The following is a 111,244-nucleotide window of genomic DNA, read 5'->3' on the forward strand; positions in this document are numbered from 1 at the left end:
GCCGCGGCCCGGGCCGGGGACGACGCGGGGGCCGTCGCGGCGGTCACGCCGCTGCTCCGTGCCGCGGCGGCAGCCCGGCGCACGCCGCGCGCGGCCGACGCGCTGGACCGCGTCGCAAGGGTGCTCGCCGCGGTGGTCTCCGGGGAGCTCGGGCCCGACGCCGGGGTGGCCGACCTCGCCGTGCTCGCCGGCACGACGCCGCGCTCCCTGCAGCGGCTGTTCGCCGGCTGGGTCGGCGTGAGCCCCAAGTGGGTGCTGCAACGCCACCGCGTGCACCTCGCGGCGGACATGGTCGCCGTCGACCCCGCGCGGCCCCTCGCGGAGGTGGCCGCCGCCGTCGGCTACTACGACCAGGCCCACCTGAGCACCGACTTCGCGCGCGCCCTCGGGATGCCGCCGGCCGCCTACGCGCGGCGCTGCGCGGCGTCGCGGGACGAGGTCGCGGCGCTCGCCGGCCGACGCCGGGGGACGGCCGGTCTGGTCGGCGCCGGGCGCGCATAGACTCGGCCCGTGGCGGGGCTGATCAAGCGGGAGGATGTCGAGGCGGTACGGGAGCGCGCGCGGATCGAGGAGATCGTCTCCGCGCACGTCACGCTCAAGCCCGCGGGGGTCGGGTCTCTCAAGGGGCTGTGCCCCTTCCACGACGAGCGCTCGCCGTCGTTCCACGTGCGGCCCGGCGTCGGGCGCTGGCACTGCTTCGGCTGCGGCGAGGGCGGCGACGTCATCTCCTTCGTGCAGAAGATCGACGGCATGGGGTTCACCGACGCCGTCGAGTTCCTCGCCGACCGCGTGGGCGTGCAGCTGCGCTACGAGGACTCCCGCACGGGCGCCGCGGCCGATCGCGGCCCGCGCGAGGAGCCGGGCAGGCGCCAGCGCCTCGTCGAGGCGCACAAGGTGGCCGCCGAGTTCTACGCCGAGCAGCTCTTCGGGCCGGGAGCGCAGGCCGGACGGGCGTTCCTCGCGGAGCGCAGCTTCGACCGCGCGGACGCCGAACACTTCGGCGTCGGCTACGCCCCGACGGGCTGGGACTCCCTGCTGCGCCACCTGCAGGGCCGCGGGTTCACGCAGGCCGAGCTGGTCGCCTCCGGGCTCGTCAGCCAGGGTCAGCGCGGCATCTACGACCGGTTCCGCGGGCGCCTCGTGTGGCCGATCCGCGACGTCACGGGCGCGGTGATCGGCTTCGGCGCCCGCCGCCTGTACGACGACGACCAGGGCCCCAAGTACCTCAACACCCCCGAGACGTCCCTCTACAAGAAGTCCCAGGTGCTGTACGGGATCGACCTGGCCAAGCGGTCGATCGCGCAGGGCAAGCGGGTGGTGATCGTCGAGGGCTACACCGACGTCATGGCGGCGCACCTGTCCGGCGTCGAGGCCGCCGTCGCCACCTGCGGCACCGCCTTCGGGGCCGAGCACGCCAAGGTGGTGCGGCGCCTGCTCGGCGACACCACGGCCGGCGGCGGGCTGCAGCTCGCGTCCGGGGCGTCGCTCGGCGGTGAGGTGATCTTCACGTTCGACGGCGACGCGGCCGGGCAGAAGGCGGCGGTGCGCGCGTTCGGCGAGGACCAGCGCTTCCACGCGCAGACGTTCGTCGCGGTGGAGCCGTCCGGCATGGACCCGTGCGAGCTGCGCATGGCCCGGGGCCCGGAGGCGGTGCGTGCGCTGGTGGACGGCCGTCAGCCCCTGTTCGAGTTCGTCATCCGCACCACCCTGGACACGTTCGACCTCGACACCGTCGAGGGGCGCGTCGGCGCCCTGCGCTCCGCGGCGCCGCTGGTGGCGGGCATCCGCGACCGGTCGATGCAGCTCGGGTACGCGCGCTCCCTCGCGCGGTGGATCGGCATCGACACCGAGGACGTGCGCCGGGAGGTGGCGCGCGCGGCGTCGACGCCGTCGAGGGGCAGGCCCGACCGTGACCAGCGCCGCGACGCCCGGCCCGAGCCGGACGCGGCGCCCGCGGTGCCCGACCCGCGCGACCCGGTGGCGCGCCTGGAGCGCCAGGCCCTGGTCGTCGTCCTGCAGTACCCGCAGCACGTGCCCGCGTCGTTCGACGAGCTGGGCGAGGACGCGTTCGGCGTCCCCGCCTGGCGCGCGGTGCACGACGCCGTGCGCGCGGCGGGCGGTGTCGCTGCCGGCCGCGACGTGGACGGCGGCCGGTGGGTGGAGGCCGTCGCGGAGCAAGCGCCGGAGACCGTCGCGCCGCTGGTCACGGAGCTGGCCGTCGCCCCCGTCCCCGAGGACCGCGAGTCGGTCATCGGCAACTACGTGGCGGACGTCGTGCGCGCGCTGGTGGACCTCGGCCTCACGCGGCGCATCGCCGACGCCAAGAGCCGCCTGCAGCGCCTGGACGCGGAGAAGGACCCTGCCGCCTACCAGCAGGCCTTCACCGACCTGCTCGCGATCGAGCAGCAGCGCCGCACGCTGCGCGAGGGGGTCTGAGCCGAGGCTCCCGTCCGCCGGTCCGGGGACGGGAGCCCACGGGTCACCGCAGGTGCCGCTCGAAGAACCGGCCCGCGTCCTCGCCGGCGAACGCGGGGACGCCCGTGTGGCCGCCGAGGTTCGCCTGCAGCGTCTTCTCGGCCGAGCCGAAGGCGTCGAACAGGTCGAGGGCGGCCTGGCGGTCGTTGCCCTCGTCGTCCCACTGCAGCAGCACGTGCAGCGGGATCGTGACGCGTCGGGCCTCGTCCAGGGTGGACCGCGGCACGTAGCTGCCGGCGAACAGCCCGGCGGCCACGACGCGCGGCTCGACGAGCGCCAGGCGGACGCCGACGGCGATCACCCCGCCCGAGTACCCGACGGGCCCGTCGACCTCCGGGAGGGCGAGGAGCGCGTCCAGGGCGGACCGCCACTCCGGGACCGCCCGGTCGACGAGTGGGAGGACCAGCCGGTCGACGATGTCGTCGGTGACCGGCTCGCCGGCGGTGAGCGCCGCGCGCAGGTCGGCGCGGACCTGCCCGGCCCCGGGCAGCGGCTCCCGGTCGCCGCTGCCGGGGAGCTCGAGGGCGGCGGTCGCGAAACCGTCGGCCGCGGCGCCCCGGGCCCGGCCGACGAGCCGGGGGTACATGCGGTCCAGGCCGAGCCCGCCGGGCTGGCCGAGGAGGATCAGGGGCGCGGGGTCGGACGGCGTGGCGGTCGGGGGCGTCCAGAGGATGCCCGGGATCTCACCGAGGGTGAAGCGGCGCTCGACGGTGCCGTCGTCGAGCCGCGCGGAGGAGGTGAAGGTCAGGGCGGAGGAGGTCGAGGTGTTCATGGTCGTGCCTTTCGGGAGGACTGCGTGAAAGGCGCTCCCGGGCGACCTATCGCCCGACCATGACTCCGCGGAGGAGCACCCACGTCGGTACGTTCACGGGTACCACCTCCTTGCTCTGTCTCGCACGGCCTCCGCGAGGCTAGCAGCGCGCGGCGGCGCGCCTCAACGTGTTTCCGCTCATGGGACGGGGCCGGACGGCGCCAGGCTGCCGTGCACGATGGCGCGGGCCAGGTGTCGGGTGGTGGCCGCGTCGGCGGACGCGGCGCCGGTCACGAGGGTCAGCAGGGCGCCCCCGTACAGCAGGACCAGGGTCGGCACCGCCGCAGGGTCGACGTCGAGCCCGGTGTCGGCGTGCATCACGGCCGTGAGGTCGGACGCCTGGGTCGCGAGCCCGGCGAGGGCCGCGGCGAGCGCGGGGCGGCGGCGCGCCTCGAGCTGCAGCTCGGCGATCGCGAGGTAGCGGTCGCGGTGCGCGGTGGCGGCGTCGAGCAGGGAGGCGGCGAGCAGGTCGGTCATGCGGTCGAGGAGCTCGCCGCCGCTGACGGCGGGCCCGGCGGGCTCCGCCGCGACCGAGGCCTCCGTCGCGGCGCGCGCGTCGGCGAGGTGCAGCTCGACGATCCGCTCCGCCGTCGCGACCAGCAGGTCCTCGCGTCCGGGGAAGTAGTTCGCGGCCGTCCCGGCGGGGAGCCCGGCCGCGCGCTCGACGGCGCGGTGGCTGAGGCCGTGCACCCCGGCGTCGACGAGCAGCGCGATCGCGGCGTCGGTGAGGGCGCGGCGGCGCTCGGGGTTCGTCCTGGGCACGCGGCCAGTATGGCAAGATGAATACCACTACGCATGTGGTGGTATGAGACTCGGAGGCGGACGGATGGCAGGCACGGCGGTCGTGGTCGGTGGCGGTATCGGGGGCCTCGCCTCGGCGGTGGCCCTCGCCGACGCGGGATGGCGCACCACCGTCCTCGAGCGGGCGCGGGAGCTGGGCGAGGTCGGCGCGGGGGTCGCGCTCACGCCGAACGCCGTGGCATCCCTCGACGGGCTGGGCCTCGACGGCGACGCCGTCGCGGCGATGGGGCCCCGCACCTGGGCCGCCGGTACGTGGGACTCCCGCGGGCGGCCGATCCTGCGCCTCCCCGACGACCCGGCCGAGGGCGCCAACACGACGCTGCGCGGCGTGCACCGCGCGCGCCTGCACGGCGCCCTGCTGGGGCGGGCGCGGCAGCTCGGCGTCGAGGTCGTCACCGACGTGCGCGTCACGACCGTCGACGCGGGCGGCCCCGCCGCGCCCGCCCGTGTGCGGTACGCCGACCGCGCCGGTGCGCAGGACGAGCGTGAGGCGGAGCTCGTCGTCGGGGCCGACGGAGTGCGCAGCGCGGTCCGGAGGGCGCTGTTCCCCGACCGCCTCCCGGTGTACTCGGGGTTCTCGAGCTGGCGCGCCGTCGAGCCCGGGCTGTCCGCCGGGCCGAGCCTGCGGCAGTACTGGGGCGCGCGCGCCGAGTTCGGCGCCATGCCCGTCAGCGACGGCGCCACCTACTGGTACGGGTACGTGGCCATGCCGGAGGGCACGCGGCTCGACGACGAGCACGGGGCCGCCGTCGAGCGGTTCACGGGCTGGGCGCCGGAGGTCCGGGACGTGATCGCCGCGACGCCGCCGGGCGCAGTGATCCGTCACGACGTGCTCCACCTGCCCGGCGGCCTGCCGCGCTACGTGCGCGGGCGCGTCGTCATGGTCGGCGACGCCGCGCACGCGACCCTGCCCACGATGGGGCAGGGCGCGGCGACCGCGCTGGAGGACGGCGTCTGCGTGGGGCGCATCGTGGCGGCCGGCGTCGCGTCCGGGCAGTCCCTCGGCCGGGCGCTCGCCGTGTACGACGCCGCCCGCCGCCCGCGCTGCCGGGCGCTTGCGCGTGCGTCGGTCGCCAGCGGCCGGTTCGGGTCGCACCTGGGGCCGCGCTGGCAGGGGCTGCGCAACGCGCTGATGCGCCGCACCCCGGCGTCGGCCGTCACCCGCGGCACCCGCGCGGTCATGGGCTGGCGGCCGCCCGAGGCGCCCTGAGCCCGACCGGAACGCCGGTCAGGCGGGCGTGGCGTCCGCCGTCGCGGCGCGGCGCTCGCGGGCGGCCTGGAGGTCGGCGGGCATGAACGCGGCGAGCACGACGAGCACGGCGGCCACCCCGACCAGCAGGGCGAAGACGAGATGGATCGCGGCCATCAGCCCGGGCCCCTCGGGGGTCCCGTCGGCGCCCACGGTGGTGCGGGCGTTGACGATCGCGCCGCACACGGCCACGCCGACGGCCGAGCCGATCGACCGGGCGAACATGTTGGTGCCGGTGACGGCGCCGCGCTCGGTGAACGACGCCTGCGACTGTGCCGCGATGAGGGTCGGCACGGCGGTGAGCCCCATGCCCGCGCCGATGACGAAGCACGCGCCGGCAACGGCGAGCACGGAGGAGCCCGGCGCCAGCAGCAGCGTGAGCGCCGTGCCCACCACCGCCAGCGACGTGCCGATCACGGCGGTGAGGCGGAACCCGATCCGCAGGTAGAGCCGCCCGGCGTTCGACGCGGACAGAGGCCAGCCGATGGTCATCGCGGCGAGCGCGAACCCGGCGACGAGGGGTCCGGTGCCGAGCACGCCCTGGGCGTAGATCGGCACGTACGTGGACAGGGCGAGCACCACGACGCCCACGAGCAGGGAGACCGTGGTCGAGACGCCCACCACGCGGCGCCGCAGGATGGCGAGGTCCACGATCGGGTGCCGGGCGCGGCGGCTGTGCACGGCGAAGCCCGCGAGCAGCAGTACCGCGACCGCGAAGACCACCAGCGACGGCAGCGAGCCCCACGCCCAGCGGGTGCCGCCCTCGAGCAGGCCGAACAGCAGCAGCGTGCTGCCCGCGGCGAGGAGCGTCGCGCCGAGGTAGTCGATCGGCTCGCGGGCCCCCTCGCGGGCGGGCTCGTGGTAGCGGCGGGCCAGCATCCAGGCGGCGAGCACGCACAGCGGGATGTTGACGAGGAAGATCCAGCGCCAGCTGGTGAACTGCGAGAACACGCCGCCGAGGGTCGGGCCGACGACGGCGGAGATCGCCCACACGGACGCGAGGTAGCCCTGGGTCTTGGCCCGCTCCTCGAGCGTGTAGATGTCCGCCGCGATCGTCATCGACACGGGCATGACCGCGCCGGCGCCGAGGCCCTGCAGCACCCGGCCGGCGATGAGGACGCCCATCGTCGGGGCGATGCCGGCCACCAGCGACCCGGCGAAGAACAGTGCGACGCCCGCGAGCATGAGCCGCTTGCGGCCCAGCACGTCCGCGAGCCGGCCGAAGACGGGGGTGCTCACGGCCTGGGCGAGCAGGTACGTCGAGAACAGCCAGGGCAGCTGGTCGAATCCGCCGAGCTCGCGGGCGATCGTCGCGGACGCCGTGGCGATGATCGTGGCGTCGAGCGCGACGAGCGCCGTGGCGAGCATCAGGGACAGGAGGATGGGCCCGCGCTCGGAGCGCAGGCCGACGGAGACATGACCGGTCGTGGGCACGACAGGCACAAGCCGGGAGCAACCACCGGGTATTCCCGGCGGTCGCGGGAGGCCGGCCCGGAGGTCGGTCCCCGGCTCCCGGTGCGCGACACTGGTGTCCGCTCCCACGACCACGAAGGATGTCCCGTGACCCTGCACGCCCCGACCACCGCCGCGCCGCTCTTCCTCGACTGCGACACCGGTGTCGACGACTCGCTCGCCCTCGCCTACCTGCTCGCCTCGCCGGAGGTCGACCTGGTCGGGGTCGGCACCGTCCACGGCAACATCGACGCTCCGCAGGCGGCCGTGAACACCCTCGACCTGCTGGCGCTCGCAGGCCGCGACGACGTCCCCGTCGCCGTGGGCGCGACCGACCCGCTGGTCGGTGACTACGACGGCGGCGCCCCGCACGTCCACGGCGCGAACGGTGTGGGCGACGTCACGCTCCCGTCGTCGCGACGGGCCCCTGCGCAGGAGTCGGCGGTCGAGCTGCTGCTCCGGCTGTCCCACGAGCACGCGGGTCGGCTGCGGGTCGTCGCCGTCGGGCCGCTGACGAACCTCGCGCTCGCGCTCCGGGAGGACCCGACACTCGTCGAGCGCGTGGTCGACGTGACCGTCATGGGCGGCGCTGCGCTCCACCCGGGCAACGTGTCGCCGGTGGCAGAGGCGAACATCGCGAACGACCCCGAGGCCGCCGCCGAGGTGCTCGCCGCCGACTGGGACGTCACGCTCGTGCCGCTCGACGTCACCATGGTCAACCTCTTCGAGGAGACCGACCGCAAGGCGCTTCTGGAGGCGGGTACCGCGCTGGCGCCCTGGCTGGGCGAGGTGCTGGACCTGTACTTCGGTTTCCATGTGCCCACGTTCGGCCGGCGCTGCTCCGCCCTGCACGACCCGCTCGCCGCGGCCCTCGCGGTCGGCGGCGTGCAGGCCACTGTCGCGCCGCGCGTGCCCGTCCTCGTGGACGCCACCGACGGGCCCGGCCGCGGCCAGACTCTGTGCGACCTGCGCGGCCTGTACGCCGGGCACCCCGACGTGCCCGGCGCGCGCACCCGTGTCGTCCTCGCCACGGACACCCCGCTGGCGCCCCACCTGGTCGAGCGTGTGCGCGGCCTCTGAGCACCACCGCACCGCTCCCGCCCCACCAACCGGAGAGACCGTGACCACCAGACCCGTCGAGCCCGCGACCGTCGTCGTCGTGGGGTCCGCCAACGCCGACCTGCTGGCCCGAACCACCGTGCACCCGGCACCGGGGGAGACGGTGCTGGGCCGCGACCTCCAGGTGCTCCCCGGGGGCAAGGGCGCCAATCAGGCGGTCGCCGCCGCCCGGCTGGGCGCGCGTGTCGCGTTCGTCGGGGCGGTGGGCGACGACGAGTTCGCGCAGGCCGCCACCTCCGGCCTGCGCGACGCCGGTGTGGACCTCTCGGGGCTCGTCGTGGTGCCGGGCGGTACCGGGGTCGCCGTGGTGACGGTCGCGGCCGACGGCGAGAACGCGATCGTCGTGGTCCCCGGGGCGAACGCGGCCGTGGACGCCGCGCAGGTACGCCGGCACGCCGACCTGCTCGCCGCTGCCGCCGTGGTGGTGCTGCAGGGCGAGATCCCGCGCGACGGGATCGAGGAGGCGGCCCGCCTGGCCGGCGGGCGCGTGGTGGTCAACCTCGCGCCGGTGATCGACGTCGACGCCGCGATCCTGCGCCGCGCCGACCCGCTCGTGGTCAACGAGCACGAGGCCCATGGCGCGCTCGGCCTCCTCGAGCGCGGCGCCCCGGCGGCCGGGGCGGAGCTCACCGACGAGGACGTCGTGGGCGCCCTGCGGCGCCTCGGGGTGCCCTCCGTCGTGCTCACGCGTGGCGCGCAGGGCGCGCTCGTCGCGGGGCCGGGCGTGGACGGCGTGGTCGTCGTGTCGTCGCCGCGCGTCGACGCGGTCGACACGACGGGCGCCGGCGACGCGTTCGTGGGCGCCCTCGCGGGTGAGCTCGCCTGGGGGCGCGGGCTGGTGGACGCGGCGCGCCTCGCCGCCCGCGTCGGTGCCTTCGCCGTCCGCGGCTCCGGCGCGCAGCCGTCCTACCCGCGCGTGGGCGACGAGCTCCCCTGAGCCGTCGTCGCAATCCGGGAACGACGAAGGCCCCCGCCTGCGATGCAGGTCAGAGGCCTTGTCTCGGGGCTCCCGCGGTTGGACTTGAACCAACGACCGTCCGATTAACAGTCGGATGCTCTGCCAGCTGAGCTACGCGGGATCGCTCGGTCGTCCGGCCGGCGGCCTTCGAACCGGGAAGAACATTACCAGGCTTACACGGGTAGTCCGGACGCACCCCGCACCCTGGACTCCGTGGCGTCCACCACTCGGGCGACGGCGGGGTCCTCCAGGTCGACGCCCGGCCCGGCGACGGCCTGGGAGAAGAACCGGCCGTCCGCCGTCCGGCGCACGGCGACCTTCACGTCGCCCCCGCCGGGGACGGCGACCGTCTCGGCCAGCACCACCGACCATTGCACGCGCTCGCGCAGGGCTTGGGGGAACGGGGTGCGCTCCGGGTCGACGAGCCGCAGCACGAGGTCGGGTGCCGCGTCGACCCAGGAGATCTGCAGCTCTGAGCGCTCGGGGTCGAGCACGCCGCGGTCGACGTCGGACCACGGACGTCGCATGTCGACGTCCTGCGGGCCCGGCCCGACGACGACGAGGTCCGCGGTGGTCGCCACGGCCCACCGTCCGTCGGCGAGCTCGACGGACGCCAGGACTCGCTCTCCGCGGGCCAGGGGGAGGGCGCGGCGGACGTCGTCGGGCAGGGGGGAGCGGCGAAACCACATGGCGCCACCGTACCGAGGCCTGACGCGGCGGCACGTTCCCCGGGAGGTCGGAGCGACGAGGGGGCCGCCTCAGCCGGCGGTGGCGCCCGGGGCTTCGTCGTCCGGCTGGGGCGTGGCGTCGTCCTGCGCGCGCTGCTCGCGCTCACGCTGGAGCCGCGCCTGCTCCAGGAGCCACCGCATCTCGGGGTCGTCGTCGGGCTCGGCGGGAGCGGCCTCGGTCTCCCAGGTGCGGCGGCGGCCGGGGTACTGGGCGGGCGGCACGGGCCCGGCCGGGTAGCCGGTGCGCGGCGCCGGGCGCCGGTTCGCGCGGGCGCGGCGGCTCACGAGGAGCCAGGCGATCGACCCGGCGAACGGCAGCAGCAGGATGATGACGATCCAGAAGCCCTTCTGGATGCCGCCGCCGTCGTCCTCGTCCGACTGGACGACGTCCACGAGCGTGTAGACGACGAGCGCGAGGAAGGCCAGCATCAGCAGCACGCGGGGCATGGCCCCGGAGCGTAGCGGTCCGCGCCGTGCGGTGCCCGACTCGACCGGGTGAGAAGCAACCGGAGAAGGCGTCTGGTGCCCCGTGCGGGACTTGAACCCGCGACCGATCGATTATGAGTCGACTGCTCTGACCAGCTGAGCTAACGGGGCGCGCGGCGAGCATACCGGCCGGCGCCACGAGTGCGTCCGGCCGGCCGGCGCGGTCTCATGGGGGAGTGACCATCGTCGTGAAGCGCGTGTACGAGCCCCCGGGACCGGACGACGGGGCCCGCGTGCTCGTGGACCGGCTGTGGCCCCGCGGGGTGTCGAAGGAGCACGCGCACCTGGACCGGTGGTGCAAGGAGGTGGCGCCGTCGACGGAGCTGCGGCAGTGGTTCCACCACGATCCGGACCTGTTCGCCGAGTTCGAGCGCCGCTACCGGGCCGAGCTCGCCGGCAACCCGGAGGTCGCGGAGCTGGCCGCCCTCGGGGCCGGGGACGACCGCCTCACGCTCCTGTACTCGGCCCACGACACGGAGCACAACCAGGCGCTCGTGCTGCGCGACGTCCTGCTCGACTACCTGGAGGAGACGGCCTCCGGCTCGGACGCCTGAGCGGGCCTCGCCTCGCGCGGGGTGCGGCCGAGGGCGCGGCTCGTGCGCTCGAGATCGCGGGCGACGGCGCGGCGCAGCCGCGGGCCGAACGGGCGCTCCACGAACCGGTGCACCAGGAAGGCCACGAGCAGCATCGTGCCGGTGACGAGGACGAAGGTGGCGCCCGCGGGCAGGTGGGGGCTCGTCTCGCCGATGAGCCACTGCCCCCACGACGAGTGCAGCAGGTACAGGGGGTACGTCATCGCGCCCACCACCGTGAGCCAGCGCCAGGAGAGCCGGTCGAGGCGGGTCAACGCGACGGCGGCGACGAGCGCGAAGCAGGCCAGGATGGCCACCCAGTACGTCTCCGGCCCGACGGTGACGCCGGTGCTGTTCGCGATCCGCAGCGACTGGCTGCGCCCCGACACGACGCCGGCCAGGGCCACGTTGAGCCCCAGCAGGAGCCACAGCACGAGCGAGCGACGTTCCTTGGTGAGCAGGTAGAGGATCATGCCGCCGGCGAAGAGCGGGGCGTCGCTGCCGACGAGCAGGGTGGACCAGAGCTCGTTGCCGGACCGGACCGCGACGGCGGCGAGCACGGGCCAAACGGCGGCGAACGCGATGAGGCGGCGGCGGGTCATTCCCACGGCCAGCAGGATCCCGATGAGCACGTAGAACCGCAGCTCGGTCCAGAGCGTCCAGTACACCGGCTCGATGTCCTGCACCCCGAACGCCCGCTGCACCATCGTGAGGTTGGCGGCGGCCTCCGGGATGCCGACGTCCTTGCGGCCGGGGGTCACGAGCACCAGCAGGGCGACGACGGCGGCCACGGAGAACCAGTAGGCGGGGAAGAGGCGGCCCACGCGGGACGCGGTGAACGACCGCACGTCGCGGCCCCAGGCCGACATGAGGATGACGAAGCCGCTGATCACGAAGAAGAGCTGCACGCCGAAGGAGCCGAACACGGCGACCGGCTGCAGGTGGGGGAACGAGTCCTCGGTGCGGACGCCCCACGCGGAGTGGTTCACCGCCACGTAGTGGTAGGCGACCACCGCCATCGCGGCGAGGAAGCGCAGCCCGTCGAGGGCGGCGAGCCGAGGTCGGCCGGCCGACGCCGGGGCGACCCTCCGGGTGCTCGGCGCGGGCGGCGTGGTTGACTCAGTCATCCGTCGTAGCATCGCCGTGCACGTTATCAAACCGTGATAATCGGCGCAGCCACCGGCTCGCGACGTGGGAGAATGCCGCCCATGGCGATGCGAGAGATCCGGGTGCTGCCCGACCCCGTGCTGCGCACACCCTGCGACGAGATCACCGCCGTCGACGACCGTGTCCGGTCGCTCGTCGAGGACCTCGTCGAGACCGTCGACGCCGACGGCCGGGCGGGCCTGGCGGCCAACCAGATCGGCGTGAGCCTCCGGGCGTTCTCCTGGAACGTGGACGACGAGATCGGCTACGTCCTCAACCCGCGGATCGTCGAGCTGTCCGACGAGACCCAGGACGGCGACGAGGGCTGCCTGTCGGTGCCGGGGCTCTGGTACCCGACGACGCGCGCCTGGTACGCCCGGGTGGTCGGCACGGACCTGGACGGCAACGAGATCGAGGTCGAGGGCACCGGGCTGATGGCCCGCTGTCTCCAGCACGAGACCGACCACCTCGACGGCATGCTCTACCTGGACCGTCTCGAGCGCAGCGCGCGCAAGAAGGCCATGCGGGAGCTGCGCGAACGACTCTGAATTCCTCAAGGACTGCTCAAGTCCGCGTTTCCTCTCGCACGGCCGCCCGCCATCGGGCAGGATGTGTCAAGACGACACACCGTCGGAGCTCGCCGACCAGCAGGCCGACCGGTTCGAGGACGTAGGGGAAGACGGACCTCGGAACCAGGGAGGACAACATGGCTGGTGCGATCACCCGCGGTGTGCTGTTCGTGCACTCGGCACCCCGTGCGCTCTGCCCTCACCTCGAGTGGGCGGCAGGCAACGTGCTCGGGGGACGTGTCTCGCTCGACTGGACGGCCCAGCCGGCGGGGCGCGGACTGTTCCGTGCCGAGTACTCGTGGCAGGGCACCCAGGGAACCGGTGCCCGGTTGGCCTCTGCCCTGCGGGGCTGGGACCACCTGCGCTACGAGGTGACGGAGGAGGCGAGCCACGGCGCCGACGGCGCCCGCTGGTCGCACACCCCCGACCTCGGCATCTTCCACGCCATGACGGACGTGCACGGCAACGTCGTCGTCCCCGAGGACCGGGTGCGCGCGGCGCTGGACTCCGCGCACGACGGCCGCGGCGTGCGCGAGGCCCTCGACCTGGCGCTGGGCACGGCCTGGGACGACGAGCTCGAGCCGTTCCGCTACGCCGGCGCCGGGGCCCCTGTGCGCTGGCTGCACCGCGTGGGCTGAGACGACAGGTGGGCTGAGCCAGGTGGGCTGAGTCCCCGGACGACGAACGACGGACGCCCCGTCACCTCTCGCGAGGTGGCGGGGCGTCGTCGTGCCGGCGGGGCCGCCGGTGCCTCGGCTCAGGCGTTCGTCACCGTGAGGGCGACGTTGTGCCCGCCGAAGCCGAAGGAGTTGTTGATCGCGACGATGTCGCCGTCGGGGAGACGCTCGGGGGTGTCGCGCACCAGGGGGACCTGGAGCTCGGGGTCCGGGTTCTCCACGTTGATCGTGGGCGGGGCGAGGCGCTCCGACACGGCCTTGATGGTGAAGAGGGCCTCGAGCGCGCCGGCGCCGCCCAGCAGGTGGCCGGTCATCGACTTGGTGGCCGAGAGGCGCACGTGGTCGGCCTCGCCCCCCATGAGGGTCCGGATGGACGCGGTCTCGGTGAGGTCGCCGACCTTGGTCGAGGTGGCGTGCGCGTTGACGTGCACGACGTCGCGGGACGTGACGCCCGCGTCCTCGAGCGCGCGGCGCATCGCGGAGACCTGCCCGGTGCCCTCGGGGTCGGGGGAGGTGATGTGGTACGCGTCGGAGGACAGGCCCAGGCCGGCGATCTTCGCGTAGACGCGCGCGCCGCGGGCCGCGGCGTGCTCGGCGCTCTCGAGGACCAGCACGGCGGCGCCCTCGCCGATGACGAAGCCGTCCCGGTCGACGTCGTAGGGGCGCGAGGCGCGCTGCGGGTCGTCGTTGCGCAGCGAGAGCGTGCGCGAGGCCGCGAAGGCGGCGATCGGCATGGGGTGGATGGTGGCCTCGGTACCGCCGCACACGACGACGTCGGCGCGGCCGTTGCGGATCATGTCCACGCCGTACCCGATCGCCTCGGCGCCGGACGCGCAGGCGGAGACGAGGGCGTGCGCCCCGGCCTTGGCGCCGAACTCGAGCGACACGTACGCGGCGGGGGAGTTCGGCATGAGCATCGGGACCGTCATGGGGAGCATGCGGCGTGCGCCGCGCTCCTTGAGGGTGTCCCAGCCGTCCAGGGTGGTCCAGATGCCGCCGATCCCCGACGACACGACCGCGCCGAGGCGCTCGCCGTCGACCTCGGGGGCGCCGGCGTCCTGCCAGGCCTCGCGGGCCGCGACCATCGCGTACTGCGTGGACGGGTCCATGCGCTTGGTCTCGGGCCGGGAGAGGACCTGGTCGGGGGTGACCTTGATCGTGGCGGCGAAGGTGACCGGGAGCCCGTACTTCTCCGCCCAGTCGTTGTCGAGAGGACGCGCACCCGACTCTCCCGCGAGGGCCGCGGCCCAGGTGCTGGGGGCGTCGCCACCGAGCGGGGTGGTGGCGCCGAGGCCGGTGACGACGACGTCGCGCGAGGCAGTCATGGGTGGGTCACTCCTGAGGTGAGAGCGGGTGGGGGCGAGGGGCTGCTCGATCAGGTTGCCGGGCGGGCCGGGAGGTCCCGGCCCGCCCGCGCGGCGGGGCGTGCGCCCCGAGGCGTCACGCGGCCTGCGCGCCCTCGATGTACGAGACGGCGTCGCCGACGGTGGTGAGGTTCTTGACCTCGTCGTCCGGGATGCGGACGCTGAACTTGTCCTCGGCGTGGGTCACGATCGTCATCATCGACAGGGAGTCGATGTCGAGGTCGTCCGTGAACGACTTCTCGCTCGCGACCGCGTCCGTGGGAAGACCGGTCTCCTCGGCGACGATCTCGGCGAGGCCCTCGAGGATCTCCTGGGAGGTGTAAGCCATGGGGTGCGTCTCTCCTTGAACGGGGTACCGGCCGTCCGGCACCGTGGGGTGTTGCGGTGCGATTGTCCCGCACCACGGGGGTCGGTCACGACCTCGGGCGCCGATCCGGACGGATCCGCGACGGGTCGGGACCGGAGGCTAGGGCAGCACCACGACCTGTGCCGCGTAGACGAGGCCCGCGCCGAAGCCGATCTGCAGGGCCAGGTCGCCGGAGCGGGCCTGCCCCTCGGCCAGCAGCCGCTCGGTGGCGAGCGGGATCGACGCGGCCGACGTGTTGCCGGTGTCGGCGATGTCACGCGCCACGACGACCGTCTCGGGCAGCCGCAGCTGCTTCACGAGCTGGTCGATGATGCGCATGTTCGCCTGGTGCGGCACGAAGACCTGGACGTCCTCGGGCTCGACGCCCGCCTCCGCCATCGCCTTGGCCGCGATCGGGGCCATCTGGAAGCTGGCCCACTTGAACACGGTGGGGCCGTCCTGGCGGAGCGTCGGCCAGCCGGCCGTCGGGTCCGTCTGCAGGTCCTGCCAGCCGCGGGTCTGCGAGATGGCCTGCGCCTTCGCGCCGTCGGAGCCCCAGACCGTCGGGCCGATGCCCGGGCTGTCCGACGGGCCCACGACGGCGGCGCCCGCGCCGTCGCCGAGCAGGAACGAGATCGACCGGTCGGTGGGGTCGACGAAGTCCGACATCTTCTCGGCGCCGATCACCAGCACGTGCCGCGCGGCGCCGGAGCGCACGAGGGCGTCGGCCTGGCCGATCCCGTAGGCGTAGCCGGCGCAGGCGGCCGAGACGTCGTAGGCCGCTGCGGGGGTCGCCCCCAGCCGCTCGGCGAGGACGGCGGCCCCCGCGGGCGTCTGGTGGAAGTACGTGACCGTGGACAGGATCACGACGTCGACGTCCGCGCCGGTGAGCCCGGCGGCGTCGAGCGCCTTGCGGGCCGCGGCCTCCGCGAGGTCGAGCACGTCGACGTCCGCGGCGGCGTACCGGCGCGTGACGATACCCGTGCGCTGGCGGATCCACTCGTCCGACGAGTCGATCGGACCGGCCACGTCGTCGTTGGTCACGACGCGCTCGCCCCGCTCGCCGGCCACGGCCAGGATCCGCGAGAAGCGCACGGGCTCGGCCTGGCGGAGCACGGGGCGGTGCCCGGCGCCGGGAAGGGTCACGCGGAGGCCTCCGCGCCGCCCACGACGGAGTGACGGGCGATGAGGTCGCGGGCCGCCTCGATGTCGTCCGGCGACTTCACGGCGACGGACTCCACGCCCTTGAGCGCGCGCTTGGCCAGGCCCGTGAGGACGCCGCCCGGCGCGAGCTCGAGGATGCCGGTGACGCCGCGGTCGGCGAGCGTCGCCTGGCACAGGTCCCAGCGCACCGGCGCGGTGACCTGCGCGGCGAGGCGGGCCAGCACGTCCGTGGCGGTGCCGTGCCCGTGCGAGCCCGGCGCGAGCGCGTCGTAGGAGGCGCCGTCCGCGTCGGAGAGCAGGGGCAGGCGCGGGTCGGTGGCGAGCCAGCCGGTCGCGACCTGCTCGAACGCGACGCGGGCCGTCTCCATGAAGGGGGTGTGGAACGCGCCCGCGACCTGCAGGGGGATTACCCGGGCCCGCGTCGGCGGCTCGGCGGCCAGCGCGGCGAGGCGCTCCGGGTCGCCGGCGGCGACGACCTGGCCGCCTCCGTTGACGTTCGCCGGGAAGAGCCCGGCGGCCTCGATGGCGGCCAGCACCTCGTCGGGGTCGCCGCCCACGACGGCGCTCATGCCCGACGGCGTGGCCGCGGCGGCCTCCGCCATCGCGCGCGCACGGTGGGAGACCAGGCCGACGGCCCCGGCGTCGTCGAGCGCGCCCGACACGGCGGCGGCGCTGAGCTCGCCGACCGAGTGCCCGGCGGTGACGTCCACGACCTCGGTCGTCGCACGCCCGTCGAGGATCGCGCGGAGCGCGAGCAGCGAGGACGACACGATGAGCGGCTGGGCCACGGCGGTGTCCCGGATCGTGTCGGCGTCCGACGTCGTCCCGTGCTGGGCGAGGTCGGTCCCGGCCGCGGCCGAGAAGGAGTCGAGCAGGTCGGCGGTGCCGGGCAGCTCCAGCCAGGGGCTGAGCATCCCGGGGGTCTGAGAGCCCTGTCCAGGGCAGACGACGGCGAGCACGGACCCACGGTGCCACCCCGCGCGGCGTGCGCGTCGTCGCGACCCGCACGAACCTCGTGGAAAGCGATTGTGGGAATCCTCCAACGACGGACTCAGCCCGCCGCGGCGCCGCCCTCAAGCTGGCCGAGGGCCAGGGCGATCTGGAGCACGAACGACTCGCGGGCGTCGAGCGGGTCCCAGCCGGTGATCTCCGAGACCTTGCGCAGGCGGTACCGCACGGTGTTCGGGTGCACGTAGAGGCGGCGCGCCGCGGCCTCGAGGGACCGGCCCGTGCCGAGGTAGGCGGACAGGGTCTCCAGCACCGACCCCGACGCCTCCTGCAGCGGGCGGTAGGCCTGGGCCACGAGGGTGCGCCGCGCAGTGACGTCGCCGGTCAGGACGCGCTCGGGCAGGATCTCGTCGGCCAGCACGGGGCGCGGGGCCTGCGGCCAGGCCGGCGCGGCCGCGAGGCCCGCCAGCGCGGCGGCGGCGGACGCCGGGGCGTCGGAGACGTCGGGCACCACGCCGCCGATCACGACGGGGCCGGGGCCGAACCGGTCCAGCAGGGACGTGGCCGCCGCGACCAGGTCGCCCTCGCCGCCCAGCACGAGGACCAGCCGGTCGCCGTGGATGCCCACGAGCGCGTCGCCGGCCGCGCGCCGCGCCACGCGCCGCAGCTCGGCGGTGCGGACGTCGTCGAGCCGCGTCGTCGCCTCGCCGACCACGACGAGCGCCTGGCCGCGGCCGCTCCAGCCCAGCGCCGAGACGCGGGACCGCAGCGCGTCGTCGCCGTCGCCGCGCACGAGGGCGTCGACCACGAGCGCCTCGAGCCGGGCGTCCCACGCGCCGCGGACCTCGGCCGCGCGGGCGTAGACCTCCGCGGCCGAGAACGCGATCTCGCGCGAGTACCGCAGCACGGCCTCGCGCAGGTCGCGCTCGTACCCCGGGGCGGCGATCTCGTCGGAGTGCTGCTCCACGACGTCGACCATGAGGCGCACCAGCTGCAGCGTGTGCTGCAGGGAGATCGACCGCGTGAGCTCCGGCGGGGCTGCCGCGAACATCTCGCCGACGCCGTGCGGTGTGGGCGTGGGCTCGGCGAACCAGCTCACGAAGGCGTTGATGCCGGACTGCGCGACCAGGGCGACGTACGACCGGTCCTCGGCGGGCAGCTGCCGGTACCAGTGCACCTCCTCGTCGAGGCGGCGCATCGCCGTGGAGGTGAGGACGCCCAGGTGCTCGCGGACCCGCGCGACGTTCTCGCCCCGGCTGACGGGCGCCGGTCCGCCGTCGGCCGCGGTGGCGCCGTCGTCGGCGTGCGTCCCGCTGGCCGTGGGTGTGCCGCTGCTCGTCATGGGTCGAGGATACGGGCGAGATTGTGGGGAGTGCACAAACGGCCGCGGAGGGCGCGAGCCCCGGCCGGCGCGGGGGACTTTGGATAGTGTCGGACCCATGGCCCTCTTGCCCCGGCTCCGGCAGCTGCTGCGTCGGCCGTTCTCCGCGTCCACCGTGGCGGCGCGGCGGCCCTCGCCCTCGCAGCCGCACGGCGCGCACCTGCAGGAGGACGCCCTGCGCACCATCCTCACCGACGACCCGAACGACGCCGACGCCTTCCGGGCGCTCGCCGAGGTCGTGCGCCGCCGGGCGGCGCAGACCCCGAACCCCGAGGACCCGCTCACCGCGCCGCCCGAGGAGGCCCGGCAGCGGGCCGCCGACCTCGCCGTCTGGTCGCTGGCCGAGGAGCTCGCCGGCCACCCGCGCGCCTGGCGCCCCCTGCTCGAGCTCGGCCGGCTGTCCGTGGCCGACGACCCGGAGGGCGCGACCCGCCGGCTCGCGACCGCGGCCTCGCGCGACCCGAGCGGCGAGGCGCTCGCCGAGGGGCTCGCGATCCTGCGCGAGGCCGGCATGCCGACCGAGGCCCTCGGGCTGGGCATCGGCCACTGGCGGGCGCGCGAGCACACCCCGGAGGTGGGACGTCAGCTCGTGCTGGCCGCGCTCGAGGCCGACCGCGTCGCCGAGGCACGCCAGCACCTCGGCTCGCTCGAGCTCCACCCCGGCACCGAGGAGCTGCGCTCCGAGCTGGGTCGCGCCGTCGCCGCGCGGGAGCAGACCTCGCCGCGGTAGACAGTGCGGAGCCCCCTTCGACCGGCGACGTCCCCGGACGCGCAGAGGCCCCGAGCCGAACGGCTCGGGGCCTCTGCGCTACCTCGGCGTGCGGGTCAGCTGTCGCCGCCCGCGACGCCGGAGGTGCCGGCGTTCACGTCGAGCAGGCGGTACTTCTCGACCGCCTTGGCGACGACGTCGGCCGGGACCTCGCCTCGGCGGGCGAGCTGCTGCAGCGTCTTCACGACCATCGACGGGCCGTCGATGAGGAAGAAGCGGCGCGCGGCTGCACGCGTGTCGGAGAAGCCGAAGCCGTCCGCACCGAGCACGGCGTAGTCGCCGGGGACCCAGGCGCGGATCTGGTCGGGCACCAGGTGGTCGTAGTCGCTCGTCGCGACGAACGGGCCCTGGGCGCCCGACAGCTTCTGCGTGAGGTACGGGACCCGCGGCTCGGCGGCCGGGTCGACGAGGGCGTCCTTCTCCGCGGCGAGCGCGTCACGCCGCAGCTCGTTCCAGGAGGTCACCGACCACACGTCGGCCGACACGCCCCAGTCCTCGGCGAGGAGCTGCTGCGCCTCGAGGGCCCACGGCACGCCCACGCCGGAGGCGAGGAGCTGGGCCTTGGGGCCCTCGACGTCGGACGTCGAGATCCGGTGGATGCCGCGCAGGATGCCGTCGACGTCCACGTCCTCCGGCTCGGCCGGCTGGATCATCGGCTCGTTGTACACCGTGAGGTAGTACATGACGTTCTGGTCGCGGCCGTCCGACCCGTCGCCGTACATGCGCTCGATGCCGTCGCGCACGATGTGGCGGATCTCGTAGCCGTACGCCGGGTCGTACTGCACCATTGCCGTGTTGGTGCCGGCGATGAGCGGCGAGTGGCCGTCGGCGTGCTGCAGGCCCTCACCCGTGAGGGTGGTACGACCGGCGGTGGCGCCGATGATGAAGCCGCGGGCGAGCTGGTCGCCCGCCGCCCAGAACTGGTCGCCGGTGCGCTGGAAGCCGAACATCGAGTAGAAGATGTAGACCGGCACCATCGCCTCGCCGTGCGTCGCGTACGACGTGCCCACGGACTGGAAGGCCGCGGCGGACCCGGCCTCGTTGATGCCGGTGTGCATGATCTGCCCGGACTCGGACTCCTTGTAGCTCAGCATGAGCTCGCGGTCCACGGCGAGGTAGTTCTGCCCCTGCGTGTTGAAGATCTTGGCGCTGGGGAAGATGGCGTCCAGACCGAAGGTGCGGGCCTCGTCGGGGATGATCGGCACGACGCGCTTGCCGAACTCCTTGTCCTTGATGAGGTCCTTGAGCAGCCGCACGAAGGCCATGGTGCTGGCGACGTGCTGCGTGCCCGAGCCCTTCTTGAGGATCTCGTAGGTCTTCGGCTCCGGGAGCGTGAGCGCCTTCGGCGTCGAGCGGCGCTCGGGCAGGAACCCGCCCAGGTGCCGGCGGCGCTCCAGCATGTACTGGATCGCCTCGTCGTCCATGCCCGGGTGGTAGTACGGGGGCAGGTACGGGTCGGCGTCGAGCTGCTCGTCCGTCAGCGGGATGTGCAGGTTGTCGCGCAGCGCCTTGAGGTCGGCGTTCTTGACCTTCTTCATCTGGTGCGTGGCGTTGCGGCCCGCGAAGCTCGAGCCGAGGGCGTAGCCCTTGACCGTCTGGGCGAGGATGACCGTCGGCTGGCCCGTGTGGGCGCGGGCCGCGGAGTACGCCGCGTAGATCTTGCGGTAGTCGTGGCCGCCGCGCTTCATGTTCCAGATGTCGTCGTCGGTCATGTTCTCGACGAGCGCCTTGGTCCGCGGGTCGCGGCCGAAGAAGTGCTCGCGGATGAACGCGCCGGACTCCGCACGGTACGTCTGGTAGTCGCCGTCGGGCGTGGCGTTCATGAGGTTGACCAGGGCGCGGTCCTTGTCCGCGTTGAGCAGGGCGTCCCACTCGCGGCCCCAGACGACCTTGATGACGTTCCAGCCGGCACCCTTGAACTGGGCCTCCAGCTCCTGCATGATCTTGCCGTTTCCGCGGACCGGGCCGTCGAGGCGCTGCAGGTTGCAGTTCACGACGAACGTCAGGTTGTCGAGCTGCTGGTGCGCCGCCTGCTGCAGCATGCCGCGCGACTCGGGCTCGTCCATCTCGCCGTCGCCCAGGAACGCCCAGACGTCCTGCTGGCTCGTGTCCTTGATGCCGCGGTTGTGCAGGTACTTGTTGGTCCACGCCTGGTAGATCGCCGACGCCGGGCCGAGGCCCATGGAGACGGTCGGGAACTCCCAGAAGTCCGGCAGCATGCGCGGGTGCGGGTAGGAGGGAAGGCCGCCGCCGGCGTGCGACTTCTCCTGGCGGAAGCCGTCCAGCGTCTCGGCGGACATGCGACCCTCGAGGAAGCTCCGGGCGTACTGGCCGGGGGAGGAGTGCCCCTGGAAGTACACCTGGTCGCCGCCGCCCGGGTGGTCCTTGCCGCGGAAGAAGTGGTTCAGGCCGACCTCGTACAGCGTCGCCACCGACGCGTACGACGAGATGTGGCCACCCACCGAGATCTCCGGACGCTGCGCGCGCGTCACCATGACGGCGGCGTTCCAGCGGATCCACGAGCGGTAGCGCCGCTCCATGGCCTCGTCGCCCGGGAAGTACGGCTCGTCGTGCACGGCGATCGTGTTCACGTACGGCGTCGACACCGACGCGGGGATGTGCACGTTGCGCTCCCGCGCGCGGCGCAGCAGGTTCAGCATGACGTAGCGCGCCCGCGGGCCGCCCTTGTCGTCGATCAGGCCGTCGAACGACTCGACCCACTCGCCGGTCTCGGCGGGGTCGATGTCCGGGACGGCGCTGAGCAGGCCGTTGATCAACGGTCCGGTCTCGTCGTACGAAGCCACCAGCAACCTCTCTCATCTTCGGACGGTGTGCGGCACATGGTCGCCGCCCCGGTCCGTGTCAGGCATCCCGTCGTGAGGGCACCCCGACGCGTGGTCGCGACGGTGCGGCCCCCGAACGGGTGGTCATCACTCATTGTGTCCCCAGACGGCCCGGGGGAACACCATCAGGCGGTCAAGGATCCGTGATCTACGTCATGCCGCGCCTACCGGATGTTACGGAGGTCACTGTCCCGGCCCTCGTCGGGCAAACCCGGGGGCCGCTCGGGGGTTGCCGGGCGGCGCCGCTTCCGGTGGACTACGTTGGCGCACACGACGGAAGAGTGCGTCGCGCGCGTGAACGGACGCGTCGGTAGTGGTCAGACGGAGAGGAACGAAGGTCCAACGTGGGTAAGCAGGCGGAATCCCCGGTAGCTCGCTTCGGGTTCGCCCCCGGTCAGGTCGTGCAGGAGTTCGGATGGGGCGACGACGTCGACGACGAGCTCCGCGCGGCGGTGGAGGAGGTCGTCGGCGGTGAGCTGGTCGACGAGGACTACGACGACGTCACCGACGGCGTCATCGTGTGGTGGCGCGACGACGACGGCGACCTCACGGACATGCTGGTCGACGTCCTGACCGTGCTGGACGACGGCGGCCTGGTCTGGCTGCTCACGCCGAAGCCCGGCCGCGACGGCCACGTGGGCCACGACGAGATCCAGGAGGCTGCGACCACGGCCGGCCTGCACGCCACGAGCACGTTCGCGGTCGCCTCGGACTGGTCGGCCACCAAGCTCGCCAACCGCGGTCGCGGGCGCTGAGCCGGTGAGCGGCACCGCCCCCGAGGTCCGGTGGCGCCCCGGCGACCCCGCGCCCGACTTCACGCTCCCGGACACGCACGGCACCCCCGTGCACCTGGCCGACCTGCGGGGCGAGAACGTGCTGGTCGTCTTCTACCCGTTCGCGTTCTCGGGCATCTGCACCGGCGAGCTGTGCGAGCTGCGCGACAACATCGAGGACTTCGAGGCCGCGGGCGTGCGCCTGCTGGCCGTCTCCACCGACCCCGTCTTCGCGCTCAAGGCGTGGCAGGAGCAGGAAGGTTTCGGCTTCGACCTGCTCAGCGACTTCTGGCCGCACGGGGCGGTCGCCGAGTCCTACGGCGTCCTCGACGCCACCAGCGGGCACGCCCTGCGCGGGTCGTTCCTCGTCGACGCCGACGGGATCGTGCGCTGGTCGGTGGTCAACCCGCGCGGGCAGCGTCGTGACCTGGAGTCCTACCGGGCGGCGCTGGCCGACATCTGACGCCACGAGCGTCGAGGGCGACGCGCCGGTGGTACGGGCGCCACCCCGTCGCCCGGTATCCTTTCCTGCGCTGCCCAGGGCCTGTAGCTCAGCTGGTCAGAGCGCCACGCTTACACCGTGGATGTCGGGGGTTCGAGTCCCTCCGGGCCCACCACCCCCTCTTTTCTTGCGCTGACCTGCAGCTTTGCTCCCACCGTCCGTGGACACGGATGGACACCAGAGCCCCCGAATGGCCGTTCATTCCCCCGCCACACCCCCGCGGGGGAATGGCGGAGCGCCCCCACCTTCCTCGCGGGAGGGGGTGGCAACGGTGGCCGGTAAGCGTTCCTTCGGCGAGCTCGAGGCTCGTCGGAGCAAGACCACCCACAAGGTCATCAGCTGGCGCGCGCGGTACATCGGCCCGGACGGTGCCCGGCACTCGCGGGTCTTCGGCGACCGGATGGCCGCCGAGTCCTGGCTCGTCGACGAACGCCGGCTCATCGACCGCGACGAGTGGCTCCCGCCCGACCGGCGCGACGCCGCCGTCGAGCGACTCACGCTGAGCGAGTGGGCCACCGAGTACATCGAGGGCCGCACGCTGGCGCCCGGGACGCTGCGGGACTATTCGCGGATCCTGCGGGTGCACATCGACCCGACGATCGGTACCAAGTACCTGGACGAGGTCACCGTGGCCGAGGTCGCGGCCTGGCACGCGAGGTTGAAGAAAGACCTTCGGGCGCGAGCCCGGAAGGCGAACCGGGCGACCGACGGCTCGGGAGAGGCCGCACAGACCTACAAGTTCCTGTCGGCCGTGTTCAAGGCGGCGATCGCCCGCGGGCTCATCGACGCCTCGCCCGCACGCGTTGTCGCCGGCGGCCGGCACAAGCGACAGCGGCAGCCGGTGCTGCTCAGCGCGGCAGAGGTCCAGGCGCTCGCCCAAGCCCTGCCCGAGCACCTGCGGGCGCTGGCCGACCTGTTGAACTGGACGGGGCTGCGGATCGGCGAGGCCCGGGCGCTGCGGCGGCGGGACGTAGACCTGCGCGACCCGGCGTCGGCGTCCGTCAGTGTGGCGCAGAACGTCTCGCAGGGCGGCAAGGGCATCAACGCCGTCGTCGGACGGGTGAAGACGGACGCGGGCTACCGGACGGTGGCAATCCCGGAGGAGCTGGCGCTCGTCCTGCAGGCCCACATCGAGCGGTTCGCCCAGCCGGGGCGCGACGGGCTGCTGTTCCCGGGGCGTTCCGGGGGAGTCTTGCCCGAGGGCACCTGGCGGTACGCGTGGATCCGCGCGCGCGAGAAGGCGGGGCTACCGGATGTGCGCACGCACGACCTGCGGCATACCAGTCTGACCATGGCGGCCCGGGCCGGTGCGACTACCGCCGAGCTGATGCACCGCGCCGGGCACTCCGAGGCCCGGGTGGCGATGATCTACCAGCACGCCGCCGCCGACCGGGACCGCATGATCGCCGAGCGTATGGCGGCCATGGCTCGCGAGGACGAGCTGGCCGCGCGTCGTGCGCGCGGTGCGGCGTCGGGGTGATGAGGCTCGGCGCCGAGAGCCCTGCCGTGCTGTCGTAGCCGGGGTCCACCCCTGACGACGTGTGCACACCTGAGTCGTGACGGCGGCGCGAGCGCGTCGCCCGGGGAGGAGCGGAACCATGCGATCGACAGGCATCCAGAAGCGGACGCGGAGCCACGGGAAGCTCGTCGCCCTCGCCGACGCGGCAGAGGAGTTCAGCGTCTCGGTGAAGACGATCCGCCGTCGCATCGCCGACGGCACCGTCACCGGCTACCGCGTCGGCAGGCTCATCCGCGTCGACCTCGACGAACTGCGCGAACGACTCGCCGTGACCATCCCGGCCACGAGGGGGCGACTCGGGGCGTGACAGCGGGCCGTGAACGTCCGCGTCTCGCGACGCTGATCGGGTCTTCGCGGACACGGAGCGCGCGTTCGGGACGCGAAAACAGTGAACATGCAGGTCCCACGGTGGTGCGGAGTCACCACCACCGTGGGGTCCCCGCAAATCGCGGGGCCGGGGAGGTCCCGCGGGGGGCTTCCGTGTCGTGCCGCAGAACCGCGACGGTGGTGCCGAGCCGGCACCACCGTGGTCTCCGCCTGGTAGAACGGGGCCCCGCGGTGGTGACGAGTCATCACCACCGTTCTTTCCGGCGATAGGACTCCGGACCGGCATGCGAGCGAGGACCCGGCGAGTGCCTGGGGCCGCTCGATCACCGCGATGGTTCGCTCCATGCAGCGGATCGTCCCTCGAGTGCGTTACCGAGAACGTACGGGGTGGCGACCCCGTACGCACCCCGTACGCACCCCACGGGCCGACGTCTATGCAGGTCAGGGTGCGTACGGGGAGAACTCAGTGCGGACATTCCTCGAGGTTCGGCAGACCGAGCAAACGTGCGACGGAAGCTAGGACCAGGGCCAGGTGGCCCATTGCGACTCGGAAGTCTTGAGGACTTTCAGCACTTCCGCTCGGGCAAGAGGGGGCGAACGCTGGAAGGCCGAGGCAATCCGAGGAGCACTCCATGGGCGAGGCAGCACCTGTCGCACTGACGTTTCTCGGTGCCGCCGGCACGGTCACGGGGAGTCGCTTCCTGCTTGAGCGTGGCGATCGGCGGCTCCTGGTCGACTGTGGCCTCTACCAAGGTGAGCGGCAGTGGCGGCGGAAGAACTGGGATCCCTTCCCCATCGCGCCAGAGACGATCGACGGCGTCGTCCTCACGCACTGCCACCTGGATCACTGCGGGTACCTGCCGGTGCTGGTCCGGGACGGGTACCGAGGCTCGATCTGGATGACGGAGGGCACTGCTGCGCTCACCGCGATCGTGCTGCGCGACAGCGGGAACCTGCAGGAGCGGGACGCGGCCCTCGCACGTGCCTCAGGCTGGTCCCGCCACGACCCGCCGCTTCCGCTGTACACGGTGGCGGACGCCGAGCGAGCGATCGGCCGGTTCGAGACGGTGCCGTTCGACGTCGACGTGGACCTGGGCGAGGAGTTCGGCATCAGGCTCGTCCGCGCTGGCCACGTCCTGGGCTCGGCCAGCGTGCTCGCCCACGTCGGGAACTCGCGTGTCCTGTTCTCCGGCGACCTCGGGCGGACGCAGCATCCGGTGCTGCGACCGCGCGCCGAGCCGCCGTCGGCGCGGACCGTGGTGATCGAGTCCACCTACGGCGACCGCGAGCACGCCGACCCGGTGCAACCGCACGCGGCGTTCGCTGACGCCGTCCGGCGCACGATCCGCCGCGGCGGAGTGGTGCTCGTGCCCGCGTTCGCCGTCGACCGCACGGAGCTGGTGCTGCACGCGTTGTCCACGATGGTCCGCGAGGGGCAGATCCCCCCTGTCCCGGTGTACGTCGACAGCCCGATGGCGCTCGCGGCCCTCGACGTCTACGGGCGGGCAGGGGTCGCCGGCGAGCTGCGCCCGGGCGTGTCGAGCCTGGTCGACCTCCCGTCGTTGCACGCCGCGCGCACCCCGGACGAGTCGAGGGCTCTCAACTCGCCGGCGCAGCCCTGCATCATCGTCTCCGCGTCGGGCATGGCCTCCGGGGGACGCGTCGTCCACCACCTGCGCCACCTGCTCCCGGACCGCCGGAACTGCGTCGTGCTGACGGGCTATCAGGCGGTCGGCACCCGCGGCCGGATGCTGCACGACGGTGCCCGCGAGCTGAAGCTGATGGGCCGGTACGTGCCGGTGCGGGCGGAGGTCGTCGAGGACGAGGAGTTCTCCGTCCACGCCGACGCGGGCGAGCTCGTCGGCTGGATCAAGCAGATGCGGGAGCCTCCCGACGTCGCCTACGTCGTGCACGGCGAGGCTCGCGCGTCGGCGCCCCTGGCGGAACGGATCCGCGACGAGGTCGGTTGTGTCGCCGTCGTGCCCCGGCTCGACGAACGGGTCCTGGTGGACTGACGGAAGGCGACCTGGCGTCGTCCCGCACGCGATTCGTCGGCAGCGTTGGTGGCCGTCATGGCACCGGGGTAGAACGGGGGCATGGGGCCGGTGCGGGTGTATCTCCTCGACGACCACGAGCTGGTGCGCCGCGGGCTGGAAGGGCTGTTCGAGGCGGAGGGCGGCTTCGAGGTCGTCGGTGAGTCGGGCTCGGCCCGCGAGGCTCTCCAGCAGATCCCGCGGTGCCGGCCGGACGTGGCGCTCCTCGACGTGCGGCTGCAGGACGGGTCCGGCATCGAGGTGTGCCGGGAGCTGCACTCCACGATGCCCGAGCTGCGTGCCCTGATGCTGACGTCGTACGACGACGACGAGGCCCTGTTCTCGGCCATCATGGCGGGGGCGTCCGGATACCTGCTGAAGGTGATCACCGGTTCGGACGTGATCGACGCGGTACGGCGGGTCGCCGCGGGGCAGTCGTTGATCGACCCGGCGCTGACGTCGCGGGTCCTGGAGCGACTGCGCGCTGGTCCCGCGGAGGCGCCGGCCCTGGCGGCCCTCAGCGACCAGGAGCACAAGGTGCTGACCCTCATCGCCGAGGGGATGACCAACCGGCAGATCGGGGCCCGGATGTTCCTGTCCGAGAAGACGGTGAAGAACTACGTCTCGAACATCCTGACCAAGCTCGACCTCGAGTCCAGGACGCAGGCCGCCGTCCTGGCGACGAGGCTGCTCGGAGGCACACCCGAGAGGTGACCGTCCTGACGCGCCCACCTGTCAGGACGAACGGGGCGGCGTGGCGATCGGGACGCGCCAGGTCAGGACGCTGCCGTGCGGCTCGCCGGCGGTGATCTCGAAGGTGCCGTCGAGCTCGGCGGCGCGCTCGGCGAGGTTGATCAGGCCGCTGCGCGCCTCGGCCGGGTCGAAGCCCACCCCGTCGTCAGTGACGGTGCAGGTGAGCTCACCCGGCGCCGCAGTGACGCTCACGCGCACGGTGCTGGCCGAGGCGTGCCGGGAGACGTTGGAGAGGCCCTCGCGCAGCACGGCGACGACGTGATGGCGCAGGGCCGGATCGACCAGCGTGTCCACGGGGCCCTCGATCCGGAGCACGGGCTCGGGGTCGAGGACGCGTCCGTACTCGGCAACGACGGCCTGGATCTTCGCGCGCATCGAGTGCTGCTGGCGCTCCGACGGGCGCAGGTCCGCGATCGACTGACGGACCTCGCGGATCGTGGCGTCGAGATCGTTCGTCACCGTGCGCAGCCGCTCCCGGACCTCGGGCGGCGACTGCCGCTCGACGGCCTGCAGCTGCAGGCCCAGCGCGAAGAGGCGCTGGGTGACGCCGTCGTGCAGGTCGCGCGCGATCCGGTTGCGCTCGGCGAGGACGGCGATCTCCTGCTGCATGGCCCTCGTGTGGCGCCGTTCCAGGACCAGGGACGCCTGGCCGGCGAAGTTGGCCACGAAGTCGAAGTCCTCGCCGAGTTGTTCCGCGTACGCGCGCTGGGGGAGCACGATGACGAGCGCGCCGCGGGTCATGGTGTCGAGGGACAGCCGGGTCATGACGGCGCTGCCGTCACCGGGGAGCTCGGCCCAGCGGGTCTGGCTGCTGGCCATGGCGAGCATCAGGGCCGGGTGCAGGTCGGCGAGCGTGCGACGGGGGTCGCGGCTCAGGTCTCCGGCCGCGGCGCGGACGGTGAACGTGCCGAGAGCCTCGGGCGCGGGGTCGGGGGCGATCGCCATCGCGGTCGTGCCGCCGGACGCGCGCAGGGCCGCACGGAGGACGGCGTCGACGGCCTCGGTGGTGTCCGCCGCCCGCAGCACCTCCGACGGGGTCGCCGCCGCGGCCTCGAGCCAGCGTGCGCGGCGCTCCGCGGTCATCAGGAGCCGGGCATGGTCGATCGCGAGGCCCGCGAGACCCGCCAGCGCGGTGACGGCGTGCTCGTCGTCGGCGGTGAAGGTGGGGCCCGTGGTCTTGTCCGTGAGGTAGAGGTTGCCGAAGACGTGCCCGCGCACCTTCACGGGCAGGCCGAGGAAGGTCGTCATGGGCGGGTGCCCGGGTGGGAAGCCCGACGACGACGGGTGGCGCGACAGGTCGTCGAGCCGGAGCGCCTCCTGGTGGACGATGAGGTGCCCCAGGAGGCCGCGGCCCGTGGGCAGGTGCCCGATCCGCGCGCGCTCCTCGTCGGTGACGCCCTCGGTGACGAACTCGACGAGGTGGCGGCGGGACCGTCCGATGACGCCGAGGGCCCCGTAGCGTGCCCCGGACAGCGTGCATGCGGCCCGCACCACGCCGAGCAGGAGGTCGCGCAGGTCGAAGTCTGCCGCGACGCCGCTGACCGCCTGCAGGACGGCGTCCTGCACCTCGGCCGAGGTCTTGTCCACCTCTCGAGCGTAGGGCGCCCGAGGTTCGACGGCGCTCCCGGGCGACATCCGGTGGGCGGCGGCCCTCGGTTCACCCGGTCTGGACATCGCGTCGCGCGAAGCGGAGCGTCCCGGCAGCGACGCCGGCACCGGCGACGGCGGCCATGAGCACCAGCGGCGTCCACGTGAGCGGCTCGTACGGCTGGTAAGGCGTCGCCGAGAAGGGAAGGGCGTCCAGCACCCAGGCGGGCAGGGCGTCACCCAGGATCATGGCGAAGAAGCTCGCCACCAGGATGCCCCAGGTGAAGGGGACTGAGAACCGGGGTGCCCAGCCGAAGAGCGCGACGGCGAGCCCGACGTACACCATGACCGCGGGCCAGTACGCAAGGGCGGCCAGCGCGAACCGTCCCGCCTGTTCGGGATCGCCGAGCGGCCCGCCGTGCTCGAGCCCCAGAACCCCGCCCGCGGCCGCGAGGAGGACTCCCGCGCCGAGCACGGGGATCAGCAGGTGCTGCAGCGTCCATCCGATCCGGGATAGGGCGCCCGCCAGCTGGATCTCGGCGAACCCTGCGGCCTCCTCGGAGCGCAGGGTGACGGCGGACTGGATCGCGAAGACGGTGACGACGACGGCGAGCATCGCCACGAGGAGGGCGAGCAGCGCGTCCACGCCCGTCCCGCGGGCGACGTCCGCGATGGCGCCGCCCGAGTCGGCGAAGAGGTCCGTCATCGCCTCCGCGACGGAGCCGAACATCGCGGCGGCGAGCAGCACGGTCGCCGTCCAGCCGAGCAGGGGGCCGCGCTGGAGCCGCAGCGCCAGCCACAGCGGCCGCGCCCAGCGCGCCGGAGCGCCGCCGGGCCCGCGCCGCTCTGCCAGGACGCCGCGCCCGTGGTCGCGGCGGGCCTCGACGCGGACCGAGACCACGAGCAGCGTGGCGGCGAGGGCGAGGAGCAGCGCCAGGGGCCACCACCGGTCGCCGCCCCACGGCCGCATCTCCTGCGCCCACCCGATGGGGGAGGCCCAGGTGAGGGTGCCGTCGCCGAGGTCGCCCGCCATCCGCAGCAGGTAGCACCCGCCGAGCACGGCGGAACCCAGGGCGTTGGCGGCGCGCGACGTGGTCGCGACCTGGCCCGCCAGCGCTCCCACGCCGACGCCGAGCAGCCCGACACCGCTCACGGAGGCGCCCAGCACCAGGGACCCGGCGACACCCGCCCCCTCGGGGTCGAGCCCGCCGAGGATCGAGGCCGCCGCCACGCCCAGGCCGACCGCCACGACCAGCGCACCGGTGACGCCCCAGCCGGCGACCGAGCCGGCGTGCACGCCGAGCACCCGTGAGCGCAGCAGCTCGGTGCGGCCGGCCTCCTCGTCCGCGCGCCCGGCGCGGGTGACGAGGAACAGGGCGCCGAAGGCCAGCGCCAGCGCGGTGGTCATCCAGATCTTGGTCCACACCGCGCCACCGAGCGTGGCGGGCGCGGCGGCGAGCCCGGTGAGCGCCCGGACGCCCGGGGTGTCGCTGATCGTCGCGAAGTCGCGGAGCGCCTCGGGCGTGCCGAGGAGGTCGCGGTAGTAGGCGCAGACATAGGCGAACATGCCGACGAGCACGAGCCACCACGCGGCCAGCCGCACGCGGTCCCGGCGCACCCGGAAGCGCACCATCGTCGCGAGCCCGGCCAGCGTGTCTTCGGGCACCTGTCGGGCGTGGGCGGCGGTCCGGTCGCGGCGGGGCGCGGTCGTGGCGGTCATCGTCTGCCTCCCGCGCCGAGCGCGGCGAGCTCGTCGTCGTAGTGGCTGAGGAACAGCTCCTCGAGCGACGGGGGGTTCGCCACCAGGCCGCGCGGGTGCAGGGGTGCGAGCGCCGCGAGCACGCGCGGCAGGTCGGCGTCGTCGACCGCGAAGCTGACACGCCCGTCGGCCGTCGCCAGGTCGTGGATGCCGGGGATGACCGTGAGGCGGCCCGCGCCGCCGTCGAGCACGAGGCTCACGCGGGTACGGGTCAGGTGCCGCAGCTCGGCGATCGTCCCGGACTCGACGGTGGCCCCGTCGCGGATGATCGTGACGCGGTCGGCGAGGCGTTCCACCTCGGGAAAGAGGTGGCTGGACAGCAGCACCGACCGCCCCTCGGCGCGGACCTCTCGGACGGAGGCGGTGAACGCCGCCTCCATCAGCGGGTCGAGGCCGCTGGTGGGCTCGTCGAGCAGCAGCAGCTCGGCGTCCGACGCGAGGGCCGCGACGAGCGCGACCTTCTGCCGGTTGCCCTTGGAGTAGGCGCGCGCCTTCGTGGTGGGGTCGAGCTCGAACCGCTCGAGCATCTCCTGCTTGCGGCGGGGGTCCAGGGGCCCGGACAGGCGGCACAGGATGTCGATCGCCTGACCGCCGGTCAGGTTGGGCCATAGGGTGACGTCGCCCGGGACGTACGCGACGCGCCGGTGGAGGCGCACCGCGTCCGTCCACGGGTCCCCGCCGAGGAGGTCGACCCGCCCTGCATCGGCGTGCAGCAGGCCGAGCAGGATCCGGATGGTGGTGGTCTTCCCCGACCCGTTGGGGCCGAGGAAGCCGGTCACCTGCCCGGTGGGGACGACCAGGTCGAGGCCGTCCAGCGCTCGGACGTGCCCGAACGACTTGGACAGGCCCTCGACCCGGACGGCGGGCCTGGAAGGGCTGCCGGTGGTCATGGCGTCCTCACACCAGGATGGGCCAACGCCGAACCAGCGCCGTGCTCTGCCACCACGCTCCGAGCCCGAGCGTGCGTCCGGCGTCGCCGAGAGCGAGCGCGACCAGGACGAGCGCGTAGATGAGGTGGTCGTCCATGAACGGGTTGTTCGCCGGCGGCAGGACGGCCGACCACATGAGGACGAGCATGAGCGCGCCTGCCACGGCGGCGATGCGCATCCCGATCCCGAGGATCAGCGCGAGCCCGATGCCGAGCAGCCCGATCATGAAGACCCAGTCGACCCACGCCTGGCCCGCGAGGCCCTGGTAGAAGTCGGCGAAGGGTCCGGCGGTCGCGTTGCCCAGGAAGCCTGCGGTGGGCTGACCACCGTCGAGCCAGGCGCCCTCGGGAGGGGTCTCGTGGCCGAGGCCGAAGAGCTTGTCGAGGAACGCCCACAGGAAGACCCACCCGAGGCAGATACGGATGACGGCGCTTACGTACCGCAGGGCCGTGCGCGACCCGGGCGAGGTCTCGGCCGCGGTCTCGACGGTGGTGCCCGGCCGTGCAGGGGCCGGTGACGACGCGCCCGCGTCGTGACGGTACTCGAACGTGCTCATGATGACGTGCCTCCAGATGACAGGCCGCCGACGGATTCGGCGGCGAGGGGTGGGGAGAGCGGACTGTCGGAGGGGGAGACCTGCGCCTGTGCCGCGACGGCGGGCTCGCGGGACGCCTCCATGGGCGGACGGGGCGGGATGACCTCGACGGGGCACCGCGCGTGCTGGAGCACGGCGCGCGTCACGCTGCCGAGCGCGGCCGCGATCATGCGCGAGCCGAGGGCACCGTGCCCGTGACGGCCCATGACCATGAGGTCGGCGCCGGCCGAGTGCCGCACCAGGGTGTCGGGGATGTTGGCGTACTCGAGGTGGAGCTCGAACGGCACGTCGGGGTGGTCGTGCGCGGCCGCGTCGACGAGGCCGTCGATGATGCCGTGGGCCTGGATGCCCCACTCCTCCTGGACCGACCACTCGTCGACCAGGTAGCTGTAGAACGGGTCCAGGCGCCAGCAGTGCACGATCTCCAGCCGGGCCTCCCGCTCCTCGGCGACGGCGAACGCGTGCGCGAGCACGTCGGCCGAGCATCGCGAGCCGTCGATGGCGGCGACCACGCGGTGCGCGTCGGCCTCCTGCACCCAGTCGTGGGGCACGCTCACCACGGGGCAGACGGCGCGGGACACGACGCCGAAGGTCGTGCTGCCGGTGAACATCCGCTCCAGCAGCGAGGACGAGCGGTGCCCGAGGACGACGAGGCGGGAGCGCTCCGCGGCGGCGACGAGGAGGTCGACCGCCGGCCCGAGCGCGACCTGGAGGCGGACGGCAACCTTGCCGCTCGAGAGGTCCTCGACGACCTCCCTGGCCTCCGCGAGGAGCTGGTGCCCGACGTCGACCAGAGGCTCGCCGCTGATGAGCGGGAGCATCGGCCCGACCGGGACGATCTCGTGGACGGCGTTGATCAACCAGAGGGGGCACCTCTCGCGCTCCGCCCGTCGGACCGCGTACGCCAGGGCACGCGAGGCCTCCGCCGACCCGTCGATCCCGACGACGATCGGGCGGTCCGGCGCGGGGCCGCCCGACGCGCTGCTCCCCGAGGCGTGGACCTCCGGGGTGGTGCCGGGAGTGGTGCCCGTCGTGGTGCCCATCGTGCGCTCCGTTCCGTGACGTTGGCCGCGGGGTTGCTGCTTCCACGGTTCTCCGTGTCGTGACGGACCGGCAGTGCCATGCGCCACCTGAACTGGGGGCCATTGGGCACCCGTGCCCGGGATCGAGACCGTCGCCCGAGCTCGGGTACCGGGTGACCAAAGACCCCGTCGGCCTGGGTCGAGTGGTCCCGCCGCCGCCAGGGGCGGACGGTCAGGCGTCGGGGGCGACCGAGTCCTCGACGGTGCGGCGCAGGGTGTGGCGTGGCGTGGTCCCGTACCCGAGGCGCATGAGCATCTGCGGCGGGGCGTCGAGCGAGAGCGCCTGGCGCAGGTCGTGCCGGGTGGTCGGGTTCTCCAGGACCGTGGTCGCGAACGACGCACGCACGAAGTAGGTGGTGGCCACCAGCAGCAGGCGCTCGAGCGCCTGGCCGGCCGCGATCCAGTCACGGGGCGTGTCCCCGGCGGTCAGGAGGACCGCCATCGTCGACCGCTGCTCGAACTGCGCGTTGCCGGCGCTGGCGAGGAACCGGCGTACGGGGGAGCGGTCGTCGAACGTCCAGGGGCCGAGCATCTCCTGCGGGATGCCGTCGGGGCGGTCGGGCGCGACGGCGGTCCACGCCCTCTCCTCGCCTCGGGCGGCCGGGTCCTCGGCGGCCAGGGCCTCGGCGCGCCGCACCAGCGACATCACCTGGTCGCGCGCCGGCTCCGAGGGCTGGATCAGGCGGAGCACGGCGCCCTCGTCGTGGGCGGCGATCTGGATGGCCTGCAGGACGTCCGCGTCCAGCGGCTGGTCGTCGAAGGGGCTGCGCGTCGTGACGCGGCGGGCGATCGCCACCGCGAGCTCCAGCTCGTCGATGTCGGGACCCGGACCCGGCCGCAGATCGATCTCCGCGACGAGCAGGTGGTCGTCGGGGTCGGGCAGCACCGTGACCACGGGCAGCAGCGACTCCCGTCGGGCGGCCAACCGGGCGTTGAGGACGAACGCCCCGCAGCTGATGAGCATCTCCCGGCCCTGCGGGTCGGAGTGGCGCAGCTGCCGGGACGGGTCGGCGCGCACGACGACGCGGTTGCCGCGCACGCGCACCTGCCATGGCTGCGTGTTGTGCACGCTCGGTGCACGATCGGCCGCCCTGAGGATCCGCTCGATCCGGGCATCCAGGAGCTCCATGAGCTCACCTCCCTGCAGCGGGGCCGACGGGGAGCAGCGGCGCCACGTCCACAGTAGACCGCGAGCAGCACGTGGCCGGGTAGGGCAGGACGTCCTCCCTCACCGGGTCCATCGGTCCTGGACCTTCGCCTCTGGCCAGCCACGCGCACGCCCCCGCACGGTGGGCACGGGGACGTGATCGCACGGTCGACGCGTGCCAGGGACGATTCCGGAGGTGATTCCCCGTGGGGACGACGAACGAGCGCATCGCGCGGATCATCGGCGCGGGCACCCGAGCGCCGAGCGTGCACAACACGCAGCCGTGGTCGGTCCAGGTCGACGACGAGCGGCACCTGACGGTGCGTGCCGACCCGTCGCGGCAGCTGCGCCACGGCGACCCGCAGGGCCGGGAGATGTTCATCAGCTGCGGAGCGTTCCTGATGAACCTTCGGGTGGCTGCGGCGCACGAGGGACTGGACGCCCACGTCCAGCTCGCACCGGACCGGCGCGACCCGTGGCTGGCCGCTCGCGTCATCCTGAATCCGTTGGCCGCGCCGGGCTTCTTCGACGCGAGCCTGTACGCCGCGATCACGGTGCGCCGCACGGCGAGGGGAGCGGCAGCGACGCGGCCCTTGGACCGTGCGGACCTGGAGCTGTTGCGTCGGGCCGTGGACCTCGAGGGCGCCGGCGTCGTCTTCCTCGACCCACGGGTCGTGGCCCGCGGTCATCTCGTGTCCACCATGCGCCGGGCCGAGGCGCTCGCGGTGCGCGACCGTGCGCCGCTGGTCGAGGAGCGGTCGTGGCTCGGGGTGTCGCGCGAGCGCACTGACGGCGTTCCCGTCGCGGCGATGGGCGGATGGTTCGACGAGCCGATCGTCGACGCGCACGCGGTGGTGCGTGACGACGCCGACGGCGCGCGGACCTTCGAGGGCAACGTCACAGCCGCGATCATCACGACGCTCGGCGACGGGCCGTGCCACTGGCTCGTCGCCGGGCAGGCGCTGGAGCGCATGCTCCTCGTCGCCGCGACCCGTGGCGTCCAGGCCTCCTTCGCGACGCGGGTGCTGGAGAACCCCGCGACGCGCTCGGAGCTGGAGGACGCCTTCCATCTGGAGTCCCGCGCGCAGATGCTGCTGCGCTTGCGCTACGGCGCGGGTGCGCCGTCCACACCGCGCCGCGACGTCGACGAGGTGACCGGAATGGCCCCGGTCGGGGACGGGTACGCCGCGACTCCTGCCCGAGGACAGCAGCCGGCCGAAAGGAGCCCGGCATGAACGACAGCACGGTCGACACCACCGGGGGAGGCGACGCCGGAGCCGGCCGCGACACCTGGACGAGGGGCGTGGTCGTCGGCGTCGACGGCTCGGCCGAGGGCTATCGCGCCTTCGACTGGGCCCTGGCCGTCGCGGACCGGCACCACTCCCTGCTCACCGTCTCGCACGCCGAGCCGCTCCCCGTCGGGCCGACCGTGCCGTTGCCGACCTACGACCGCGCGCCCCTGCACGACAGGGGAGACGAGATCCTGCGCACCGCTCTCGCGCGTGCGGGGAACCGGCCACCAGGGGCGAAGGACGTCGAGGTCTCGGTCAGCATCGGTACCCCCGCCGCCGTGCTGACGGCGCTCTCCGAGGACGTCGACCTCGTGGTCGTGGGACGCCGTGGGTCGGGCGGGTCGGCTCATGCGCTGGGATCGGTGTCCGCCGCGACCGCCGCCCGTGCCCGCGGGTCCGTCGCGGTGATCCCCGCCAGCACGGTGGGCACCCGACCGAAGCGTGTCGTCGTCGGGGTGAGCTTCGAGCACGACCTCACCACGGCCCTGACCCTGGCGTTCTCCGAAGCACGGCATTGCGCTGTCCCGGTGAAGCTGGTGCACGCCGTCCAGCCGCTGACGCCGATCGCCTCCCAGAGCGGCTCGGCCGGGACCGAGGAGCTCTACCGAGAGCTCCAGTCGCTCCTGGACCGGTGGACGGCCCGGTACCCGTCGGTCACCGCAACGGTCGAGCTCCGCGGCGGTGAGGCCCCCGAGCTGCTGCTCGCCCAGGTGACCGCCGCCGACATGCTCGTCGTCGGGGGACGCCGCCACTCGCGACTCGTGGGCAGGCTCCTGGGCTCGGTCCCCGACGTCCTGCTCGCCGACGCGACCGGCGCGGTCGTCGTCGCCCATGCGCCCAGGCTGGACCCGGGTCCGCACGAGGAACCGTCGTGAGCACGACAGGGCGCGGACGCCCATGAACGCCTGGACGACCGGCCACGCACCAGGAGAGCTCCTGCGGTGCGACCTCGACAAGCCGTGGCCCGCCCCGGACGAGGTCCTCGTGCGGGTCGAGGCGTGCGGGGTGTGTCGGACCGACCTGCACGTCGTCGACCGCGACCTGCCCGTGCACCGCCGTCGGGTCGTGCCGGGACACCAGGTCGTGGGCACCGTGGAGGTGTCCGGACCCGCGGTACGGACCCTGGCCCCGGGAGACCGCGTCGGCATCGCGTGGCTCCGACGCACCTGCGGGGTGTGCCGATGGTGCCGGGAGGGGCGGGAGAACCTGTGCCCCGACTCCGAGTACACCGGCTGGGACGCCGACGGCGGGTTCGCCGAGTACACCACGGTGCCGGAGGCCTACGCGTACCCCCTGCCGCCGACCGTCGACGCGGTGGCGACCGCCCCGCTCCTGTGCGCGGGCATCATCGGCTACCGTGCGCTCGCCCGCGCGAACCTGCCGCCCGGCGGCCGGCTGGGCGTCTACGGCTTCGGCTCCAGTGGCCACGTCACCGCGCAGATCGCGCTCGCCCAAGGCGCCCGGTTGTCGGTCATGACCCGTGGCGAGGCCAGCCGGGACCTCGCGCGTGACCTGGGCGCGGACTTCGTCGGCGGCGCCACGGACGCACCACCGACGAAGCTCGACGCCGCCATCGTCTTCGCACCCGCAGGGGAGCTGGTACCCCACGCGCTGCAGGCCACCGCGGCCGGGGGAACGGTCGTGCTGGCCGGGATCCACATGAGCGACGTCCCTACGATGGCCTATCAGGAGAACCTCTTCCACGAGCGGGACCTGCGGACCGTCACGGCGAACACCCGTGCCGACGGCGCGGCACTCCTGCGGCTTGCCACCACGCTGGGAATCGCCCCCGTCGTGACGACCTTCCCGTTCTCTCGCGCGGACCAGGCGCTCCGAGCCCTGCGGGCGGGCGCCGCCGCCGGTTCGCTCGTCGTCACGCCAGGTTGATCGGCAGGCTAGGTCCTGCTCCAGGTCTCGGCCGCCGCTCGTCCGAGGGCCTCGCCCCAGACCTTGGCGCGCGTCAGCTCCTCGGGCAGAAGCGGGCCTTCGGTGTCGGCGACGTAGAAGGACTCGGGCTCGGCGATCGTCCTGTGGCCGTGACGGTGCAGGGCTCGGGCGGCCGCATGGGCGGCGGATCCGGGCAGGTGCTGGACCGCCCTGGCCCGGGTGTCGAAGGTCGCGTAGACCCGGTCGGCGTGGTCGGCCGGCAGGAGGGAGATCCACTCGCGGATGCCCACCGACTCGTGCGGGGCGGTACCACCGCGCTCCTGGGCGTCGCGGCGGGTGCGTTCGCGGCTCATGCTGAAGGCGTGGGTAGGCCCGCCGACGACGACCAGGGTCACGTCGTCCGACGCCGCAACCGGCGCGTCCGCGACGGACACGACCCGCACCCTGGTGTGGCGGGCGACGCCGTCGGCGACGGCGCGGGCGACGGCCTCGGTGTTGCCGAAGCTCGTCTCGAACACGATGAGCGCAGACATGGTGATCACGGTCCTCCGATCGGGTGCTTCTTCCGTGCCCAGCAGAACGCTCCGATGCGCATGCCCGGAAGTGGCCGTCGTCCCGAGCGGGCGAGACCAAGGTCCCCACGCCTCCGGGCCGGTGGCCCCTGCCTGCGGCCCGCGGGGCGCGACCATGCTGGCGAGACGGACGGCACCTCGCGACGCCGTCCCCGGACGCCAGGGAGGACCGAGTGCTGGCCGCCGACATCATGACCACTGCCGTAGACACGATTCGTCCGGACGCCCTGGCGGACGATGCCCTGCGCATCCTGGGAACGCACGCGATCACCGCGCTGCCCGTCGTCGACGATCGCGGCCGCCTCGTGGGGATCGTCAGCGAGGGCGACCTGCTGGCCGGAGGCGTCGCCCGTGATCCGCGGTCGACGCTGCGCCGGGACGACGGGGTGGCCGCCGCACTGCCGCTCCCCGTCGTACGGGTCGGCGACCTCATGACCCGACCGGTGGTCACGGCCGTGCCGAACCAGGACGTCGCGAGCCTCGTCGGTGCGATGCTCGCCCGTGGCATCCACTCCGTCCCTGTCGTCCTCGGGGCGCGCGTGGTCGGCATGCTCAGCCGCAGCGACGTCGTGCGGGCGCTGGCGCGCACCGACGCGCAGATCGCCGCCGACGTCACGGCACAGCTTCGGGGCGCGGGCCTCGACGACTGCGAGTGCGTCGTCCGCGAGGGAACGGTGCGGCTCACGGGCGGATCCCTAGCGGACCGGCGGCTGGCGGTGTCGCTCGCCCAGGTGGTTCCGGGGGCGCGGGCGGTGGTGGCGGTCGACCGGACCGCCGGTGGGTAGCGTGCGCGCTCGGCGCGAGCGCGTCGCCGGCGGGCGGGACCTTCGGATCCGTACCGTCGATCGTTCGGCCCTTCCGAGCTGAGGGATCTGGCCACCACGCTGGAAGCGTCCGAGGAGGCGCATGATGCGACGTCCCATCGCGTGGGTTGCCGTGGGCGTCGTGGTCGCCCTGGCGGTCGCGGTCGGCGGTCTGATGACGGGTGCGATCCTTCGTGTGTCCGGCGGAGGCCCAGTGCCCATGATGTCCGGGTGGTCGGACAGCGCACCCGGGTGGGACAGCATGTCGGGGATGAGAGGTGCCGGGGCGCCGGGCGCCGCGATCGGTGACCCGGAGAGCGCGTACCTGGTGGACATGGTCGCCCATCACCAGGAGGCGATCGTCGCGGCCGGGGAGCTCGCTCGGTCCGACCGCCCGGAGATGCGCGCCCTCGGGGCATCGATCGTGGCGACGCAGACGGCGCAGGTCCGCCAGATGCTGGAGTGGCTCCGCGAGTGGTATCCCGACCACGACGCCGCGAGCTACCGGCCGATGATGCGTGACCTGTCGGGGCTGTCCGGGGACGACCTGGATCGCGCGTTCCTCCAGGACATGATCGGCCACCACATGGTCGCCGTGATGATGTCGCAGCACCTGCTGCGGCACGGCGTCGAGCACGCGCAGGTCGCCGTGCTGGCGCGCGACGTGCGGGAGGGGCAGCGTGCCGAGATCCTGCTGATGCGCTCCTGGCTCGCGTCCTGGTTCAGCTCTTGAGCACCTCGCCGAACCGCTCGAGGACGAGCGGTGCGTGCTTCGGGACCCCGGTCAGCGGCACGACCTCGACAGGTGCTCCGGGGTGCCCGAGGATCGCCCGGCTGGTGGGCCCGAGGCGTCCGGGGTGCTCGATGTCGCGTCGCCGCCGGGCCAGGAGGAGCACATCAGCGCGCACCGCGGTGTCCACCAGCTCCTGCGCCGGCCGACCCGGGACCACGGAGATCTCGACCTCGACGTCCGGGAAGCTGGCCTGCCAGTCGGCCACCGTCTGCTCGAGGAGCCTGGTGGCGGCGATCACCCACTCGCCCGTGACGGACCGTTCGTGGTCGAGGGCCGTGTACGGGTCGGGCACCTTCCAGACGTGCATCACCTGCAGCAGCGCGTGCCGGGCGGCAGCGAGCGGGAACGCGTACGCGAGAACTTCGCTCGACCTGGGCTCGACGCCGACGAGGACGCGGCCGTGCTCCGTGGGCTGCCAGTCCCCGTCGATCACCGCGACCGGGACCGAGGCGCGGGCGGCCACACCGGCCGTGGTCGTGCCGACGTACACCCGCTCCAGACCCTGCCGGGTCTCCCGGCCGAGCACGATCAGGCTGCCCGCCGCCGCGGCCACCGTGAGCTCGACGACGCGGCGTCCCTGGCGCAGCACACCGTCGACGGTGAGGTCCGGTGCCAGGGCACGGGTGCGGTCGACCGCCTCGTCGAGAACCTTCCGCGCCACGCCCACGAGCGCGTCGCGGGGGTAGTCCATGTACGGCATGGAGCCGCCGACCGGCAGCGCCGCGGGCGCGACGTGCACGACCGTCAGCCGTGTCCGGCGGCGTCGCGCCTCGTGGATCGCGTACCGGACCGCGCCGTCGCTGCGGTCCGTCCCGTCCACGGCCACGACGACCGGTGCGGGGTGTGCGGTGGTGCTCATGGTCTCGTCCTTCCTGGTGCTACGACGACCGGGCCGCGGCGACGGCGGGGCCGGTGACGGCGACGACGACGCGCGTGCGCCAGGTCGCGGGATCCGGGTCGGACTCCGGCCCGGCCTCGTACAGCTCCCACGACTCGCCGAGGGGGCGCAGGTGGTGCTGCGTGATCCACGAGTCCAGCCGGGCGTACGTCGCAGGGAGGCCGTCGTAGGGGCCGGCATGAACCGTCTCGACTACGCGGGTGGCCGGCAGGGGCTCGGCGACGACGACACCGGCCTCGGGCCCGAGCCCCGGCACGTCCTGGACCTCGGGGAGATCGACGACGTTGTCGACGGGAAACCCGACCTCGACGTCGAGGCCGTCCCCGGTCCGGTCGCGGTAGCGCCCGTAGGGCGGGCCCGCCGGCCGGGCGCCGAGCCGGTCCAGGAGCTCGGCGACGCGGGGGAGAAGGGTGGAGAACACCGCGGAAAGCTCGTCGGGGTGGGCGATCCGCCGCACCCCGACGGCCGCCTGCTCGGGATGGTCGATCAGCCTGATCTCTCGGTCGTCCACCGTCGTCTCCCTTCGCTCACGCGCTGTCGGCCACCTGCCGTGGCCACCGTCGTGCGCGACAGTTCCACGCTCGCCCCGTGCGACGTCGAGCGACAGGGCCGTTGGTCACTACCGGGTGGGCCGCACTCCCTCGTGCGGTCCGGTCGGACGGCACTGTGCCCGGCTACGCCGAGGGCTGGACGATCGGGGCAGGGAGCCGGCGGCAGAGGTTCGTCGGCCGCGCCGCGAAGGAGATCGTGATGACGCACACCTGGAAGGCCGAGATCCAGCTCTTCGACGCCGACGACCCGGGGGCCGACGGTGTCGTCACGGCGGCCCACGCCCTCCTGACGACGTCGGCCGGGACGCAGGTCGAGGGGCGTGGCTACGCACGCCGCAGCCCGCGGGACGTCGGCGTGACGGAGATCGGCGAGGAGCTCGCCGTGAGCCGTGCCCTGCGGGACGTGGCCGACCGCCTCCTCAGCGCCACCGAGGACGACATCGCGGAGATCGAGCACCGCGACGTCCAGCTGCGGCGATAACGCCTCGGAACGGGGTGGAGGTGAGATCGGTCAGGGCGCGGGGCCGTCGACTCAGCAGCCTGCTCGTGGTGGTGGGCGCGGTCGGCCTCGGCATGCGCCTGCTGCACGCCCACCGGCACTGGGGTGCCACGGCCGACGAGATCGTGGGGGACCTGCCCGGTGACGACCTCGTCCCCGAACCGGCCGAGTCCACGACACTCGGGACCACGGTCGCAGCGCCTGCGGCGACGATCTGGTCGTGGCTCGTCCAGATGGGGCAGGACCGCGGGGGGATGTACAGCTACGACTGGGCCGAGAACCTGGTGGGTCTCGACATCCACAGCACGAACGAGGTGCGACCGCAGTGGCAGCACCTGTCGCCGGGGGACCGGGTCGTCGTCGTGCCGGAACGGTACGCAGGAATGCCATCCGGCTACGCGTTCCGCGTCGCGCACGTCGACCCGCCACGGACTCTCGTGCTCCGGCAGAGTCCCCCGGAGCATCCGTGGAACGGTGTCTGGTCCTTCCACATCCTCCCATGCCCCGACGGGACCAGCCGGCTCCTTGCGCGCTCGCGCACCGAGACGCCGGACAGCCGCGCGCTACGCCTTGCCACACGTCTCGGCGAGCCGGTGACCCTGGTGATGACCCGACGCATGCTCCGGGGGATCCGATTGCGCGCCGAGCGGGCGAGCGTGTAGAGCAGCGTCCCGTAGCACCGCCTGGCCTCAGTCCGCCGCCGTAGAGGAGGGCTCTCAAGGTCGCCGCGCCGAGGCGATCGCGGCAGGGGCGTCTCGCGCACGAATGTCGACCCGCAAGATGCAGGTACGTCGTCGCAGCCACGCCTAGCCTGCGCCTCAGACCGACCCCCGTACGCACCGGAACGAGAGGTTCACACCTCTGGCACCTGAGGCGGATTGAGCTCCACACCTGTCAGGTGTGACGGTCTCGCTGCGGGTGGTCTCGGCTGGGCAGGGTAACGCCTACCTGCTGCGGTCGGTCGTGACCGGTGACGGGAGCGCGCCGCAGGCGTCGGCGTTCACGAGGTACTTCACCGAGGCGGGTACACCGCCCGGCGTGTGGATGGGGAGGTTGGTGTTCTGCGTGGCGAGCGTGACCCCGGCGGTGACGAGCCACAGCAGGGTCCCGCCGACCAGGGTCTTCCACCACCAACACCCCTTGGCCCGGACGGGAGCGGCTGCTGGTGCGGTCGTGCGACTGGGTTTCATGGCAGGTCTTCCTCGTTCGGTCGTCGGTCCTCGGGTGGTGGGGGTGCGCTGCGGGTGGTCAGACCTGCGCGCGAGGCACGAGCGGCGGCGCCGGCGGCGGGGCGACGACGGTCCACGCGTCGCCACTGCCCCGCAGTGCCGTACCGAGGGCGTCGACGACGGCGGATGTCACGACGGGGCCGTCGGCCGGCCGGTACCAGAAGCGGACCGCCATGATGGTCCGCGCGTTCTCGACAGACACCGTGAGCGCGACGGGTGACGGATCGGCGAGCATGCCCGTCGTCGCTGCGACGACCGCGGAAAGCTCAGGCGCCGGCCCTGCGGTGCGTACCTCGACCTCGCCGCGACGTGCGCCGTGCACGCTGTGATTGATCAGGGGGTCGCCAGGACGCCGGCGTTCGGCACGTGCACGGTGCGGCCGTCGAAGTCCGCAGCACGACAGATCGGCCGTTCATCTCGGTGACGATGCCGTGCCAGTCCTGCGTCTCGACCTCGTCGCCGAGCCGGATCGGCATGCGGGTCTGCAGCACGACGCTGGCGCCGAAGTTGTCGGCCACGCCCCGCAGCGCGAGCACGCCGACTACCCCGACGATCAGCACGCCGGCCAGCAGCGGCTGGAGGTTCGCCCCGAGGAAGGCCAACGCCACCCCGACGCCGAGGAGGACGAAGAAGTACCGCACGGCACGGGCGGCGATCGGTGGGAGCTCTGGCGCGAGCCCCTGCACCCGGCCCACCAGGGCGAAGACGCCGCGGGCAGAGAAGCGGCCGAGCAGCCAGCCGAGCACCACCGACAGCAGAGCGAGAACCACGTGCCAGCCCGACAGGTCCATCCCGGCGAACAAGTTCTCGAACCACGAGCTCACGACGTCACCCCCTCCCTCCCGTCGTCGCGCCGCGCGTCAGGAGCCGAAGGTCTCGAGCAGCGTGGCGCGTTCCGCGTCCGTGAGGTTGGTCGCGATGAGGGTGGCGCGCAGCTTGTGGAACCGCTCGCCGACGGCGTCGGTGTCGCCGTCCTCGGTGACGGCGAACAGCGCCGACGTGCCGGTAGTGACCTGCTCGCGGATCGTCTCGAGCTGCGTGCGCCCGATGCCGACGGCGGTGGTGCTCTTGGCGACCGCTCCGATCGCCGCCCCGGCCGCCGCGCCCAGGACGGGCATGAAGAACAACGTCCCCAGCAGCAGCCCCCAGAACGCACCCCAGCCGGTGCCACGCTTCTGGTCCTCGTGGCTGTGGTGCGTGGTCGGCGTGGCCTGGCCGACGGGCCACGAGACGACGGCGTGGTCGATCACCGTGATCAAGCCGTCGGACGCCGCACCCTTGAGCACCTCGGCGGCCCGCTCGGCAGCGGCGGGGTCATCGAACTTCCAGACGGTGAACGTGGTCATCGACGGTCCTCTCCGGGCACGGCTGTTCTGCGGCACGGCGGTCGAGCCGATCGTGACACCGGCCCTCCGGTTCCGCGCGCCGAAAGGGCGACGCGCGGCTACGTTCGCCGGTGTGACGACCGACCAGCACGCGGCCGCGGCGCCGATGACGACAACCCGCCTCGCGGCCCTCGCCGTCCCCGCCGCGGTCGTCGGCATCCTGTCCGCGCTCGGCCTGGTGCTGGTGTCGTGGGTCGCGAACCAGCTGCAGGGTTGGCTCTGGGACTCGTTGCCCGCGTCGTTCGGCGCGCGCGCCGACTCCCCCTGGTGGATCGTCGTCGTACTCACCGCGACCGGCCTCGCCGTCGGCGCCATCGTGCGGTGGGTGCCCGGGCACGCCGGCGACGACCCGGCGACCACCGGCCTCGTCGCGGCCCCGCTCCCGATCGGCACCGTGCCCGGCCTCGCCGCCGCGCTGATCCTCGGCCTGGCGGGCGGCGTGAGCCTGGGCCCGGAGAACCCGATCATTGCGGTCAACGTGGCGATCGCCGTCTGGCTGGTGGCCCGGTCACGCGCGGGCGTGCCGGCACCGGCAGTGACGCTGATGGCGTCGGCCGGCACGATCGGCGCGATGTTCGGCACCCCCGTCGGCGCCGCCCTCGTGATGACGGAGGCGCTTGGTGACAAGGGCCGCGGGCCGCTGTTCGACCGCCTCTTCGGCCCCCTGGTCGCCGCAGGCACGGGTTCCCTGACGATGTCACTGATCGGGTCCCCGCAGCTGTCGGTGGACGTGCCCGGCTACAGCGACCCCGCCTGGGGCGACCTGATCGCCGCCCCGATCGTGGCCGCCGCGGCCGCGCTGGTCTGCCTGCTGGGCGTGTGGGCGTTCCCCCACGTGCACGCGGCGTTCCACCGGATCGGCCACCCCGTGCTCATGCTCGGCGCCGGCGGCCTCGTGCTGGGGGTCCTCGGCGCGATCGGCGGCCCGCTCACCCTGTTCAAGGGCCTCGACGAGATGAAGGAGCTCACCGCCGACGCCGCCGACTACGGCACCTGGGCGCTCCTCGGCATCGCCGTCGTCAAGGTGGCGGCCCTCGTCGTCGCCTCCAGCGCTGGCTTCCGCGGTGGCCGCATCTTCCCGGCCGTGTTCGTGGGCGTCGCCGTGGCGCTCTTCCTGCACTCGGCCGTGCCCGGCCTGCACCTCGGCCTCGCCGTCGCCGCCGCCGTGATGGGCGCGACGCTCGTCGTCGCCCGCGACGGCTGGCTCGCCCTCTTCATGGGCGTCGCGATGGTCGCCGACGTCACCGTGCTGCCCGTGCTGTGTCTCGCCGTCCTGCCCCTGTGGCTCCTCGTCCGCAGCCGCCCACCGATGCTCATCGCCGCAAGGGTGTCGGGATGACCGCGCACACCACGCCTCCACGCCGGCCCCGCTGGTTCGGGCGCAGGGCGTCCTCCGCCTGCTGCGCGCCGTCGGGGGTGTCGAACTTCCAGACCATCTCAAGATGGCCACGTTGTGCTCCCGTTGTGCTCCTTCGTTCGATGGACCGGTGGGCGCGCAAGCGCGCCTGGACCGGGCCGACCAGGCGTCGGCCCGGCGATCCGAAAGTAAGTGGGGCGGACGGATTCTGCGCGTCGCGGACGGTCTCGCCCGGCGGAGCGATGTGCCGTCGACGTCAGGCGCGGTCGAGCCAGGTCAGCGCCGCGATGGTCATGGCCTGCACGCCGACGTCGATGGCGCGGTCCATCACCGGCGCGAAGCGCGGCGAGTGGTTCGACGGGATGTCCCGCGCCAAGGTGCCGTTCTTCTCGGCCGTGGCGAAGAAGCCAGGGTCGAACCCGCCGAAGTACCAGTAGCACAGAGGGGCGCCGGATGCGGTAGCGAAGATCCCGCAGTCCTCACTGCCGGTGGCCGGGCCGTGGTCGACGACGGACCCGTCCCCAAAGTGAGCGCGCAGGGCATCAGTCGTGCGCGTCACCGCGTCCTGGTCGTTCACCAGGACCGGGAACGTGTCGATCGGGCTGATCTCCGGCTCGCGCTCTGCGCCAGCGGCCGCCGCCTCGGCACGGATGATCCGCTTCACGGCGCCGAGCACGGTGGCCCGGACCTCGGGCGTGAAGGTACGGATGTTGATCTTGAGCTCGGCTTCGTCCGGGATGACATTGTCCTTGGTCCCCGCGTTGCTCGCCCCGACGGTAACCACCGCCGTGTCACCGCCGGAGACCTCGCGCGAGACCACGGTCTGCAGCCGCATCACTGTGGAGGCGGCCATGACCACCGGGTCGATCGCCGTCTCCGGCCGCGACGCGTGCGCGCCGCGGCCGAAGAGGCGCACCCGCAGCGCGTCGGTGGCCGCCAGCGCCGGCCCGGGGTGGCAACCGATCAGCCCGACCGGGAGGGGCGCGACGTGCTGCCCGAGCACCACGTCCGGCGTCCCCGCCTTCTCGAACAAGCCGTCGTCGACCATCGCCTGCGCGCCCTGGCCAATCTCCTCCGCGGGCTGGAACACCGCCACGACCGTGCCCGACCAGGTCTCCCGGGCCCCGACGAGGAGCTCGAGGGCGCCGAGCAAGCAGGTGACGTGCATGTCGTGCCCGCAGGCGTGCATCACGGGCACCCGCGCGCCGTCCGGGTCGACGCCCTCCGCCGTGCTGGCGTAGTCCAGCCCGGTCTCCTCCCGCACCGGTAGGGCGTCGAAGTCCGAGCGGAGGTACACCCGCGGGCCCGGGCCGTTCTCGAGCACGCCGACAACGCCCGTCCGGCCCAGGCCCGTCGTCACGGCGAGCCCGAGCCGCTCCAGCTCGCCCGCCACGACGCCCGCCGTCCGCGTCTCCGCGAACGAGAGCTCCGGATGGGCGTGCAGGTCCTTGTACAACGCCTCGAGGCGGGAGCGGATGTCGGCTAGCCCGGCCAGTGCGTGGGTCGCGGCATCCCGCCGCTCGTCGTCGGTCATGCGCTCACTATCGGCGGCGGATCCCTGCATTGCCACCGGTGGTGGCACGCCAGCGAGCCGACGCGCCTCGGCTCCAGCGCGCCCTAACGCAGCGCGATGCGCACCGGCTCGGTCGGGTGCGGGTCGAGGTACCCGAGGAAGGCGTGGAGCGCCTCGGCGGAGCCCTCAACGGTGATCGAGCCGTCCTCGAGGGCTTGCGCGAGCGTGGCCGAGCCGCCGATCACGCGGTGGAGCTCGGCGGCCGTGGTGACGACGGTCGCCTGGGCGTCCTCGGAGATCTCCTCCTCGACGACCATGACACCGCGGCGGATCCTCATCCCACGCTGATCGGACGTGTCGGTGAACCGGAACCCGATCGGGAGCTCGACGTCGGCCGCCTTCTCGGCGTCGAGGCGCACTCTGAGACCCTCGACGACCTTCGTCACTGGGAGTGCGTTCACCACGGCCGGCGGGGCGAACACCATCTGGTGCGAGGAGGTGATCCGGTCCTCGAGCTCCATGGCGGCGCTGAGTGCGAACGTGCGCCAGTAGATGTTCTTCTGGTCGTAGCCCCATCGGCGCAGCGCCTCGGCTTTGACGGACCGGGCCTCGGTGTCGTCGAGATTCGTGCGCACGAGGTGGGTCGTGAGCTCTGCCGCCCAGCCATACTTCCCGGCCTCGACTGCGGCGCGCGCCTGGTCGAGCACGGACTGGCGCCCCCCCATGGCCTCGGTGTACAGCTGCGCGCGCTCGACGTGCAGCGGGGCGGCGAGCTCCGTGGCGTCGCCAGGGAACCAGCCGAGCATGCCGTTGTAGATGTTGCGCACGGAGTGCTCCGGTGTGCCGTAGTACGGCTGGAGCCAGGGGTCGTCGCGGAGGTGGTCGGGCAGCCGTTTGGCCACCAGCTCGACCAGCTCCGGACCGGTGGCCCCCTTGTTCATCTGCCGGATCGACTGGTCGTAGACGAACTGGATCGCGTCCCGGTAGTTGGTGATGCGCTCGACGATGAAGGCGTTGCCAACCCAGGGGCGCATGTGCGACCCGGAGTAGGAGTCCGCCTGCAGGGCGTGGCGCCGTAGGTGGTCCACGCCCTGGTACCACTGCTCGGGGTCGCGGTAGGAGGTGCCGCGCAGCGTGTACAGGTTGGGGAAGGTCTCGCCCTGGATGGTCTCCGAGCCGTGCACGTGCTTGAGGTCGGGGAACCAGACGTCGATCTCGTCCTGCGCGTCCCCGTAGGCGTGGAACACCGTCATCCGCACGCCCGCGATCGTGAGGTCTGTCGAATCGCCCGTCGTGATCGTCGGCAGGTAGGTCGACATCGGGCCGAAGGCCATGGAGGGCCCGAGCGCCCCGGTGATCGGCCCCTTGCCGGGCGGCTCTGACTCCGAGTGCATCGCCTGCGAGCTGCGGGCGGTGAGGATCGGGCCGACGACTGACGAGTCGTTGACCAGCCAGTGCTCGAACGACTCGTGGGCGATGATGTCGACCCGGCCATCGCGCACGTCGTCGGCCGTCACGCCCAGGCCGTCGGTGGCGAAGGCGTGGTCGGGGTGCCGGTGGGTGTAGATCACCGCCCGGACGGGCAGGTCGGAGAACCGGCGCAGGTCCGCCATCGCCGCGGCGGCGGCGTCGTCGTTCTCGCCCGGGTCGATGACGATGACGCCGTCATCGCCGACGATCATCGTGGGCGAGCACAGCTCGTAGCCGACGGCGACGTACACCTTGCCGTCGACGGGCATGTAGATGCCCTTGCGCATCTGCCGCGCCCAGGCAGTCTGCTCCGGGTGGACCGTGGGAAACTCGCCCGTCACCGCCAGGTTTTCGCCGGTGTCGTGCACGAGTGGCGCGAGGTGGTCCTTGAACGAGTCGAAGTAGGACTCCCAGTCGGCGACGGAGCTCAGGTTGTCGATCGTGCTCATCGGTGGTCCTCTCAGCGGTCCGTCAGGGTGATGTGGCTGGTGAACATTGGGTCGAACGAGTCGAAGAATGTCTTGGCATCGTCGAGGGCGCCGGTCGTCAGGATCGGCCCGTCGCCGGCGATGGAGCCCGCGAGGACGTTGGACACGAAGTCGCGGTGCGCGATGACCTTGACCTCGCCCGAGTCCGCCTGCTCCGGGGTGATGAATGCCTTGACGCCGGCGTAGTGGTCGGGGTGCCAGTGGGAGTAGATCGCCGCCTTGATCGGCTTGTCGGTGATCCGGCGCAGCGCCTCGCGCTGCTTCTCACCCTTCTCGACCGACTCCGGAGGGTCGATGTTGATCACCCCGTCGTCGCCCTCGACGACGGTCAGCGCGCCGAGCACGTACACGAAGACCTGGTAGACGCCCTTGCCGACGACCTCGAACCCGCCTTGGTCCATCATGCGCGAATGCGCCGTCAACGCAGCGGGCACCGTGCCGGCGTCCTCCGTGCAGGCGAGGTTCACGCCAGTCGGGGTGAAGGTGATGCCCTCATCCGCACCCAGCCAGTACTTGTCGACCATGGGGAACGCTCCGTCCGCTCTTGGGAGGCATCTCGAGAGGCCCGCCCTCATCGTCACCGCTGCCGCGCGAACCGCAAGCGGAAGGGTCGGAGGCGCAGACTCGCACTCAGGGACAAGCCCTCGGGACCAATCGATGCGTCACAACCGACCGATTCTGAGGCGCGCCAGAATCGGGTTCTGGAAGTTTCGGAACCCTCCGCTCCCTCGCCGCACGAATCACGGAGTCCCCGCACGAGGATCGTGCGGGGACTCCGTGTCGTTCGCCGGTTCGGCTGTCGGCTCAGGGCGTAACGATGGCGAAGGCTGGGTCGGGTGCGGTCAGCACGCCGAGGAGGCGGCTGAGAATGTCGGGGTCGCCGTCCTGGTCGATTCCGTCGAGTCCGTGTCCGGCGATGATGCCGAGCAGCTGCTGCTTGGTGAGTCGCAGGGTGAGGTCGACATCGGCTGCGCGGGTGGGGTTGGTCGTCTGGATCAGGACGCCGTTCGACAGGGCGGTGCGGACGGTGTCGCCCGAGTCGGTGAACACCCAGTCGATGACCAGCGGTTGCTGCGCGGCCTTGAGCCCGTCCACGCGGATGGCGAGAGTGTCGAAGAGTTGGTCGACGGACAGCCCCGCAGCCATGCCGCCCGTGATGTCGCCCATGGCGGGCCCGATAATGCCGTGGCGCAGCTCCTCGGCCCCTGCCAGGTAGAAGCCGCGCCAGGTCGCGTTCTCAGACCCATAGCCGAGCTTCTCGTAGACCGCGGCGAGGGCCTCGGTCGCCTCGGTGTCGTCGGGGTCGGCGAAGACGGCGTGCTTGAGCAGCTCGGCGGCGAACCGCAGGTCGCCGCGGTCGGCGAAGTCGGCGGCCTTGGCCTTGACGGCGTCCGGGCCGCCGATGACCTCGACGTAGCGGGTCGCGGCCTCCACCGGAGGGTGCGCCCACAGCGAGGAAGGGTTGCCGTCGAACCAGCCCATGTAGCGCTGGTAGATCGCCTTGACGTTGTGACTGACCGAGCCGTAGTAGCCGCGAGCGTGCCAGGCGTCGTCGAGCGCGGGCGGGAGCTGGATTTCCTCGGCGATCTCGGCGCCGGTGTGCCCGGAGTTGAGCAGGCGCAGCGTCTGGTCGTGCAGGTAGGCGTACAGGTCGCGCTGCTCGGACAGGAAGGTGACGATCTCGTCCTGCCCCCAGGTGGGCCAGTGGTGGGACGCGAACAGGACGTCGGTCTGGTCGGCATAGAGCTCGATCGACTCGTTCAGGTAGCGGGCCCAGATGCGCGGGTCGCGCACGAGCGCGCCGCGCAGCGTCAGCAGGTTGTGCAGGTTGTGGGTCGCGTTCTCGGCCATGCACAGCGCCCGCAGGTCGGGGAAGTGGAAGTTCATCTCCGACGGGGCCTCGGTTCCGGGCGTCATCTGGAAGACGATGCGGACCCCGTCGAGGACCTCCTCCTGACCGGTGTGCGTGATGTCCACGGTGGGCGGGATCAGGGAGATCGTGCCGGTCGACGTTCCGATGCCGAGCCCGGTGCTCATCTGCCCCTTCGGCCCGGGGCCGAGGATAGGGGCGTACATGTACGACGCACGACGGTTCATCGCGGTGCCGGCGTAGACGTTCTCCGACACCGCGTGCTCGAGGAACCCTGCCGGCGCGAGGATCGGCACGTCGCCCGGGCCGTCGGGCAGGACGCCGCCCGCGCCGCCGAAGTGATCGCCGTGGGAATGGGTGTAGATCAGCCCGGTCACGGGACGCTCGCCCCGGTTACGGCGATACAGGGCGAGAGCCGCCGCCGCGGTCTCCACACTCAGAAGCGGGTCGATGACGATGATGCCGGTGTCGCCCTCGACGATCGTCATGTTGGAGATGTCTAGGCCGCGCACTTGGTAGATCCCCTCGGTCAACTCGAACAGGCCGTGGATCGCGACCAGCTGCGCCTGGCGCCACAGGCTGGGGTGCACCGTCTCGGGCGCGTCGCCCTTCAGGAACGCGTACTGCTCCATGTCGAGCACGACATGACCCTTCGCGTCCGTGATCGTGCACGGGTCGAGGCGGTCGACCAGCCCGCGCTCGGCGTTGTCGAAGTCGGTGCGGTCGGTGTAGTCCAGTGCCACAGCGGTGCCTCTCTGCCGTCTGTGCCCGGGGGCGTCCCGGGGCTCGGGCTCACTGTCGCAAGCGATCCACGATCGCGCTCGACGAGCACCTCCAGAACCGACCGTTTCTGACACGGCCGGACCGCGCGCTCGACACGCCGTCGACACGCCGCTCAGAAACCTGGTTCAAACCCCTGCTGGTTCAGAACCCTGGAACAGCGTTTTCGCTTCGGGCCCGGATGCGGACTGCCCACGTGCCCAGAGCCTGCCTTGACAGCCAGGTGTGCGGTCGGCGCCGGCCAGTCCACCGACCGTGCGGACTCCTCCCGTACGGCGTGGGCGGCGGGCAGGTGCTCGCAGCTTGTCGGCCCGCGAGTTGGGGCTAAGGCGTTCACACCTGTTCACACCTCTCGCGCTCGAGGTCGGCCGAGTGTCGTAGCGGAATCACTGAGCGGCCCGCTAGATGGCATCATCGCCGTCATAAGTCCGGTCGCCGATCTCGCGGTACGAGCATTGCGCCGTTCAAGCCTCGAGCTGGGACTTGGCTACACAGAGCGCGAGCTCGACGACATCCAGGGAGAGTACGGGTTCACCTTCCATCGCGACCACGCTGACGTCCTGCGCGAGGTGACGCCCGAGGGCTGGATCGACTGGCGGGGAGACTCCACGCGCGTTCGCCGCGCGCTTGAGTGGCCGACCGAGGGTGTCCTCTTCGACGTGGAGAACGGCTTCTGGTTCTCGGCGTGGGGCGAGCGGCCAGCATCGACGGAGATTGCCCTAGATCTCGGGCGCCAGCATCTCGCGCGGGCTCCGAGGCTGGTGCCCATCTACGGACACCGCTACATACCCGCAGCTCCAGAGGGTTCCGGTGCGCCGGTGTTCTCTGCCTACCAGACCGACGTCATCTACTACGGCACAGATCTGGCCGACTACTGCGCACACGAGTTCCTCGGCGAGGCCTCTGTTCCGGCGAACCATCGCCGCATCCCGTTCTGGAGTGATCTGGTCGACGGCGACCACGACATTTGGTCGTGAGGACTCTCCAGCGGGTCGGTCCGGCGCTCGACGCAATCTCGACCTGACGGCGGAGCGGGGGTAGGGCGCACACCTGTCAGGTGTGACCGTCTCGCTGCGAGTGATCTCGGCTGGGCAGGGCTACGCGTACCTGCTGCGGTCGGTCGTGACCGGTGACGGGCACGAGCCGCGATCATCCGCGTTCACGAGGTACTTCACCGAGGCAGGTACGCCGCCGGGTGTGTGGATGGGCCGCGGGGTCGAGCACCTCGGTGACGGCGTACTGCGATCTGGGATGGCGGTGACGCCGGCGCAGCTGCAGGCGCTGCTGGGGCATGGCGAGGATCCGGTAACAGGTGAGCCGCTGGGGCGCACGTTTCGGGAGTATCCGACGGCGCATGAGCGTGCGTCGCGACGGGTCCGTGGCATCGATCGGACGTTGCCCGCGGCGGAGTTCGATACCCAGGTGGCGCGGGTCCGGACGCAGGAGGCCGCTCGCGGCAGCCAAACGGCGACGGCGGGGTTCGATCTGACGTTCTCGGTGCCGAAGTCGGTGTCGGTGCTGTGGGGGTTGGCGGACGCGACGACGCAGGAGCTGATCGTCGCGGCGCACCATGACGCCGTCGCGCAGGTGCTGGACTTCCTGGAGCGGGAGGTTGCCGCCACCCGGACGGGGCATGGGGGAGTGGCACAGGTCCCGGTGGTCGGGGTGGCGGCGACGGCGTACGACCACTGGGACTCGCGGGCGAACGACCCGCAGCTGCACACGCATCTCGTGATCTCGAACAAGGTCAAGGCCGCCCACGACGGCAAGTGGCGCACCCTGGACTCGCGCGCCCTGCACCATGCCGTGGTCGCACTGTCCGAGCACTACAACGCCGTCCTGGCCGACCGGCTCACCAACACGTTCGGCATCGGATGGGAGCGGCGCGACCGCGGGCCCGACAGGTCGACGCAGTGGGAGATCGCCGGCGTCCCGGACGAGCTGTTGGCGGAGTTCTCCTCCCGGTCTCGGCACATCGACGTCGCCACCGATCGCCTGATCGCCGACTACGAGGCAGCGCATGGCCGCCGACCCTCGCCGCGGGCGATCGTGAGGCTGCGCGCCCAGGCGACCCTCGCCACGCGGCCGGAGAAGTCGATCCACTCCCTGGCGGACCTCACCGCCGGCTGGCGACGTCGGGCAGCACGCCTGATGCGGTGTGATCCGACCGAGTGGGCGCGCGACCGGACCGTCGGAGGAACCGTCCGGTCCCTCACCGCTGACGCCGTGCCTCTCGGCGTCGTCGAGCAGGTCGCGGCCGAGGTGGTGGCGAACGTCTCGCAGAAGCGGTCGACCTGGCAGCACTGGAACCTGTGGGCCGAGGCGTCGCGCCGCACGATGCATCTGCGATTCGTGACGGCAGAGGATCGCGAGCGGGTCGTCGCCATGATCACCGACGCCGCCACTCGCCAATCCGTCCAGCTCACGCCCGGCGAACTGGCCAGCACTCCGGCGGCGATGCGCCGGCCCGACGGGACGAGCACGCTGCGTCCGCTGCACAGCGAGAAGTTCACCAGCGATGAACTGCTCGCGATGGAGGACCGGCTCCTGTACCTCGCCGACGACGCTGGTGGGCCGCTTGTCGACCAGGCAACGGCGTCGCGCGTCGTCGCTGGCTGCACGCCCGACGGCGTCCGGCTCGACGCCGAGCAGGCCCGCGCCGTCGCGCAGCTGCTCATCTCCGGAAGGCGGCTGGACCTGCTCGTCGGCCCGGCTGGCACGGGCAAGACGACGGCGATGCGCGCGCTGGCCGCCGGCTGGATCGCGACGCACGGTCAGGGGAGCGTGGTGGGGATGGCGCCATCGGCCGCAGCCGCTCAGGTGCTCGCCCACGACCTCCAGATCCCCTGCGACAACACCGCGAAATGGATCTACGACCACCGCCGCGGCCGCACAGACCTTGCACCGGGCCGGCTGGTGATCCTCGACGAAGCGACACTCGCATCCACCCGCGCCCTGGACACGATCACAGCCCGCGCCGCTCAGGTCGGAGCCAAGGTCGTCCTCGTCGGCGACCCCGCTCAGCTGCAGTCCGTCGATGCCGGCGGCGCCTTCGCCATGCTGGTCGCGGCACGAGGCGAGGACGCGCCGCGGCTGACCGAGGTGCACCGGTTCATCCATGACTGGGAGAAGACCGCCTCGCTGGGGTTGCGCGACGGCGACCCCACCGTCATCGACGAGTACGAGGCGCACGGCCGACTCCGCGAAGGCAGCACCGACGAGATGGTCGACGCCGCCTACACCGCCTGGCGACACGACGTCGATGCCGGACGGGCGAGCATCCTGGTCACGGAGGCCGCCGCAACCGTCCGGCAGCTCAACGACCGCGCCCGCGCCGAACGCATCGGCCTCGGGCTGACCTCCACCGGACGCGACGTCGCGCTAAAGGACGACACCCGCGTGTCAGCAGGCGACGTGATCATCACGCGCCGCAACGACCGCCGCCTACGCACCGGCGCAACGGGCTGGGTCCGCAACGGCGACCGCTGGACGGTGACCCACGTGCGCCTGGACGGCGGCCTCGAAGTCCGCCCCGAGGGCCGACGCCGAGGGAGCGTGATCCTGCCCGCGGGTTACGTAGCAGTGCACGTCGACCTCGGCTACGCGGTCACGGCCCACCGTGCGCAGGGCCTGACGGTGGACACGGCGCATGTGGTCGTCGCGCCGTCGAGCACGCGAGAGAACCTCTACGTGTCCATGACCCGCGGCCGAGATGCCAACACCGCCTACGTCGCCTTGGACAAGCCCGACCCGCTCCACGCCACGCCGGCCGACCCGGACGTGACCGCGCGCAGCGTGCTGTTGGGCGTGCTGAACCACTCCGGCGTCGAGAACTCGGCACATCAGGAGGTCGAGTCCGAGCAGACCCGGTGGGCCGGCATCCGCGAGCTCGTCGCCGAGTACGAGGCCATCGCCACCAACGCACAGCGAGGGCGCCGGACCCGCCTTCTGGGGGACGCGCTGCGGCAAGCCGGCGGACTCACTCGGGAAGAGGCCGACCAGGCGATCCGCTCTGAAGCGTTCGACGTCCTGACCGCAGGGCTGCGCCGAGCCGAGGCGTTCGGCCAAGACGTCGACACATTGCTCCCCCGCCTCGTCTCTCAGCGTGGCCTGCACGACGCCGAAGACGTCGCGGCCGTGTTGTGCGCCCGCCTGGCGCGAAGCTCGGGCCGTCCCGTTCGTGGCACCACACCAGATCTCATCGCGGGCCTCCTCCCGGCGGCCCGAGGACCGCTGTCGGCCGAGGTCGCCCGCGCGCTCGAGGAGAGGCGTCACCTCATCGAGCAACGCGCTCGCGCTCTCGCCGAGGTCGCAGTAGACCAGGGAGCGAGATGGGTGAGGGGGATAGGTGAATGTCCCACCGATGCGCGCGATCGAGAACGATGGCTGGGGGACCTGACGGTGGTCACCGCATACCGAGAGGTCTACGGCGTCCGTGGGCCGTGGCCGATAGTGCACCGGAGCGACACGACCGCGGCGCCGGCCGGCCTGCGTATGGCTCGTGACGCCTGGCGTCGCGCCGCGTCGCTTGCGCGTCAGCCAGGCCTGGCCGCGGCACAGTCGAGACGTACCCGGGGCGTCCGAGGCGACGGTGCCCCGGTAGAGCGTGCCGGATCGTAGGCGTGACCGTCGACGCGGTGGCGCCTGGCGGCGGAACGGCACGTCATCGTTGCTGACCTGCGCGATGGCTTCTGAGTTCACCCAGACCACCCGTTGCGGCACTCTCCGGCGCCGATAGCCTCGGTCGACATGGAGATCGTTGTCGGACTGATCATCGTCGCGATCGTTCTGTTCTGGCTTGCCAACCGGTCGTCACGGCGCCGCAAGCAGGAGCAGAACAAGTCGTCGGGACCTGCGCCCGGACCGGCACCTGCGCCTGCGGCCCCCGACGCCCCGCAGTCGGCGCCGACGCCTGTCGCCGCACAGGGGACCGTCACGCTCCGGACGTTCGAGCTGTGGGGTTCTCGCCGTCCCGACTTCGAGGTTGTCGGAGAGGCCTACCGCCGCGACGCGTTCCGGAAGATCTACAAGAAGCGGTCACTCGCACCAGGCCAGGAGTTCTACGGTGAGGCGGTGTTGATCCCGGAGCGGGGCAACGTGCATGACGCCAACGCAGTGCGTGTCGACGTCGACGACGTGGCGGTTGGCTACCTGCCTCGGGAGGACGCCGCGCGATATCGCCCGATCCTCGACGACCTGTTTGAGCGAGGCCGTGTCGCGGTGACCCCCGTCCGGGTCTGGGCGACCAACGCTGACGGGACGTGGCGCGCACGGGTGACGATCGCCCTGGGTGATCCGGGTGAGATCGTCCCGGTGAACGAGCCGCCCGGCGGAGATGTCGTCGAGATCCCGCCCAACTCCCGCACCGTGCAGGTGACTGGGGAGGAGCAGCATGCGGACGTGCTCGCCCCCTACGCGCGGGGTGAACGCACGAGCGTGTGGGTGTCACTGCACGGCATCGACAAGCCGGGATCGAGGAGTGGCCAGCGCGTCGTCGAGGTCCGCATCGACGGCCAACGCTGCGGAGCCCTGTCACCTGTCACGTCGAGCGACCTCCTGCCGGTGATCGACCGACTCGAGGCATCGGGGAAGCTCGCGGTCGCGCATGCCTCGGTGAGGGGTAACTCCCTGAAGGCCGACGTCTGCTTCGACGTGATGAAGGCCGGAGATCTCACCGAGGACTGGATCGCGGACAACCTGAACTGACGCGCCGTTCTCCCGAGTCCGGCAGTCCGTCGCTTTCGCTGCACACTGCGTTTCCCACTCCATGGCGTGGCACGGTAGAGGGATGCAGCATTGCGCACCGTCGTACCCCCGCTGGACCCCCGCGGACACCTCTTGGGGAGCAAAGTTGCAGGTCAGCGTGGATTCCGAGCCTTACACCGTGGATGTCGGGGGTTCGAGTCCCTCCGGGCCCACCATGCTTCTGCTGCGTCGACCGCACGACGTCGGCTCGTCCGACTTTCCTATGCTGGCGGCGTGGATCTCACCGAGCTCGTCGCCGTGCCCGCCGCCACGTTCCTGATGGGATCGGACCGGCACTACGCGGAGGAGGGTCCGGCCCACGTGCGGACCGTCGAGGGGTTCGCCGTCGAGCGGCACCCGGTGACGGCGGCGCAGTTCGCGGCCTTCGTCGCCGCCACCGGTCATGTCACGGTGGCCGAGCGGGAGATCGACCCGGCGGACTTCCCCGGCGCGGACCCGGCGGAGCTCGTCCCGGGCTCGCTCGTCTTCACGCCCACGACGGGCCCCGTCGACCTGCGCGACTGGCGGCACTGGTGGCGGTGGCGGCCGGGCGCCTCGTGGCGGCACCCCGCGGGGCGGGGGTCGGACGCGCTCGACCGGCCGGACCACCCCGTCGTCCACGTCGCCTACGCCGACGCCGCGGCCTACGCCGCGTGGGCGGGGCGCCGCCTGCCCACCGAGGCCGAGTGGGAGCTCGCCGCCCGGGGCGGCCTCGACGGCGCGGAGTACGCCTGGGGCGACGAGCGCACGCCCGACGGCCGCGTGATGGCCAACACCTGGCAGGGCGCCTTCCCGCACCGCAACGACGGCTGGGGCGGCACGTCACCCGTGGGCAGCTTCCCGCCCAACGGCTACGGGCTGGTGGACATGATCGGCAACGTCTGGGAGTGGACCAGCGACGCCTACGCGCCGCGGCACGCCGTCCCGGGGAGCGCCGCGCCGAGCCGCGGGGCGCGGACCGACCTCCTCGCGTCGTCGCCGGAACCCACGACGTCGCCGCGCGTCAGCCGGGTCACCAAGGGCGGCTCGCACCTGTGCGCGCCCGAGTACTGCCGCCGGTACCGGCCGGCGGCGCGGTCGTCGCAGACCGACGACTCCGCCACCTCGCACCTCGGGTTCCGTTGCGTGGTGGGCGTGGCGCGGTAGGTCCGCGCGACGCCCGTCCTCAGGACGTGGTGCCGGGGTCGCCGCCCGTGCCGTCGGTGCCCCCCGTGCCGCCGGCGTCGCCGGTCGGCGTGGGGTCGGGCTCCGCGGGGGCGGTGGTGGTCGGGTCCGGGGTGGGCTCGACGTCGGTGGGCGTGGGGTCCGGCTCGGTCGGCTCGTCCGTGGGCGTCGGCGTCGACGTGGGCGTCGGGGTGCTCGTCGGCGTGGGCTTCGAGGTGGGCGTCGGCGTCGAGGTGGGCGTCGGCGTCTCGGTCGGCGTGGGGGTGGGGGACGGTGTGCTGGTCGAGGTCGGGCGCGGCCGCGACGTCTGCCCCGTGCCCGGCTGCGTGGTCGTGGTGGTGGGCTCGTCCGTGGGCGTCGTGGTGGGCGACGGCGACGGGCTGTGGGTCGCGGGGACGACGGGGCGCCCGTCGTCCGGGTCGCGTAGCGACCAGAACGCGAACGCTCCCGCGGACGCCAGGAGGAGCGCGAGCACGACGATGATCGCGATGCGGCGGCCCCGTCGCCGGGGCTCTTCGGCAGCCTCGTCGGCGGCCGCCCCGCCGGCGCCCGGCGCGGGAGGGACGGCGGCCGGGGTGCCCCCGTCGGAGGTCTCGTCGGCGGGTGTCTCGGGCGGCAGCTCGGACGGCGGCACCGCGCCGAACTGCCGCGTGCGCTGGACCTCGGCGTCCGCGGCCGCGGCGGCGCCCGCGGCGGCGGCCATCCCGATCACCGCGGTGCGGTGCGGGTCGTCCTCGACGATCTGGCCGAGCGTCTGGGTCTGGTCGCCGTCGGGCGCGGCGGGTGCGCTGGGGGCGGTGGGCGCTGCCCCGGCCCCCAGGACGGCGGTGCCGCCCGTGCCAAGGAGCGTCACGACGGCGCCCTCCATCGCGACGGTCGTCGCGTAGCGGCGCGCCGGGTTCTTCGCCATCGCCCGGGCCACGAACCGGTCCACCGCCGCGGGGACCGCGGGGCGGCGGGCCGACGGCGCCGGCACCGGCGCCTCGACGTGGGCGCGCAGGACGTCGGCGGGCCGCGCCCGCTCGTACGGCGGGTGCCCCGTGAGGGCGAAGTACGCCAGCGCGCCCGCGGAGTACAGGTCGCTGCGGGCGTCGAGCGGCTTGCCCTGCGCCTGCTCGGGCGACATGTACGCCGCCGAGCCGGTGACGAGGTCGCCGTCGCCGTCGCCGCCGCCAGGACCGGCGAGGCCGAGGTCGAGCAGCCCGACGGCCATCGTGCCGTCCTCGTGCCGGTCGACGACGACGTTGCGCGGCCCGACGTCGCGGTGCACCAGCCCGGCGGCGTGCACCGCCGCGAGCGCGTCGAGCAGCCCGGCCTCCACGGCGAGCGCGTCCTTCCAGGGCAGTCCGGTGCCGGCCGCGAGCTCCGAGAGGGGGACGCCCGGCAGGTGGCGCATCAGGAGCCAGGGCACGTTCGCGCCCGCGACCTCGTCCTCGCCGGTGTCGAGGACCTTCGCGACGCCCGGATGGTCCACCTCGGCGGACGCCGCGATCTCGCTGGCGAGCGCCGTGCGTGCCACCTCGTCGTCGACCAGGTGCGGATGGAGGACCTTGACGAGCAGCTCGGGCTCGGTGCCCTCGGCCGGCTCGTCCCCTTCTGCCGGCTCGGTGCCCTCGGGCTGCTCCTCGGCCTGCTCCTCGCGCGGGAGCCGCGAGGCCTCGTAGACGGTGTAGGTGCCGCCCGTGCCGAGGATGTCGCCGAGCACGTACTTCCCGCCGAGCACCACGTGCCCGCCGGCCGACTCCTCGGTCGGTTCCTCAGGAGTCATCCGGTCACCGCTGCCAGGGCTGCATGCCGCGGCGGACGGCCGCGCCCAGCGGTGTCGTCGGCGCGGCGAACTCGGTCATTTCAGTCATGGGCACTCACAGGATAGGTGGTGAGTGCACACGACGCACGGCACCTCGCGGTGACCCGCGGCACTCCGCGCTCGCGCCGCGCCGCGCGTCAGGTCGTGCGTCAGAGGGCCCGGCGGCCCCACACGCAGACGAACTGGTAGAACCACGAGCGGAACGCCGGGTCACGGGTCAGCTCCTGGTAGCGCTCGAGCTCCCAGGGGGCGGCGCCGGCGGCGAGGATGTGCTCGTACGCCTGCGCGTTGAGGACGGCGTGGAGCAGCGCCCCGGGGGACCCTCCGGCGACGGTCTGCGACACCTCGATGCCCTGCACGTCGACGAGGCCGTGGTCCGTCATCGCGGCGTCGATGCGCGACGCCCAGCCGAAGTCGATGCCCGCCGCGGGGCTCACCACGTCGTGCGAGAGGTGCTGGACCTGGTCCCACACGACGACGTCACGGGCCTCGGGGGCGCTGATCACGGACAGCGGCCGACCGGTGAGATCTCCCACGACGATCCGCCCGCCCGGGGCGAGAGCGGCCGCGAGCTCCGCGAAGACCTCGTCCTTGCGTGGCAGGTGCATGAGGGTGAGGCGGGCGTGGATCAGGTCGTACGGGCCGGCGAGCCCGCCCGGGAGGCCGTCGCCGATGTCGTGGCGGTGCACGACGATGCCGTCGTGCCCGGTGAGGTGGGTGGTGTCGAGGTCGACGGCGACGACCTCACCGGTCGGGCCGACGCGGTCGGCCAGCCAGCGCGCCACGGAGCCGCCCCCGGCTCCGACGTCGAGGCAGCGCATCCCGGGGGAGACCCCGGCGGCGTCGAGGGCGCCGAACGTCCAGCGGTCGAAGATCTGGGCCAGGAGGTCCATGTGGCGGCGGCCGAGGGCCGACCCGGTGTCGAAGAGGTAGTCGGCGGCGTCGAGGTTCGTCTGTGCGTCGAGGTTCGTCTGCGTGGTGGTCATGCCGCGAGCGTGCGGCGGCGTGCGGGGCGCGCACCATCCGTAAACGCACGGATCATCGGGTGCCGCCGCCGGCCTCCTCGCGGGCCATCGCCCAGGCCATGACCTCGAACCGGGTGGTCAGGCCCAGCTTGCGGCGCACGTGCTCCTGGTGCGTCTCGACCGTCCGCCGCGAGATGACGAGCGCCGCGGCGATCTCGACGTTGCTGAGCCCGTGCCCCGTCAGCCGGGCGATCTCGAGCTCGCGGTCCGACAGCGGGGAGGCGGGGACGGGCGGCTCGGCGAGCGCCTCCGCGACGACGTCCTCGACCGGCAGCTCCTCGCCGGCGGCGAGCAGACGGTCCGCCTCGCGTTGCCCCACGCGGGCCTGGGCGGCCTCGAGCGCCTCGCGCGCGACGGTCGCGGCGACCGGAGGCAGGAGGCTGCCGTGCCGGCCGCGGGCGCGCGCGGCCCCGGCGACCCGCAGGGTGGCGGCCGGGCGGCCCTCGCGCTGCGCGAGCGTCGCGGCCGACCACATCCACTCGGTGTCGCCGTCGAGGGCGCCCATGAGCCGCAGGTCGGCGATGGTCGCCGCGAGGTGCCGCCGGTGACCTGCGACGTCGTGCCGCCGGTCGGCGGCGTACGTCAGCCCCATGTGGGTGCGGCGCGACACGGCCGGCACCGGCCCGCAGGACTCGAGCACCCGGAGCGCGTCGGCGTCCGCCTCGGCGCCCCCGTCGACGTCGCCGGCGACGAAGCGGGCCAGCCCGAGCACGGTGTCCGACCACGCCTCGGCCTGCCGGTCGCCGAGCGCACGGAAGAGCGCGACGCTCTCCTCGCCTGCCCGGACGGCGAGGGGGGCGTCCTCGGCCCCCGCCGCGGCCATGGCCAGGGCGCGGAGCCCGCGCGCGACGCCGTCGTCGTCGTCGAGCCCGCGCATGAGGTCGACGACCTCGCGCGCGTGGCCCAGCGCCTCGGCGTAGCGGCCCTGCCGGTACCCGAGGTGGGCGAGCGCGAGGAGCGCCTCGGCCCGGGTGCGGGGCGACGGCGCGCCGCGGTGCAGCAGGTCGTCGACGCGCGCCCGGCCCTCGTTGACCGAACCGCGGTGGTCCCAGAAGCCCACCAGCGGGGTCACGAGCTGCAGCGCGAGGTCGGTGGGCAGCTCGCGAGCCCAGCCCACGGCGGCGAGGACGTTCCGCTCGGCGCGCGCCAGCTCCGGGTACCAGAGGTGGCCGTCCTCCCGCATCAGGGCGCGGTCCGCGCGCCGCGCGAGCGCCAGGAAGTGCTCGGCGTGCCGGCGACGGACGACGTCGGCGTCGCCGCGCGCGGCGAGCAGCGCCGCGCCGTGCTGGCGCAGGGGTTCCAGCACGCGGTACCGCAGCCCTCCCGCCGCGGAGGGGAGGGCCCGCACGAGCGAGTGGTCCACCAGCGCGGCGAGGTCGTCGAGCGAGGGCCCGATCGACCCCGCGACCGCCTGGGCCGCGGCGGCGTCGAAGTCGCCGACGAGCACCGAGAGCTCCTCGAAGAGCGCGGCCTGGGGCGGAGTGAGGAGCCGGAGGCTCCACGCGACGGTGGCGGTCATCGTGCCGAGCGGTCGCCCGCGGGCATTCTCGGCGCGTGGCGCCGCGAGCCCGCCGTCGAGCTCGTGCAGCAGGTCGGGCAGGGACAGGGCCCGGGCCCGCCGGGCCACGAGCTCGATCGCGAGGGGGAGACCGTCCAGCCGCTCGCAGATCCGCCGGACGTGGTCCTGGCCGTCGTCGTCGAGCACGAGGTCGGTCACGAGGGCTGCGCGGTCGGTGAAGAGCTCGGCGGCCTCGCCGGGGGACAGGGGCGGCACCTGGCTCAGCCGCTCGCCGGGCACGGCCAGCGGGACCCGGCTGGTGACCAGGACGCGGACGCGGGGCGCGGCCACGAGGACGCGGCCGATCAGGCCCGCGAGCCGGCCCGCCACGTGCTCGCCGTTGTCGAGCAGCAGGAGCAGCTCGGCGGGCCCGAGGGCGTCGACCAGCGCGTCCTCCACGGCCGCGTCGCCGTCGTCCCCGACCCCCAGGGCCGCCGCGACCGCGGGCGCGAGGTCGTCCGGGCCGGTCACGGCCGCGAGGCCGATCGTCCGGACACCGTCGCGGAACGCGCCGCCCGCCGCCCGCGCGACCTGGAGCGCGAGCCGCGTCTTGCCGGCGCCCGGGGCCCCGACCATCGTGACGAGACGGTGCTCGCGCAGCAGCTGGACGGTGTCCGTGATCTCCGCCGCCCTGCCGACGAACCGCGTCAGGTCGTCCCGCATCCCCGGCCAGGCGTCATCGCGCTCGCCGCGCACGTGCCCACCCCCCCGTCGGCCGGCTGGCGCCGACCAGTCTAGGAGCGGAAGTGCGGGAGTGCCCGGGCCGGGCACCTTGCCGGGCGCGCGGCGCTCAGGTCCGGGCGACCGCCGCGAGCACGGCGTCGTCGAGGTCGCGGTCGGCGAGGACGAGCCGTACGGCGTCGGGGTCGGGGTTGCCGGCATCGGGCCCGCGCCACACGAGCCGCAGCCCCGCCCGCTGCGCCGTCGCGCGCGACGCGGCGTTGTGCTCCAGCAGGAATGCGACGACGGGGACGTCGGGCAGACGCTCCGCGGCGAGGTCGAGGGCCGCGCGGGAGAGCTCGACGGCGAACCCGTGGCCCTGCTGCTCGGGGGACAGGCGGTAGTAGAGGTTGAGCGCCCCGGTGGGCCGCAGCCGCACGCCGCCGATCCCGACGAACGCGCCGTCGTCGCGTCGCCGCGTCGTCCAGTAGCCGATGCCGTCGCGCGCCCAGTCGGCCGCGAAGTCCTCCAGCTGGGCGGCGGTCTGCTCGCGGCTGGTGTGCCGCCCGACGGGGAAGTGCACCCAGACGCGCGGGTCGGCGTGCAGGTCGTGCAGCGCGTCCAGGTCGGCGGGGGCGACGGGCGCGAGGTCGAGGCGGTCGGTGGTGCGGTGGTCGGAGGCCGATGTCCCGGCGGCGACGTGCGGGCTGTCGTGCGAGGTCACGCCGCGACGCTACGGGCGGGTACCGACAGGTGCGCCACGAGTCGAGGTCACGCCTCGGCGAGGTCGGCCAGCGCGCTCTCGATCGCGCGGTGGAACGTGGGGTAGGCGTAGATCATGTGGCGCAGCCCGGCCACGGGCACCCGGGCCTGCACGGCGAGCGTGAGCACGGCGAGGATCTCGCCGCCCGCCGGGCCGGCGACGGTCGCGCCGACCAGCACGCCGGCGTCGGCGTCCTCGACCAGCTTCACCAGGCCCGCGTTGCCCGGCCCGTGCACGAAGCCGCGCGAGGAGGCGGCCAGGTCGGTGCTGCCGGTGCGGACGTCGAGCCCGGCCTCGCGGGCCGCGGCCTCGGTGAGCCCGACGCCGCCGATCTCCGGGTCAGTGAACGTCACGTGCGGCACGGCGCGGTAGTCTGCCCGCTCGGCGTCGTCCCCGTCCGTGCCGAGGATGTCCGCGACGGCGATGCGCGCCTGGTACATCGAGACGTGCGTGAACGCGCCCTTGCCCGTGACGTCGCCGATCACCCAGACGCCGTCGGCGGCGCGGAGGCGGTCGTCGACGGCGATCGTGCGGCCGGTGTCGTCGATCCCGGCCGCGGCGACCCCGAGCGCCCGCAGGTCGGTGCGGCGCCCGGCGGCGACGAGCAGGCGCTCGGAGACCAGCTGCGTGCCGTCGCCGAGGGTGAGCGTGAACGTGGAGCCGTCGTGTCCCACACCGGCGGCCCTCGCGTCCGTGCGCACGCCGATGCCCTCGGCGGCGAACCGGCCGGCCAGCAGCTCGCTCGCCTCGGGCTCGTCGGGGCCGAGCAGGCGCGGACCGGCCTCGACCACCTCGACGGCGGTGCCGAACCGCGCGAAGACCTGCGCCAGCTCGCAGCCGATGGCCCCGCCGCCGAGCACCGTGAGCGACGTGGGCGCCGCGGTGGCGCGCACCGCGTCCCGGTTGGTCCAGTACGGCGTGCCGGCCAGGCCCTCGACGGGCGGCACGGCGGGCTCGGTGCCCGGGTTGAGCACGACGCCCCGCGTCGCGCGGAACCGGCGCTCGCCGTCGGCGGTGGCGACCGCCACCTCGCGCGGGCCGACGAGGCGCCCGCGGCCGCGCACGACGCGCGCCCCCGCCTTCTCCAGCCGCTCGACGGCGGCGGTGTCGTCCCAGTCGGCGGTGGCCTCGTCGCGCACGCGCCGCGCCACCGGCGCCCAGTCCGGCGTGACCTCCACGCTCCCGGCGAGCGTGGCCGCGCGCCGGGCCTCGGCGAGCGCGTCCGACGCGCGCACCATCATCTTGGTCGGGATGCAGCCGAAGTACGGGCACTCGCCGCCGACCAGGCGCGCCTCGACCGCGACGACGTCGAGGCCCGCGCGCGCCAGCCGGCCGGTCGCGTCCTCCCCGCCCGGGCCGGTGCCGATCACCACGACGTCGACGGTCTCGACGGGCTGCTCGGTCGTCATGCGAACCTCCTCGCGCGCGGGTGAGTGGCCGGGTGCGCCGACCTCGGCCAGCGCACCACATCGGCGCGCTCGTCGCGCGGCGAGGACCGCGTCGGTGGTGCGGCCGTGGTGCGTCGGTGGCGCACGGCAGGATGGCGTCGTGCACGTCGTCCTGACCCGAGGGCCCGGCGGCACGGTCCGCGTGCACGACGGTGCGCCCCGCGCCGTGCCTGCCTCCGGTCTGCCCGCTGCCGACCTGCCCGAGTTCGTCGCGGCGGGGGAGGCCGCCCAGGGTGGCGGGCCCCTCCCGCGCTGGACGTGGGACGACACGAACCGCTGGTACCCCGACCTGCTGCGCGCGGGCGTGCGCGTGGAGCGCGCGCACGACCTGCGGCTGGTGCACCGGATCCTGCGGCACTCCGCGTCCACCGCCGGGTCGGCGCTCGCGGCCGCCCCGGCCGGGGCCTGGGACGCGATGGCCCCGACGCCCGCGGGCACCGCGCTGCCGGTGGGCGCTCGCCGCGCACCGCAGGACGACGCCCTCTTCGACCTCGCCGGGCCCCTGACCACGACCGCGACGTCGGCCCCGGCGGAGGGGCTGGACCCGGCCGCCGAGCTGGGGCTCCAGGAGGACGCGGTGCGCGGGTCGGCGGCGCCCGGACGGCTGCGCCTGCTCGCGGCGGGGGAGTCGGCGGGCGCGCTGGTGGCCGCGGAGATGCACCACGCCGGGCTGCCGTGGCGCGGCGACGTGCACGACGCGATCCTCACCGAGGCCCTGGGGCCGCGACCCTCGGAGGGGCAGCGGCCCGCTCGGCTCGAGGAGCTCGCGCGGCAGATCCGCGCGGCCCTGGACGCGCCGCCGTCCCTCAACCCGGACTCCCACCCCGACCTGCTCAAGGCGATGCAGTACGCCGGTGTGGGGGCGCGCAGCCTGCGCAAGTGGGAGCTGGAGACGATCGACCACCCGGTGGTCGCGCCGCTGCTGGAGTACAAGAACCTCTACCGCCTGCTCACGGCCAACGGCTGGCACTGGCTCGACGAGTGGGTGACCGACGGCCGGTTCCGCACGGAGTACGTGGTGGGCGGCGTGGTCACGGGCCGCTGGGCGTCGACGGGCGGCGGCGCGCTGCAGCTGCCGAAGGGCGTGCGCCGCGCGGTCGTGGCGGATCCGGGCTGGTGCCTCGTCGTGGCGGACGTCGCCCAGCTCGAGCCGCGCGTGCTCGCAGGCATGGCGGGCGACGAGGCCATGGCCGGCGCGGGCCGGGCGGGCGACCTGTACGCCGGCATCGTCGCCTCGGGGGCCGTGCCCACCCGGGAGCTCGCCAAGGTGGGCATGCTCGGCGCGATGTACGGGGGAACCACCGGGGCCAGCGCGCAGGTGCTGCCGCGGCTCGGGCGGGAGTACCCGCGCGCGATCGCGCTGGTGGAGGAGGCCGCGCGCACCGGCGAGCGCGGCGGCGTGGTCTCGACGTGGCTCGGGCGGTCGTCGCCGGCCCCCGGCTCGGCGTGGGACGAGGCGCAGGCCGGCGCGTTCGCGGACGACGCCGGCGCGGATGCGGCGGCCCGCGCCCGGTCGGTCACGCGCTCGTGGGGCAGGTTCACCCGCAACTTCGTGGTGCAGGGCACGGCGGCGGAGTGGGCGCTGTGCTGGATGGCGTCGATCCGGCGTCGGCTGTGGGCGCTCGGCACGGCGCCGGGGGCCCGGGCGGGCCTGGCACCCGCGCCGTTCGCCGACCGGCCCCACCTCGCGTTCTTCCTGCACGACGAGGTCGTGGTGCACGCGCCGCTCGAGCTCGCCGACGCCGTCGCCGCCGAGGTGCGGGCCGCGGCCGAGGAGGCCGGACGGCTGCTGTTCGGCGACTTCCCGGTCGACTTCCCGCTGACGGTCGCGACGGTCGACTCGTACGCGGAGGCCAAGTAGCCGTCCCCGGCTTTAGGGTCGGGCCATGGCCACCGGCACCGCAGACAGCACCGCACCCAGCACCCCGGCCCTGCGCGACGTCGTCGCCGTCCTGGAGGACCTGTACCCGCCGGCGACGGCGGAGGGCTGGGACGCCGTCGGGCTGGCCCTGGGCGACCCGGCCGCGCCGGTGCGCAAGGTGCTGCTCGCCGTCGACCCCGTGGCCGACGTCGTCGACGAGGCGATCGCGTGGGGCGCGGACCTGCTGATCACCCACCACCCGCTGTTCCTGCGGCCGGTGCACTCGGTGGCGGCCACGACCTTCAAGGGCGACGTCGTGCACCGGCTGCTGACGGCCGGTTGCGGCCTGTACGTCGCGCACACCAACGCCGACGCCGCGCCGCGCGGGGTCGCGGACGCGCTGGCCGACCTCGTCGGCATCGCCGACCGGCGCCCCCTCGTGGTGGGCGACGACGCCGACGGAGTCGAGCGCGGGATCGGGCGCGTGGGGCGGCTCGCCGAGCCGACGACGCTGGGGGCGTTCGCCGAGCGTGTCGCCTCCGTGCTGCCCGCCACGGCGCAGGGCGTGCGGGTGGCGGGCGACCCGGACGCCCCGGTCGCGACGGCCGCCGTCGTGGGCGGGTCGGGGGACTCGCTGTTCGACGCCGTCCGCGCGGCCGCCGTCGACGTGTACGTGACCGCGGACCTGCGCCACCACCCGGCCTCCGAGCTGCGCGAGCGCGCCGTCTTCGAGGCCCGCGGCACGGGCGGCGCGGCGGCGACGCCGTACCTCGTGGACGTGGCGCACTTCGCGAGCGAGTGGCCATGGCTGCGGTACGCCTCCGAGGATCTTCTGGCGCGGCTGCCAGAGGGTACGGTGACCACCAGGGTGAGCACGATCGGCACCGACCCGTGGACCGCGCGGGTGGCGAGCACGGCTCGTTGACGCCGCCGGGCGCCCCACCAGCTGAACACACGCGAGAGGACCCACCCGTGGCCACTGCACCGTCCGAGGACCAGCGCCGACTGCTCGAGGTCCAGGCCCTCGACACGCGGCTGCAGCAGCTCGTCCACCAGCGCCGGAACCACCCGTCGCTGGCCACGATCGCCGAGCTCGACGGTCGTATGGGCGACCTGCACACGTCGCTCGTCGACTCCCGCACCGCGGTGGGCGACCTCGAGCGCGAGGTCGCGAAGGCGGAGGCCGACGTCGCGCAGGTGCGCACGCGCGCGACGAAGGACCAGCAGAAGCTCGACTCCGGCGCCCTGTCCGCGAAGGACTCCCAGGCGCTCGTCAGCGAGCTCGAGTCCCTCGCGCGACGGCAGTCGGTGCTGGAGGACACGGAGCTCGAGGTCATGGAGCGCCTCGAGGCGCACCAGGCCGCGCTCGCCGAGGTCGAGTCCGCCCACGCGGAGCTCCAGGCCGCCAAGGACGCCGCGGCCGCCGAGCGCGACGCGGCCTGGGCGGAGATCAACGCGACGGGGTCGAAGGTCAAGGCGGAGCGCGAGGCTGCCGCGGCGGGCCTCGACGCCGGCCTCCTCGCCCTGTACGACAAGCTGCGGGCGCAGCTCGGCGGCGTGGGCGCCGCGGCGCTGCGCGGCGGCCGGTGCGAGGGCTGCCGGCTGGAGCTCAACCCGGGCGACCTCGCGGCCGCCAAGGGCGCCCCGGCCGACCAGATCGTGCGCTGCGAGGAGTGCGGCCGCATCCTCGTGCGCCTGCCCGACGAGGGCGCGGCGGCCTGATGGCCCGCCCGTCCGGGGCGAGCCCGCTGGACCCCGCCGCCTCCCGGACGGTCGTCCTGGTGCGGCACGGCGTCACCGCCCTGACGGAGGCGCGCGCCTACTCGGGCGGCAGCGTGCCCGGCCCGCCGCTCACCCCGCGCGGGCGCACCCAGGCGGCGCGCGCCGCGGACGCCGTCTTCCGGATCGGCAAGGACCTGTGGCCGGACCTGCCGCGCGCTGGCGCCCTCGTCGCGTCGCCGATCGTGCGCGCGGTGGAGACGGCCGCCGCGATCGGGCGCCGGACCGGGCAGCACGTGCGCACCGACGAGCGGTTCGCCGAGGGCGACTTCGGCGCCTGGGAGGGGCTGACGCCGGAGGAGATCGCCGCCGGCTGGCCGGACGAGCTCGCGGCGTGGACGGCGACCGGCACCACCCCCGCGCCGGGCGGCGAGTCGTACGCGGCCGTGGGCGAGCGGGCCTGGGGCGGGCTGCGCGACGTGGTCGCGGCGGCCGACCCGGCCGCCACCAGCGTCGTCGTCGCGCACACCGTGACGATCCGCGCCCTCGTCGGCCGCGCGCTCGGCGCCCCGCCCGCGTCGTGGCCGCGGCTGCGGGTGCCGCCGTGCTCGCTCACCGTGCTGCGGTTCGCGGTCGACGACGGCGAGCCGGCCCTCGCGGAGGTCACCGCGACCGGGTTCCCGACCGACGTCTGATCCCGGGCCCGGACCGGCCGCACGAGAACCGTCCCGTCGTCAGCGTTTCGGGGGCTTCGGCGGCGTCGCGAGCGCGAGGTCGACACCGCGCGCCACCCAGGCGTGCAGGGCTGCCTCGTCGGCCGTGACCGACGCGGGCACCCCCACCATGCCGCGCATGACGCGCTCGCCCATCCGCAGCTCGTGACTGCCGTCGGCGAGGGCGTCGTCATAGCCGTCCGTGCCGACATGGACCATCAGCTCGTCGCGCGTGATCCCGACGGCCATGTGCGTGTGCACCAGGAACGCCAGGCCGCCGAACATCTTCTGCTCGGTGAAGTCGGCGCGCTCGCCGACGGCGTCGCGCACGCGGGCGGCGAGGTCCTCGTCGTAGGCCATGCGGCCAGTGTGCGCCGGGTGCCCGACGTCCCGCCCGCCGGCACCGGTACCCGCACCGGCGCCGTAGCCCCGTGCGGTCAGGCGATGACGACCTCGAGCGTGCGCGGCCCGCGCCGCGTGGTGGCGTCGTGCAGCGTCGCCTCGACCATCCGGTACGACAGGCCGGTGCCCACCTCCGTGCCGATGACCTGGCCGTCGAGCTCGCGGGCGGCGTCGAGGAGCTGGTCGGCGCTGGTCGGCGCGGGGCCGGAGCGGCGCAGCAGGTGCCCGGTGAGCACGCCGCGCGTGTGCTTGGCGTTGTGCGACACGACCGTGCGCTTGCCGTCGGCCTCGCGCACGACCCGCACCGTGACCCAGTCCGTCGCGTCGTCGCCGGTAGTGGCGGGCTTCCATGCGGCGAGGTAGGCGGCCGACCGGCAGTCGACGACGACGTCGCCCGCGGCCCGCGCGTCGAGCGCGGCGGCCAGGTGCGGGCGCCATGCGGTGGCGAGCTTGCCGACGCCCGGCAGGTCCACGGCCATCGAGAGGCGGTAGGCGGGGATGAGGTCGGCGGGGGAGACGGCGCCCCACAGGCCGGAGAACACGCGCACGTCGCGGGCGGCGACGTCCGCGACGTCGTCGGGGAGGTCGGCCAGGCCCGCCGCCGCGTACAGGACGCCCGTGTACACACGGGACGCGGGCGCGGTGGGCGCGGCCTTGAGCTCGGTGTTGCGCGCGACCACGTCGACGAGCGACGCGCCCACGCCCAGGAGGGCGGTGGCGTCCGGCCGCGCGCTCGTGGCGGCGAGCGCGTCGAGGACGGCGCGCCGCTGGTCGGTGAGGTGCTCCGCCGCCGTGAGGCGGGCCAGGTCGACCGGGGCGGCGCCGACGGGCGCGGGGGTCTTGCCCTCGGAGGGCGGCAGGCAGATCAGCACCCGGACACCTTAAGCGGGCGCGTCCGGCGGGTCGTCACCGGGGGACGGCGACCGGCTCGTCCCAGTCGACGCGGTAGTCCGTGACCCAGTCGTGCGTCCTGCGCGCGGCGGCCCGACCCACGAGCGGCAGGATGACGCGGTCGCGCAGTGTCCTGGTGACGAGGCCGGGGATCTTGAGGTTCGACGTGCGCTTCGCCTGCGCGACGAGCCGCTCCACCCGACGGCGGCGCAGCCCTTCGAAGGCGGCGAACGCGGCGGCGGGCTCGCCGAGGTCGCGCAGACAGCGCGCCAGGACGAGGCCGTCCTCGAGCGCCAGCGACGCGCCCTGCCCCGACGTCGGGGAGATCGCGTGCGCGGCGTCGCCGACGAGCCCGACCGGGCCGCGGTGCCACACCGGCACCTGCGGGAGGTCGCGGGTGGCCCAGGGGCCGTCGATCGTCGGGCTGGCGTCGACGAGCGCGAGCGCGGGGGAGTCGTCGTCGGCGAACAGGCGCCGCAGCTCGGCGCGCCACGCGTCCGGGGTCCACGCGGCGAGGTCGGCGTCGGACGGCTCCGCGGGCTCGGGCAGGTTGGCGAACCACCACACGTCGCCCGGACCGCGCCGGACGTACGCGAAGAACGCGCGCTTCCCGAAGACCATCGTGAAGACGCCGTCGGGGCCGTCGACGTCCACGCCGCGCGCGTAACCACCGGTGTTGAGCAGGCCGGTGTAGCGCGGGGCGGGGGCTGACGGGTCGAGGATCTGTCGCGTGCGGGAGCGGATGCCGTCGGCGCCGACGAGCAGGTCGGCCGTGGTCGTGCTGCCGTCGGCGAACGCGGCGGTGACCCGGCCGTCGGCACGGACCTCGGCGTCGACGAGGCGACGACCGTGCTCGACCGCGATGCCGCGCCGCTCCGCCGCGTCGCGCAGGGCGGCGTAGAGGTCTGCCCGACGCACCGTCTGGCTGCGCACCCCGCCGCCGGGTGCGGACTGGGGGACGGTGGCCACCAGCCGACCGGTCTCGTTGCGCATCTGCATGGTGGGGGTGTCGAAACCCCCGAGGTCGCCGTGGTCCACGCCGAGCACCTCGAGCGCGTGCAGCCCGTTGGGGGCCACGGTGAGGAACGAGCCGGCGTCGTCCGCGGAACGGTCGTACGCCTCGACGACGCGGACGTCGAGGCCTGCCTTCTGGAGGGCCATGGCGGTCGCCGGCCCGGCGACGCCCCCTCCGATCACGAGTGCTTCCATGCTGACACCATAAAATGGCTAGCCATAAATTGGCAAGGGGGTCGATCGTCGCCCTAGGCTGTGCCCGTGACCGATCGACCGCGCTCGCCGCTCGCGATGGTGCTGCTCGCCCTCCTGGCCGAGGAGCCGATGCACGCCTACCGGATGCAGCGTCTGCTCAAGACCCGCCAGAAGGACGCCGTCGTCAACGTGGCGCGCAGCAACAGCGTCTACCAGGCGCTCGACCGCCTCGAGCGCGACGGGTACGTCACCGCGGGGGAGAAGGTCGCGGCGGACTCCGCGCCGGCCCGCGTGGTGTACGCGCTCACGGACGCCGGCCGCGAGGTGCTCTGGCGGTGGATGGACGCGGCGCTCGCGGCGCCCGCGCGGGAGTTCCCCGAGTTCCGCGCCGTGCTCGCGGTGGTCTCGCTCCATGCCCCCGAGCTGGTCGCCGACCGGCTCGAGGAGCGCGCGGCGAGGCTCGAGGAGATCCTCGAGAAGGCGGCCGGCGAGGACGAGGCCATGACGCAGATGGGGCTGCCGCGCGTGCTCATGCTGGAGAACGAGCACCTCGTGGCCGTGACCGCCGCCGAGCTGGCGTGGGTGCGCGCCGTCGTCGCCGACCTGCGCTCCGGCGCGCTCTCCTGGGACGCCGACCAGATGCGCGCCACCAGCGCCGCCCACGAGAGCGCCGACTGACCGGGCCGGTCCGACAGGTGGGATGCCCCCGGGACAGTCCCGACGCCGTCGGCTAGCGTCGCCGGGCATGGTCCAGGTGAAGGTCTACGGCAACCGGTCGGTGTGGGGTCAGCGGCGCGCGGAGGTCTCCGACGCGCTGCACGCGGCGCTGGTCGGGGCCTGGCAGATCCCCGAGGACAAGCGGTTCCACCGGTTCCTGCTGCTGGACGACGGCGACCTCGTCGCCCCGCGCTCCGACGAGTACCTGATGATCGAGATCGTCGCGTTCGCCGGGCGCTCGCGGGAGGCGAAGCGCGAGCTGATCCGCCGCGTCTACGACGACGTCGCCCCCGCGCTGGGCGTGGCCGCCGACGACGTCGAGCTCGTCGTCATCGAGTCGCCCGCCGAGAGCTGGGGCATCCGTGGCCGGTCGGGGGACGAGCTCTCGCTGAGCTACAAGGTCGACGTCTGAAGTCGACGTCTGAACCCGCAGGCAGGACCGCATAGACTGTGTCACGCGGACGAGTCGGTCGGACGGTCGCGTCGGCGGTGCCCTCGGGCGTCGTCGCCGAGGAACGTCCGGGCTCCGAAGGGCGAGGTGGTGGCTAACGGCCACCCGGGGTGACCCGCGGGACAGTGCCACAGAGAACAGACCGCCGACGCCGGGCGACCGGCGTAGGTAAGGGTGAAACGGTGGTGTAAGAGACCACCAGCGCGGCCGGTGACGGTCGTGGCTCGGTAAACCCCACCTGGAGCAAGGTCAGACAGATTGTGTTTGAGGGTTGCCCGCCCGATTCTCTGGTGAGAAGCACAGTCGGGTAGACCGCTCGAGCCCTGCGGCAACGCAGGGCCTAGATGGATGACCGTCGCCCGCGCCCGGGTAACCGGGCGCGGGAACAGAACCCGGCGTACAGACCGGCTCGTCCGCTTCATACGGTCTGACCTGCGGCTGGAGCTCGACCAGCAGGTCGACCGCCCCCGGACGGCGCACGACGACCCGACCGTGAGCGCCGACGTCGTCGAGGGGCAAGCGTCCGACGTCGTCGTCGACGCCTCGAAGGCCGCCGACCTCCTCGTCGTCAGGCGAGGGCCTTCGTCTTGAGCTGTGCGAACTCGGTCGCGTCGATCGCACCGGAGTCGAGCAGCGCCTTCGCCTGCGCGATGTCGTCGGCGGCGGACCGTGACGTGCCGACCGTCGACCGGATGTACTCGTCGGTCATCTGCCTCTGCGCCACGCGCTCCTCGTGGTGCCGCTCGGCCATCCCGCGGCCGCGCGCGATGAGGTAGACCAGCGCGGACAGCAGGGGCAGCACGATGAGGAAGACGACCCACAGCGCCTTCCACCAGCCGTTGAGCGACCGGTCGCGGAACAGGTCGGCGACGATCTGGAACAGCATGATCAGGTAGGCGAACAGGAAGAACCACCAGAGCATCAGCCAGAACCAGTCCCAGAAGGTGTCCATCGCGGGGCTCCTCAGGTCGGAGGGGCGGCCGCCCGGCGTGGCGGCCACCCCTACTGTCGGGGCGGGCGACGGCCGCGGCCTCACCCGCCGGGGGTAGTCGCGTCCCCGCAGGCCGGAGGGCATGCCGGCACGCTCACCCGGGGCGGGTGAGGCAGCCGCGCCGGGTCGCTGTGAGGGTGGACGCGCACCGTGAGGAGGCGCGATGACCGCTGCGCAGATCCCCCGGCACGCCGCCGGCTGGCACACCGCGACCGGGCCGGAGGTGTGCGCGCAGCTCGGCGTCGACCCGGCGCGCGGGCTCACTTCCGCGGAGGCCGTCGAACGGCGCGCCCGGTACGGCCCCAACGCGTTGGCCGAGGAGCGCCGCGAGCGGCCCTGGCAGGCGTTCCTGCGCCAGTACCGCGACCTCATGCAGCTGGTGCTGGTGGCCGCCGCGGTGGTGAGCATCGTCGCGCTCGGCGACGTCACGACCGGCGTCGTCGTCTTCTCCCTCACCGTGCTCAACGCCCTCATGGGGCTGCACCAGGAGGGCAAGGCCGCCCAGAGCGTGGCGGCGCTGCGCGAGATGCTCGTGATGACGGCCACCGTGCGGCGTGACGGCCGGCAGGTGCAGGTGCCCGCCGAGGAGCTCGTGCCCGGCGATGTCGTGGGCTTCGAGGCGGGCGGCAAGGTGCCCGCCGACGGGCGTCTGCTGGTCGCCGCCTCCCTGGAGATCGAGGAGGCGGGCCTGACGGGGGAGAGCACGCCCGTGCCGAAGACGATCGACCCCGTGGGTGCCGTCGATGCGCCGCTCGGCGACCGCACCGGCATGGCGTACATGAACTCGCAGGTCACCCGCGGGCGCGGCGAGATGGTCGTCACGGCCACCGGCATGGACACCGAGGTGGGCCGGATCTCCGGGATGCTCAGCGGCGTCGAGCAGGACAAGACGCCGCTGACCCGTCAGCTCGACCGGATCACGGTGATCATCACCGTGATGGCGGCCGTGGCGCTGGTGGTGGTCGTGGTCCTCGGCCTCACGCGCGGTGAAGACTTCGACAGCCTGTTCGTGGTCGGCATCAGCCTGGCGATCGCCGCCATCCCGACCGGCCTGCCCGCCGTCGTGACGATGCTGCTGTCCCTCGGCACGCGGAACCTCGCCGACGCGGGCGCCATCGTGAAGCGGCTCAAGTCGGTCGAGACGCTCGGCTCGACGTCGGCCATCTGCTCCGACAAGACCGGCACGCTCACGCTGAACCAGATGACCGCGCGGCGCCTCGTCCTCGCCGGCCGACGCTTCACCGTCGAGGGGGAGGGCTACTCGACGACGGGCCGGATCCTCGCGGCGGCGGGCGACGAGGGCGCGCCGCTGGACCAGGTGGCGCTCCCGATGGCGCTCGCGAGCGACGCCGTCGTGGCCGACGGCGCGTGCGTCGGCGACCCGACCGAGGGCGCGCTGGTGGTGCTGGCTGCGAAGGCGGGGCTGGACGTCGAGGAGACGCGCCGGGAGCACCCGCGGGTCGCGGAGGTGCCGTTCGACGCCGAGTACAAGTTCATGGCCACCTTCCACGAGATCGACGGCGCGACGCGATGCTTCGTCAAGGGCGCGCCCGACGTCCTGCTCGCACGCTCCGACCGCTACCTCACGGCGGACGGCGGCAGCGCCCTGCTCGACGACGAGGGCCGCGCGCGCGTCCTCGAGGCGAACGACGCCCTGGCGGGCGAGGGCATGCGCGTGCTGGCCGTGGCCCGGACCACGGTGGCCCCTGACACCCTGCGCGGCGACCTGCTCGACGTCGTGCGGGGGTTGGAGCTGGTCGCCCTCGTGGGGATCGTGGACCCGCCGCGCCGCGAGGCGCGCGACGCGATCGCCGCGTGCGCGAGCGCGGGGATCCGCGTGCGGATGATCACGGGCGACCATGTGACCACGGCGGGCGCGATCGCCGCCCAGCTCGGCATCACGGGCCGGGCGCTCACGGGCGCCGAGTTCGCGGCCCTGTCCGACGGCGAGCTCGACGCGCACGTGGACGAGATCGGCGTCGTGGCGCGCGTCGCGCCGGAGGACAAGGTGCGCCTGGTCGACGTCCTCAAGCGGCGCGGGGAGATCGTCGCGATGACGGGCGACGGAGTCAACGACGCTCCGGCGCTGGCGCGGGCCGACATCGGCGTCGCGATGGGGATCACCGGCACGGAGGTCACCAAAGACGCCGCGGAGATGATCCTCACCGACGACAACTTCGCCACGATCGTCACCGCCGTCGAGGGCGGGCGCGGCCTCTACGACAACCTCATGAAGTACATCCGCTTCCAGATGGTGGTGCTGATCGGCTTCATCCTCACGTTCGTCGGGGCGGGCGTGTTCGTCGTGGCGGCCGGCACGCCGCTGACGCCGCTGCAGATCCTGTGGATCAACTTCGCGATCGACGTGCTGCTGGCGATCGGGCTCGGGTTCGACGCGCCCACCCCGGGCCTCATGGCACGACGCCCGCGCTCCCCGTCCGCGCCGGTGATCGGGCGCGGGCTCGCGGCGCGGCTCGCGGTCGGCGGGGTGCTCATCGCCACGGGCACCCTGATCGTCGTGGGCTACGGCGAGGCCCGGTTCGACCTGACCGTCGCAACGACGATGGGCCTGACCGCCATGTCGCTGCTGCACGTCGTGGCCGCGCTGGAGTGGCGAGACCAGCGCGCCGGCGTCCTGTCGCACGACACGCTCGCGAACGGCCGGTTCGTGATGCTGATGCTCACCGCGCTGGGGCTGACCTTCCTCGTGACGACGCTCGACGGGCTGGAGCGCATCTTCGGCACGACGCCGCTCGACGGCGGGCAGTGGGGCGTGTGCGCCCTCGTGGCGCTCGGGTACCTGCTCCTCGTCGAGGCGGGCAAGGCGGTGCTGCGCGCCCTGGACCGGCGCGGCTAGGGCAGGAGTCCCAGCCGGCGGCCCTGCCGCACGGCGTCGCGCCGCGAGCCGACGCCGAGCTTGCGGTAGAGCGCCTTGAGGTGCGCCTTGACCGTGTTGACGGAGACGAACAGCTCCTCGGCGATCTCGACGTTGCTCGCCATCGTGGGCAGCGTGGCCAGGACGGCGAGCTCGCGGGCGGTGAGCGGCTCGAGCGGGGCCGGGGGCCCACCGGCACCGGTGTCGGGCAGCACCCCGCGGAGCCGCTCGGCGAGGGGGTCGTCCCGGCCGGCGACGGCCGCGGCCACGACCGGGCGCAGGGTGGCTCCGGCGACGGTGAGGAACGGCGCGACGAGCACCTCGGGGGCCGCGGCGCGCAGGGCGCGCTCGACGGCGGGCTCGGCGTGGCGGGCTCCGGTCCGCACGAGGACGGTCGCCTCGACGAGGGCCGCCTCGACGCGCGTGAGGTCGTCGGCCTCGGCCGGGTCGGCGGCCGCCAGCCCGTGCACGGCGCGCAGGGCCTCGCCGCTGCGCCCCGCGGCGAGCAGCAGGCGGGCGCGGCACACCCGGGCGACGGGGGTGGGCCGCACGACGGCGCCCCCGGCCGCCGTGCCGCCGAGGGTTCCGGGCACCACCCCGGCGGCCAGCGCGGCGTCGGTCGCGGCGCGGGCGCGGAGGTCCGCGAGGAGCGGCGGTACCGGGTGGGGCGCGGTCGGCTCCGCGGCCGCGGCGAGCTCCCGCCGCGCCCGCCGGGCGTCGCTCTGCCGCGCGGCGAGGAGCGACTCGAGCAGGTGCACCGCGGCCTGCGGCGCCGGGTCGGGCAGGCCGGACGTCGCGGCCCGGGCCTGGGCGAGCAGAGTGCCGGCCCGCGTCTCCTCCGCGCGCTGCAGCGCGACCCAGGCGAGCGCGGCGAGCGCGGGCGCGGTCTGCACGTGGCCGACCCAGCCGCGCGCGGACGCGCGGTCGACCACGGCCCGCGCCCGGTCGGTGCCGCCGGTGAGGCGCCCGTCCGCGACGTCCTGCAGAGCCCGGGCGGCGTGCGCGCCGAGGGTGACGAGGGCGGCGGCCTGCCGGTCGTCCTCGGGAGTGTCCGGCAGGCCGGCAGGGCCTGCGACGCCGTCCCGGCGCGGGACGGCGCACCACGCCCGCCCGGCCTCGTGGTGGGCGCGCGCGAGCGACCGGTAGGTCGCGAGCGCGGGGAAGGGGAGCGGCACGCGGTCGGCGGCGGCGAGCGCGGCGCCCGCGGCGCGGTAGAGGCGGCCGACGTCGCCGACGGCGCGCGCCGCGGTGGCCTCGAGGTCCTCCAGGAGTACTGCCGCGCCGGGCTCCTGCGCCGGGTCGCCGAGCAGCTTGCGCGCGCGCCCGAGGTGGTGGAGCGCGCCGTCGGGGCGGCCGTCGACGAGGGCCAGCGTCGCGGTGCACAGGTGCAGGGCGACGGTGGGCGTCAGCGACGCGTAGGGCACCCGGTCGAGCGCGTCGACCACGGCCTGACGCCGCGGCCCGACGAGCTGCGCCGCCGCCACGTCGACGAAGACGTCGCCCACGAGCGCCCAGTCGGCGGACGCGACGGCGTGGTCGAGGGCGCGCACGGCCTCGCCGTGCCGTGCGAACCAGCGCGCGGCGGCGCGGTGCGCCTCGGCGCTGGCGGCCGGGTCCTCCAACCGCAGCTCCTGCTGCAGCATCTCCCGCAGCAGCGGGTGGTACCGGAACCACGACCCCTCGGCGTCGACGCGCGCCACGAACCCGTTCGACGCCGCGAGCTCGCGCAGCAGCCGGGGCGCGGGGGCGCCAGGGGCGAGCACGGCGGCGAGGTCCGCGCACAGGGTCGGCGTCACGCTCGTGCGCAGCAGGAAGGCCCGCGCCGTCGGGTCGAGGCGCTGCAGCACCTCCGCGAGGAGGAACTCGGCGGCCGACCGTTGCGCCCGGTCGCGGCGGACGGGGTCGTCGGAGGCGTCGAGGTGCAGCCGGACGCCGACGGGCCACCCGCCGGTCTCGGCGAGCAGCCTGTCGACGTCCTCGGCGCCGAGGGCCTGCCCCGCGACGGCGGCGAGCGACCCGGTCTCGGTGGGATCGAGGGCGAGGTCTCCCGCGCCGAGCTCGGTGACCTCGCCCTGGGCGCGCAGCCGCTGCAGGCTCAGTGCGGGGTCGAAGCGGGTGAGGATCACGAGGTGCAGGGGCAGCGGGTAGCGCAGCAGGTCGTCGACCGTCTCGAGCACCTTCGGCCCCGCGAGGTGGAAATCGTCCAGCACGAGGACGGCCGGCTCGGGCAGCAGGTCCACGGCGAGCAAGATCCGGCGCACCAGGTCGGGGGAGAGCCTCGACGGCACGGAGATCGCGCGGAGCGGATGGCCGGCCGGGACGGCACCCGAGCGGCGCAGGGCCACCAGGACGTCGGCCCAGAAGGCGGTCGGCGCGCGGTCGGCCGCCTCGAGGGTGAGCCAGGCGACCTGTGTCGCCCCCGGCCCGCGCGCCCAGGCGGCCACGGTCGTGGTCTTGCCCCAGCCGGGGCCCGCCGAGACGAGGGTGAGACGTCTCTGCCCGGTGTCGGCCAGGAGTCGGTCGACGCGCGGCCGGGCGACCGCGCCGGGGGACGGCGGAGGCACGGCCGTACGGGCGCGCAACGGCCCGGAGGCGTCGAGCCTGCGGGCCCGGTCCTCCGGCGCGCGGCGGGTGCCCACGGCGGCCATGGCCGCAGGCTAGGACCGCCCTCGGCACCTCGCGCGCCCTCGCCGGACGTCGTGGCCGGGGCGGGCGGGGCGCCGGGCCCGGGGCGCGCCGCGGTGGCCCTGGGCGACGGGCGGTGCGGGCCGGTCCGCGTCACCCGGGCGGGGTGACGCGCGCGGTGCGTCCCCTCGGTAGCGTCGGGACGACGCCGCTGCTCAAGGGCGTGGTGCCCGCGCCCGGGAGCCACGCACGGCCCGGGCGGCGGCGGTCGGGGAGCGTGCCCCGGGGCCGGTGGCCGGCGAGCCGCGGACCCCCGGCACGGCGCACGGCCGCGGCGAAAGTTCACCCGCGGGGCAGGGGTGGGTCGTACGGGTCGGGCGGGCAGGTGGTCGGCATGCTGTGGGTCGAGCTGACGGTCGTGGGCCGGGTGGGCGGCGACGCCGCGAGCCTGGTGGAGCTGGGCGCTGCTCGTGCCCGGACCCGCACGGTCCTCGACGTGTCCGTCCGTGACCAGTCCGCGCTGTACGGGCTGCTGCACCGGATGGCCGCCCTGGGGCTGGAGCTGGTCGAGCTGCGGACGGTCCCGGCCCGGCCCGCGGACGTCGAGATCGTCGTGCGCGGGCCGATCGGCCCGGTGGTGCGGGGGATGCTGGACGGCGTCGAGGCGGCGGCGCCCGCCGCGGTCACCTCACTCCGGGTGCGGGAGGCGGACCTGGGCGCGCTGCTCGCCGCCCTCGACGGCGCACCCTCACCCGCCGCGGGTGAGGACGGGTCGGCCCTCGCGCGGCACCGTGGGGCACGGAGCAGGGCGGCGGTCGTGGCGCGCGGCCCGCGGACGGGAGGACCACCCATGGACCCGACAGTCGAGGGCACGGGATCCGACGAGATGGGCCCCATCGACTACCTCGTCGTGGAGTTCCCGCAGAACCGGCTCGACGGGCGCGCGCTGCCGCTCCTCGTCGACCTCGTGGACCGCGGGATCATCCGCGTGCTCGACCTCGTCTTCGTCCGCAAGAGCGCGGACGGGGTGGTGACGACGGTCGACCTGGAGGACATCGAGGTCGAGGGGGACTTCGACGTGTCGGTGTTCCGTGGCGCGTCGTCGGGCCTGCTCGACGAGGACGACCTCACGGAGGCGGGGGGAGTGCTCGACCCGGGCAGCTCCGCCGGCGTCCTCGTCTACGAGAACGCGTGGGCGGGGCCGTTCGCCGCCGCGCTGCGTCGCGGCGGGGGTCTGCTCGTCGCCAGCGGCCGGATCCCGGTCCAGTCACTCCTCGGGGCGCTGGAGGCGGCCGAGGCCCGCTGACCCGACGGCCCGCTGACCCGACGTCGGCGCCGCGCCCGCGTGTCGGCACCCCCCTTTTCGTAGACCCCCACACCATCCGCCGCCGGCCGGTCGGCCGGCGGCGCCGACCCGAGGAGGTCGACATGCCCGGTCTGCTCCGGGGCGTCGCCCGGACCGCCGTCGTCGCCGGCACGGCCAGCGCCGTGTCCGGGCGCGTGCAGCGCCGTCAGCAGGGGCGCTGGGCCGCGCAGGACGCCCAGCGTGCCCAGGAGGCGGGGTACGGCGGGTACCCGCCGGCGCCTGCGTACGCCCAGCCCGCCTACGCCCCGCCCCCGCCGCCCGCTCCGGCGCCACCCGCGCCGTCCGGCGGGCAGGACGCGATCATCGCCCAGCTCCGCGACCTGGCGGAGCTGAGGCAGCAGGGAGTCCTCACGGACGCCGAGTTCGCGGCGCAGAAGGCCCGGATCCTCGGGACGTAGCGATCCGGGGCGCGGGACGCACCATGACGCCGTGCTCTGTGAACGGTCGGTAAAGAAAGTCTCTGGCGAGGTTCCGCACAAGGTTCGCAGCGGTGTAGCGTTGCGGGCGTCGCGACGACGAGGTCGCGAGTCCGGAACGCAGTGCCCGAGACCGTGGCACGCAGGACGCAGAACGTGTGGGACGAAGGTGTGGCAGTGACTTTCACCGACGAGGCTCAGGCCGGGGGCATCGCCCTCGTGGAGCGCACCGACGTGAGCGTGGTGGACATGTGGGGCGAGATCGACATCGCCCTGCGCAACGAGGCGAGCGCGGCGCTCGCGCGGGCGTTCGAGCGGGATCTTCCCGTGGTCGTCGACACCTCGCGGGTGACCTTCATCGACTCCGCCGGGGTGGCGTTCCTCGTCCAGCTCTGCCGTATCGGCCGCGACGAGGGGCTGCGCGTCTCGCTGCACCGGCCGCCGGCCGCGGTGCTGGACGTGCTGCGGATGCTCGAGCTCGACGTGCCGCCGGAGACCGGCGCCGACTGGGGTCGGGTCCCGACGGCTCCCACGCCCACGGCCCCGCACAGCCTGGCGGGCTGACCGCCCCGATTCCCGCGTCGGCGGGCGTGCGTCAGTGGTCGCGGCCGCTCGCCGCGAGCGCGGCGGCCCCGACGATGCCGGCGCGGTTGCGCAGCGTGGCGGGGATGATCGGCGCGCGCAGGTGGAGCAGCGGCAGGAACTTCTCGTGGTGCTTGCTCACCCCGCCCCCGACGACGATGAGCTCGGGGGCGAGCAGCATCTCGACCGTCTCGAAGTAGCGCTGCAGGCGCTCCGCCCACTGGTGCCATGACAGGTCGTGCCGCTCGCGCGCGGACTCGGCGGCACGAGACTCGGCGTCGTGCCCGTCGATCTCGAGGTGGCCCAGCTCCGTGTTCGGCACGAGCACGCCGTCCACGAGCAGCGCGGACCCGATCCCGGTGCCGAGCGTGACCATGAGGACGACGCCGTCGCGCCCCTGCGCGGCGCCGAACCTCTGCTCGCCGACACCCGCGGCGTCGGCGTCGTTGACGGCGGTCACCTCGCGGCCGGTCGCCTCGCGGGCCAGGGCGGGCAGGTCCACGCCCTTCCACGACTTGTGCAGGTTGGCGATGAATCGGACGACGCCGTGGTCCATCGGGGCGGGGAAGGCGACGCCGACGGGCACGTGCTGCGGGAGGTCGAAGGAGTCGATCAGCTCGGCCAGCACGCCGGCCACGGCTTCCGGGGTCGACCGTTCGGGGGTGGGGATGCGGCGGCGCTCGTCCGCGAACTCTCCCGTCGCGAGGTCGACGGGAGCCCCCTTGATCCCGGACCCGCCGATGTCGATGCCGAACGCGACCGGCTGCGCTGCCTCCACCATGGGCCCTATCTTGAGGCAGGATCGTCCTATGAGCGACACAAGCCCGGTGCAGTACTGGTACAACACCAAGACCGGCGAGGTCGAGGAGAGCCGCGACCGTTCCAGCTGGAGCCACCGGATGGGCCCGTATCCGACGCGGGAGGCGGCCCGCAACGCCCTGGACTCGGCGCAGCGCCGCAACGACGCGTGGGAGGACGAGGACGCCGATTGGCGCGGCAAGGCCTGACGGCGGCGCCCCGCTCGAGGGTGGATGGACCTGACGGCCGATGAGTCCACGCCCCGCGCGGGGTCGACCTCCGCATGACGACGACTGTCGAGGCGAACGGCGTCCGGCTGGGCGTGGAGCACTTCGGGGACGCGGCGGCTCCGCTGGTCCTGTGCGCGGGCGGGACGACGATGCTCTCGTGGCCCGACGCGGTGTGCGAGGCGGTGGCCCGCGGAGGGCGGCACGTCGTGCGGTACGACCTGCGGGACGCGGGCGCGTCGACGACGGCTGATCCGGATGCCCCGGGCTACACCCTGCGCGACCTCGCCGCCGACGCCGCGGCGCTCGCCCGGGAGCTGGACGACCGGCTGGCCCACCTGGCGGGCGTCGGCGTCGGCGGCATGGTCGCCCAGGTCGCCGCGCTCGACCACCCGGAGGCGTTCGCGGCGCTGACGCTGGTGGGGACGCGCGCCGTCGCGCCGGGACCGGTCGACGACGACCTGCCCGACCACGACGCCGCGACGATGGGCCGGCTGTTCTCGCGGCCGATGCCGGACTGGGCGGACCGGGAGGCCGTCGCCGAGCATGCCGCCGCGAGCGCCGAGATTCTCGGGGACGACCCGGCGGCGGCCCGCGCTCTCGCCGGGCGCGTCTGGGACCGCACGCCGGGCACGGCCCCCGCCGTGCAGCGGGCCAACCAGCTGGGCACGGTGTTCGCCGTGCTCGACTGCTCGCCGCGGTGGCGGGAGCGCCTCTCGGAGGTCGCCGTGCCGGCGCTGGTGGTGCACGGCCGGCGTGACCCGTTCTTCCCGGTCGGCAACGCGGACGCGCTCGCCCGCGAGATCTCGGGCGCGCGGCTGCTGGTGCTCGAGGACGCGTCGACGGCGGTCCCGGACGAGGACGCGGGCGGGGTGGCGGCGGCGATGCTCGCCCTGGAGGACGGGTAGCGGCGTCGCCTACGCGTCGTCGACGGCGTCGTCGATGCCCTCGTGGATCCGCAGCAGGAGCCCGTGCAGCACGGCGCGCTCCTGCACGGACAGCGGGGCCAGGACCTCGTCCTGGACGGCGGCGGCGTCCTGCCGCAGCGCGGCGAGGAGCCGCACTCCGGGCGGAGTGAGCGCGAGGACGACGCGGCGCCGGTCGGCGGGGTCGCGGTCGCGGCTCACCAGGCCGCGCCCCGCGAGCTCGTCCACGACCTTCGTCACGTCGCTGGGGTGGATGCCGAACCGGGCGCCGACGTCGCGCTGGGACTGGGGCCCGACGTCGTCGAGCGTCGCCAGCACCGCCAGGTCCCACAGCCGCAGCCCGCGCTCGCCCAGCCGGTGGGCCAGGCGGGCGCGGGCGCGCTTGCCCGTCTGGGCGAGGAGAAAGGTGCTCAGGGCGGACAGGGTCGGCGGGGTCGAGGACACATCTCTACTGTAAGGTGCGCACCAATAGTTGGTCCGAACCTATGATCGGAGACCTGTGGACGCCCTGCACCCGCGACTGCTCGTGAGCCGCTTCGACGTGTGCTTCCGCTTCTACGACGCGGTGCTGCCGCTGCTGGTCGGCGCCCGGCTGGCGCGGGGCACGGAGGCGGGGCCGTACGCGAGCTGGGACATCGGGTCCGAGGGGGCCGTGACGCTCCTGGACCGAGCGACGATGGCGTCGATCGCGGGCACGGCGGGCCTGCCGTCCGACGCCCCGCAGCAGGACGCGGCAATGCTGGTCAGCCGGGTCGCCGACGTCGCCGAGGGCTACGCCCTGTGCCTGGCCCACGGGGCCGCGCCGGTCGCCCCGCCGACCGCCCGGCCCGAGTGGGGGCCGACGACCCGGACGGCGCACGTGCGCGACCCCGAGGGGAACCTGTGGGAGCTGCAGAGCTACTGAGGCCGCCCGAGCGGCCCGGCTAGCGCTCGAAGGAGTGCGCGGCGTCGGGGAACGTGCCCCGACGGACCTCGTCGGCGTAGTCCTGCGCGGCCTGGCGCAGCAGGTTGCCGACCTCGGCGAACCGGCGCGCGAACCGCGGCGACCAGTCGGTCATGCCGGCCATGTCGGTCCACACGAGCACCTGGCCGTCGACGCGGGGCCCGGCCCCGATGCCGATGGTGGGGATGCGCAGGATCTCGGTGGCGCGGGCGGCGACCTCCACCGGCACCATCTCGAGCACGACGGCGACGGCGCCGGCCTCCTGGACCGCGAGCGCGTCCTCGCACAGCGCCTCGGCGGCGTCGTCCCCGCGGCCCTGGACGCGCGGCCCGCCGAGGATGTTCTCCGACTGCGGGGTGAACCCGAGGTGGCCCACGACGGGGATGCCGGCGTCGGTGAGCGCGCGGATCTGGGCGGCCGAGCGGCGCCCGCCCTCGAGCTTGACGGCCGCGGCGCCGGTCTCCTTCATGATCCGCACGGCGGACGCGAGCGCCTGCTCGGCGCCGGCCTCGTAGGACCCGAAGGGCAGGTCGACGACGACGAGCGCGTGCTCGGCCGCGCGGGCGACGGCGCGGGCCGGCGGGATCATGTCGTCGAGGGTCACGGGCAGCGTCGTGGCGTGCCCGTGCATGGTGTTGCCGATCGAGTCGCCGACGAGCAGCAGGTCCAGGCCGGCGGCGTCGAAGAGCCGGGCCGTGACGGCGTCGTACGCCGTGAGCATTGTGAGCTTCTCGCCGCGCTCCTTGGCCTCGGCCAGGTGATGGACCCGCACGCGACGGCGGCGGGTCAGGTCGGCGGCGGGGGAGGGCGCGGCGGCGTCGGCGGTGGCGTCGTGACCGGGGTTCGACATGCCGGTCAGCCTATGCCTCCGACCCGCGGTACCGGATATCCGTCCAGGTCCCGGCCGGGGCGGACCGGGCCGCGTCCACGACATACCCCGTTAACACTTCTCGGGCAGGATGGGTGCATGGACAGGCAGCAGGAGTTCGTGCTCCGCACGGTCGAGGAGCGCGACATCCGCTTCATCCGGCTCTGGTTCACCGACGTGCTCGGCGTGCTGAAGTCGGTGGCGGTCGCCCCGGCCGAGCTCGAGCAGGCGTTCACGGAGGGCATCGGCTTCGACGGCAGCTCCATCGAGGGGCTGACGCGGGTCTACGAGGCGGACATGATCGCCAAGCCCGACCCGACGACGTTCCAGGTGCTGCCGTGGCGCGGCGACCGGCACGGCACCGGCCGCATGTTCTGCGACATCCTCACGCCCGACGGCGAGCCCTCCCTCGCGGACAGCCGCAACGTGCTCAAGCGCGCGCTGGCCAAGGCGAGCGACAAGGGGTTCACCTTCTACACGCACCCCGAGGTGGAGTTCTACCTGTTCAACCAGGTGTCCTCCCCGGAGGAGCCGCTGGTCCCCGTCGACAACGGCGGCTACTTCGACCACCTGGCGCGCGGCAGCACGCACGACTTCCGCCGAGCCGCGATCACGATGCTCGAGTCCATGGGCATCTCGGTGGAGTTCTCCCACCACGAGGCGGGCCCGGGCCAGAACGAGATCGACCTGCGCTACGCGGACGCGCTCACCACGGCCGACAACCTCATGACCTTCCGCACGGTGGTCAAGGAGGTCGCGCTGGAGCAGGGCGTCTTCGCGTCGTTCATGCCCAAGCCGATGGTCGACCAGCCCGGCTCCGGCATGCACACGCACCTGTCGCTGTTCGAGGACGACCGCAACGCCTTCCACGAGCCGGGCGCCCAGTTCGAGCTGTCCAAGACGGCGCGGCAGTTCATCGCGGGCCTCCTGGTGCACGCGGCCGAGATCACGGCGGTGACCAACCAGTACGTCAACTCCTACAAGCGGCTGTGGGGCGGCGCCGAGGCGCCGAGCTACATCTGCTGGGGCCACAACAACCGCTCCGCCCTCGTGCGCGTGCCCATGTACAAGCCGGGCAAGGGCAACTCCGCCCGCGTGGAGTACCGGGCGCTCGACTCCGCCACCAACCCCTACCTCGCGTTCGCGGTGCTGCTGGCCGCGGGGCTGAAGGGCATCGAGGACGGCTACGAGCTGCCGGAGGCCACCGGCGACGACGTGTGGGAGCTCACCGACCGGGAGCGTCGCGCGCTCGGCATCGCGCCGCTGCCGCAGTCGCTGAACGAGGCGATCGAGCTCATGGAGCGCTCGGAGCTCGTGGCCGAGACGCTGGGGGAGCACGTCTTCGACTTCGTGCTGCGCAACAAGCGGCAGGAGTGGGACGCCTACCGCGCCCAGGTCACGCCCTACGAGCTGCGCCGGTTCCTGCAGTTCCTGTGACACGTCCCGTGACGGCGCGGCGTTCCACCCTCACCGGCAGGCTGCTGCACGCCGGGTTCGCCGACCTCACGCGGTCGGCGAGCCTCTGGTCCGATGCCGCATTGCAGGAGGCGCTCGACGCGCCGGGACGGGAGGACGCGCTGCTGGCGGCGCTGGGGGCGTGCGCCGACGCCGACCTCGCGCTGCTCCAGCTCGTGCGGCTGGCGGAGTCGCCCGAGGCCCGGGAGCGCCTCGGAGAGCTGCTCGACGCCGCGTCGCCGCGGGCGCGCACGCGCCTGGTCGCGGTGCTGGGGGCGTCTTCCGCGCTCGGCGACGAGGTGGTGCGGCGCCCCGAGCTCCTCGACGTGGTCGCCGTCCCGGACGGCGCGTCGGAGGGCGCCGAGCCGGAGCGCGCGGCGGACGACGACGAGGACCGGGACGACGACGACCGGGCCGACGACGGGGCCGGCGCCCCCGGCCCGCGGACGCACGCCGGGCCTGCCGCCGTCCGCGCCGCGCTGCTGCGCGCCGTCGGGGCCGACCCGGAGGCGGACGTGCCGGTGGCGGCCGACCCGGCGGGCGAGCCGGGCACCGCCTGGCCCGACCCCGGCGCGGCCACCACCACCGACGCGCTGCGCCGCGCGTACCGCGAGCGGCTCCTGGCCCTCGCCGCCGACGACCTCACCGCGGGAGAGCCGCTGACGCGCCTGCCCGTGGTCGCCGCCGCGCTCGCCGACCTGGCCGCCGCCGCGCTGGAGGCGGCGCTCGCCGTGGCGCGCGCCGAGCTGGACGACCACGGCGCCGGCGTGCGCCTCGCCGTCATCGGGATGGGCAAGACCGGCGGGCGGGAGCTCAACTACGTCTCCGACGTCGACGTCGTCTACGTCTGCGAACCGGGGGAGGGGCCGGACGGCGGGCAGCTCGACGAGGACACGGCGCTGGCCACGGGCACCCGGCTCGCCGCCGGGCTGCAGCGGGTCTGCTCCGCGACGTCCGCCGAGCCCGCCCTGTGGCCCGTCGACGCCGCGCTGCGGCCCGAGGGGGCCCAGGGCCCGCTGGTGCGCACGCTCGCGAGCCACGTCGCCTACTACGAGCGGTGGGCCGAGACCTGGGAGTTCCAGGCGCTGCTCAAGGCGCGCCCGATCGCCGGGGACGCCACCCTCGGGCACGACTACCGCGCCGCCGTCGACCCGTTCATCTGGTCGGCCGTGCACCGCGAGCACTTCGTGGAGGACGCCCGCGCGATGCGGCGCCGGGTCGAGGCCCACGTGCCACCCGCCGAGGCCGACCGGCAGATCAAGCTCGGCAAGGGCGGCCTGCGCGACGTCGAGTTCACCGTGCAGCTGCTGCAGCTCGTGCACGGGCGGGCCGACCCGCAGATCCGCTCGCCGCACACCCTGTCGGCGCTGGCGGCGCTCGCGGCCGGTGGCTATGTCGGGCGCGAGCACGCCGCGCGGATGGCGGTCTGCTACCGGTTCCTGCGAGCGCTGGAGCACCGGGTGCAGCTGTTCCGGCTGCGGCGCACCCACCTGCTGCCCACGTCCGAGGAGGACCTGCGCCGTCTGGCCCGGTCGCTCGGCATGCGTGCCGAGGGCGCCAAGGGCCTGCTGGAGCGGTGGCGCGCGACCCGCCGCGAGGTGCGCGCCCTGCACGAGGAGGTCTTCTACCGGCCGCTGCTGCCGGCGTCGGCGCAGTTGTCGGACGCGGAGCTCTCGCTCTCGCCCGGGGTGGCGCGCGAGCGCTTCGCCGCGGTCGGGTACCGCGACCCCGACGGCGCGCTGCGGCACGTGGCCGCGCTGACGTCGGGCACGTCGCGGCGCGCGGCGCTGCAGCGCCAGCTGCTGCCCGTGCTGCTCGGCTGGTTCGCCGAGGGGGCCGACCCGGACGCGGGGCTGCTGGCGTTCCGCAAGCTCTCGGAGGAGCTGGGCGCCACGCCGTGGTACCTGCGCCTGCTGCGCGACTCCGAGAACGCCGCCTACCACCTCACCCAGCTCCTGGCCTCGTCCACCTACCTCGCCGACGCGCTGGCCCGGTCGCCGGAGTCCGTGCGCTGGCTGGCGGACACGTCGGGCCTGGAGCCGCGGGGCGCGCAGCGGCTGGCCGCCGAGGTGGACGCCCTCCTCACCCGGGCCGACGAGCCGCAGCCGGCCGCGCGGCGGCTGCGCGCCCTGCGCCGCCGCGAGCTCGCCCGCACCGGTGCCGCGGAGGTGCTCGGCCTGCTGCCGCCGGTCGACGCCGCGGCCGCGATCTCCGACGCGGCCGACGTCGCGCTGGTCGGCGGGCTGCGGGTCGCCGGGCACGCCGCCCGCGCCGAGCTCGGCCTCGGCCCGTCGCCGGACGCCGACCCGACCCGGATGCTCGTGGTCGCGATGGGCCGGCTCGGAGGCCGCGAGATGGGCTACGGCTCCGACGCGGACGTGATGTTCGTGCACGACCCTCTGCCCGGCGTCGAGCCGAAGCTCGCCCAGGACTTCGCCACCCGCGTCGCCACGCGGCTGCGGGCGCTGCTGTCCGAGGTCGGGCCCGAGCCCGCCCTTCCCGTCGACGCGGACCTGCGGCCAGAGGGCCGGCAGGGTCCGCTGGTGCGCACCCTCGCCTCATACGCCGAGTACTACGAGCGGTGGTCCAGCGGGTGGGAGGCGCAGGCGCTGCTGCGCGCCCGGCCGGTGGCGGGCGACGTCGCGGGCGAGGGCTCGATCGGTGCGCGGTTCGAGGCGGTCGTCGACCCGCTGCGCTACCCCGACGGCGGGCTCGACGACGCCCGGGTGCGCGAGGTGCGGCGCATCAAGGCGCGGGTCGAGGCGGAGCGGCTGCCGCGCGGGGCCGACCCGGCGCGACACCTCAAGCTCGGCCGGGGCGGCGTCTCCGACGTGGAGTGGACCGCGCAGCTCCTGCAGCTCCAGCACGCCGCGGCGGTGCCGGGCCTGCGCACCACCGGCACGGTCGCGGCGCTCGACGCCGCGGAGCGCGCCGGCCTGCTCGACGCCGAGGACGCGGCGCAGCTGCGCGACGCGTGGGTGCTCGCGTCGCGGCTGCGGTCGGCCGTCGTGCTCTGGTCCGGGCGCACCACCGGCGCGCAGGTGGACCAGCTGCCGCACGACTCCCGCGACCTCACCGGCGTCGCCGACCTGCTCGGCGACGTCGGCACCGGGGGAGAGCTCGAGGAGCTCTACCTGCGCACCGCCCGTCGCGCCCGCGCCGTCGTGGAGCGCGTCTTCTACGGCGAGGAGTGACGGCCGAGGTAGTCCCGTCCTCGCCCAGGTAGTCCCGAGCCCCGCGAGGTAGTTCCGTTCTCGCCGAGGTAGTTCCGGATGGGCCGAGGTCGTCCCACGCGCGGCAGAGGCCGTTGCTCGTGACACGTGACCTCGCTAGGTTTGCGAGGTGCGGTGACTAATCCGCTCTCAATGCCGAGAGACAGGGAACTTCATGACGCAACACCGAACCGTCCAGCGTGGCCTCGCGGCCGCGGCGGGTCTGCTCGTCGGCCTGGTGGGCATGCTCGCCCCCGCGGCGTCGGCCTCCGCCGCCGAAGGAGCGGGCGAGCCCGCGTGCCCGGCGACCTGGTCGTCCACGACGGCCTACGGCGGCGGCCGGACGGCGGCGCACCACGGGCGCGCGTGGGAGGCCCGCTGGTGGACGCAGGGCAACACCCCCGGTTCGACGGGCGTGTGGGTCGACCAGGGGCCGTGCGCGGACGGGGGCGACGACTTCGTCGTGAGCCGGGCGGAGTTCGACGCGCTCTTCCCGGACCGGGACCCGTTCTACACGTACGACGGGCTCGTGGACGCCCTCGGCGCGTACCCGGCCTTCGCCAGCACCGGCACCGAGACGACGCGCACGCGCGAGGTGGCGGCGTTCCTCACCCACGCCGACTTCGAGTCCGTGGGGCTTCGGTACGTCAAGGAGATCAACGAGGCCAACTACTGGATCAAGTGCGACCGGTCCCAGCCGTTCGGCTGCCCGGCCGGCCAGGAGGCGTACTACGGCCGCGGGCCGATCATGTTCAGCTGGAACTTCAACTACAAGGCCGCGGGCGACGCCCTCGGGATCGACCTGCTGAACGACCCCTGGCTCGTCGAGACCGACCCGTCGATCGCCTGGCAGACCGCCCTCTGGTACTGGAACACGCAGAACGGCCCGGGCGTGATGACCTCCCACGAGGCGATGGTCAGCGGCGCCGGGTTCGGACAGACCATCAACTCCCTCAACGGGGCGCTGGAGTGCGGTGGCGGCAACCCCGCGTCGGTCGACGCGCGGGTCGAGCGCTACGAGCGCATCACCGGTGTGCTCGGCGTCTCGCCGGGCTCGGGACTGCGCTGCTGAGCAGGGCTCCCGCGAGCGCCCGTGGGTACGGCAGAATCTGGGACATGCAACGACCCATGCCGTCGCCCGCGGGCGTCTCGCCCGCCTGCTCGCACCCGGTGGGAGCGGTCGCGTGAGCGCCGGCCTCCTCGGCCTGCTCGACGACGTCGCCGCGATCGCGAAGCTCGCCGCCGCGTCCCTGGACGACGTCGGCGCCGCCGCCGCGAAGGCGACGGCGAAGGCCGCGGGCGTCGTCGTCGACGACACCGCCGTGACGCCGCAGTACGTGCACGGTGTCGCCGCGAACCGCGAGATCCCGATCGTCAAGAAGATCGCCAAGGGCTCGATCCGGAACAAGGTGTTCTACATCCTCCCGGTGGCCCTGATCCTCAGCCAGTGGGCGGAGTGGCTGCTCACGCCGATCCTCATGGTGGGCGGCACGTACCTGGCCTTCGAGGGCGCCGAGAAGATCTGGGGCCGACTGCGCGGGCACGAGGGGCACGACAAGCCCGCTGCCGCCGTCGGCCCGGACGCCGAGAAGACCCTCGTCGCCGGAGCCGTGCGCACCGACCTGATCCTGTCCGCCGAGATCATGGTCATCGCCCTCAACGAGGTGGCCCACGAGCCGTTCTTCTCGCGGCTGATCATCCTGCTGATCGTCGCCCTCGCCATCACCGTGGTGGTGTACGGCGTCGTCGGGCTCATCGTGCGGATGGACGACATGGGCCTCGCGCTCGCGGGCCGCGACTCCCGTGGCAGCCAGCGTGTGGGCCGCGCCCTGGTCACGGGGATGCCCAAGGTGCTCGCCGTGATCTCCGTGGTCGGCACCGTCGCGATGCTGTGGGTGGGCGGGCACATCCTGCTGACGGGCACGGACGAGCTCGGCTGGCACGCGCCCTACGAGTTCGTGCACCACCTGGAGGAGGCAGTCGCGCACGCCGTGCCCGGCATCGGCGGGTTCCTCGGCTGGCTCGTCAACACGTTCTTCTCCGCGCTGATCGGCGTCGTGGTCGGCGCCGTCGTCCTCGCGGTGATGCACGTGCTGCCGTTCGGCAAGTCCCACGACGACGGGCACGACGACCTGCCGGCGACGGACACCGAGCCGGCCGCGGGCCACGACGCGCCGGAGGGCGACGACCGGACCCGCTGAGGATCACTCGGCGGATGCGAGGGTGAGCAGCCGGAGACGGTGCCCGGCGTACCAGGTCGCGGCGGCGAACGCGCCGATCACGAGGGCGAGCGCGAGGCCTGTGCCGACGTCGGACGCGACCAGGCCGGACGGCGCGACCGACCCCGTGAGCGACAGGGCCCACTGCTGCACGCTGAGGTTCCGCGCCCCGGGCACGAAGCTGCCCACGAGGCTCTCCCAGAGCAGGGCGTACACCAGGCCGATGATCACCGCGTGCCGGGTGAGGATCGACAGGAGCAGGAAGAGCACCGCGTACACCGCGCCGGCAGCGAGCGCCCCCAGGCCGAAGGCGAGCGCGGCCCGCGGGCCGAGGCCGAGCACGACGGCCGCGACGACGGTCGGCACCACCGCGAACGCCAGCACCGCCCCGAGCGCCACGGCGAGCTTGCTCTGGACGATCGTGTGCCGGGAGACCGGCTTCGCCAGCAGGTGCACGATCGAGCCGTCGTCGATCTCGGGGGCGATCGCGCCGGTGCCGACGACGAGGCCGAACAGCGGCAGGAACGTCCCGAAGGTCACGCCCTGGAGCAGGGTCGCCGCTTCGGCCTCGGTGACGGGGACCAGGAGGCGCGCGAGGACGGCGATGCCGACGATGAGCAGGGCGAGGGCCGCGAGCAGCCACACGCGCCGGCCGCCCAGCATCCCGCGGGCGGTCAGGCGGACGACGGTGCCGTTCACGACGGGTCCCTCCGTGCGGTCGAGGTGGTGCGGGACGAGCTGTCGACGAGGTAGGAGAACACGCTCTCCAGGGACTCGTCGGCGGGGGTGACCTCGTACAGGCGGACGCCGGCGTCGCGCGCGACGCGGGGCAGGAGCGCGGCGAACCGCAAGAACTCGCTCGCCTGCACCCGCAGCCCGCCGGCGTCGAGGCTGACCCCTGCGGTCGAGCCGTCGGCCACCAGCGCGGAGGCGAGCGCGCGGTCGTCGCTGGAGGAGATGGTGTAGCGGTGGGGCCGGTCGGTCATGAGCCGGCGGATCTCGCGGTAGTCGCCGGACGCCGCGTGCCGGCCGGAGACGACGACCTCGATCTGGTGCGCCAGCTGCTCGACCTCCTCGAGGATGTGCGAGCTGAACAGCACGGTGCGGCCCTCGTCGCCCATGGTGCGCAGCAGCCCGATGAGGTGCAGGCGCTGCCGGGGGTCCATGCCGTTGAACGGCTCGTCCAGGAGCAGCACGGCGGGGTCGTGCACCAGCGCGGACGCCATCTTGACGCGCTGCTTCATGCCCTTGGAGTACTCGCCCACCTTGCGGTCCTGGGCGTCCGTCATGTCGACGGTGACCAGCGCGCGGTCGGCGGCCGCGCCCGGGTCGGGCAGGCCCTGCAGCTCGGCGCTCGCGCGCACGAGCTGGCGGCCCGTGAGGAAGTCGTACGTCGCCTCCCGCTCGGTGACGATCCCGAGGGTGCGGTAGATCTCCTGGTTCTTCCAGGTGGGCGCGCCGTCGAGGGTCACCGCTCCGGCGGACGGCGGCAGGAAGCCGCCGAGCATGTGGATCAGCGTGGACTTGCCGGCGCCGTTGGGCCCGAGCAGCCCGGTGATGCCCGGGCCCACCGCCATCGTGACGTCGTTGACGGCGACGACGTTGCCGAACCAGCGGGAGCAGGCGTCGATCCGCAGCGTGGCCATCAGAGCCGCACCCTCCGGTATCGGGCCGCGACCGCCGCGTAGCAGAGCGCGATCACCCCGAGGGTCACCGCGAGGAAGACGACGCCGGCGGCGCCGCCGGACGGCCCGGCCGGGGACGACGGCTCGGCGCCGAACGCCCAGACCTGCACCCCGTCCACGAGCGTCATCGGCGAGAACAGGCCGATCCACCCGGCGGTGGCCGGGTCGTCGGCGTCGAAGGCCACCAGGGCCTGGAGGCTGGTGACGACGGCGTAGGTGAGCGCGAGGACGGTGACGATGGCGGCCACACCGAACCCGCGGCGCGCCGTCCACGACGCGATGAGGACCGCGACGCCGGAGAGGATCGCGGCGAACAGGAGGGCGCCGACCAGCGCCTCGAGCAGGTCGACCGTCTGCCGGCCGGCGTCGAAGCCGGCGGCGAGCGCGCCGAGGTACATGACCAGGAGCGGCGCCGTGAGGAGGAGGAAGACCGCCGTCGCGACCGCCGCGAGCTTCGCGCGTGCGTAGTCCACCCGTTCCAGCGGCCGCGCGAGGTACAGCGGCAGGGTGTGGAACCGCAGGTCGAGGGACACGGCCTGCGGCGCGGCCACGGCGAGGAAGATGGCGACGGCCGCCTGCGTCACCATCGCGTACCGGGTGTACGGCAGCACCGGGCCGGTGATCGACCCCTGGCCGGCCAGGACCACGGTGACGACGGCGAGGATCACGGCCGGCAGCAGCATCAGGGCGACCAGGCCCATGGGCACGACCTTCGACCGCGGCGCGCGGCCCAGCCCGAAGACGCCCCGCAGCGTGTGGGTGTAGAGCCCGAGGGCGATCCCGCGTCGGCCGAGCCGCGGGCCCTCGTACTCGCGGTAGCCGATGTCGTGGATGACACCGGCGGGCGGGTCAGACGGCGGCATCGTCAACCTCCTGGTCGAACACCTCGGAGATGTGGTGGCGGCGCGGCGTCAGCCGGACCAGCCCGTACCCGCGGTCCGCGACGACGTCACGGACCACGTCGTAGGTCGCGTCGCCGTCGAGCCCGACGAGGAGCAGCGCGCCCTCGCGCGAGACCCGCAGCCCGGCGGCCGTCAGCGCCGCCGCCGCGTCGTCCGCGTCCGTGGTCACCTCGACGGCGAGCTGCGCGCTGGCGCGGGTGAAGTCGGCGACGGCGGACGAGCGCAGCAGCACGCCCGCGTCGACCACGACCACGTGGTCGCAGATGCGCTCGAGCTCGCCGAGCAGGTGCGAGGTCACGAGCACGGAGATGCCGAACTCGTCGTAGATGCGGCGGACCAGGTCGAGCATCTCGTCGCGGCCGGCCGGGTCGAGACCGTTGGTCGGCTCGTCGAGAAAGACGACGTCCGGGTCGTGCACCAGGGCCTGCGCGAGCTTCACGCGCTGCTTCATGCCGGTGGAGTACCCGCCGACCGGGCGGTAGCGCTCCTCGTACAGCCCGACGTGCCGCAGCGTGTCCGCGGCGCGCTCGCGGGCCGCGTCCGCGGGGAGCCCCGACACGCGGGCGAGGTGGACCACGAGCTCGGTGGCCGACATGTCGCTCGGCAGGCAGTCGTGCTCGGGCATGTACCCGACCCGTGCGCGCAGCGCGGCCCCGTCCGCGCGGATGTCGTGCCCGAGGACGGTCGCCGTGCCAGACGTCGGCGCCGCGAGGCCGAGGAGGATCTTGATCAGCGTCGACTTGCCCGCCCCGTTGGCGCCGACGAGTCCCGTGACGCCGTCGCCGACCTCGATCGACAGGCGGTCGAGCGCGGTGACCCGCGGGTAGCGTTTGGTGAGCTCATCGGTGGTGATGACTGGCACGAGCCCGACCGTAGCCCCGCACGTCATCCGCCGGAACCCCTCGCCGCCGCCGTTCAGGGGGAAGTCAGGGTGAACCCTCACGGCCGCGGGCGCCTCGGGTGCCCCACCGGCCGCCGGTCGAACTGATGTTCGAACCCTGGCTATCCTTGCGGCGTGGGACAGAGGGAGGGCCGCCCGAGCGGGCGGCCGACGGGCGCAGTCGACCGCGTGCCGCTGCGGGACGCGGCCGAGGGTGCGCCCGGCAGGTCGCGGCAGGGCGCGCACATCACGAGGCCGGACCGCGGCATCCCCGTGCGGGCGTGGATCACGTCGCGCCAGTCCGGTGAGCAGCTCGTCGAGGGCGAGGCCACCGCCTGGACAAACACCCAGGTGCACGTGCGGTATGTCGACGCCCACGGTCGCGAGGGGTTCGTCTGGCTGTGGGCGGGGGCGGTCACGCGGCGGTGAGCGTGCTGGGACACTGGGCGGCGTGCAGATCGACTTCCCGATGACGACCGCGGACTACCTCGCGTTCAACGTCCACGTGATCCGGACGTCCGCCGTCCTCCGCTCCCAGCAGACGCGGCAGCGAGCGGTCGCGGCCGCGGCCACCGCCTTGATCCTGCTGACCCTGATCGGCGTCCTCGGGGACGACTGGGTGGGTGGTGGCGTCGCCGCCGCCATCGGCGCGGTGGGGGTGTGGTGCACCCTGCCGTGGGCCAACCGTCGGCACGCCGTCCGCACCCTGCGTAGGCTCGCGGCCCACGACGGTCTCGGCATCACCGGTGACGCCCGACTGACCCTCGACGACGCCGGCCTCCACGAGACCCTGGGTGGCATGTCGACGACGGTCCCGTGGACCGGTGTCGAGCGGATCGAGGAGACCGACAGCCACGTCTTCGTCTTCATCGGGCCGCACGCCGCCTTGACCGTGCCGAAGTCCGCGACGCACGCGGCGCAGGCGCTCGACGAGATCCGCAGACGAGCCCTCGCGGCCGGGTGACCGTCGGCCCGGGCGGCAACGACGAACGGCGGCCGACCCACCCGGCGCCGTAGGGCTCCGGGAGCGTCGGCCGCCGTTCCGGCGACATCAGCGGGCCCTGGCGGGCCGCCGATCAGATGTCGTAGTAGAGCTCGAAGTCGAGTGCGGTCCAGGGGACACGTGGAGACCGTTGGTTGTGTTGGTTTGTCCGTTTCTTGTGTTGGCTTCGTTGGGTCTTGCCGGTAGTCCTGGGGACTAAGTGGGGATCTGAGGGGACCAACACGGACCGCTTCACCCGGCGCCCAGGGCGCCACAAGTGGCGGTCCGTCTGCTACCGTGACGCCCATAACCGAAAACGGCCCCGCCAGGTGCTACCAACACCAGACGGGGCCTGACCACCCAAGAGGACGGAACCCTCTCGATGGCTACCCCGCAGCATAGCGGGGGAGTGGCGACGCCGCCGCGACCCCTGCGCATCAACGCCCACGCGCCCCTCTGGCGCATCGTCGACGCCCTCGCGGCGTCCGGCTGGGGCGACCTCCGCGACGCCCCGCAGAGCGTCCGCACGTACCTCCTGGCCCTCGGCCGCATCGCCGACGCCCGGTCCGGCATCGCCGAGACCACCGACGCCCAGGTCGCCGAGCGTGCCGGGCTGTCCGTGCGCACCATCATGCGTGCCCGGTCCTGGCTCGAGGAGCGGGAGCTGCTCGTCGTCATGCGCCGCGGCGCCCGCCAGGGCCTCCGGGGTGTCGCGTCCCTGCTCTCGGTCACGAAGCGCGCCCTGGTGGCGATGCTCCCGGCCGCCCGCGCCGGCAAGGACGCCCGCACCCGGGCCCGCGGCGCTCGCCCCGGCGGTGCTCCCAACCTGACACGGTGGCGCGCCTTCCCCTCCTCTCGGAGGAAGACGGGCGCCGCACCGCGGCAGCCCCGGCCTGACGGCCCGACGAACATCCAGAAGCAGCTGGTCGAGGAGGCCGCGCACGCGGCCGCCAACCCCGTCCGCCCCGAGACTCTCGCCAGCATCCGCGCGCTCATCGCGCGCCGCTGACACCTGCCCACCGAGCACCACCACCACGAAGGAGAGACCCGATGTCCCAGCAGCGCACCGCCCGCCTCAACCCCGACACCATGCCCGTCCTTATCGTCGCCGTGCTCCTCGCCGCCGGCCTCGCCGCCGTCAGCTTCGCGCTGTCCTTCGCCGGGCTCGTCGGCGTCAGCTCCTGGGCCCACGTCCCGCACCGCCTCATCTGGGCCGTGCCCGTCATGCTCGACTCCGCGATCGTCGTCTACACCCTCGCCATCCTCGTGAAGCGCGCACGGCACGAGCGCGCCGTCGGCGCCTGGGCCACCCTCGCGCTCTGGACCGCCGTGTCCGTGGCCGCCAACGCCGCCCACGCCGCCGGCGTCCCCGACACCTGGCAGCGCGCCGTCGGGACCGTCGTCGCCGCCCTCGCCCCGATCGCCGTCCTCCTCGCCACCCACACGATCGCGGACCTCATCGTCGCCCGGACGGACGCGGCCGCGAGCGCCGGGGAGGACGAGGTGTCCGCGGAGTGGGACGCCGCGCGTGAGACGGACACAGACTCCCCGTCCGGGACGGCTGCGACGTCCGGCCCGTCCGTCGTCCGCCGGCACCCGACGCCCCGCCCGCGGGGACGCGCCGCCGAGCACCGGGACGAGATCGTCCGCCTGGCCGCCGAGGGGCTGTCCGTCCGGGCGATCGCCGAGCGGGTGGAGGTCGGGAAGTCGGCCGTCGCCGAGCTGCTGCGCCGTGAGGTCGCCGGCGGGGCGGTGACGGCGTGAACTTCACCCGCTCCAACGGATGCGCGCCCAGGGCATCGGCCCGCAGACTTCGGGTCGTGAGGAGTGTCCGGGCCGTGGTCGTCGTGCTCCTCGCGGCCATCGCGGTGACGATCACGCCCCTCCTGCCCGAGGCGGCCGAGCTCTCCGCGGGCCCCGTGAGGGTGGCAGGGACCCTCGGCCCTGGGCGCGCGCTGGTCGTCCCGCCCGTGGTCGACGACAGCGAGCGCGCCCTGCGGCGAGAGACGGCCCGCTCGGCCGTCGAGGCCCACTACGAGAAGGTCTATGGCGTGCGGATCACGCACACCTCTGCCGCCAAGGCGTGCGGGCGGCCCGTGCCCGACGACGGCGTGATCGGCTGCTACAAGGGCACGGCCGAGGGCGGTGGCGCTATCACGATCGCCGCATCCAGCACGACGTACCGCACCACGAAGGGGCGCTACTGGGTCGACCAGCTGATCCGTCACGAGGTCGCGCACGCCCTGATCCTGCGGACGTGCGACACGACCCGGCCGGCGTCCGCGGGGGTGCGCGAGGAGTCCGCCACCGACGCCTACGCCGTGCTCTACCTCGGCGCCGACCGCGAGGTCTTCGACAAGCACTCGATGTACGGCCCGATCCGGAAGATCGACTACATGGACGCGCGCCGGATCCATGCCGGGGACTGCGGCTGAGCGGCGCCCGGGCCCTCGGTCACCGACGCGTGACGGCGGACGCCCACACCCACGCCCAGCCCTCGCGGCCGCCGGCGTCGAGGTAGCGGACGCGGACCTGGCGCGAGGTCCAGGCGATGGCCCAGCCGTCGATCTCGGCCTCGCGCTGGTCTCGGCCGTAGGTGATCCACGCGGACACCGCGGGCGGCTGCTCCGGCTCGACGACTCGCTCGCCGGCGCGGGCGCCCTTCGGCGCGTCGATCGCGTGGTCGCGCAGCGGCACCGTCTCCACGGCGCCAGGCCAGCCTCCCGGCGGCGGCCGTCGCCTTGTCCCCATGCCGCCAGGGTAGAACACACGTTCGGGCACGACGAAGACGCCCCCGCCCACCCGTGAAGGGTGGACGGGGGCGTCCGTGTCCGGTCAGCCCGGGGTGACGTCGAGCGCCGTCCGCACGGCGGCGTCCTTCGCCTCGAGGAGCTTGCGCAGCGCGACCGTCCGCTCCGGCGTCCGGGGCAGCATCGCGACGACGTCGTAGGCCAGGCAGTAGAACCGGAACGAAACGTCGCGCAACGGCTCCTTCGTCAGGTGGTCGTAGGCGAACCACCGCAGCATCGGCTCCTCGTCCATCACGCCTCCCGCTGCTCGTCCGCGGCCGTCAGCGTGTCCGTGTCCGCCGTCAGGGTGGTGTCCGTGTCCGGAACCTCAGGCAGGAGGTCGATCGCCGTCCGGATCAGGGTCACGAGCGCGGCCGTCACCGCCTGCGTCAGCAGCAGCGGCCAGGAGATGTCCGAGAACGCGACAGCGGACGCGAGCGCCGCCGCGAGCGTCTGCGCGAACGTCCGGACGACGCGGTCGAGCACGGCCGCCCAGCGTGTCCGTCCGCCGCCGAGCTCGGGCAGGTTCGCGAGCGACGTCGCGACGGACAGCGCGGCCGCGAGCGCGAGCGCGAGGAGCGTCTGCCAGACGTCGTCCCAGCCGCCGCCGACCAGGGGCGCGAGGAGCGGGAGCGCGGCCGCGAGGACCGTGTAGAGGGCGCGCAGGCCGGCGGCGCGCCAGAACGTGAGGGTGAGGATCACCGCTTCTCCTTCCGCAGGGCCTGGTAGGCGCGCTCGGTCGTCGGGCCCCACACGCCGTCGGCCTTCACGCCGAGGACGCGCTGGATGGCCTGCACGGTGCGGTCGTGCGCGGCGCGGGACTTCGGGCCCCACTTGCCGTCGTCGTCGGCGCCGACGGCGCGCTGCGTGGCGGCGACGCCGTGCGGGAACTTCGAGCCGCGGAACCGGGACGCGGCGCGCACGTCCTCGAGGCGCTTCTCGGTGTCCGGGCCCCAGAGGTTGTCGCGCTGCTTCCACGGGAAGCCGACGGCCTCCTGCAGCTGCTGCACGCGCCGGTCGCCCTTGGGCGTGGTGGTGTACCGGTCGCCGAGGTTCGTGGACGCGGACACGTCGACGTGGAGGTGGTCGCGGTGGCCGGCGGCGGAGCCGTGCGTGCCGCGCAGCGCGTAGATCACGCCCAGGCCCATGCTCTGCGCGACCTGGATCGCGTACTGCGCCGCGGTGCGCTCGGACGCCGGCGAGCCCGCGGGCCCGTAGTTCAGGTCCGCGGCGAGGCCGTCGTAGTGCCACGACCCCTTCGTGTGCACCGGGTGCACGCCCCCGTAGTCGGGGTGCTCCGCCACGCGGAAGCCGTAGGCGTGCGCCCACTTCAGGAAGGCGCGCAGGGTCGACGCGCTGGCGGACTGACGTCCGATGCCCATGGTGAGTCCCTTCGGGTACGACGAAGCCCCCACACCGGGCGGTGCGGGGGCTGGTGGTGGGTGGTGGTCAGAGCCGGTCGGCGATCCGCTCGATCCGGCTCACGAGCGTCTCGTGCTCGCGCCGCGACTCGGCGGTGTGGCCGTCGAGCCGCTCAGCGACGGCGCGGGTGTCGTCCCGGTCCCGGCCGATGTCGCGACGCAGACCCCGGATCTCGGAGTCGTGCCGCTTGAGGTCGTCGCGCAGCTCGCCGACGGCCGCCAGGACGGCCTCGTGCTTCTCGTCGAGGTCGTCCCGGAGGTTGACGTCGTGGCTGTTGTTCACCCCGTGCGAGGCACGCCGTGCGTTGATCAGGGCGAGCAGGATCGGCACCAGCGCGAGGACGACGAGCATGAGGAGCAGCCACGCCCACCACGGCGTGCCCTCCGGCACCGTCGCCGTCATCCGGCCGCCGCCTCGAGCGCGGCGACCCGTGCCGCGAGCGCCGTGAGCTGCTCCTGCTGGCGTTGTACGACGACGGCGAGGAGGTTCGTCAGCCGGTCGTAGGACAGGTTGTCGGGGCGTCCCTGGTCGTCGTAGCCGACCCACTGGCCGAGGCCGGCGTCGTGCATGTCCTCCGCGATCGTGCCGACGAAGCGGCGTGTCGTGTCCGGGTCCTCGGCGACGTCGGTGCGGTCGCGCCAGGTGCGGGGCGCGAGCGCGTCGAGGATGGTCGCCGTGTCGACGTCGTCCATGTCGAGGCGCTCGACGTCCTGCTTGTACCGCAGGGACGACGAGGTCATCTTCACGTACCCGCCGTCGAGGACGACGTTCGCGGACGCGCTGGTCGTGCCCGCGCCGTAGATGTGCGGTCCGCCTGAGTCCACGCCGAGCGAACCGTAGGAGTCGCCGGCGGTGGACCACATGGACAGCCGGGCGCGGTCGTTGTTCATCCCGAGCTGGGTCCGGACGCCGGTCCCGTCGGTGGTGAGCGACTGCAGGGTGACGCCGTCCGCGCCCGTGCCGCAGAGGTACACGTTGTTGGCGTAGGCGGCGAACTCGCCGACCCTGGATGTCGTGCCCTGCCCGGCCTTGACGACCGTCGTCGCGTCCGTCCGGAAGATCGCCTGGAAGATGTCGTTCCCTGCGTCCGCGCCGGCGTTGTCCTTCTGCACCAGCAGGCCGCGCCCGAACAGGGTGCCGGTGGCGATCGCGTAGACCGGGCCGAACCAGGCCGCGGAGGACCCGTCCGAGTGCAGGGCGCGGAGGCGTCCGGTGGCGGGCACGGTGACGCCGGACGGGTCGATCGTGACGCGCGTGACGCTGTCCTCGATGGACCGCAGCGACGTGCCGGACATCTGGACACGGTCGCCGGACGCCGCGGTGCGGATCGTGGCGCCCGTGATCGTCATGCCGTCGATCGCCGTCGCCTCGAGGACCTCCGTCGTGACCGACCCGGCCGCGAGCTCGTTCGTGGTGACGGAGTTCGCCTCGATGTCGGGGCCCTCGATGCGGTGCGGCACGATCACCGACGACGTCGAGGCGACGGACTCCCGGCCGCGGTCGTCCACTGCCTTGAGGTAGAACGCCGTCGACACGACGGGCAGGCCCACGATCGGGACCGAGGTGTCACCCGAGTACAGGGCGGCCACCAGCTCGCCGTCCTGGTAGACGTCGACGCGCACGACGTTGCCGGGCATCGGGTTGCCGCCCACGGTCTTGCCGTCCCAGCTGACCGTCACCGTGCCGAGCTTGGAGAACAGGCCCGGCGCCGACGGCGCGGGCGGGTTCTGCCCGCCGTCGACCGTATCGTCGTTCGTGGGGCGCCCGGAGCCGCCGGCGGCCGCGCCGCCGGTGATGCCCTGCATCTTGCGGGCCGCGCGCAGCTCGGCGGCCATGACCCGGTCGTGCAGCACGACCGACCCCGTCACACCGTCCGAGCCCTTGCTGATCGTGACCTGCTGCACGCGGACCTTCTCGCCGGTGCCGGTCGTCGGCGCCATGATCCAATCGCCCGGCCAATAGTCGATCAGGGGCGCGTGCGCGACGTCGCCGGCGAGCACCAGCGCGCGCGTGTACTGCCCGCGCACCCGGGACGCGCGCTGCAGGTCCGACTGCACGAGCTTGCGGGCGGTGATCTCGTCCGTGACGCCGCCCTGGGAGACGTACCCCTCCCACTCGCCCCACGGGGTCGGCGCCGACGGGTTGTCGACCGTGACGACCAGGCCGCCGTCGCCGCGCAGCAGCGCCCGCGACACGATCTCCTCGATGGACTCAGCCGACGGCGCGTCCTGCACGTCCGTGCCCAGCCAGAGCCGCACCGTGGCGTCCAGGGCGCGCGAGAGCGCGGGCGAGTCCGCGTTCCACATCTGCAGCGTGCGTCCGTTCGTGCGCCAGTCGCACATGCCCTGGTCGGCCAGGCTCGACAGGATCACGTCGAGCCCGTCGCCGAGCTCGTAGTACAGCGTCGCCGCCTGGGACCACGCGGCGCCAGCCGTGTCCGCCGCGTCCGTCCACCCGCGCGCGACGGGGACACCGCCCCGGGCCGCGTTCTCGTCCAGCAGCGTCCGCATGATGACGCCCGCCGGCTTGCTGTAGAACGGTCGCTTGCCCGCCTGCTCGTCACCCTCCGGGAGCAGGCTCGCGGTGTTCAGGTTCCGGGCCTTCATCAGCAGCCACGAGTACGACGGCAGGGTCAGGCGCACGACGTCGCCGACGTCCGCCTGGTCGTGGTCGCGGGAGACGAGCACGAACCGGCCGCCGCGCGGCTCCACCCACGTCCCGCCGTTCGACACCTCGACCGCGACCTCGAGCCCCTGCTCGAGGCCGCGGCCCAGGATGTCGCCGCCCGCCGCGGCGCGGGAGTACTCGATCGAGAGCGCGCCCGTGTCGTTGTGCACGAACGACACGTCGAGCTTGAGCGGCTCCGGCAGGAACCCGATCGCCGACCCGCCAGGCTCGTAGGCCCGCAGGCGCACGTCGTAGACCACGCGGTGCTCCTCTCTACAGGTAGGCGGGCCGAGCCCGCACCACGACTTCAGACGCGCCCGTGACGGTCACCCGTGCAGCCCTATCCGACGGGTCCGTCGCGACCATCCGCGGCCACAGCTGCAGGCGACCTGCCGCCGGGTAGTCCAGGCCTGCCGTCGCCGCCTCGGGCGTGATGGTCTGGGTCGAGGTCGAGCCGTGCGGCGTGCCTGTCCATGCGTTGGCCATCCACGCCGCGTCCGTTGTGTCGCCGTCGAAGTAACTGACCTCGACGGGGTACTGCGGGTACTGCGTCACGTAGTCCCCGATGCCGGCCGCGATGAGAGCCTGCCCAGCGTCGTTCGGGTGCACCCCGTCTGCGTAGAGCTCAGGGGCGTCGTCGGCGTCCGGGATGAATGCGCGCAGGTCGAGGTAGGACACAGCTGCGTCACCGGCTGCGATGATCGACAGCCTGTCGTGGTACTCCTGCCACAGGACCGGATCGGCACCAGCCTGCCGAGCCATCCCCAGGAGCACCACCGAGCCGACGAACCCCGCGTTGCGGTACCCGGCGATGATGCTCCGCAGGTTGGCCTCATAGTCCGCCAGGCTCACGCCCTGCCCGTAGTCGTTGTTCAACAGGCCGATGAACAACAGGTCCGCACCACCCCCCGCGGCGAGTGCGGCGATCCCCGCGTTGAGGCGGTCTCCGGAGACGAAGTCCGCGGTGGAGAAGCCCGCGTGCGCTCCGTCCAGCACACGCACACCTGTGCCCTCGTCACCCGCATAGGCGTGCAACCCCTGAACGTAGACGGACCGGCCAGCGACGCTGCTCGCGTCCCGCGTCACAGTCACGGTGTGCGCCCCCGCTACCAGTGCCGGTGACGACCACACGGCCGACAGGTTGGTCGTCGCGGAATACGTGTCCACGAGCGTCGGCGCCCCTCCGTCGACCACGACCTTCATGACCCCTGTGCTCGCCGTTCGCAGGTACGCGAGCTTGAACGACGTCCCCGTGAACGTGAACGTCACAGTGGATGTAGCGTCCGTCAGGACGCGGGTGCGGATCCCGAGGCCCCAGCTCGGGTTCGTGCCCGTCGCGCCGGTCCACGAGACCGGCCACCCCGGGACGGAATTCGCTGGCGCGGCCGGGATGTAGGGGAACTCTGGCCCCGTCGGAGCCAGGCGCTCCTGGAGGAGCGACTGCCACCGCTTCGCGAGCGTGCTCACGGCGGATCCCTCGCTGATGCTGTCACCGACCACGAGGGCCTGCGCGCGGCCCGCCGCCACTGCGACATCCCACTGCATCAGCGGGCCGGTCCGAGAGCCCAACTGGGCTAGAGCTTCGGCCTGCGTGTCGCCGACGCCGATCATGACGCTGTCGACCCACATGCGGTGTCCCGCTGGGAGGAGAACGCCCGTCGAGCCGGAGTACGCCTGGACGTTGATGTAGGCGGCCGTCGCCGTCGCCGGGGCCTGCACCATGAACACGGCGCGCCGTCCGGCATAGAACGGCGCCGGCGTGACCGGGCCCGAATGGAATGTGTTGGCCGACCCCGTGAACGCGACCGTCGGCCGAATACCGCCGCCCGCGGCCGGGTAGCTCGTCTCGCCCGCGACGAGCGCCGCGAGCGCGACCCACTGTCCGGGCGTCACGGGGGCCGAGGTGCTCGCGAGCTGGGTGAGCGTCAGGTACGGGCTCGAACCGTCCGCCGCGAGCTGCATGCACCGCGACCCCGCGCCGCCGCCGCCCCACATCTGCGGGAACGAGGCGGTGATGGTCCCGGTGCCGCCAGTCGCCACCCACAGCGCGCCCGAGACCTCGAACGAAGGGTTCTGGACGAAGTTCTTTCGGACTAGCGCACCTGGCGGCGGCGTCCACGCGTCAGCGTCCTGCGACAGCCACGCCCGCATCGCACCTGCGTCGACGAACAGGTACCAGCCTGGCATCGATCCCGTCCACGAGATACCTGTCCCTGACACAACGTCGGTGACCACAGGGTTGTCCGGGTCGTCGATCCGCAGCACCGCGTCGCCGACTGGCGCTGTGGACCCAGCGAGCACCGAGACCGATCGGCCGAAGACTGTGATGGTGGTGTCTGACTCGGTACCGCGCAGAAACACGCCGGGCACGGCGAGGACGACCTCGAAGGTCGCCTCCGCGGCGGTAGTGAACTCGTCCGGGGCGACCGAGACGAGCACGGCCGGCGCCGAGGTGACGAGGCCGCCGGACGTGCGCGACAGGATCAGGCCGGGCGCTCCGAGCAGGCCGTACAGCTCGAGCGTCGCGTTCTCGATGTCGTCCTGGGTGGAGCCGTGGAGCCACATCGTGAGGGTGACGGTCGGTTCGTCGAAGACGGGCAGGCCGGCGCTGATCACGCCGTGCCTGCCCGGCACCTCGAGCGTGGTGCGCCGGGTGGTGACCGGCGGCCGCCACATGGACACGGCCTGCAGGCCCCAGCGCAGCGAGTCGACCCCGGACAGGCCCCAGGTCACCTCGTAGACGTCTGCCACTGTCACACCACCCCGATCGCGGCCGCGTACTGCAGCGCCTTGTTGGTCGTGACCGAGGTGGGCTCGGCCTGCGGGAAGTGGTTGATGATCTTGATCTCGACGTTGCGGCCGGTGCCGGCGGGGCCGGTGCCGTTCGGGTACACGGTCGAGCCGGTCGGCAGGTCGACGACCTCGGGGCCCTTCTCGCCGACGACGGCCCAGCCGCCCTGGCGGATGGTGCCGCCCTTGGCGAGCATGGGGATGTTGGGGACGTCGAAGCTGCGGCCGCCGACGCCGGGCACCCACCCGGGCACCGTGAAGCCGATCGCCCCGATGCTCCGGTTCCACCAGCCGGCGACCGCGTTGAACGCGGACTTGAAGACGCCCGTGATGGCGGAGCTCACGCCGGAGATCGCGGTGCCGATCCGGCTCGGCAGGTTCTTGAACCAGTCGACGATGCCGTTGAAGATGTCCTTCACCCGGTCGCGGGCGGAGCCGAACTTCTCACCGACGAAGGACGCGACCTTGCCGACGGCGGAGCCGACGCGGGAGGGGATGTTGCGGAACCAGTCGACGACGCCGTTGAAGACGTCCTTCACCTTGTCGCGGGCGGTCGTGAACTTCGTCCGGATCGCGCCGACGACCGCGCCGATGGCCGCACCGATCCGGCCCGGGACGGCCTTGAACCACTCGATCAGCGCCGTCCACTTCTCCGTGATCCACGTCTTCGCCCCGCCGAAGAACCCCTTGATCTTCTCGATCGCCTGGGAGAACCACGGCACGAGCGTGTCGGTGAACCACTTCCCGACGGCCTCGATCGCGGCCTTGATGCCAGCCCACGCGGCCGCGACGATCTTGCGGCCGATCTCCGTCTTGGTGAAGAACCAGACGAGGCCGGCCACCAGGAGGGTGATGCCGGTGATGATCAGGCCGATCGGGTTGGCCTTCATCGCGAAGTTGAGCGCCTTCTGCGCCGCCGTCGCGACCCACGCCGCGGCGGCCTGCGCCTTCTGCACGATGCCGAGGTTCTTGACCCACGTGGTCGCCTGCACCAGGCCCTCACCGAGGTCACCGATCGCTGTCCCCGCGAGGATCGCGTTGCCGCCCAGCTCGAGGAACTTCCCGGCGGGGCCGCCGATCTGCTCACCGAGGGTGGCCATGCCGTCGCCGAGGGTCGCGGTCCACGTCGCGAGGTCGCCGGCGGACTCACCCGCCGCGTCGAACTTGCTCCCGGCCTCCTCGGACGCCCGGCTGATCTTGTCCGCCGAGTCCGCCGCCGACTTTCCCACGTCGTCGAAGGTCTTCGACGCCTTGTCCACCCCGACGACGGTGAACTCCACTGCCGGTGTCGCCACGCCTACACCTCCTTGCTGATCGCCTGCTCGATCGCGGCGGCCGCCGCCGTCATGGCCTCACCGATGCCGTCCAGGAACTCGTCCTGGTGGTCGTCGAGCACGCCCTCGAGCAGGCCCGCGGTGGGCACCTTCTGCTCCACCCACCGCCACGAGCGGCGCGGGCGCCGGCGCCACGGGTACACCGGGTGCCGCAGCGTGCCGCGCCGCTCGAGCGAGTTGTAGTCGTGGCCCTTGTCCGTCGACACGATGCGGATGCCGGCGGACTCCTTCGCGCTCGACGAGAGCCGGTTGCGCACCGCGAACGTGCGCTTCTTCTTCGTGAGGTACTTGGACGCCCCGCCCCGCTTCGGCAGCTTCGCCGCGAGCTCCGTGCGCATGTCGTCCGCCGTCGGCGTGCCCGCCGCCCGCAGCGCGGCCAGCAGCTCCTTGCGGATCTCCTTGCCGTCGCCGACTTTGCGCATCACCTTCGCGAGCGCCTCGAGCGAGTCCATGCCCTCGATGCGGAAGTCGTCACCCACGCGCGGCCGCCTCCTTCGCCTTCTTGGAGACCTCGAGCGCGAGGTTGTAGAACTCCTCGCGCTCGAGCTGGGTGAGGACCATCCACGAGGCGACGGGCTGGCCCGTCGTCAGACACCAGGTCGCTATCTCCCGGGCGTCTGACCTCAGCCTTCCCCCGCGGCGACGGCCTCCTCGTCCTCGTCCTGCTCGTCGTCGGCGAAGTAGTCCTGCAGCTGCCCGACAGTCATCGCGGACGCCCGGCCAGCGGGGTCCGGCTCGCGCCGGCGGTGCAGGTCGAGGAACACGAGCGCCTCGACGAACGTCTCCTGGTCCTCCTTCGCCATCCGGGCCAGGGGCCGCTTGAAGACCCGGTTGACCAGGCCGCGCTCCTCGCCCGTGACGGACAGGTAGAACCCCTGGGCGGTGAGGTCGGAGGTCGACGTCTGCGCGTCGCTCACGCGGTCACCTCCGTCCAGGAGTCGATCAGCCACTGCACCTCGACCTGCAGCGTCTCGGACGCGTCCTCCGCGGCCTCGCCACCGAGGTAGGTGTCACCGCTGATGCCGCCGGGGGTGACGTTGAACGAGTAGTGCGGCTGCTCGACGGACGCCGCCGAGTTGCCGAGCGGCTTCACGGTGCCGACCAGCGGCGTCGTGTCGCCCGACGTCGCGATGCGGTACAGCGACGTCGCCAGCAGGTCCTGGTTCAGCGTCATGTCGAGACGCTTCGGGATCTTGCCGCGCATGTCCGCGAACGTCTGCCGCGTGCCGTAGTTGAACGCGATCGCGGACGTCTCGTCCGAGCGGTCCACTCCGTCGAGGATCAGGACCATGTCCCGCCCGTTGATCCGGGTCACTGCCATGAGGGGTCAGCCCTTCATCTGGGCGCGCGAGACGCGCGCGAGAACGTTGACGGCGGTCGCGAGAGTCGACTGCCCGTTGGTGGAGTACTCGGCCGGCTCGTCGACCGTGTCGGCCGCGAGCTCGTACCCGTCGAGCCCACCGATGGCGTCGAGCAGCTCGACGACCATGTCCATGAGCCGCTCGAGGGTGACGGCGTTGGTGCCGGGCCGTGCGACGCAGATGACGCGCAGGACGATCCGCCAGGACCCGACCTGCGGGCCGAAGCCCACGCCGCCGTTCAGGACGTAGCGGAACGGCGGTGACGCCTTCTCCGGGACCTCCGGGAAGGTGCGGAGCCCGGCCGCCGTGAGCGCGTCAGAGAGGGCCGTCTGCGCGGCCGTGATGGCGTTCACGCGAACCCCAGCGGCGCGAGGTAGGGCGACAGGACCACGCGGGCACCGCGCAGCGGGTCCGAGGAGACGCGCAGCGCCGTCTCGGACCCGTCGCCGGTGTCGTGGTAGACCGTCGTGAGGACGCCGTTCGGCGCCTTCGCCTGGTTGAACAGGTTCACGCCCACGCGCAGCACGGCCTCGTCGACGGCCTCG

Annotated in this window: 108 protein-coding genes, 3 tRNA genes and 1 other RNA gene (1 of these 112 cut by a window edge); 51 read left to right on the top strand and 61 right to left on the bottom strand. The window is 73.7% G+C overall.

Annotation, left to right across the window (positions count from 1 at the left end; translation table 11 throughout):
* Nucleotides 1-501: helix-turn-helix domain-containing protein (locus ACWF41_RS03905; protein ID WP_452182044.1), on the top strand; the 501-nt coding region annotated here is incomplete at its 5' end.
* A gap of 9 nt (nucleotides 502-510) precedes the next feature.
* Nucleotides 511-2,436 (top strand): DNA primase, encoded by a 1,926-nt coding sequence (gene dnaG / locus ACWF41_RS03910; RefSeq protein ID WP_380321546.1) that lies wholly within the window; start codon nucleotides 511-513, stop codon nucleotides 2,434-2,436.
* 43 nt (nucleotides 2,437-2,479) lie between these two features.
* On the opposite strand, the gene ACWF41_RS03915 is transcribed toward dnaG, so the two are convergent.
* Both ACWF41_RS03915 and ACWF41_RS03920 read right to left on the bottom strand, forming a co-directional pair.
* Nucleotides 2,480-3,247 (bottom strand): alpha/beta hydrolase, encoded by a 768-nt coding sequence (locus tag ACWF41_RS03915; protein ID WP_380321543.1) that lies wholly within the window; start codon nucleotides 3,245-3,247, stop codon nucleotides 2,480-2,482.
* Nucleotides 3,248-3,424: 177 nt separating this feature from the next.
* The gene (locus tag ACWF41_RS03920; RefSeq protein ID WP_380321540.1) at nucleotides 3,425-4,048 is read right to left on the bottom strand and encodes a TetR/AcrR family transcriptional regulator; all 624 of its coding nucleotides are present in this window, start codon (nucleotides 4,046-4,048) and stop codon (nucleotides 3,425-3,427) included.
* A 64-nt stretch (nucleotides 4,049-4,112) separates the two neighbouring features.
* Between ACWF41_RS03920 and ACWF41_RS03925 the strand changes: the two genes are divergently transcribed.
* A complete protein-coding gene (locus ACWF41_RS03925; protein ID WP_380321537.1) occupies nucleotides 4,113-5,297 on the top strand; it encodes an FAD-dependent monooxygenase in 1,185 nt (394 codons plus the stop codon).
* Nucleotides 5,298-5,315: 18 nt separating this feature from the next.
* Here the strand turns inward: ACWF41_RS03925 and ACWF41_RS03930 are convergent, their stop codons facing one another.
* A complete protein-coding gene (locus tag ACWF41_RS03930; protein ID WP_380321534.1) occupies nucleotides 5,316-6,770 on the bottom strand; it encodes an MDR family MFS transporter in 1,455 nt (484 codons plus the stop codon).
* A 126-nt stretch (nucleotides 6,771-6,896) separates the two neighbouring features.
* Between ACWF41_RS03930 and ACWF41_RS03935 the strand changes: the two genes are divergently transcribed.
* Both ACWF41_RS03935 and ACWF41_RS03940 read left to right on the top strand, forming a co-directional pair.
* The gene (locus ACWF41_RS03935; protein ID WP_380321531.1) at nucleotides 6,897-7,868 is read left to right on the top strand and encodes a nucleoside hydrolase; all 972 of its coding nucleotides are present in this window, start codon (nucleotides 6,897-6,899) and stop codon (nucleotides 7,866-7,868) included.
* Nucleotides 7,869-7,908: 40 nt separating this feature from the next.
* The gene (locus ACWF41_RS03940) at nucleotides 7,909-8,844 is read left to right on the top strand and encodes a ribokinase (protein ID WP_380321528.1); all 936 of its coding nucleotides are present in this window, start codon (nucleotides 7,909-7,911) and stop codon (nucleotides 8,842-8,844) included.
* A 69-nt stretch (nucleotides 8,845-8,913) separates the two neighbouring features.
* Here ACWF41_RS03940 and ACWF41_RS03945 read toward each other — a convergent pair.
* The 4 genes from ACWF41_RS03945 to ACWF41_RS03960 all read right to left on the bottom strand — a co-directional run bounded on the left by ACWF41_RS03945 (nucleotide 8,914) and on the right by ACWF41_RS03960 (nucleotide 10,190).
* Nucleotides 8,914-8,986 (bottom strand) — tRNA-Asn (locus ACWF41_RS03945).
* A gap of 52 nt (nucleotides 8,987-9,038) precedes the next feature.
* Nucleotides 9,039-9,554, bottom strand: a complete 516-nt coding sequence (locus tag ACWF41_RS03950) for a hypothetical protein (RefSeq protein ID WP_380321525.1) — start codon at nucleotides 9,552-9,554, stop codon at nucleotides 9,039-9,041.
* Between the two features lie 69 nt (nucleotides 9,555-9,623).
* Nucleotides 9,624-10,040, bottom strand: coding sequence for a PLD nuclease N-terminal domain-containing protein (locus ACWF41_RS03955; protein ID WP_380321523.1), 417 nt, complete (start codon nucleotides 10,038-10,040; stop codon nucleotides 9,624-9,626).
* Nucleotides 10,041-10,113: 73 nt separating this feature from the next.
* Nucleotides 10,114-10,190, bottom strand: a tRNA-Ile gene (locus ACWF41_RS03960).
* A gap of 65 nt (nucleotides 10,191-10,255) precedes the next feature.
* On the opposite strand from ACWF41_RS03960, the gene ACWF41_RS03965 reads away from it, so the two are divergent.
* Nucleotides 10,256-10,633 carry a DUF488 domain-containing protein gene (locus ACWF41_RS03965; RefSeq protein WP_380321521.1) on the top strand — a complete coding sequence of 126 codons (378 nt, stop codon included), beginning with the start codon at nucleotides 10,256-10,258 and terminating at the stop codon, nucleotides 10,631-10,633.
* Here ACWF41_RS03965 and ACWF41_RS03970 read toward each other — a convergent pair.
* Complete coding sequence (locus ACWF41_RS03970) at nucleotides 10,597-11,778, bottom strand: acyltransferase family protein (protein ID WP_380321519.1); 1,182 nt, start codon at nucleotides 11,776-11,778, stop codon at nucleotides 10,597-10,599. The two genes, ACWF41_RS03965 and ACWF41_RS03970, sit on opposite strands and share 37 nt — an antisense overlap.
* Nucleotides 11,779-11,859: 81 nt before the next feature.
* On the opposite strand from ACWF41_RS03970, the gene def reads away from it, so the two are divergent.
* Complete coding sequence (gene def / locus ACWF41_RS03975; protein WP_380321516.1) at nucleotides 11,860-12,345, top strand: peptide deformylase; 486 nt, start codon at nucleotides 11,860-11,862, stop codon at nucleotides 12,343-12,345.
* A 158-nt stretch (nucleotides 12,346-12,503) separates the two neighbouring features.
* Nucleotides 12,504-13,004, top strand: coding sequence for a DUF3145 domain-containing protein (locus tag ACWF41_RS03980; protein ID WP_380321513.1), 501 nt, complete (start codon nucleotides 12,504-12,506; stop codon nucleotides 13,002-13,004).
* A gap of 119 nt (nucleotides 13,005-13,123) precedes the next feature.
* On the opposite strand, the gene ACWF41_RS03985 is transcribed toward ACWF41_RS03980, so the two are convergent.
* The 5 genes from ACWF41_RS03985 to ACWF41_RS04005 all read right to left on the bottom strand — a co-directional run bounded on the left by ACWF41_RS03985 (nucleotide 13,124) and on the right by ACWF41_RS04005 (nucleotide 18,207).
* Nucleotides 13,124-14,368 (bottom strand): beta-ketoacyl-[acyl-carrier-protein] synthase family protein, encoded by a 1,245-nt coding sequence (locus ACWF41_RS03985; RefSeq protein ID WP_380321510.1) that lies wholly within the window; start codon nucleotides 14,366-14,368, stop codon nucleotides 13,124-13,126.
* Between the two features lie 115 nt (nucleotides 14,369-14,483).
* Complete coding sequence (locus ACWF41_RS03990) at nucleotides 14,484-14,735, bottom strand: acyl carrier protein (protein ID WP_380321507.1); 252 nt, start codon at nucleotides 14,733-14,735, stop codon at nucleotides 14,484-14,486.
* 138 nt (nucleotides 14,736-14,873) lie between these two features.
* The gene (locus ACWF41_RS03995; protein ID WP_380321504.1) at nucleotides 14,874-15,899 is read right to left on the bottom strand and encodes a beta-ketoacyl-ACP synthase III; all 1,026 of its coding nucleotides are present in this window, start codon (nucleotides 15,897-15,899) and stop codon (nucleotides 14,874-14,876) included.
* Nucleotides 15,896-16,876, bottom strand: coding sequence for an ACP S-malonyltransferase (locus ACWF41_RS04000; protein WP_380321501.1), 981 nt, complete (start codon nucleotides 16,874-16,876; stop codon nucleotides 15,896-15,898). The genes ACWF41_RS03995 and ACWF41_RS04000 overlap by 4 nt, the downstream gene beginning before the upstream one ends.
* A gap of 92 nt (nucleotides 16,877-16,968) precedes the next feature.
* Entirely contained in the window at nucleotides 16,969-18,207 is a 1,239-nt protein-coding gene (locus ACWF41_RS04005) for a PucR family transcriptional regulator (protein WP_380321498.1), read from the bottom strand.
* Between the two features lie 97 nt (nucleotides 18,208-18,304).
* Between ACWF41_RS04005 and ACWF41_RS04010 the strand changes: the two genes are divergently transcribed.
* Nucleotides 18,305-18,976: a hypothetical protein gene (locus ACWF41_RS04010; RefSeq protein WP_380321495.1), complete on the top strand. Its 672-nt coding sequence runs from the start codon at nucleotides 18,305-18,307 to the stop codon at nucleotides 18,974-18,976.
* 95 nt (nucleotides 18,977-19,071) lie between these two features.
* Here the strand turns inward: ACWF41_RS04010 and aceE are convergent, their stop codons facing one another.
* Nucleotides 19,072-21,819 carry a pyruvate dehydrogenase (acetyl-transferring), homodimeric type gene (gene aceE / locus ACWF41_RS04015; RefSeq protein ID WP_380323351.1) on the bottom strand — a complete coding sequence of 916 codons (2,748 nt, stop codon included), beginning with the start codon at nucleotides 21,817-21,819 and terminating at the stop codon, nucleotides 19,072-19,074.
* Nucleotides 21,820-22,202: 383 nt separating this feature from the next.
* Here aceE and ACWF41_RS04020 point away from each other — a divergent pair, with 383 nt between their 5' ends.
* The 7 genes from ACWF41_RS04020 to ACWF41_RS04050 all read left to right on the top strand — a co-directional run bounded on the left by ACWF41_RS04020 (nucleotide 22,203) and on the right by ACWF41_RS04050 (nucleotide 27,726).
* Nucleotides 22,203-22,613 carry a DUF3052 domain-containing protein gene (locus tag ACWF41_RS04020; protein ID WP_380323348.1) on the top strand — a complete coding sequence of 137 codons (411 nt, stop codon included), beginning with the start codon at nucleotides 22,203-22,205 and terminating at the stop codon, nucleotides 22,611-22,613.
* A 4-nt stretch (nucleotides 22,614-22,617) separates the two neighbouring features.
* On the top strand, nucleotides 22,618-23,094 hold the full coding sequence (locus tag ACWF41_RS04025) for a peroxiredoxin (RefSeq protein WP_380323345.1): 477 nt from the start codon (nucleotides 22,618-22,620) through the stop codon (nucleotides 23,092-23,094).
* A 77-nt stretch (nucleotides 23,095-23,171) separates the two neighbouring features.
* Nucleotides 23,172-23,248: transfer RNA gene (locus tag ACWF41_RS04030), tRNA-Val, on the top strand.
* Nucleotides 23,249-23,404: 156 nt separating this feature from the next.
* Nucleotides 23,405-24,613, top strand: coding sequence for a tyrosine-type recombinase/integrase (locus ACWF41_RS04035; protein WP_380323342.1), 1,209 nt, complete (start codon nucleotides 23,405-23,407; stop codon nucleotides 24,611-24,613).
* Nucleotides 24,614-24,731: 118 nt separating this feature from the next.
* Complete coding sequence (locus ACWF41_RS04040; protein WP_380323339.1) at nucleotides 24,732-24,959, top strand: helix-turn-helix domain-containing protein; 228 nt, start codon at nucleotides 24,732-24,734, stop codon at nucleotides 24,957-24,959.
* A 652-nt stretch (nucleotides 24,960-25,611) separates the two neighbouring features.
* Nucleotides 25,612-26,994 (top strand): MBL fold metallo-hydrolase RNA specificity domain-containing protein, encoded by a 1,383-nt coding sequence (locus ACWF41_RS04045; protein WP_380323336.1) that lies wholly within the window; start codon nucleotides 25,612-25,614, stop codon nucleotides 26,992-26,994.
* A gap of 81 nt (nucleotides 26,995-27,075) precedes the next feature.
* Nucleotides 27,076-27,726, top strand: coding sequence for a response regulator (locus ACWF41_RS04050; protein ID WP_380323334.1), 651 nt, complete (start codon nucleotides 27,076-27,078; stop codon nucleotides 27,724-27,726).
* A gap of 21 nt (nucleotides 27,727-27,747) precedes the next feature.
* Here ACWF41_RS04050 and ACWF41_RS04055 read toward each other — a convergent pair whose 3' ends face one another.
* The 6 genes from ACWF41_RS04055 to ACWF41_RS04080 all read right to left on the bottom strand — a co-directional run bounded on the left by ACWF41_RS04055 (nucleotide 27,748) and on the right by ACWF41_RS04080 (nucleotide 34,846).
* Complete coding sequence (locus ACWF41_RS04055; protein ID WP_380323331.1) at nucleotides 27,748-29,352, bottom strand: GAF domain-containing sensor histidine kinase; 1,605 nt, start codon at nucleotides 29,350-29,352, stop codon at nucleotides 27,748-27,750.
* A 70-nt stretch (nucleotides 29,353-29,422) separates the two neighbouring features.
* Nucleotides 29,423-31,072 (bottom strand): ABC transporter permease, encoded by a 1,650-nt coding sequence (locus ACWF41_RS04060; RefSeq protein WP_380323328.1) that lies wholly within the window; start codon nucleotides 31,070-31,072, stop codon nucleotides 29,423-29,425.
* Nucleotides 31,069-32,001 (bottom strand): ABC transporter ATP-binding protein, encoded by a 933-nt coding sequence (locus tag ACWF41_RS04065; RefSeq protein WP_380323325.1) that lies wholly within the window; start codon nucleotides 31,999-32,001, stop codon nucleotides 31,069-31,071. The genes ACWF41_RS04060 and ACWF41_RS04065 overlap by 4 nt, the downstream gene beginning before the upstream one ends.
* A 7-nt stretch (nucleotides 32,002-32,008) precedes the next feature.
* Nucleotides 32,009-32,596, bottom strand: a complete 588-nt coding sequence (locus ACWF41_RS04070) for a DoxX family membrane protein (RefSeq protein ID WP_380323323.1) — start codon at nucleotides 32,594-32,596, stop codon at nucleotides 32,009-32,011.
* Nucleotides 32,593-33,678 (bottom strand): universal stress protein, encoded by a 1,086-nt coding sequence (locus ACWF41_RS04075; protein ID WP_380323320.1) that lies wholly within the window; start codon nucleotides 33,676-33,678, stop codon nucleotides 32,593-32,595. The genes ACWF41_RS04070 and ACWF41_RS04075 overlap by 4 nt, the downstream gene beginning before the upstream one ends.
* A gap of 211 nt (nucleotides 33,679-33,889) precedes the next feature.
* Nucleotides 33,890-34,846: an Acg family FMN-binding oxidoreductase gene (locus ACWF41_RS04080; RefSeq protein WP_380346810.1), complete on the bottom strand. Its 957-nt coding sequence runs from the start codon at nucleotides 34,844-34,846 to the stop codon at nucleotides 33,890-33,892.
* Nucleotides 34,847-35,070: 224 nt separating this feature from the next.
* Between ACWF41_RS04080 and ACWF41_RS04085 the strand changes: the two genes are divergently transcribed.
* The 3 genes from ACWF41_RS04085 to ACWF41_RS04095 are packed head-to-tail and all read left to right on the top strand — an operon-like array spanning nucleotide 35,071 to nucleotide 38,043.
* Complete coding sequence (locus tag ACWF41_RS04085; protein ID WP_380346812.1) at nucleotides 35,071-36,099, top strand: Acg family FMN-binding oxidoreductase; 1,029 nt, start codon at nucleotides 35,071-35,073, stop codon at nucleotides 36,097-36,099.
* Entirely contained in the window at nucleotides 36,096-37,031 is a 936-nt protein-coding gene (locus ACWF41_RS04090; RefSeq protein ID WP_380316524.1) for a universal stress protein, read from the top strand. The genes ACWF41_RS04085 and ACWF41_RS04090 overlap by 4 nt, the downstream gene beginning before the upstream one ends.
* A 22-nt stretch (nucleotides 37,032-37,053) precedes the next feature.
* Nucleotides 37,054-38,043 (top strand): zinc-dependent alcohol dehydrogenase family protein, encoded by a 990-nt coding sequence (locus ACWF41_RS04095; RefSeq protein WP_380316527.1) that lies wholly within the window; start codon nucleotides 37,054-37,056, stop codon nucleotides 38,041-38,043.
* Between the two features lie 8 nt (nucleotides 38,044-38,051).
* Here ACWF41_RS04095 and ACWF41_RS04100 read toward each other — a convergent pair whose 3' ends face one another.
* On the bottom strand, nucleotides 38,052-38,576 hold the full coding sequence (locus tag ACWF41_RS04100; protein WP_380316530.1) for a flavodoxin family protein: 525 nt from the start codon (nucleotides 38,574-38,576) through the stop codon (nucleotides 38,052-38,054).
* Between the two features lie 212 nt (nucleotides 38,577-38,788).
* Here ACWF41_RS04100 and ACWF41_RS04105 point away from each other — a divergent pair, with 212 nt between their 5' ends.
* Nucleotides 38,789-39,400: a CBS domain-containing protein gene (locus ACWF41_RS04105; protein WP_380316533.1), complete on the top strand. Its 612-nt coding sequence runs from the start codon at nucleotides 38,789-38,791 to the stop codon at nucleotides 39,398-39,400.
* A 289-nt stretch (nucleotides 39,401-39,689) separates the two neighbouring features.
* The gene (locus ACWF41_RS04110) at nucleotides 39,690-40,151 is read left to right on the top strand and encodes a DUF305 domain-containing protein (protein ID WP_380316536.1); all 462 of its coding nucleotides are present in this window, start codon (nucleotides 39,690-39,692) and stop codon (nucleotides 40,149-40,151) included.
* Here ACWF41_RS04110 and ACWF41_RS04115 read toward each other — a convergent pair.
* Together ACWF41_RS04115 and ACWF41_RS04120 are read right to left on the bottom strand one after the other, a co-directional pair.
* Entirely contained in the window at nucleotides 40,141-41,070 is a 930-nt protein-coding gene (locus ACWF41_RS04115) for a universal stress protein (protein ID WP_380316539.1), read from the bottom strand. The genes ACWF41_RS04110 and ACWF41_RS04115 overlap by 11 nt on opposite strands.
* A 19-nt stretch (nucleotides 41,071-41,089) precedes the next feature.
* Entirely contained in the window at nucleotides 41,090-41,620 is a 531-nt protein-coding gene (locus ACWF41_RS04120; RefSeq protein ID WP_380316542.1) for a GyrI-like domain-containing protein, read from the bottom strand.
* A 239-nt stretch (nucleotides 41,621-41,859) separates the two neighbouring features.
* Here ACWF41_RS04120 and ACWF41_RS04125 point away from each other — a divergent pair, with 239 nt between their 5' ends.
* Nucleotides 41,860-42,141, top strand: coding sequence for a dsRBD fold-containing protein (locus tag ACWF41_RS04125; RefSeq protein ID WP_380316545.1), 282 nt, complete (start codon nucleotides 41,860-41,862; stop codon nucleotides 42,139-42,141).
* Nucleotides 42,142-42,206: 65 nt separating this feature from the next.
* A complete protein-coding gene (locus tag ACWF41_RS04130) occupies nucleotides 42,207-42,821 on the top strand; it encodes an SRPBCC family protein (RefSeq protein WP_452182060.1) in 615 nt (204 codons plus the stop codon).
* Nucleotides 42,822-43,103: 282 nt separating this feature from the next.
* On the opposite strand, the gene ACWF41_RS04135 is transcribed toward ACWF41_RS04130, so the two are convergent.
* From ACWF41_RS04135 to ACWF41_RS04150, 4 genes are read right to left on the bottom strand one after another with little or no spacing between them, the layout of a single operon-like run.
* On the bottom strand, nucleotides 43,104-43,349 hold the full coding sequence (locus tag ACWF41_RS04135; protein ID WP_380316551.1) for a hypothetical protein: 246 nt from the start codon (nucleotides 43,347-43,349) through the stop codon (nucleotides 43,104-43,106).
* Nucleotides 43,350-43,407: 58 nt separating this feature from the next.
* Nucleotides 43,408-43,623: a hypothetical protein gene (locus ACWF41_RS04140; protein ID WP_380316554.1), complete on the bottom strand. Its 216-nt coding sequence runs from the start codon at nucleotides 43,621-43,623 to the stop codon at nucleotides 43,408-43,410.
* 31 nt (nucleotides 43,624-43,654) lie between these two features.
* A complete protein-coding gene (locus tag ACWF41_RS04145) occupies nucleotides 43,655-44,212 on the bottom strand; it encodes a mechanosensitive ion channel domain-containing protein (RefSeq protein WP_380316557.1) in 558 nt (185 codons plus the stop codon).
* Nucleotides 44,213-44,248: 36 nt separating this feature from the next.
* Complete coding sequence (locus ACWF41_RS04150) at nucleotides 44,249-44,734, bottom strand: DUF1269 domain-containing protein (protein WP_380316560.1); 486 nt, start codon at nucleotides 44,732-44,734, stop codon at nucleotides 44,249-44,251.
* Nucleotides 44,735-44,846: 112 nt separating this feature from the next.
* On the opposite strand from ACWF41_RS04150, the gene ACWF41_RS04155 reads away from it, so the two are divergent.
* Nucleotides 44,847-46,112, top strand: a complete 1,266-nt coding sequence (locus ACWF41_RS04155) for an ion channel protein (RefSeq protein WP_380316563.1) — start codon at nucleotides 44,847-44,849, stop codon at nucleotides 46,110-46,112.
* A 274-nt stretch (nucleotides 46,113-46,386) separates the two neighbouring features.
* Here the strand turns inward: ACWF41_RS04155 and ACWF41_RS04160 are convergent, their stop codons facing one another.
* The 4 genes from ACWF41_RS04160 to ACWF41_RS04175 all read right to left on the bottom strand — a co-directional run bounded on the left by ACWF41_RS04160 (nucleotide 46,387) and on the right by ACWF41_RS04175 (nucleotide 52,214).
* On the bottom strand, nucleotides 46,387-47,664 hold the full coding sequence (locus ACWF41_RS04160; RefSeq protein WP_380316566.1) for an amidohydrolase: 1,278 nt from the start codon (nucleotides 47,662-47,664) through the stop codon (nucleotides 46,387-46,389).
* An 83-nt stretch (nucleotides 47,665-47,747) separates the two neighbouring features.
* Nucleotides 47,748-49,562: an alkyl sulfatase dimerization domain-containing protein gene (locus tag ACWF41_RS04165; protein ID WP_380316569.1), complete on the bottom strand. Its 1,815-nt coding sequence runs from the start codon at nucleotides 49,560-49,562 to the stop codon at nucleotides 47,748-47,750.
* 11 nt (nucleotides 49,563-49,573) lie between these two features.
* On the bottom strand, nucleotides 49,574-50,125 hold the full coding sequence (locus tag ACWF41_RS04170; RefSeq protein ID WP_380316572.1) for an MBL fold metallo-hydrolase: 552 nt from the start codon (nucleotides 50,123-50,125) through the stop codon (nucleotides 49,574-49,576).
* Nucleotides 50,126-50,405: 280 nt separating this feature from the next.
* Nucleotides 50,406-52,214 carry an alkyl/aryl-sulfatase gene (locus ACWF41_RS04175; RefSeq protein WP_380316575.1) on the bottom strand — a complete coding sequence of 603 codons (1,809 nt, stop codon included), beginning with the start codon at nucleotides 52,212-52,214 and terminating at the stop codon, nucleotides 50,406-50,408.
* A 492-nt stretch (nucleotides 52,215-52,706) separates the two neighbouring features.
* On the opposite strand from ACWF41_RS04175, the gene ACWF41_RS04180 reads away from it, so the two are divergent.
* The 4 genes from ACWF41_RS04180 to ACWF41_RS04195 all read left to right on the top strand — a co-directional run bounded on the left by ACWF41_RS04180 (nucleotide 52,707) and on the right by ACWF41_RS04195 (nucleotide 59,142).
* On the top strand, nucleotides 52,707-53,228 hold the full coding sequence (locus ACWF41_RS04180) for a hypothetical protein (RefSeq protein ID WP_380316578.1): 522 nt from the start codon (nucleotides 52,707-52,709) through the stop codon (nucleotides 53,226-53,228).
* A gap of 82 nt (nucleotides 53,229-53,310) precedes the next feature.
* On the top strand, nucleotides 53,311-56,871 hold the full coding sequence (gene mobF, locus ACWF41_RS04185; protein ID WP_380316581.1) for a MobF family relaxase: 3,561 nt from the start codon (nucleotides 53,311-53,313) through the stop codon (nucleotides 56,869-56,871).
* A gap of 129 nt (nucleotides 56,872-57,000) precedes the next feature.
* On the top strand, nucleotides 57,001-57,957 hold the full coding sequence (locus tag ACWF41_RS04190; protein ID WP_380316584.1) for an HIRAN domain-containing protein: 957 nt from the start codon (nucleotides 57,001-57,003) through the stop codon (nucleotides 57,955-57,957).
* 273 nt (nucleotides 57,958-58,230) lie between these two features.
* A complete protein-coding gene (locus ACWF41_RS04195) occupies nucleotides 58,231-59,142 on the top strand; it encodes an SUMF1/EgtB/PvdO family nonheme iron enzyme (protein WP_380316587.1) in 912 nt (303 codons plus the stop codon).
* 19 nt (nucleotides 59,143-59,161) lie between these two features.
* Here the strand turns inward: ACWF41_RS04195 and ACWF41_RS04200 are convergent, their stop codons facing one another.
* The 5 genes from ACWF41_RS04200 to ACWF41_RS04220 all read right to left on the bottom strand — a co-directional run bounded on the left by ACWF41_RS04200 (nucleotide 59,162) and on the right by ACWF41_RS04220 (nucleotide 66,382).
* Entirely contained in the window at nucleotides 59,162-60,928 is a 1,767-nt protein-coding gene (locus ACWF41_RS04200) for a serine/threonine-protein kinase (RefSeq protein ID WP_380316590.1), read from the bottom strand.
* 188 nt (nucleotides 60,929-61,116) lie between these two features.
* A complete protein-coding gene (locus tag ACWF41_RS04205) occupies nucleotides 61,117-61,953 on the bottom strand; it encodes a class I SAM-dependent methyltransferase (RefSeq protein ID WP_380316593.1) in 837 nt (278 codons plus the stop codon).
* 52 nt (nucleotides 61,954-62,005) lie between these two features.
* Entirely contained in the window at nucleotides 62,006-64,246 is a 2,241-nt protein-coding gene (locus ACWF41_RS04210) for an ATP-binding protein (RefSeq protein WP_380316596.1), read from the bottom strand.
* A gap of 94 nt (nucleotides 64,247-64,340) precedes the next feature.
* A complete protein-coding gene (locus ACWF41_RS04215; protein ID WP_380316598.1) occupies nucleotides 64,341-64,934 on the bottom strand; it encodes a GNAT family N-acetyltransferase in 594 nt (197 codons plus the stop codon).
* A 47-nt stretch (nucleotides 64,935-64,981) separates the two neighbouring features.
* Nucleotides 64,982-66,382 (bottom strand): dihydrolipoyl dehydrogenase family protein, encoded by a 1,401-nt coding sequence (locus ACWF41_RS04220; protein WP_380316601.1) that lies wholly within the window; start codon nucleotides 66,380-66,382, stop codon nucleotides 64,982-64,984.
* A gap of 139 nt (nucleotides 66,383-66,521) precedes the next feature.
* Here ACWF41_RS04220 and ACWF41_RS04225 point away from each other — a divergent pair, with 139 nt between their 5' ends.
* From ACWF41_RS04225 to ACWF41_RS04240, 4 genes are read left to right on the top strand one after another with little or no spacing between them, the layout of a single operon-like run.
* Complete coding sequence (locus tag ACWF41_RS04225) at nucleotides 66,522-68,282, top strand: bifunctional 3'-5' exonuclease/DNA polymerase (RefSeq protein WP_380316604.1); 1,761 nt, start codon at nucleotides 66,522-66,524, stop codon at nucleotides 68,280-68,282.
* Nucleotides 68,283-68,307: 25 nt separating this feature from the next.
* Nucleotides 68,308-69,207 (top strand): Nif3-like dinuclear metal center hexameric protein, encoded by a 900-nt coding sequence (locus ACWF41_RS04230; RefSeq protein ID WP_380316607.1) that lies wholly within the window; start codon nucleotides 68,308-68,310, stop codon nucleotides 69,205-69,207.
* Nucleotides 69,208-69,254: 47 nt separating this feature from the next.
* A complete protein-coding gene (locus tag ACWF41_RS04235; protein WP_380316610.1) occupies nucleotides 69,255-70,004 on the top strand; it encodes a zinc ribbon domain-containing protein in 750 nt (249 codons plus the stop codon).
* Nucleotides 70,004-70,696: a histidine phosphatase family protein gene (locus ACWF41_RS04240; RefSeq protein ID WP_380316613.1), complete on the top strand. Its 693-nt coding sequence runs from the start codon at nucleotides 70,004-70,006 to the stop codon at nucleotides 70,694-70,696. The genes ACWF41_RS04235 and ACWF41_RS04240 overlap by 1 nt, the downstream gene beginning before the upstream one ends.
* 39 nt (nucleotides 70,697-70,735) lie before the next feature.
* Here ACWF41_RS04240 and ACWF41_RS04245 read toward each other — a convergent pair whose 3' ends face one another.
* The 3 genes from ACWF41_RS04245 to ACWF41_RS04255 all read right to left on the bottom strand — a co-directional run bounded on the left by ACWF41_RS04245 (nucleotide 70,736) and on the right by ACWF41_RS04255 (nucleotide 73,216).
* Nucleotides 70,736-71,074 carry a TfoX/Sxy family protein gene (locus ACWF41_RS04245; protein WP_380316616.1) on the bottom strand — a complete coding sequence of 113 codons (339 nt, stop codon included), beginning with the start codon at nucleotides 71,072-71,074 and terminating at the stop codon, nucleotides 70,736-70,738.
* A 77-nt stretch (nucleotides 71,075-71,151) separates the two neighbouring features.
* Entirely contained in the window at nucleotides 71,152-71,988 is an 837-nt protein-coding gene (locus ACWF41_RS04250; protein ID WP_380316619.1) for a YaaA family protein, read from the bottom strand.
* Between the two features lie 34 nt (nucleotides 71,989-72,022).
* Complete coding sequence (locus tag ACWF41_RS04255; RefSeq protein ID WP_380316622.1) at nucleotides 72,023-73,216, bottom strand: FAD-dependent monooxygenase; 1,194 nt, start codon at nucleotides 73,214-73,216, stop codon at nucleotides 72,023-72,025.
* Nucleotides 73,217-73,282: 66 nt separating this feature from the next.
* Here ACWF41_RS04255 and ACWF41_RS04260 point away from each other — a divergent pair, with 66 nt between their 5' ends.
* The 3 genes from ACWF41_RS04260 (at nucleotide 73,283) to rnpB (ending at nucleotide 74,800) form a co-directional block, all read left to right on the top strand.
* On the top strand, nucleotides 73,283-73,894 hold the full coding sequence (locus ACWF41_RS04260; protein WP_380316625.1) for a PadR family transcriptional regulator: 612 nt from the start codon (nucleotides 73,283-73,285) through the stop codon (nucleotides 73,892-73,894).
* Nucleotides 73,895-73,961: 67 nt separating this feature from the next.
* Nucleotides 73,962-74,345, top strand: a complete 384-nt coding sequence (locus ACWF41_RS04265) for a tautomerase family protein (protein WP_380316628.1) — start codon at nucleotides 73,962-73,964, stop codon at nucleotides 74,343-74,345.
* 50 nt (nucleotides 74,346-74,395) lie between these two features.
* An RNA gene (gene rnpB, locus ACWF41_RS04270) (RNase P RNA component class A) lies at nucleotides 74,396-74,800 on the top strand.
* Nucleotides 74,801-74,952: 152 nt separating this feature from the next.
* On the opposite strand, the gene ACWF41_RS04275 is transcribed toward rnpB, so the two are convergent.
* Nucleotides 74,953-75,336, bottom strand: a complete 384-nt coding sequence (locus ACWF41_RS04275; RefSeq protein ID WP_380316631.1) for a hypothetical protein — start codon at nucleotides 75,334-75,336, stop codon at nucleotides 74,953-74,955.
* Between the two features lie 202 nt (nucleotides 75,337-75,538).
* Here ACWF41_RS04275 and ACWF41_RS04280 point away from each other — a divergent pair, with 202 nt between their 5' ends.
* Nucleotides 75,539-78,232 (top strand): cation-translocating P-type ATPase, encoded by a 2,694-nt coding sequence (locus ACWF41_RS04280; RefSeq protein ID WP_380316634.1) that lies wholly within the window; start codon nucleotides 75,539-75,541, stop codon nucleotides 78,230-78,232.
* Here the strand turns inward: ACWF41_RS04280 and ACWF41_RS04285 are convergent.
* Nucleotides 78,229-80,898 carry a LuxR C-terminal-related transcriptional regulator gene (locus ACWF41_RS04285; protein WP_380316637.1) on the bottom strand — a complete coding sequence of 890 codons (2,670 nt, stop codon included), beginning with the start codon at nucleotides 80,896-80,898 and terminating at the stop codon, nucleotides 78,229-78,231. The two genes, ACWF41_RS04280 and ACWF41_RS04285, sit on opposite strands and share 4 nt — an antisense overlap.
* A 371-nt stretch (nucleotides 80,899-81,269) precedes the next feature.
* Here ACWF41_RS04285 and ACWF41_RS04290 point away from each other — a divergent pair, with 371 nt between their 5' ends.
* The 3 genes from ACWF41_RS04290 (at nucleotide 81,270) to ACWF41_RS04300 (ending at nucleotide 83,221) form a co-directional block, all read left to right on the top strand.
* Entirely contained in the window at nucleotides 81,270-82,181 is a 912-nt protein-coding gene (locus ACWF41_RS04290) for a DUF6325 family protein (protein WP_380316640.1), read from the top strand.
* A gap of 122 nt (nucleotides 82,182-82,303) precedes the next feature.
* On the top strand, nucleotides 82,304-82,639 hold the full coding sequence (locus ACWF41_RS04295; protein WP_380346817.1) for an SHOCT domain-containing protein: 336 nt from the start codon (nucleotides 82,304-82,306) through the stop codon (nucleotides 82,637-82,639).
* Nucleotides 82,640-82,834: 195 nt separating this feature from the next.
* Nucleotides 82,835-83,221 (top strand): STAS domain-containing protein, encoded by a 387-nt coding sequence (locus ACWF41_RS04300; RefSeq protein ID WP_380318756.1) that lies wholly within the window; start codon nucleotides 82,835-82,837, stop codon nucleotides 83,219-83,221.
* 31 nt (nucleotides 83,222-83,252) lie between these two features.
* Here the strand turns inward: ACWF41_RS04300 and ppgK are convergent, their stop codons facing one another.
* Nucleotides 83,253-84,020: a polyphosphate--glucose phosphotransferase gene (gene ppgK / locus ACWF41_RS04305; protein WP_380318753.1), complete on the bottom strand. Its 768-nt coding sequence runs from the start codon at nucleotides 84,018-84,020 to the stop codon at nucleotides 83,253-83,255.
* 28 nt (nucleotides 84,021-84,048) lie between these two features.
* Here ppgK and ACWF41_RS04310 point away from each other — a divergent pair, with 28 nt between their 5' ends.
* Together ACWF41_RS04310 and ACWF41_RS04315 are read left to right on the top strand one after the other, a co-directional pair.
* Nucleotides 84,049-84,246: an SPOR domain-containing protein gene (locus tag ACWF41_RS04310; RefSeq protein ID WP_380318750.1), complete on the top strand. Its 198-nt coding sequence runs from the start codon at nucleotides 84,049-84,051 to the stop codon at nucleotides 84,244-84,246.
* 74 nt (nucleotides 84,247-84,320) lie between these two features.
* Nucleotides 84,321-85,172: an alpha/beta fold hydrolase gene (locus ACWF41_RS04315; RefSeq protein WP_380318748.1), complete on the top strand. Its 852-nt coding sequence runs from the start codon at nucleotides 84,321-84,323 to the stop codon at nucleotides 85,170-85,172.
* A 9-nt stretch (nucleotides 85,173-85,181) separates the two neighbouring features.
* Here ACWF41_RS04315 and ACWF41_RS04320 read toward each other — a convergent pair whose 3' ends face one another.
* The gene (locus ACWF41_RS04320; protein WP_380318745.1) at nucleotides 85,182-85,634 is read right to left on the bottom strand and encodes a MarR family winged helix-turn-helix transcriptional regulator; all 453 of its coding nucleotides are present in this window, start codon (nucleotides 85,632-85,634) and stop codon (nucleotides 85,182-85,184) included.
* A 55-nt stretch (nucleotides 85,635-85,689) separates the two neighbouring features.
* Between ACWF41_RS04320 and ACWF41_RS04325 the strand changes: the two genes are divergently transcribed.
* Nucleotides 85,690-86,094 carry a VOC family protein gene (locus ACWF41_RS04325; RefSeq protein WP_380318742.1) on the top strand — a complete coding sequence of 135 codons (405 nt, stop codon included), beginning with the start codon at nucleotides 85,690-85,692 and terminating at the stop codon, nucleotides 86,092-86,094.
* 19 nt (nucleotides 86,095-86,113) lie between these two features.
* Here ACWF41_RS04325 and panB read toward each other — a convergent pair whose 3' ends face one another.
* Nucleotides 86,114-86,983 carry a 3-methyl-2-oxobutanoate hydroxymethyltransferase gene (panB, locus tag ACWF41_RS04330; RefSeq protein ID WP_380318739.1) on the bottom strand — a complete coding sequence of 290 codons (870 nt, stop codon included), beginning with the start codon at nucleotides 86,981-86,983 and terminating at the stop codon, nucleotides 86,114-86,116.
* 117 nt (nucleotides 86,984-87,100) lie between these two features.
* Between panB and glnA the strand changes: the two genes are divergently transcribed.
* The 4 genes from glnA (at nucleotide 87,101) to ACWF41_RS04350 (ending at nucleotide 93,869) form a co-directional block, all read left to right on the top strand.
* The gene (gene glnA / locus ACWF41_RS04335) at nucleotides 87,101-88,438 is read left to right on the top strand and encodes a type I glutamate--ammonia ligase (RefSeq protein WP_380318736.1); all 1,338 of its coding nucleotides are present in this window, start codon (nucleotides 87,101-87,103) and stop codon (nucleotides 88,436-88,438) included.
* The gene (locus tag ACWF41_RS04340) at nucleotides 88,435-91,650 is read left to right on the top strand and encodes a bifunctional [glutamine synthetase] adenylyltransferase/[glutamine synthetase]-adenylyl-L-tyrosine phosphorylase (RefSeq protein WP_380318733.1); all 3,216 of its coding nucleotides are present in this window, start codon (nucleotides 88,435-88,437) and stop codon (nucleotides 91,648-91,650) included. The genes glnA and ACWF41_RS04340 overlap by 4 nt, the downstream gene beginning before the upstream one ends.
* 193 nt (nucleotides 91,651-91,843) lie before the next feature.
* Complete coding sequence (locus ACWF41_RS04345; protein ID WP_380318730.1) at nucleotides 91,844-92,740, top strand: glycoside hydrolase family 19 protein; 897 nt, start codon at nucleotides 91,844-91,846, stop codon at nucleotides 92,738-92,740.
* 112 nt (nucleotides 92,741-92,852) lie between these two features.
* Entirely contained in the window at nucleotides 92,853-93,869 is a 1,017-nt protein-coding gene (locus ACWF41_RS04350; protein ID WP_380318728.1) for a DUF808 domain-containing protein, read from the top strand.
* A gap of 3 nt (nucleotides 93,870-93,872) precedes the next feature.
* On the opposite strand, the gene ACWF41_RS04355 is transcribed toward ACWF41_RS04350, so the two are convergent.
* The 4 genes from ACWF41_RS04355 to ACWF41_RS04370 are packed head-to-tail and all read right to left on the bottom strand — an operon-like array spanning nucleotide 93,873 to nucleotide 97,336.
* Nucleotides 93,873-94,586, bottom strand: coding sequence for an ABC transporter permease (locus ACWF41_RS04355; RefSeq protein WP_380318726.1), 714 nt, complete (start codon nucleotides 94,584-94,586; stop codon nucleotides 93,873-93,875).
* Complete coding sequence (locus ACWF41_RS04360; RefSeq protein WP_380318723.1) at nucleotides 94,583-95,533, bottom strand: ABC transporter ATP-binding protein; 951 nt, start codon at nucleotides 95,531-95,533, stop codon at nucleotides 94,583-94,585. The genes ACWF41_RS04355 and ACWF41_RS04360 overlap by 4 nt, the downstream gene beginning before the upstream one ends.
* The gene (locus tag ACWF41_RS04365; protein WP_380318720.1) at nucleotides 95,533-96,435 is read right to left on the bottom strand and encodes an ABC transporter permease; all 903 of its coding nucleotides are present in this window, start codon (nucleotides 96,433-96,435) and stop codon (nucleotides 95,533-95,535) included. Before ACWF41_RS04365 ends, ACWF41_RS04360 begins: the two co-directional genes overlap by 1 nt.
* Nucleotides 96,422-97,336 (bottom strand): ABC transporter ATP-binding protein, encoded by a 915-nt coding sequence (locus tag ACWF41_RS04370; protein WP_380318717.1) that lies wholly within the window; start codon nucleotides 97,334-97,336, stop codon nucleotides 96,422-96,424. Before ACWF41_RS04370 ends, ACWF41_RS04365 begins: the two co-directional genes overlap by 14 nt.
* A 153-nt stretch (nucleotides 97,337-97,489) precedes the next feature.
* Here ACWF41_RS04370 and ACWF41_RS04375 point away from each other — a divergent pair, with 153 nt between their 5' ends.
* From ACWF41_RS04375 to ACWF41_RS04395, 5 genes are all read left to right on the top strand, one after another.
* Nucleotides 97,490-97,783: a hypothetical protein gene (locus tag ACWF41_RS04375; protein WP_380318714.1), complete on the top strand. Its 294-nt coding sequence runs from the start codon at nucleotides 97,490-97,492 to the stop codon at nucleotides 97,781-97,783.
* 22 nt (nucleotides 97,784-97,805) lie between these two features.
* Complete coding sequence (locus tag ACWF41_RS04380) at nucleotides 97,806-98,318, top strand: YcxB family protein (protein ID WP_380318711.1); 513 nt, start codon at nucleotides 97,806-97,808, stop codon at nucleotides 98,316-98,318.
* A 400-nt stretch (nucleotides 98,319-98,718) separates the two neighbouring features.
* A complete protein-coding gene (locus ACWF41_RS04385) occupies nucleotides 98,719-99,345 on the top strand; it encodes a hypothetical protein (protein WP_380318708.1) in 627 nt (208 codons plus the stop codon).
* 41 nt (nucleotides 99,346-99,386) lie between these two features.
* A complete protein-coding gene (locus ACWF41_RS04390; protein ID WP_380318705.1) occupies nucleotides 99,387-100,100 on the top strand; it encodes a DUF2637 domain-containing protein in 714 nt (237 codons plus the stop codon).
* A 56-nt stretch (nucleotides 100,101-100,156) separates the two neighbouring features.
* Complete coding sequence (locus ACWF41_RS04395; protein ID WP_380318703.1) at nucleotides 100,157-100,771, top strand: hypothetical protein; 615 nt, start codon at nucleotides 100,157-100,159, stop codon at nucleotides 100,769-100,771.
* A 19-nt stretch (nucleotides 100,772-100,790) separates the two neighbouring features.
* Here the strand turns inward: ACWF41_RS04395 and ACWF41_RS04400 are convergent, their stop codons facing one another.
* From ACWF41_RS04400 to ACWF41_RS04460, 13 genes are all read right to left on the bottom strand, one after another.
* On the bottom strand, nucleotides 100,791-101,042 hold the full coding sequence (locus ACWF41_RS04400; RefSeq protein WP_380318701.1) for a hypothetical protein: 252 nt from the start codon (nucleotides 101,040-101,042) through the stop codon (nucleotides 100,791-100,793).
* Between the two features lie 129 nt (nucleotides 101,043-101,171).
* Entirely contained in the window at nucleotides 101,172-101,378 is a 207-nt protein-coding gene (locus tag ACWF41_RS04405) for a hypothetical protein (RefSeq protein ID WP_380318699.1), read from the bottom strand.
* The gene (locus ACWF41_RS04410) at nucleotides 101,378-101,827 is read right to left on the bottom strand and encodes a hypothetical protein (RefSeq protein WP_380318696.1); all 450 of its coding nucleotides are present in this window, start codon (nucleotides 101,825-101,827) and stop codon (nucleotides 101,378-101,380) included. Before ACWF41_RS04410 ends, ACWF41_RS04405 begins: the two co-directional genes overlap by 1 nt.
* Nucleotides 101,824-102,507, bottom strand: coding sequence for a peptidoglycan-binding domain-containing protein (locus tag ACWF41_RS04415; protein ID WP_380318693.1), 684 nt, complete (start codon nucleotides 102,505-102,507; stop codon nucleotides 101,824-101,826). Before ACWF41_RS04415 ends, ACWF41_RS04410 begins: the two co-directional genes overlap by 4 nt.
* A 67-nt stretch (nucleotides 102,508-102,574) precedes the next feature.
* The gene (locus ACWF41_RS04420; RefSeq protein WP_380318690.1) at nucleotides 102,575-102,949 is read right to left on the bottom strand and encodes a hypothetical protein; all 375 of its coding nucleotides are present in this window, start codon (nucleotides 102,947-102,949) and stop codon (nucleotides 102,575-102,577) included.
* On the bottom strand, nucleotides 102,946-105,474 hold the full coding sequence (locus tag ACWF41_RS04425; RefSeq protein WP_380318687.1) for a tail fiber domain-containing protein: 2,529 nt from the start codon (nucleotides 105,472-105,474) through the stop codon (nucleotides 102,946-102,948). The genes ACWF41_RS04420 and ACWF41_RS04425 overlap by 4 nt, the downstream gene beginning before the upstream one ends.
* Before the next feature lie 13 nt (nucleotides 105,475-105,487).
* Nucleotides 105,488-107,965, bottom strand: coding sequence for an SGNH/GDSL hydrolase family protein (locus ACWF41_RS04430; RefSeq protein ID WP_380318684.1), 2,478 nt, complete (start codon nucleotides 107,963-107,965; stop codon nucleotides 105,488-105,490).
* Between the two features lie 2 nt (nucleotides 107,966-107,967).
* Entirely contained in the window at nucleotides 107,968-109,299 is a 1,332-nt protein-coding gene (locus tag ACWF41_RS04435; RefSeq protein ID WP_380318681.1) for a phage tail protein, read from the bottom strand.
* A gap of 2 nt (nucleotides 109,300-109,301) precedes the next feature.
* Entirely contained in the window at nucleotides 109,302-109,817 is a 516-nt protein-coding gene (locus ACWF41_RS04440; RefSeq protein WP_380318677.1) for a hypothetical protein, read from the bottom strand.
* Nucleotides 109,818-109,961: 144 nt separating this feature from the next.
* Nucleotides 109,962-110,255 (bottom strand): hypothetical protein, encoded by a 294-nt coding sequence (locus ACWF41_RS04445; RefSeq protein WP_380318675.1) that lies wholly within the window; start codon nucleotides 110,253-110,255, stop codon nucleotides 109,962-109,964.
* Nucleotides 110,252-110,659 (bottom strand): hypothetical protein, encoded by a 408-nt coding sequence (locus ACWF41_RS04450; RefSeq protein WP_380318672.1) that lies wholly within the window; start codon nucleotides 110,657-110,659, stop codon nucleotides 110,252-110,254. Before ACWF41_RS04450 ends, ACWF41_RS04445 begins: the two co-directional genes overlap by 4 nt.
* Before the next feature lie 6 nt (nucleotides 110,660-110,665).
* Nucleotides 110,666-111,052 (bottom strand): hypothetical protein, encoded by a 387-nt coding sequence (locus ACWF41_RS04455; RefSeq protein ID WP_380318669.1) that lies wholly within the window; start codon nucleotides 111,050-111,052, stop codon nucleotides 110,666-110,668.
* Nucleotides 111,049-111,244 carry the 3' portion of a hypothetical protein gene (locus tag ACWF41_RS04460; RefSeq protein ID WP_380318667.1) on the bottom strand. It continues 134 nt past the right edge of the window, so 196 of the gene's 330 nt are visible here — the last part of the coding sequence; its start codon lies off the right edge, out of view; it ends in the stop codon at nucleotides 111,049-111,051. Before ACWF41_RS04460 ends, ACWF41_RS04455 begins: the two co-directional genes overlap by 4 nt.

The organism is Isoptericola sp. NPDC055063, assembly GCF_053608125.1.

Excerpts from the sequence above, each read along its gene's own strand:
- ACWF41_RS03915 (WP_380321543.1), bottom strand. The coding sequence starts at position 3,247 with ATGAACACCTCGACCTCCTCCGCCCTGACCTTCACCTCCTCCGCGCGG.
- ACWF41_RS03925 (WP_380321537.1), top strand. The coding sequence starts at position 4,113 with ATGGCAGGCACGGCGGTCGTGGTCGGTGGCGGTATCGGGGGCCTCGCC.
- ACWF41_RS03950 (WP_380321525.1), bottom strand. The coding sequence starts at position 9,554 with ATGTGGTTTCGCCGCTCCCCCCTGCCCGACGACGTCCGCCGCGCCCTC.
- ACWF41_RS03955 (WP_380321523.1), bottom strand. The coding sequence starts at position 10,040 with ATGCCCCGCGTGCTGCTGATGCTGGCCTTCCTCGCGCTCGTCGTCTAC.
- ACWF41_RS03970 (WP_380321519.1), bottom strand. The coding sequence starts at position 11,778 with ATGACTGAGTCAACCACGCCGCCCGCGCCGAGCACCCGGAGGGTCGCC.
- def (WP_380321516.1), top strand. The coding sequence starts at position 11,860 with ATGGCGATGCGAGAGATCCGGGTGCTGCCCGACCCCGTGCTGCGCACA.
- ACWF41_RS03980 (WP_380321513.1), top strand. The coding sequence starts at position 12,504 with ATGGCTGGTGCGATCACCCGCGGTGTGCTGTTCGTGCACTCGGCACCC.
- ACWF41_RS03985 (WP_380321510.1), bottom strand. The coding sequence starts at position 14,368 with ATGACTGCCTCGCGCGACGTCGTCGTCACCGGCCTCGGCGCCACCACC.
- ACWF41_RS03990 (WP_380321507.1), bottom strand. The coding sequence starts at position 14,735 with ATGGCTTACACCTCCCAGGAGATCCTCGAGGGCCTCGCCGAGATCGTC.
- ACWF41_RS04005 (WP_380321498.1), bottom strand. The coding sequence starts at position 18,207 with ATGACGAGCAGCGGCACACCCACGGCCAGCGGGACGCACGCCGACGAC.
- ACWF41_RS04010 (WP_380321495.1), top strand. The coding sequence starts at position 18,305 with ATGGCCCTCTTGCCCCGGCTCCGGCAGCTGCTGCGTCGGCCGTTCTCC.
- ACWF41_RS04040 (WP_380323339.1), top strand. The coding sequence starts at position 24,732 with ATGCGATCGACAGGCATCCAGAAGCGGACGCGGAGCCACGGGAAGCTC.
- ACWF41_RS04045 (WP_380323336.1), top strand. The coding sequence starts at position 25,612 with ATGGGCGAGGCAGCACCTGTCGCACTGACGTTTCTCGGTGCCGCCGGC.
- ACWF41_RS04050 (WP_380323334.1), top strand. The coding sequence starts at position 27,076 with ATGGGGCCGGTGCGGGTGTATCTCCTCGACGACCACGAGCTGGTGCGC.
- ACWF41_RS04060 (WP_380323328.1), bottom strand. The coding sequence starts at position 31,072 with ATGACCGCCACGACCGCGCCCCGCCGCGACCGGACCGCCGCCCACGCC.
- ACWF41_RS04065 (WP_380323325.1), bottom strand. The coding sequence starts at position 32,001 with ATGACCACCGGCAGCCCTTCCAGGCCCGCCGTCCGGGTCGAGGGCCTG.
- ACWF41_RS04070 (WP_380323323.1), bottom strand. The coding sequence starts at position 32,596 with ATGAGCACGTTCGAGTACCGTCACGACGCGGGCGCGTCGTCACCGGCC.
- ACWF41_RS04075 (WP_380323320.1), bottom strand. The coding sequence starts at position 33,678 with ATGGGCACCACGACGGGCACCACTCCCGGCACCACCCCGGAGGTCCAC.
- ACWF41_RS04080 (WP_380346810.1), bottom strand. The coding sequence starts at position 34,846 with ATGGAGCTCCTGGATGCCCGGATCGAGCGGATCCTCAGGGCGGCCGAT.
- ACWF41_RS04090 (WP_380316524.1), top strand. The coding sequence starts at position 36,096 with ATGAACGACAGCACGGTCGACACCACCGGGGGAGGCGACGCCGGAGCC.
- ACWF41_RS04095 (WP_380316527.1), top strand. The coding sequence starts at position 37,054 with ATGAACGCCTGGACGACCGGCCACGCACCAGGAGAGCTCCTGCGGTGC.
- ACWF41_RS04100 (WP_380316530.1), bottom strand. The coding sequence starts at position 38,576 with ATGTCTGCGCTCATCGTGTTCGAGACGAGCTTCGGCAACACCGAGGCC.
- ACWF41_RS04110 (WP_380316536.1), top strand. The coding sequence starts at position 39,690 with ATGAGAGGTGCCGGGGCGCCGGGCGCCGCGATCGGTGACCCGGAGAGC.
- ACWF41_RS04115 (WP_380316539.1), bottom strand. The coding sequence starts at position 41,070 with ATGAGCACCACCGCACACCCCGCACCGGTCGTCGTGGCCGTGGACGGG.
- ACWF41_RS04125 (WP_380316545.1), top strand. The coding sequence starts at position 41,860 with ATGACGCACACCTGGAAGGCCGAGATCCAGCTCTTCGACGCCGACGAC.
- ACWF41_RS04135 (WP_380316551.1), bottom strand. The coding sequence starts at position 43,349 with ATGAAACCCAGTCGCACGACCGCACCAGCAGCCGCTCCCGTCCGGGCC.
- ACWF41_RS04140 (WP_380316554.1), bottom strand. The coding sequence starts at position 43,623 with ATGCTCGCCGATCCGTCACCCGTCGCGCTCACGGTGTCTGTCGAGAAC.
- ACWF41_RS04150 (WP_380316560.1), bottom strand. The coding sequence starts at position 44,734 with ATGACCACGTTCACCGTCTGGAAGTTCGATGACCCCGCCGCTGCCGAG.
- ACWF41_RS04160 (WP_380316566.1), bottom strand. The coding sequence starts at position 47,664 with ATGACCGACGACGAGCGGCGGGATGCCGCGACCCACGCACTGGCCGGG.
- ACWF41_RS04165 (WP_380316569.1), bottom strand. The coding sequence starts at position 49,562 with ATGAGCACGATCGACAACCTGAGCTCCGTCGCCGACTGGGAGTCCTAC.
- ACWF41_RS04170 (WP_380316572.1), bottom strand. The coding sequence starts at position 50,125 with ATGGTCGACAAGTACTGGCTGGGTGCGGATGAGGGCATCACCTTCACC.
- ACWF41_RS04190 (WP_380316584.1), top strand. The coding sequence starts at position 57,001 with ATGGAGATCGTTGTCGGACTGATCATCGTCGCGATCGTTCTGTTCTGG.
- ACWF41_RS04200 (WP_380316590.1), bottom strand. The coding sequence starts at position 60,928 with ATGACTCCTGAGGAACCGACCGAGGAGTCGGCCGGCGGGCACGTGGTG.
- ACWF41_RS04205 (WP_380316593.1), bottom strand. The coding sequence starts at position 61,953 with ATGACCACCACGCAGACGAACCTCGACGCACAGACGAACCTCGACGCC.
- ACWF41_RS04220 (WP_380316601.1), bottom strand. The coding sequence starts at position 66,382 with ATGACGACCGAGCAGCCCGTCGAGACCGTCGACGTCGTGGTGATCGGC.
- ACWF41_RS04230 (WP_380316607.1), top strand. The coding sequence starts at position 68,308 with ATGGCCACCGGCACCGCAGACAGCACCGCACCCAGCACCCCGGCCCTG.
- ACWF41_RS04240 (WP_380316613.1), top strand. The coding sequence starts at position 70,004 with ATGGCCCGCCCGTCCGGGGCGAGCCCGCTGGACCCCGCCGCCTCCCGG.
- ACWF41_RS04245 (WP_380316616.1), bottom strand. The coding sequence starts at position 71,074 with ATGGCCTACGACGAGGACCTCGCCGCCCGCGTGCGCGACGCCGTCGGC.
- ACWF41_RS04255 (WP_380316622.1), bottom strand. The coding sequence starts at position 73,216 with ATGGAAGCACTCGTGATCGGAGGGGGCGTCGCCGGGCCGGCGACCGCC.
- ACWF41_RS04265 (WP_380316628.1), top strand. The coding sequence starts at position 73,962 with ATGGTCCAGGTGAAGGTCTACGGCAACCGGTCGGTGTGGGGTCAGCGG.
- ACWF41_RS04275 (WP_380316631.1), bottom strand. The coding sequence starts at position 75,336 with ATGGACACCTTCTGGGACTGGTTCTGGCTGATGCTCTGGTGGTTCTTC.
- ACWF41_RS04280 (WP_380316634.1), top strand. The coding sequence starts at position 75,539 with ATGACCGCTGCGCAGATCCCCCGGCACGCCGCCGGCTGGCACACCGCG.
- ACWF41_RS04285 (WP_380316637.1), bottom strand. The coding sequence starts at position 80,898 with ATGGCCGCCGTGGGCACCCGCCGCGCGCCGGAGGACCGGGCCCGCAGG.
- ACWF41_RS04290 (WP_380316640.1), top strand. The coding sequence starts at position 81,270 with ATGCTGTGGGTCGAGCTGACGGTCGTGGGCCGGGTGGGCGGCGACGCC.
- ACWF41_RS04295 (WP_380346817.1), top strand. The coding sequence starts at position 82,304 with ATGCCCGGTCTGCTCCGGGGCGTCGCCCGGACCGCCGTCGTCGCCGGC.
- ppgK (WP_380318753.1), bottom strand. The coding sequence starts at position 84,020 with ATGGTGGAGGCAGCGCAGCCGGTCGCGTTCGGCATCGACATCGGCGGG.
- ACWF41_RS04310 (WP_380318750.1), top strand. The coding sequence starts at position 84,049 with ATGAGCGACACAAGCCCGGTGCAGTACTGGTACAACACCAAGACCGGC.
- ACWF41_RS04315 (WP_380318748.1), top strand. The coding sequence starts at position 84,321 with ATGACGACGACTGTCGAGGCGAACGGCGTCCGGCTGGGCGTGGAGCAC.
- panB (WP_380318739.1), bottom strand. The coding sequence starts at position 86,983 with ATGTCGAACCCCGGTCACGACGCCACCGCCGACGCCGCCGCGCCCTCC.
- glnA (WP_380318736.1), top strand. The coding sequence starts at position 87,101 with ATGGACAGGCAGCAGGAGTTCGTGCTCCGCACGGTCGAGGAGCGCGAC.
- ACWF41_RS04345 (WP_380318730.1), top strand. The coding sequence starts at position 91,844 with ATGACGCAACACCGAACCGTCCAGCGTGGCCTCGCGGCCGCGGCGGGT.
- ACWF41_RS04360 (WP_380318723.1), bottom strand. The coding sequence starts at position 95,533 with ATGGCCACGCTGCGGATCGACGCCTGCTCCCGCTGGTTCGGCAACGTC.
- ACWF41_RS04365 (WP_380318720.1), bottom strand. The coding sequence starts at position 96,435 with ATGCCGCCGTCTGACCCGCCCGCCGGTGTCATCCACGACATCGGCTAC.
- ACWF41_RS04385 (WP_380318708.1), top strand. The coding sequence starts at position 98,719 with ATGGCTACCCCGCAGCATAGCGGGGGAGTGGCGACGCCGCCGCGACCC.
- ACWF41_RS04390 (WP_380318705.1), top strand. The coding sequence starts at position 99,387 with ATGTCCCAGCAGCGCACCGCCCGCCTCAACCCCGACACCATGCCCGTC.
- ACWF41_RS04405 (WP_380318699.1), bottom strand. The coding sequence starts at position 101,378 with ATGGACGAGGAGCCGATGCTGCGGTGGTTCGCCTACGACCACCTGACG.
- ACWF41_RS04415 (WP_380318693.1), bottom strand. The coding sequence starts at position 102,507 with ATGGGCATCGGACGTCAGTCCGCCAGCGCGTCGACCCTGCGCGCCTTC.
- ACWF41_RS04420 (WP_380318690.1), bottom strand. The coding sequence starts at position 102,949 with ATGACGGCGACGGTGCCGGAGGGCACGCCGTGGTGGGCGTGGCTGCTC.
- ACWF41_RS04450 (WP_380318672.1), bottom strand. The coding sequence starts at position 110,659 with ATGGCAGTGACCCGGATCAACGGGCGGGACATGGTCCTGATCCTCGAC.